Here is a 111,719-nt window from a genome sequence, read left to right as displayed (position 1 = left end):
CGATGACGATTTCCTGGACGCCCTTCTTGCCCGCGTGCTGGACGACTTCGTCCATCGCCGCGATGAAGCTTTCGCCGCCTTCGAGCGAGAAGCGCTTCTGGCCGACGTACTTGGTGTGCAGATAGCGCTCGAGGCCTTCCGCAGCCGTCAGGCGGTTCAGGATGTGCTTCTTCTTGTCGACCGAGAAGTTCGGCGTCGCGCGAATCGATTCGAGGCGCTCCTGCCACCAGCGCTTCTGTTCCGGATCGCTGATGTACATGTACTCGGCGCCGATCGTGCCGCAGTACGTGTCGCGCAGACCCTTGACGATGTCGCGCAGCGAAGCCTGGTCGAAGCCGAAATACAGGTTGCTCGCGCTGAACGTCTGGTCGAGGTCGGCCTCGGAGAAGTCGTAGAACGCAGGTTCGAGTTCGGGGATGGCGGGACGCTCGCGGCGCTTCAGCGGATCAAGATTGGCCCATTGCGAGCCGAGGAAGCGGTAGGCGCTGATGAGGGACTGGACGTGGACCTGCTTGCGCGCAGTAGCCAGATTGGTGCCGCTTTCGCGCGGGATGAAGGCATTGGCCTTGGCGCGCTGGGCGAACGATTCGACGATCGGGTGATGCGCCACGTCGTTGGCGTTCGAACCGTCCGTTGCAGGAACGTTCTGCAACGCGTCGAAATACTCTCGCCAGTTCTCGGGCACTGACGCCGGATTATCGAGATATGCATCGTACAGTTCTTCTACGTACGAAGCATTGCCGCCGAACAAATAGGAGTTCAGCTGAAACTGCTTCATGACATCTGACATTTTACGCTCACCTTTCTTCGAGCTTCTCGAGAAATAGCGGGTTGCTCAACCTTCCGCGACACGGCCTGACCGTTTAGCGGATTGCGAATCAAGTCTTGCTTGGAAGGACCTAAAACTTGCGTGCGCGCAGCATATCACAGAACCGATACCGGAGTTCACGGTGAAATGCGGCCGAAAGCGCCGCGCGACGGGGTTTTGCCGGATTGCCGCACGTAACGGAAACATTGTTTTGCAGGTCCTCGCGCATGCTTGCTGCAGGCGCAAAAAAAAGCCGCCCCGAGGCGGCTTTTTCCGTGCTGCGTCGACCGGGCGGAACGCTCAGTCGACTGCGCCTTCGCGGCTCGCGCGGCGACGCTCGTGCTCCTTCAGGAAGCGCTTGCGCAGGCGGATCGACTGCGGCGTCACCTCGACCAGCTCGTCGTCGTCGATGAACTCGACCGCGTATTCGAGCGACATCTGGACCGGCGGCACCAGACGCACGGCTTCGTCGGTGCCCGACGCGCGCACGTTGGTCAGCTGCTTGCCCTTGATCGGGTTCACGACGAGGTCGTTGTCGCGGCTGTGGATGCCGATGATCATGCCCTCGTAAAGCGCATCGCCCGGCTTCACGAACATGCGGCCGCGATCCTGCAGCTTCCACAGCGCGTAGGCCACCGCTGCGCCGTCGTCCTGCGAGATCAGCACGCCGTTGCGGCGCTCGCCGACCGAACCGTCCTTGACCGGCGCGTACGAATCGAAAATGTGGCTCATCAGGCCCGTGCCGCGCGTGAGCGTCAGGAATTCGCTCTGGAAGCCGATCAGGCCGCGCGCCGAGATCTTGTATTCCAGACGCGTGCGGCCGCGGCCGTCCGACGCCATGTCGAGCATTTCGCCCTTGCGGCGGCCGAGCTCTTCCATCACGCCGCCCTGGTGCTCGTCCTCGACGTCGACCGTCAGCAGTTCGTACGGCTCGTGCTTCACGCCGTCGATTTCCTGCATCACCACGCGCGGACGCGACACGGCCAGCTCGTAGCCTTCGCGGCGCATGTTCTCGACGAGGATCGTCAGGTGCAGTTCGCCGCGACCGGACACTTCGAACACCGTTTCGTCGCCGGTATCGCGCACGCGCAGCGCGACGTTGTGGTTCAGTTCCTTCATCAGACGGTCGCGGATCTGGCGGCTCGTCACGAACTTGCCTTCACGGCCGGCGAGCGGCGACGAGTTGACGAGGAAGTTCATCGTCAGCGTCGGCTCGTCGACGGTGATCATCGGCAGCGCCTCGGGCGTGTCCACCGCGCAGATCGTCGCGCCGATGCCGACATCCTCGATCCCGTTGATCAGCACGATGTCGCCCGCTTCGGCCGAGTCGACCTGCACGCGCTCCAGACCCTTGAACGACAGCACCTGGTTGATCTTGCGGTTCAGCACGTCGCCTTCCGGGCCGAAGCGCATCACGACCGGCTGGCCCGGCTTGATGCGGCCGCGCGTGATGCGGCCGACGCCGATCCGGCCGACGTAGGTCGAATAGTCGAGCGACGTGATCTGGAGCTGCAGCGGCGCGTCCGGATCGGCCGGGCGAACCGGCACGTGCTTGAGGATCGCCTCGAACAGCGGGCGCATGTCGCCTTCGCGCGTCGCCGGATCGAGCGACGCATAGCCGTTCAGGCCCGACGCGTAGACGATCGGGAAGTCGAGCTGCTCTTCGGTCGCGCCGAGCTTGTCGAACAGGTCGAAGGTCTGGTTGATGACCCAGTCGATCCGCGCGCCCGGACGGTCGATCTTGTTGATGACGACGATCGGCTTCAGGCCGAGCGCGAGCGCCTTCTTCGTGACGAAGCGCGTCTGCGGCATTGGGCCTTCGACGGCGTCGACCAGCAGCAGCACCGAGTCGACCATCGACAGCACGCGCTCCACTTCGCCGCCGAAGTCGGCGTGCCCCGGCGTGTCGACGATGTTGATGTGCGTGCCTTCGTATTCGACCGCGCAGTTCTTCGCGAGAATCGTGATCCCGCGCTCTTTTTCGATGTCGTTCGAGTCCATCACCCGCTCGGCAATCTGCTGGTTCTCGCGGAAGGTACCGGACTGGCGGAGCAGTTGGTCGACGAGCGTGGTCTTGCCGTGGTCGACGTGGGCGATGATGGCGATATTGCGAAGGGCGCGGGTCATAGAAACCTGGAAATCGATTGAACGCGCAAACGCGCCCGCCCGTTTTCACGCGCGTGCGCCGTTGCAGCTTGGAAGCCTGAAATTATAGCACGGGCGAATGTCGAGAGCCGGCCGTTCCGTTGCAACGCAACAATACAGGCGCCGTTCCCGGCCGGTTTCCAGTCGATCCGCCCTCCCCGCAAACCGATCGATCCACGCCCGATTCCATCGCCATTCGGCAAAAGACCCTTGCACCAACAAGGGGATTTCGCGCTGCACAGCGCGCCGTCATCCGTTCGATTAACATTTGCCGCGGCAAGCAATTGTGCCTATACTGCTGCCTAGTCAACTATTGCAGCTTCAGCGTTTTATGCCGGATCCTTCTTCTTCCCAGTCGCCCGCTTCGGTGCTGTCCTCATATCAGATGAACGACAGCGTCGGCTACCTGATGTCGCGCGTGAAGTCGTTGATGACCAACCTCGTCACGCAGCGCACGCAGGAAGAGCTGGGCATCACGGGCACGCAGGCGAGCATGCTGTTCATGATCGCGGTCGGCAAGTGCTCGACGGCCGCCGAGCTCGCCCGCGAATACGGGATCGACGCGAGCGCCGTCACGCGCCTGCTCGATCGCGTCGAGAAACGCGGGCTGCTGTCGCGCGTGCGCAGCATCGAGGACCGCCGCGTCGTGCGCCTCGAGCTGACCGACGAAGGCCGCGCGCTGGCCGAGCGGCTGCCGCCGATCTTCCGCAGCGTGCTCGACCAGCTGCTGGACGGATTTACGCCGGAAGAAGTCGGATTTCTGAAGAGCATGCTGCGCCGCATTCTCAGCAACTATTGCGAGGCGGCCGGCGGTAGCGTCACGTAATGATTGCCATAACAATTACTTTTGACAGATTAATGTAAGGAAATCCTTGCAGTGTCCATCATTCATTCCGAGTCAGGGATCAGCGCGATGAAATCCTCCCCGTTGTCCGCGCGCGCCGGGTCGTGCCGCGCCGCCGTTGCCGCCGCGGTCGCCGCGCTGGCGCTGGCGGGCTGCGCCAACTACATCGGCATCAAGAGCGACAAGCAGATCGCCCCCGCGTCGCAATTCGAAACCGCCCGGAGCCTGCCCGCCCAGGGCGGTCAATGGCCGTCGCTCGACTGGGCGAGCCAGTTCGGCGATCCGCAGCTGCCGAAGCTGATCGACGAAGCGCTCGAAGGCAACCCGTCGATCGCGCAGGCGCAGGCGCGCCTCGCGAAGGCGTCGTCGTATATCGAGTCGTCCCGCGCGAACCTGTTGCCGAAGGCCGAGGCCAGCTATTCGTGGACCCGCGAGCTGTATTCGTCGAATGCGCTGTTCCCGCCGCCGTACGGCGGCCAGTGGTACAGCGAGAACAACGTGCTCGCGAGCGCGTCGTGGGAACTCGACCTGTGGGGCAAGAACCGCGAGCGCCTGCACACCGCCGTGTCGCAGGAAAAGGCCGCGGAAGCCGACATGCAGCAGGCGCGCATCACGCTCGCGTCGTCGGTCGCGCGCACCTACAACTCGCTCGCGCAGCTCTACGCGCTGCGCGACATCGCGCAACGCGAGATCGCCAACCGCCAGACGGTCGGCAAGATCACCGACGGGCGCGTATCGGCCGGCCTCGACACCAACGTCGAACGCCAGACCGCGCGCGGCAATATCGCGACGACCCAGGCGTCGCTGTCCGACCTCGACGGTCAGATCACGACGGTGCGCTACCAGCTCGCCGCGCTGCTCGGCAAGGGCCCGGATCGCGGGCTGCAGATCGCCGCGCCGGTGCTGAGCCCGGGCGGCGACGTCGCGCTGCCCGGCAATATTCCGGCCGACCTCGTGTCGCGCCGTCCGGATATCGTCGCCGCGCGCTGGCAGGTCGAGGCCGCGATGCACGACGTGAAGGAAGCGAAGGCCGAATTCTTCCCCGACGTGAACCTCGCGGCCGGCTTCGGCTTCGACGCGTTCGGCTGGGGCAAATTCCTGAACTTCGCGAGCCGCCAGGCGCAGTTCGGCCCGGCGATCCATCTGCCGATCTTCGACGCCGGCGCCTTGCGCGCGCAGCTCAAGGGCCGCTACGCGGACTTCGACCTGTCGGTCGCGAACTACAACCAGACGCTGATCAGCGCGCTGAACGACGTCGCGACGCAGGTTGCGTCGATCCGCGCGATCGATCGCCAGATGGACGACGCGCAGCGTGCGCTCGACGCGTCGACGCGCGCGTACGATCTCGCCGTGATCCGCTACAAGGCCGGCCTGTCGCCGCAGCTGCAGGTGCTGACCGCGGACAGCAACCGCCTCGCCTCCGAGCAGACGGTGACCAACCTGAAGATGCGCCGGCGCGACATGCAGCTCGCGCTGATCAAGGCGCTCGGCGGCGGATTCGACGCGACCGGCACGCCGCTCGCCGCGCCCGACGCCGCGAAGCCCACCAGACAGGCCGCCAACTGAACCGGCGCCAACACTACGCAGACACTCGAAATAACGGACGGAGAAAATCGCCATGAGCGACCCTCAACAAAACGCCGCCAGCGCCCCGCCGCAGAATAACGGCAAGCGCAAACGGATGATGACGCTGCTCGTCGTGGTCATCCTGATCGCGGCCATTGCGTATGGCCTGTACTACTTCCTCGTCGCGCGCTTCCACGAGGAAACCGACGATGCCTACGTGAACGGCAACGTCGTGCAGATCACGCCGCAGGTCACCGGCACCGTGATCGCGGTGAAGGCCGACGACACGCAGACGGTCAAGGCCGGCGACCCGCTCGTCGTGCTCGACCCGGCCGATTCGCAGGTCGCGCTGCAGCAGGCCGAAGCGAATCTCGCGCAGACGGTGCGCCAGGTGCGCGGCCTGTTCGTCAACGACGACCAGTACCGCGCGCAGGTCGCGCTGCGCCAGTCGGACCTGTCGAAGGCCGAGGACGATCTGCGCCGCCGCATGGCCGTCGCGCAGACGGGCGCGGTGTCGCAGGAAGAAATCTCGCACGCCCGCGACGCGGTGCGCGCCGCGCAGGCATCGGTGGACGCCGCGCAGCAGCAGCTCGCCTCGAACCGCGCGCTGACCGCTAACACGACGATCGCCTCGCACCCGAACGTACTCGCCGCCGCGGCGAAGGTGCGTGACGCCTATCTCGCGAACGCGCGCAACACGCTGCCAGCGCCGGTCACCGGCTACGTCGCGAAGCGCTCGGTGCAGGTCGGCCAGCGCGTATCGCCGGGCACGCCGCTGATGTCGGTCGTGCCGCTGAACGCGGTGTGGGTCGACGCGAACTTCAAGGAAGTCCAGCTCAAGCACATGCGCATCGGCCAGCCGGTCGAGCTGACGGCCGACATCTACGGCTCGTCGGTCGTCTATCACGGCAAGGTCGTCGGCTTCTCGGCCGGCACGGGTTCGGCGTTCTCGCTGCTGCCCGCGCAGAACGCGACGGGCAACTGGATCAAGGTCGTGCAGCGCCTGCCGGTGCGTATCGAGCTCGATCCGAAGGACCTCGACAAGCATCCGCTGCGCATCGGCCTGTCGATGCAGGTCGACGTGAACATCAAGGACGAACGCGGCGACCAGCTCGTCAACGCGCCGAACACCGTCTACGAGACCAACGTGTTCGCGAAGTACGGCGACGAAGCCGACGCCGAGATCGCCCGCATCATCGCCGAGAACGCAGGCGGCAACGCGCCGGCGCCGGCCGCCGCGAAGCAGAGCAGCGTCGCGAAGATGATGTAACCGTTCCGACACCGGAAAGACAAACGACATGGCACAGGCTCCTGTCTCTCACCCGCCCTTGCAGGGCGGGCAACTCGTGATCGGGACGATCGCGGTGTCGCTCGCCGTGTTCATGAACGTGCTCGACACGTCGATCGCGAACGTCGCGATCCCGACCATCTCGGGCGACCTCGGCGTGTCGTCTGACCAGGGCACGTGGGTCATCACGTCGTTCGCGGTCGCGAACGCGATCTCCGTGCCGCTGACGGGCTGGCTGACCGACCGCATCGGACAGGTCCGCCTGTTCCTCGCGTCGATCATCCTGTTCGTGATCTCGTCGTGGATGTGCGGGCTGTCGCCTAACCTGCCGTTCCTGCTCGCGTCGCGCGTGATCCAGGGCGCGGTCGCCGGGCCGATGATCCCGCTGTCGCAGTCGCTGCTGCTGTCGAGCTATCCGCGCGCGAAAGCGCCGATGGCGCTCGCGCTGTGGTCGATGACGACACTGATCGCGCCGGTCGCGGGCCCGATCCTCGGCGGCTGGATCTCGGACAACTACTCGTGGCCGTGGATCTTCTACGTGAACATCCCGGTCGGCATCGCCGCCGCGCTCGCGACATGGTCGATCTACCGCCAGCGCGAATCGACGGTGCGCCGCGCGCCGATCGACGGCGTCGGCCTCGCGCTGCTCGTGCTGTGGGTCGGCTCGCTGCAGATCATGCTCGACAAGGGCAAGGATCTGGACTGGTTCGCCTCGACGACGATCGTCGCGCTCGCGCTGATCGCGATCATCTCGTTCGCGTTCTTCGTGATCTGGGAACTGACCGCCGAGCACCCGGTCGTCGACCTGTCGCTGTTCCGCCGGCGCAACTTCACCGGCGGTACGATCGCGCTGGCGGTCGGCTACGGCCTCTACTTCGGCAATCTCGTGCTGCTGCCGCTGTGGCTGCAGACGCAGATCGGCTACACGGCGACCGACGCCGGCCTCGTGATGGCGCCGGTCGGGCTGTTCGCGATCCTGCTGTCGCCGCTGACCGGCAAGTTCCTGCCGCGCACCGATCCGCGCTACATCGCGACTGCCGCGTTCCTGACGTTCGCGCTGTGCTTCTGGATGCGTTCGCGCTACACGACCGGCGTCGACGAATGGTCGCTGACGCTGCCGACGCTCGTGCAGGGCATCGCGATGGCCGGCTTCTTCATTCCGCTCGTGTCGATCACGCTGTCCGGCCTGCCTGGCCACCGCATCCCGGCGGCGTCGGGCCTGTCGAACTTCGTGCGGATCATGTGCGGCGGCATCGGCACGTCGATCTTCCAGACCGCGTGGGACCACCGCAACAACTTCCATCACGCGCAACTGGTCGAGCAGACGAACCCGTACAACCCGACGTTCAACCAGGCCGTCACGCAGATGGGCAACCTCGGGCTCACGCGCGACCAGGCGCACGGCCTGATCAACAACATGGCCACGCAGCAGGCCGCGCAGCTCGGCGTGAACGATCTGTTCTACATCTCGGCGGCGATCTTCGTGCTGCTGATCGCGCTGATCTGGATCACGAAGCCCGAACGCGCGGGCGGCGGCGATGCGGGGGCGGCGGCATCGGCCGCACACTGAGCGTCGCGCGCGAGCGCATCGAGCAAAAAGCAAAAAGCCCGGTTTCGACCGGGCTTTTTTTCGTTTCAACGGCACGCTGTCGCGCGCCCGCATTACTCCGCCGTGACGACGAGCCGCTCCGGCGCGAGCACGCCGTTGGCCTTGCGCGCGACGCCGAGCAGCCGCGTCGCGTCGTAGACGCGCACGCGCGCGCCGTCGGCCGCATCGACCGGATCGAGCGCGGACAGCGGCAGACGCTGGCCGTGCAGGAACCGCTTCGCGCACACGTCGTCGAGACGAACCAGCGGGAAGGTCGACAGCAGCGCGTCGACCGGCTGGAGCCACGCGTCGCGCGCCGCCGCATCGGCGTCGGACAATGCGTCGAGCGTGACCGCATGCTCGAGCGTCAGCGCGCCGACGCCCGTACGACGCAGCATCGTCAGATGCGCGCCGCAGCCGAGCGCCTCGCCGAGATCCTCCGCCAGCGTGCGCACGTACGTGCCCTTGCTGCAGGTCACGCGAAACGTGACATCGGGCAGCGCGCACGCGAGCAGGTCGAGCGCATGGATCGTCACGTGGCGGCCTTCGCGCTCGACCGTCTGGCCGGCACGCGCATATTCGTACAGCGGCTTGCCGTCGCGCTTGAGCGCCGAATACATCGGCGGCACCTGCACGATCTCGCCGGTAAAGCGCGCGAGCGCCGCTTCCACGGCCGCGCGGTCGCATTCGACCGGCCGCGTGTCGAGCACCTCGCCTTCGGCATCGCCGGTCGCGGTGCGCACGCCGAGCCGCATCGTCGCTTCATAGGTCTTGTCGGCTTCGAGCAGATCCTGCGAGAACTTCGTCGCCTCGCCGAAGCACAGCGGCAGCAGGCCCGATGCGAGCGGGTCGAGCGTGCCGGTGTGACCGGCCTTCTTCGCGAGATACAGGCGCTTCGCGCGAATCAGCGCGTCGTTGCTCGACAGGCCGACCGGCTTGTCGAGCAGGAGCACGCCGTCCAGCGCGCGGCGCGGCACGCGCGGACGTTGGGATGCAGTCGTCATGGGCCGGATGCGCTCAGTCGTCCTTCGCCGGCGCGTCGGCCTCGTCGTCGTCCTTCGCGCGCGTCGCGTTGGCTTCCTTGATCAGGCGCGACATCTCGACGGCCTTCTCGATCGTCTGGTCGTAATGGAAATGCAGCGTCGGCACCGTGTGGATGTGCAGGCGCTTGAACAGCAGGTTGTGCAGGTGGCCCGATGCGTGGTTCAGTGCGTCCTGAGTCGCGGTCGGATCGCCGGTGAGCGCGGTGAAATACACCTTCGCATGCGCGTAATCCGGCGTGAGCTCCACGCTCTGGATGGTCACGATGCCGATGCGCGGATCCTTGACCTCGCGCATGATGAGCTCGGACAGATCGCGCTGAATCTGATCGGCGATCTGCACGTTGCGATTGGGAGAAGTACGTTTCCTGGACATGATCGATCCCTGACCGTTTATCAGGATAAAGCGGCGGCGCGCCGGCATGGCGCGCCCCCATGAAAAAATGGGCGGGACAGGCCCAAGCCCGCCCCGCCCATGAGCCGATGCGCGATGCTTACAGCGTACGCGCGACTTCGGTCACTTCGAAGACCTCGAACTGGTCGCCTTCGATGATGTCGTTGAAGTTCTTCACCGACATGCCGCACTCGAAGCCTTGCTTGACTTCCTTCACGTCGTCCTTGAAGCGCTTCAGCGATTCGAGTTCGCCCGTGAAGATCACGACGTTGTTGCGCAGCACGCGCACCGACGACGAGCGCTTGACGATGCCGTCCGTGACCATACAGCCGGCCACCGTGCCGACCTTCGGCACCTTGAACACCTGGCGCACCTCGACCATGCCGGTCACGACTTCGCGCTTCTCCGGCGCCAGCATGCCCGACATGGCCGCCTTCACCTCATCCACTGCGTCGTAGATGATGTTGTAGTAGCGGATATCGATGCCGTTCGCTTCGGCCAGCTTGCGCGCCTGCGCATCCGCACGCGTGTTGAAGCCGATGATGACGGCCTTCGACGCGGTCGCGAGGTTGACGTCGCTTTCGCTGATGCCGCCCACCGCGCTGTGCACGATCTGCACGCGCACTTCGTCGGTCGACAGCTTGAGCAGCGACTGCACCAGCGCTTCCTGCGAACCCTGCACGTCGGCCTTGATGATGAGCGGCAGGTTCTGCACTTCGCCTTCGCCCATCTGCTCGAGCATGCTTTCCAGCTTCGCGGCCTGCTGCTTCGCCAGCTTCACGTCGCGGAACTTGCCCTGACGGAACAGTGCGATTTCACGCGCCTTGCGCTCGTCCGGCAGCACGATCACTTCCTCGCCCGCGCCCGGCACTTCCGACAGACCCTGGATTTCGACCGGGATCGACGGGCCGGCTTCCTTGGTCGGCTTGCCGTTTTCGTCGAGCATCGCCCGCACGCGGCCGTAGGCCGTGCCGGCCAGCACGATGTCGCCGCGGCTCAGCGTACCGGACTGCACCAGCATCGTCGCGACCGGGCCCTTGCCCTTGTCGAGCTTCGCTTCGATCACGATGCCCTTCGCCGGCGCCTCGACCGGTGCCTTCAGTTCCAGCACTTCGGCCTGCAGCAGCACGTTCTCGAGCAGATCGTCGATCCCTGCGCCCGTCTTCGCCGACACCGGCACGAACGGCGAATCGCCGCCGTATTCTTCCGGCACGACGCCTTCCGCGACCAGCTCCTGCTTCACGCGATCGGGGTTCGCTTCCGGCTTGTCGATCTTGTTGATCGCGACGACGATCGGCACCCCGCCCGCCTTCGCGTGCGAGATCGCTTCCTTCGTCTGCGGCATCACGCCGTCGTCGGCCGCCACCACCAGAATCACGATGTCGGTCGCCTTCGCACCGCGTGCACGCATTGCCGTGAACGCCTCGTGACCCGGCGTATCGAGGAACGTGACGACGCCGCGCGGCGTTTCGACGTGATACGCGCCGATGTGCTGCGTAATGCCGCCCGCTTCGCCGGCCGCGACCTTCGCGCGACGGATGTAGTCGAGCAGCGAGGTCTTGCCGTGGTCGACGTGGCCCATCACGGTGACGACCGGCGGACGCGGCAGCTGCTCCGCATCGGTGCTCGCTTCGCCTTCGACCAGCAGCGCTTCCGGATCGTCCAGCTTCGCGGCGACCGCACGGTGGCCCAGTTCCTCGACGACGATCATCGCCGTTTCCTGGTCCAGCACCTGGTTGATCGTGACCATCTGGCCCATCTTCATCATCACCTTGATGACTTCAGAGGCCTTGACCGACATCTTGTGCGCGAGATCGGCAACCGAAATGGTTTCCGGCACGTGCACTTCGCGCACGATCGGTTCGGTCGGCGCCTGGAACGACGAGCCGCTGTCCTGGTGACGGCCGCGCCCCTTCGGGCCGCCGCGCCAGCCGCGGTCGACGCCGCCGCTCGAATCGCCGCGCGTCTTGATGCCGCGGCGCTTCGACGCGTCGTCCTGCCAGCCGCCCTTGCCGCCGCCCGGCTTCTTGTTGCGGTCGCCCGCGCCTGCCGGCGCCTGCGTCGTCGCCGGCGCTGCGGCGCCGGCCGGCTTCTTCGCCGCCGGACGCGCCTGTGCACCTTCCGGCTTTGCCGGCTTGTGCAGCGTGCCCTTCGCCTCGGCCGGCTTGGCAGGCTCCGCCGGCTTCGGCGGCTCGACTGCCTTGACCACGGCCTTGCGCGGCGTGTTCATCATTTCGCGGATCGCACGCGCTTCGGCTTCCGCCGCCTCGCGACGCTTGCGAATCTCTTCCTGCTCGGCGCGCGCCTTGTCCGCCGCCTCGCGGGCTGCGTCCTCGGCCTTCTTCGCCGCTTCGCGCTGGGCCGCCCGTTCGGCGGCCGCGCGTGCTTCGTCCTGCGCGGATTCGGCCGGCGCCGCGGCTGCCTGCTCGGCCGCAGCGGCCTGCTTGGCTGCCGCCTGCTGCGCGGCTGCCGCTTCGGCCGCCGCACGCTTCGCCGCCGCTTCTTCCTCGGCGCGACGACGCTCGGCCTCGGCCGCTTCCTCGCGGGCGCGGCGTTCGGCTTCCTCGCGCTCGAGGCGTTCCTGACGCTCGCGCAGTTCCTGAGCCTGCTTCTCGAGCAGCTCGGCCTCGCGGCGCGCCTCTTCCTCGCGACGCTTCAGTTCCGCATCGTCGTCCACTTCGGCGACCTGCGCCTGACCCTGTTCCGCACCATCGCTCACGTCGTCACGCTTGACGAACGTGCGCTTCTTGCGAACCTCGACCTGAATGGTGCGAGCCTTGCCCGTCGCGTCGGACTGCTTGATCTCCGACGTGTGCTTGCGGGTCAGCGTGATCTTGCGCTTGTCGCCATCGGTCGCGCCGTGCGACTTGCGCAAATGATCGAGCAGACGCGCCTTGTCCGCCTCGGACAGCGCATCGTCTTCACTCGCTTTCTGGACGCCCGCTGCCTGCAGCTGTTCGAGCAGCACACCAGCAGGCATTTTCAGTTCCGCGGCAAATTGGGCTACGTTGTTACTCGCCATTCATTCCTCTTAGTGCAAGGACCGATTCCTTGCGGTTAGCATCGGGTCAGGCCATACGGCCGCCATCAAATCAGTGCGCCATGGTCATTTCTCACTGGAACCAATGTTCACGTGCTTTCATGATCAACGCCTTAGCGGCATCCTCTTCCATCCCGGTCATGTCGACCAGTTCGTCCACGGCCAGCTCGGCGAGATCGTCGCGCGTGGCCACGCCGTGTTCGGCAAGTTTCGCGAGCAGCTCCGGCGTGACGCCGTCGAGGCTCTTCAGATCCAGCGCTGCGTTCTCGACCTTTTCCTCGTTCGCGATCGCCATCGTCAGCAGCGCGTCGCGAGCGCGGTTGCGCAGCTCGTGCACGGTGTCCTCGTCGAACGCCTCGATCTCGAGCATTTCGTTCAGCGGCACGTAAGCGATCTCTTCGAGGCTCGTGAAGCCTTCGTCGATCAGGATGTCGGCAACTTCTTCGTCGACGTCGAGACGCGCCATGAACAGCGCACGCAGCCGGTCGCGTTCCTCGCCCTGCTTCAGGGCGGACTCGTCCGGGGTCATGATGTTGATCTGCCAGCCGGTCAGTTCGCTGGCAAGGCGAACGTTCTGGCCGCTACGGCCGATCGCGACGGCGAGTTCGTTCTCGTCGACCACGACGTCCATCGAGTGCTTTTCTTCATCGACGACGATCGACTGGACTGCTGCCGGCGCGAGCGCGCCGATCACGAACTGGGCGGGATCCTCGGACCATAGCACGATGTCGATGTTTTCGCCACCGAGCTCGTTGCGCACGGCCTGCACGCGCGAACCGCGAATGCCGACGCAGGTGCCGATCGGATCGATCCGCTTGTCGTACGCGATCACGCCGATCTTCGCGCGCACGCCCGGGTCGCGCGCCGCGGCCTTGATCTCGAGCAGGCCCTGCTCGATCTCCGGCACTTCCATCTCGAACAGCTTCATCAGGAACTCAGGCGCCGTGCGCGAGAGTTCGATCTGCGGGCCGCGCGCGGTGCGATCGACCTTCGCAATGTATGCACGCACGCGGTCGCCCACGCGCAGGTTTTCCTTCGGGATCAGCTGGTCGCGGCGCAGCAGCGCTTCGACACGGCCCGATTCGACGATGAAGTTGCCCTTGTCGAGGCGCTTCACCGTGCCCGTCATGATCTTTTCGCCGCGCTCGAGGTAGTCGTTCAGGATCTGCTCGCGCTCGGCGTCGCGCACCTTCTGCAGGATCACCTGCTTCGCGGCCTGCGCGCCGATGCGGCCGAACTCGATCGACGGAACGGGTTCCTCGATGAATTCACCGACTTCGACGTCGGGCTTCTGCTCGCGCGCCTCGAACAGCAGGATCTCGCGATCCGGCTCCTGCAGGCCCGCCTCGTCGGGCACGACGAGCCAGCGACGGAAGGTTTCGTGCTCGCCGCTTTCGCGATCGATATGGACGCGGATTTCGGCGCCTTCGTCGAACAGCTTCTTGGAAGCGGACGCGAGCGCAGCCTCGAGGGCGCCCAGCACCACATCCTTGTCGACGTTTTTCTCGCGCGCCAGCGCATCCACCAGCATCAAAACTTCGCGACTCATTATTTGCGGCTCCTAAAGTCAACGTGCGGAATCAGGCGGGCTTTGTCGATATCGGCCAGCGTGAAATCCAGCATGGCCGCCTCGCCCTTCTTCCTCTCAAATTCCAAACCGATCGTTTCGCCATTCGGCGCGTGCAGGATGCCCCGGTACGTCTTGCGCCCGTCCAGCGGCTTTTTCAAGGTCACGGAAACTTCGCTGCCGGCGAAACGCTCGAAGTCGGCCAGCTTCTTCAACGGGCGGTCGAGCCCCGGGGACGAGACTTCGAGCCGTTCGTAATCGATGTTTTCGACCGTCAAGACGTGCTGGAGCTGACGCGTGACCTTTTCGCAATCTTCGAGCGAGATACCGGCAGGCTGGTCGATATAGACGCAAAGCATGCCGCGCCCGGTGCGCTCGAGATCCACCAGCTCGTATCCGAGCCCGGTGACCGTGGTTTCTATCAGTTCCGTCAGTTGCACTGTGTCCTCTCAGGTGTTCGCGCCCGCCGCTCGCGATTCACCCGCGGGCGCGCGCCTTAGCCGGCGCAGGAAGCGCTACCCGAGATGCCCAACCGTTTCAGCAAAAAAAAATGGGCGCAACGCCCATCTTCCCTTACTGCCTGGTCGCACCTGAGCCGCACATAAATCCGTACGCCCAGCGACTTTGTGATTATAGCGTTTTTCGCCGCAAACGCCAAGCGCCAGCCCGCACGGGCGACGCTCGTATAACGTCATATGGTCGAAACGCCAGGCCGGCCGCTCGCAGAAGCGGCGATTCGTACGATATGAGGCGCCGGACATGCCGACATTTGTCGGCATGACTGCGCTTCAATATAGCTTCAATTCGCTTATTCGCAAGGCGTCGGCGCAACCGGATTCAGCCCGATTCCGCCGACGCGCGCCGGCGTGGATGCTCAGCGGCCGCGCGAGCGGCTGCGCTGCGGCCGCTGGCCGCCGCGCGCACCGCCGTTGCCGCCTTCGGCGCGATTGCCGTTCGGGTTGCGGTTGCCGTTACCGCCCTTGCCGCCACCCTTGCCGCCGGCACGCTGCTTGTTGCCGCCATACGACGCGCGATTGCCGTCGACGTCGCGACCGCCCGGACGACCACCGTGACCGCCCGGCGCAACCGGCAGGCTGCCATAACCGCTCAGGCCCGGGAAACCGCCCGGCGCGCCGCGCCGGCCGCCGCGGCGCGGCTGGTCGAGCTGGCCGTGCGTGGTCAGCACGGGTTCGCGGCTGATGAAGCCCATCGAGGTCTGCATCGGATCGGGCTGGCGACGTTCGGTCTCGCCGCCGCGCCGGCCCTTTTCCTCCGACGGCGCCTTCAGGCCGACGGTCGCCATCAGCTTGCGCACCTGCGCCTCGTCGAGCTCCTCCCAGCGACCGCGCTTGAGGCCGCGCGGCAGCGGAATCGGACCGTGACGCGTGCGGATCAGGCGGCTCACCATCAGGCCGACCGCCTCGAACATCCGACGCACTTCGCGGTTGCGGCCTTCGGCCAGCGCGACGTGATACCAGTGGTTCGTACCTTCGCCGCCGCCGTCGCGGATGCGCAGGAAGTTCGCGGGGCCGTCGTCGAGCTCGACGCCGTGCAGCAGCTTCTGCCGCGACGCTTCGGTCAGCTCGCCGACGACGCGCACCGCGTATTCACGCTCGACGCTGTAGCGCGGGTGCATGAAGCGGTTCGCGAGGTCGCCCGACGTCGTCAGCATCAGCAGGCCTTCGGTATTGAAGTCGAGGCGGCCGACCGCGAGCCATTTCGCCGTCTTCATCGGCGGCAGGCGATCGAACACCGACGGACGACCTTCCGGGTCCGCATGGCTGACGATTTCGCCGGTCGGCTTGTGGTACAGCAGCACGCGGGGCGGCTTGTTCGGCAGCTTGCGCTTGACCGGCTTGCCGTTGATCCGCACCTGGTCGGTCGGCATGATGCGCTGGCCGATGTGCGCCGGCTCGCCGTTCACCGACACGCGGCCGGCGATGATCAGCTCTTCCATTTCGCGGCGCGAGCCCATGCCCGCTTCCGCCAGCACCTTGTGCAGCTTCGGCGCGTCGTCGTCCGGCGACAGCACGCGCTTGTTCGCCGGCTGGCCGCGGCCGCGACGCAGCATCGGTGCGCGCACGCCGCTGCCGGCTGCCGCGTTGTCCGCATCGAACGCCGGCGACGTCACGTAGGCGAACAGATCGTCCTGCGCCGCCTCGCCAGCCTCGGCCTTCGGTGCGCCACCGCGCTTGCCCTGGCCGCCCTTGCCGCCGGCCGCGCCGTCGCGCTTGCCGCCAGCCGCCTTGCCGCGTCCGCCCTTGGCGGCGCCGTCGCGGGCCGCCCCTTCCTTGCGCGGTGCGCGCGGCGCGGGCTGCGCCGGTGCCGCGTCGGCCGGCGGCGCATCCGCGCTGTCGCCATCCTGCGGCGCACCTTCGGCGCCCTTCGACTTGGCCGCCGCGCGGCGGCGTGCAATCAGGCTGCGCGGACCGCGCCGCAGGCCGCGACGGGGACGCTCGTCGCCGCCCGCGGCCGGAGCGTCCTGCTCCGGCGCATCGTCGGCGCGCGCCGCCTGCACGGCAGGCGCGGACGATTCAATATCGTGGATATCAGTCAAAACAACCTCAAAATGTCAGGTCTCGCGCCCGGAGGGGGCGCGGCAAGAAGTCGGCCGCGATCAGGCGCGACGCTGTTCGGGTTCTGCTTCGTCGTCCGGCAGCGCGTCCGCGCCGATCGGCGCACTGGCGCTTCGTACGGCATCGGCGAGACTGTCGGACGTGTCGTCCAGCATCTCGCCGTCCGCGAGACGGGCATCGGATGCGTCGGCCTGACCGGCCTCGCCGGACGTGTCGCCGGCCGCTTCCATTCCGTCCCCGGCAGCCGCATCGGCGGCCGGCTTGCGATCTTCCTCGTTCGATTCCGCGTGCAGCGGCGTCGGCTGCACACCGGTCGGCGCTGCTTCGGCGCCGCCCTGTTCGATTTGCCCACGATCCGCCCCGAGCGTATCGCGGTTTTGCAATTCCTGCGTCGACGCGACCTCCGTCGCGGCGTCGCCGTGCAACTCGGCCGGCTGCGCAGCCGCCGTTTCGCCGGCCTCGACCGACGACGCATCGGTCGCCGCGTCGTCGCCGGATCCGGTCGCATCGCCGGCCAGCGGCGCATCGCCGTCGAAGTCCATCGCCTGCTGCGCGAGCAGCGCGGCCTCGATGTTCGCGGCAGGCTCCTCGAGCGCCGGCAGGTCGTCGAGCGCCTTCAGTCCGAGATCGTCGAGAAACTGCTTGGTCGTCGCATACAGCGCGGGCCGTCCCGGTACGTCGCGATGCCCGATCACCTCGATCCAGTTGCGATCCTCGAGCTGCTTGACCACCTGCGTATTGACGGTGACCCCGCGGATCTCTTCGATGTCGCCGCGCGTGACCGGCTGCCGGTACGCAATGATCGCCAGCGTCTCGAGCACCGCGCGCGAATACTTCGGCGGCTTCTCCGGATGCAGCCGATCCAGAAAATGACGCATCGCCGGCTTGCTCTGAAAGCGCCATCCGCTCGCCAGCGCCACCAGTTCGACGCCGCGGCCGGACCAATCCTGTTTCAGATCTTCGAGCAACGTGCGGACCGTGTCAGCCGACACGCCGTCGGCAAAGAGCTTGCGCAAATCGCCGAGCTTAAGCGGCTCCTGCGCGCAGATCAAAGCAGTCTCGAGGACGATCTTCGCCTCTTGGGTATTCATGCAGCTAGGCCAGACCCTGTGGTCAAACGAACCGGATCAACAAACAGACGAAAGGAACGGAAAGACGCGCTCGCCCGATTCTGATCGGTCATATTGATGGGAGCACGAACCGGGGGCGGCGCACCAACTTCAAGCCAGGCCCAAACCGGACGGAACAGCACGACTCAACGACGGAGCCGCGTGACTGAGCGCCATATTACGCAAAATTGCGCGGTGCGTAAAGATGAGTCGAATGGCCGGCCGTTTGCGCTCCGGCCCCGCTTCAGCACGCCGCGCCACGATCCCCGAGGAACCGGCGCAGGCGCTCGACGCCGGCATCGAGCCGCGCCGGATCGCACGCGTAGCACCAGCGGACGAAGCCCTCCCCTTCGGGGCCGAATGCGCGCCCGGGTGCGAGACCGAGCGCCGCATCGCGCACCAGCGCCTTGCAGAACGCCAGGCTGTCGCCCGCGCCCGGCAGCCGCAGGAACAGGTACATCGCGCCGGGCGGCGGCGGCACCTCGACGCCCGGCAACGTGCGCAGCGCCGCGACCAGGTGGTCGCGCGCATTGCGCAGCGTCGCGACGAACGACTGCACGAACGGCTCGCCGTCGCGCAGCGCGACTTCGGCGGCGGCCTGCACGAAACCGGGCGCGCACGACGTGTTGTATTCGACGAGCTTCGACAGGTCGTCCATCACCGACGGCGGCGCGACGAGCCACCCGAGCCGCCAGCCCGTCATCGCCCACGCTTTCGAAAACGAGTTCACGACGACGACCCGCTCGTCGCGCGACGCGATATCGAGGAATGACGGCGCACCGGGCGCGCCGAAGGCCAGCCGTTCGTACACCTCGTCGGCGACCAGCCAGATGCCGTGACGGCGACAATGCGCGAGCACCGCGCGCTGGTCGTCGCGCGACATCGTCCAGCCGGTCGGATTGTTCGGCGAGTTCACCAGCAGCATCCGCGTGCCGGGCGTCAGCGCATCGAGCAGCCGGTCGAGGTCGAGCTGCCAGCCGTCGCTGCGACAGGCGAGCGGCGCGCATTCGACCTGCGCACCGAGGATCTTCGGAATCTCGACGAGATTCGGCCACAGCGGCGTGACTGCGACGACGCGGTCGCCGGGGCCCGCCAGCAATTGCGAGGCGAGCATCAGCGCGTTCACGCCGGCACTCGTCACGGCCACCGCATCGAGCGCCGTCGCGCCGTGCCGGGCGCTCACGTATGCGGCGATCGCCGCGCGCAGTGATCCGGTGCCGAGGTTATGCGTGTAGAACGTCGCGCCGTCGCGCAACGCGCGAGCCGCTGCGTCGCGGATGAAATCCGGTGTCACGCGGTCCGACTCGCCGAACCAGAACGGCAGCACGTCGGGCACGCCGGCACCGGCGTTCGCGACTTCGCGGATCAGCGACGGACGCAGCGCCTGCACCGCACTGCGCGCCGCCGGCACGGCCGCTGCCGGACGAAAATCTGCGGAATCCACCATCGGGGCCACCGTCGGGAAACACGATCCGCGTAGTGTACCGGCGGCCCGCCGCAACGGCGCGCGTCAGTCGAGATCCTCGGCACGCGCCGGCATCTGCCGCACCAGCTCCCAGATTGCCTGCGCAGCGGGCGACAGCGACCGGTCGCGGCGCCGCACCAGCTCGACGGTACGCTCGGTGCGCGGCGTGAGCGGCCGCGCGACGAGCGTCGAGCCGGCCGGCAGCGGCAGCGACAGCCACGGCTGCACGCTCACGCCGATGCCCGCCTCGACGAGCCCGAACACGGTCGCCGAATGCCCGAGTTCCTGCATGACCGTCGCGTTGACGCGGTGGGCGGCCAGCGCCGCATCGATCAGCGGCCGGCTTCCGGACGCATGGTCGAGCAGCACGAGGCGCTCGCCGTTCAGCGCGGTCCACGGCACTTCGGCGCGCGCCGCAAGCGGATGATCGGCGCGCGCGACCAGGCAGAACGAATCGGTCATCAGCGGCTCGCAGACGAGATCGGCGACGGCCAGCGGCCCGATCACCACGCCGAAGTCGACTTCGCTCGACTTCACCCTGCGCAGCACGTCGCTCTGCACGTCGTCGCGCAGGCCGAGCGTGACGAACGGGAACTGCCGCTCGCACGACGCCACCACGCGCGGCATCAGGCGGCATGCGATCGTCGGGCTGGCCGCAACGATCACGCGGCCGCGGCGCTGTTCGCCGATCTCGCGTATCTCGCGCAGCGTATCGTCGAGATCGTCGATCAGCCGCGACACGCTCGCGATCAGGTTTGCACCGACGTCGGTCAACTGCACGTCGCGGGTCGTGCGGTCGATCAGCTTCAACCCGAGCTCGGCCTCCAGCTCGCGCACGCAGCGGCTGACCGCGGACTGCGTGAGCCCGATCTCGTCGCCCGCGCGACTGAAACTCCTGAGCCGCGCAACCTCGATGAACACGCGAAGCTGGCGCAGCGTGACGTTCATCTCCTGACCTCATCAATCGTCGATGTCGATGCGCGATTCTAATGCGCGCACCCCGTGCAGACGCGTGAATCCGCATCGAACACGCATGTTTCGCTGCGGTGCAATATGCGCGCAAACGCACGTAGCGCGGGCGGATTGCACAAGATTGGTGATTGTCCCGATTTGCTGCCGGGTCATTTTGGCGTCTTATACGCCCCTAGCTGACATAGCCGTCGGCTCGCTGCCAAGCGGCTCTCGAGGGATTCGCCTCGGACATGGCACGCTTCGTGCATTACATGGCGCACAGGGCAAGGTTTCGTCGGACGGAAGGCAGGATCCCCGCTCCCGGCTTACCGGACGCCCCCACCCGGCACTCGACGCTCGAGTGCCTGAAGAGTGCGCGGCGCATGGCAGCGCATCGGAGTTAGCTTCGCTGAGGTGAGGACATGATGCTGTTCGACGATTTGAGAGATAACGAATGGGCGCTGGTCGAGGGTCTGTTTTGTTCGGAACCGGCGCGTAGTGAGCGGCGTGGCCGCCCCCGCGTGGAGGCCCGTTCGGTGGTGAATGCCGTGCTGTGGGTGCTGTCGACCGGCGAAGGCTGGTCGAAGCTGCCGGGCCGCTATCCTTCTCCGCCGACCTGCCGCCGCCGCTTCGACGAATGGCAGGCCGACGGCACGCTCGCGGAAATCGTCAAGCGACTCGGCACCAGCGGCCGGCAGATCTCGCTGCGCGGGCGCATCGGCGCGAGCGCGGCCAAGCCGCCGGCGCCGCCGAGCCGCGATCGGTTGCGCGGCGCCTTCTGGACCAATCCGGAATCCTGGCGCGCGCCGGTCAAGATGGCGTAACGCAGACTCGATCGGGCGGCTTCGGCCGCCCGATTCCATTCTGCGGCGCGATTTTTTCGCGGCGCCTGCGCGGCCATCGATGACGGCTGTCGCGCAGCGATACATCTATTTACCATTATTTACAGCATGCCTGCACTCCCGCGCTTACCTTAGCGACATATCAACAGGCCGCCCCGACGGCTTGAAGGGAGCCCGCCATGAAAACAATGTCACTGCTCGTCGCATGCGGCATTGTCATTTCGCTGGCGCTGACCGCTCCCGCGCGTGCGGACGATCGCACGAAGCCACCCCACCGACAGCAGGACCACCGCAGCACCCTGATGCGCCAGCAGCCGCCCGGCGGCCCGGCCGGCCGGCAGACCGTCCCGCGCGGCGACTTGCGCGGCGACATCGCGAGCAACGCGCGAGCACGCGTCGGCTCGCCGTCGGCCGACATGCCGCGTCATCCCTAAACGCCCGGGTTCGTCAAAGAAAATGCCCACAGTCGGGAACTGTCCGGCCGTGCGCCGGGTCACATCGTTGCCATGAGCACAGCGTGGCAACAGCAAAAGTATCCGGTACGCCCGTATCCTCGCGATACGGGCTTTTTTTTGGCGCCGCCGGGGCGCCGACGGGATGAAGACAGGCTCGGAAGGAAGCGTCGCTACAGCCTGCTTTCGAGAATCGACACGGCGCTCGCATCGCTGAGCACGTAGTCGTCCATGCGGCGATCGGTCCAGGCAAGCAGTTTCTCTTCGCGCTCCAGGCGAGCGAATTCGGCTCGACCGTTGTCGGTTAGCACCGCGATGTCGACCGGTGCATGAAAGCCCGGCGCGGGCGCGACGGTCTTTTGCCTGACCGTGTCCATCAGCCCGAGCGACCGGAGATACTCGAACACGCCTGGGCGGCGCGCCCACGGTACCTGGCGGTACTGCACTCGTCTCAATGCGTCGAGCACCGCTTCATTGGAATACGTGGCCATCTCGATTCTTTCTTAAAGTGCAGCGACAATGCGAAGCGGCGTGCCGGGCGGGATCTCCGCCCGCCGATGCCGCCACCGATTCTGGGGCTCGACGTTCTCGGCGTCACGTCAGGGCCGGATCGTCAGCCGTCCATAAAAAGACACCATACCCCAATCAAATTGATCCTGTTCGATTCATTTGTACTTCTCTTCATCGGTTTCATGCTCTTCCGCAAGTGGCGGCGACTCATTGCGCTCGCCGCCGTTGCCCTGTTCGGGCTGCTCGCCACCGGCTGGCTCGCGGCGCCGCTGATCGCGTGGGCCGAGGCCGGCGTCGCGCCCGTCGCGCGCCCGGACATGCACGGGCAGACGACGCTGATCGTGATCGGCGCCGGCACGCGTCGCACCGACACCGGGCTTCGGCCGCCGCCGGACGGCGACGCGCGCATCCGCAAGACCGCCGCGCTCTACCGGGCGTGCCGGCAGCAGGCCCAACGATGCACGGTCGTGATGTCGGGGGGCGATCCGCAGCATCACGGCGAAACGGAAGCGGCCGTCTACGGGCGCCAGCTCGTCGCGGCGGGCGTCGATTCCGGCGACCTCATCCTCGAACCCGACAGCCGCACCACCTACGAAAACGCCAAATTCACTGCGTCTATACTACGCTCACGGCATGACGACGCACGCATTCTCGTCACGTCGTCGTATCAGATGCGCCGCGCGCTGCTCGATTTCCATCGTTTCGGCATCGATCCGCAGCCCGTCTATGCGAACCGTCGCGACGCGCAGACGGGCTGGCTGCCGCGCTGGCGAAACATCGTCAACGCCGAACAGGCGCTGCACGAGCTGGTCGGCATTGCGCAATTCCATGTTTATCGACTGCTCGGGTGGTTCTGACGGTGCGCCGACGCACCGAAGCCGCGCGGCAATGCCGAATGGCACGCGCATGACGAAACGCGCGAAGTGTTGCGCGACTTCAACGCGGCCTTGCGTCGCGCCGCGATCGGATTCACACTGATCCGTCACTTTTGTTACACTCGACACGCACTCGATTGCAGTCGCCAGACAAAACGGCAACACTCGGGTTCATCACCACTTAGCGGAGGTAAAGGCAATGAAGAAGACGTCCCTGGCTATCCTGGTTGCGATGTCGGCGCTGACTGGCGCAGCGTATGCGCAAGAGAGCACGCAGATCCAGACCATCACCGATCCGGCCAAGATCGCCGAGATCGAGCAGCGCGCTCAGGCGCTGCAACAGCAGCAAGCAGCCGAAGCCGCTCAGCCGGCGATGCAGGAAGAGCATCACCACCACGCCAAGAAGGCCGCCCATCACGCGAAGAAGGCCGGCAAGAAAGCCGCCAAGGCCGCTCCGGCAGACGCTGCCAGCCAGTAAGTCCGGCTGCACCGCACAAGCGAAAAGCCGAATCCGGGCAACCGGGTTCGGCTTTTTTGGTTGCGGCGCCGGCACGCTGTGCTAAAGTCGCGCACCGAATTTTTCCACCCGTACGCACCCCGGTGCGGAGGACAGCATGAGCAACATTCAACTCGACATCGAGTGGACCGACGCAGCCACTCGCAAAATCAAGCAACTGATGCCGCGCGGCTCGGACGACGCCTTTCTCGCGCTGCCGCCGATCGAGTGCCTGCCGATGGAGGGCGATGTGCTGTTCCTCGGCCCGCAGGGCAAGCAGCAGCCGTTCATCGTCGCGGAGCGCCAGTACCATCACGACGGCGACGCCGACTGGACCATCATCCTGATCCTCGACGTGCCCAGCGCATCTCACTGACGCCGCGCGGCGGCCGACGTCCGCGCGACCGGCCGCCCGCTCAGACGAGTTTCGACAGCACGCGGATTTCGGAACGCTCGATCCAGTCCGCGGCCGCTTCACGATAGGCGAGGATATGCGCGGAACGCGCATGCGCGGCCAGCGCCGCCTCGCTCTCCCACCGCTCGACGAATACGAATCGCGCCGGCTCCTTCAGGTCCCGGTGCAGGTCGTACTGCAGCGCGCCGGCCTCCTTGCGAGTCGGCTCGACGATCCCTTCGAGCACGCCGCGCAGCTTTTCTTCGGCACCCGGTTTCGCGACGATCAGCGCGACGACAGCGATTTCCGACATTCCCCACTCCTCCGATTCGAAAGATCCGAGAATACGCGAATCCGACCGATCGCAGCCGCGCGCCGCGAAAGCGCGCGCACCAAAAAAATAGCCCGCGCTTCAGAGAAGCGCGGGCAAAACCGTCGCCCTACGAGGATAGGCGACGGGGCCATCGAGATCCGCACGCGGTGCGGATCGTCATCGGTTGCGCCGGCGCTCGCTGCGCCGGCATTCGAGACGTCGATACCGTTGGTCGGCGTCCGCGACGCACGCCCGGTGTCTGACGTCATCCTCCCTGTCTAGCAATTCCGACATATAAAGCAGACTCCGTGCCAGGCGTGGATTTATGAACATTCCATTGATTTATAAAGGGAATTTTTTCTGTCGCGACGACGTAACACCCGATCTGCCGCCGTAACGCCCGGATGTTACGTAACGTCACGCGGCGGGACCGGACCCTCCGGCCACGCGCGCGCCGGTGCGCAGGCGAAAAAAAACCCGCCGGAGGCGGGTTTCGTTTGGAGCAACGGGAAACGTCGCGATCAGCGCAGCTGATTCACGAGCAGCCCCATGATCTGGCGAGCCGGCGACGACGTATCGATCGCACCCGACTCGTCGACGACCGCGACGCGCGTCTGGTCCGGCGTCAGCGCCTTCACGTTGACGCGATACTGCTTCGCCTGCTTTTCCTTCTTGCCGTGGAACAACTGGCTCCAGAAGCCCTGCTCGGCCGCGCTCAGATCCTTCGGATCCACATAGCGCACGAAATACAGGCCCTTCGTGCGGTCGCGATCGTCGACCGTGAAGTTCGCACGATCGAGCGCGAGGCCGACATGCAGCCAGGACCGGTCGTACGGTTCGCCGAGCGTGACTTCGGACGGCACCGCACCCGAATCGCCCGCGTCGTTCCCTTGCGCGGAGGTGCGCGTGACGTTCTGCGCCGCGATCGCCGCGGCCGCCTTCGACGAGGCATCGGCGTCGTCCTTCTTGTCCTTCGCCGGCACCGTGTTGTCCTTGATGTTCGCGATCGGCGGCTCGCCGTTCTTCGCGCGCTGCTCGTTTTGCGCGAGCACCGCCATCAGGCGCTTCAGGTATTCGGTTTCGAGCGCCGGATCGTTCGGCTTCGGCTCCCACTTGCTCGAATCGTTGTTCGCCCCGGTGATCGCCTCGCGCATCCCCTTCTGGCTGATGAACACGTAGGTGCCGCCGTTCGGCGCCGCATCGAGACGCGTGCGGTACTTGTTGCGCTCGGCCGTCACGTACGAATTGCCCATCGCCTTCGAGATCACGCTGCGGATCAGGCCGTCGTTGATCTGCGGATGGGTTTCGTTCCAGTCGGTTTCCATCACGCCCTTGGCGCGCTGATCGACGACGAGCAGGAAGCCCTGCTCCTGCCAGAAGCGGCGGACCTGCGGCCAGATATCGGCGGGGCTCTTGCCGTCGATCACGAGCCAGCTCTCGGTGCCGTCGCGCTGGATACGCATGCCGGGCACCGCCGGGGCGACGGTGTCCGTCGCGGGCGCCACCTGCTGGACCTGCTGAAGCGCGGACAGGGAAGTCGCGCCGCCTTGCGGCGGCAGCGAACGCTGATCGGCCGTCTCGTCGAGCATGTTGGGCGGCACTGCGAGCGACGCTTCCTTCGATTTCGAATCGCTCTTGTAGTCCACTTTCGTGGGCGACGACGTACCGCAACCGGCGACGAGCGCGCCGGTGGCGAGCACTGCAGCGAACCGCATGGTAAGACGAAGATCAGTCATGTTCGGGGAATCCTCTTCCGCTAAATCACGGCGCTTTCCGTGGATCAACCTTGCATTTTACCGGGGCTGCGGCGGGCTGTGCAAAAAAGCGGCCGGCGGGGAAATCCTCGGCGTCCGCTCGCCGTTCCCGCACGAGCATCGAGCACGTACGCGCGGCGCGATTGTCGACACGATCTCGAGGAATCGACGCGGGAAGCTGCATCGGGATGAAAGGCGAAACAGCCGCGGAAAAAGGAAAAGGGCTTACAGACCAAAGATCTGTAAGCCCTTCATTTCCTGGTCGGGGCGAGAGGATTTGAACCTCCGACCACCTGCACCCCATGCAGGTACGCTACCAGGCTGCGCTACGCCCCGAAAGAAAAAAATTATAACAGACAGTTCGCCGAATTAGAACGGGTCACATGCATTTTATGAATGCCCATGTGAAATTTTTTGCGAGCCCGCACCGCTCCAGCGCGATCGCTGCCGTCGTGCACCGGCATCCCGGCGATGCATGCATCCGCATCGATCCCTAATCGAAAAGGACGATGGCCGAAACGTCATAGGCCGCTACCGTGCGCTTGCCCGGCGCGACATCGACGCGCCCGGACAACCGTCCGACCGCGCGCCGATCGATCCGGCTCGCTCCCGGTTTCGCCGCGCCGCGCAGGTCGCGGCGGCAGCGCCGGTCGCCCCCTCCGGACGACGCTTGCCATCGTCCCCGACAAAGGCCTTCGAATGAATCAGAAAAACGAAATTTCCCGTCGACAGTTTCTGCGTCTGAGCGCCGGCACACTCGGCGCGGCGCTGGGCAGCGCTTCGCTGCTGTCCGCATGCGGCGGCGACTCGATCTCGGTCGCCCCGGTCACGACACCGCGGCTCGGGTCGGCGTCGAACTTCCGCGATACGGCCGGCCCGAACGGAACCGGCTACGTGACGACGAGCGGCGCGCTCATGAAGAAAGGCATGATCTATCGCTCGTCGGCGCTCGCGCTGTCAGCGGCCGACCTGGCCGTCGTCGACACGCTCGGCATCACGCAGGTCTGCGATCTGCGCACGACCGCGGAAATCCGGACGCAGCCGGATGTGCCGCTGGCCGGCGCGACGTGGCAGAACCTGAACGTGCTCGGCGTTGCCCAGCTCGGCCCGATCCCGACCACCGGCGCGACCGCCACGGCATTCATGCAGACGATGTACCGCACCTTCGTTACCGCGGAAACGGCCCATGCGAGCTATCGCGCGCTGTTCACCGGCTTCGCGAACGGCAGCGGCAGCCTGCTGTTCCACTGCACGGCCGGCAAGGACCGCACCGGTTGGGCCGCCGCCATCCTGCACACGATCCTCGGCATGTCCACGCAGACGATCTTCTCCGACTACCTGCTCACCAACAGCTACAGCGCGGCCGAGATCGCCGCCTCGGTCGCCCAGGCGCGCAAGGCCGGCGGCCAGGATGCCGCGGACATGATGGCTGCGCTGCAGGGCGCGCAGGCGGACTACCTGCAGGCGGCACTCGACCAGGTCGCCGCGTCGTACGGATCGATGACCGCGTATATCGCCGACGGCCTCGGGCTCGACCAGGCGACGCTGAACGCGATCCGGCAGCGCATGCTGATCTGATCCGCGCGATCCAGGCGAGCGCGGGCCGTCACGCCGGATCGCCGGCCCGCATCGACGCCCGCTCACGCCCGAAGATCGCTCGGGCGCAATTCCGGGAGCATCGCAGCCGGCGCGGGCTTCCACGCAGCCGGCCGCGATCTCGCCCCGCCCGCCCGAAACCAAACGACCGTTTGATCTTGCCGCCCTGCCGCCGCGAATCCGTTGTCGCGCCGCGCGCCGGCCGCTCCCGCCCCCGTTCCCGCTGTTTGGTAACGCGGCTCTAGCCGCCTATGTCAGACTGCACGGCATCGACGCCCGCGCCGTGCATGGCGCGCGCCGCAGTCGATCATGACAAGACACGGAGACAGACGATGCGGAATGCGGTCCGGCGCGGCCATCGCTCGCCTTTGGCACCCCCAGATTGGACTTCCGGCCCGCGACGCGCGGCCGCGTCGCTTGCGCGCGGCGCGTCGCGTGCGCTGGGCTGCGGCGCGCTTGCGCTCGCGCTGCTCGGCACCGGCTGCGCGGAATCGACCGCGCAACGCGATCCCCACGCAGCGGCCGCCTCGACGAAGATCGAACGCACCAAGGCCGAGCAGCTTGCCCGCGAACAACAGATCGCGCGCACCGTGCCGTCGCTCGGTTCGATCCGGCTCACGCAGCCGCGTCCGTTCACGCTGCGCGACTCGGGGCAGAACGGCGCGATGACGTTCCTGCGCGACGTCGACTTCCGCGTCGTCAACAACCTCGGCTTCTTCATTCATCAGCTGTCGGCGACGCTCGTGCCGACGCAGCCCGGCGCACCGATCGTGTTCGACGATCCGACCAGCTTCCAGATCGACGTGCACCAGGGCTCGGTCACGCTCGACAACGCGAAACTGACCGCGCTGTTCAACACCTACATCTTCGGCTACCGCAACGCGCCGCTGCGCAAGCTCGCCGTATCGGCAGGCGACGGCGTGATCCATCTGCAGGGCGAAATGCAGCGCGACGGCTGGGTGCCGTTCTCGCTGACCGGCACGCTCGCGATCCGCGACGGCAGCCAACTGGTATTCCATCCGACCGGCGTGCGCGTGTCCGGGCTCGACGCCCAGCCCGTGATGCGCGCGGCCAACGTGAAAATGGCCGATCTGCTGAAGGTCGAGACGCCGATCGCGCATCTCGCCGGCGACGATCTCGTGATGTCGGTCGACAGGCTGATGCCGCCCCCGCGCCTGAAGATCACGATCACCGCGCTGCGCGTGACACCGGGCGGCCTCGACCTGACGCTCGACGACGGCACGCACGCCGGCTTCGCGATGCCCGCGAACGCACCGCAGCAGGCGATGGTGATCCGCGGCGGCGACGTGAAGTTCATGCGCTCGATGCCGATGAACGCCGACATCGTGATCGGCCCGCTCGACGCATCGAAGCCCGGCCAGAACTTCGTGTTCGACCTGTACCACTATCGCGACCAGGTGTCGGCCGGCTATTTCAATTTCGACGAAAGCGGCGCGATGGCGATCCGGATGCCGTCGTATGCGGGCCCGGCGAGCGGCGCGCCGGTCGGCAACGCGGCCGCGCGCCTGAACGACAGCTTCCTCGCCGCGCAGCAGAATACGCTGCGCGACCTGCGCCAGCACTGGGAGGCATACGCGCTGGCCGCCGACGCGGCGCGGCCCGGCATGCAGAAGGTCGCGATGCGGCGCACGTCGAGCACGCCGTTCAACGAGCGGCACGTGTCGAACCGCCACCCGACGATTCATCTGCATAACGTCGACTTCAACGTGTCCGGCGACATCGGCTTCCACGTCGAGGATCTCGACGTGCAGCTCGTCGCGAGGCGCGCCGGCGAACCGGTCGATCTCGACGATCCGAATCAGTACGACATCCACATCCTCGGCGGCACGGTCGTCGAATCGTGGAAGGCGATGTCGGCGCTCTTCAACAACTACCTGCTCGACTACTCGCCGCGTTCGCTGAACGACCTGCAGTTGAGCGCCGACGGCCAGAACCTGCGCGTGCGCGGCGGCATCAAGCTGTGGAACCACGTGCCGGGCGTCTGGCTGCCGACCGACATGAAGGGCACCCTCGCGGTGCTCGACGATCGCCACCTCGCGTTCACGCCGTCGCAGGTATCGGTGCTCGGCGTCCCGCAGGCGAAGCTGCTGCGCTCGCTCGGCATCGAGCTCGCGTCGCTGACGCCGCTGCAGCGCCGCGGCGCGGAACTGCGCGGCGACACGCTGGTGCTCGACCAGTACACGGTGTTCCCGCCGCCGATACTGAGCGGCAAGCTCGGCCAGGCGACGGTCGAGCGCGACGGCCTGCGCCTCACGTTCCGCCGCGCCGCGGACGCGCCCGCGCCAAAGCGGCCGCAGATCGATGCGCCGAGCTATATGTGGATGGAAGGCGGCGACATGAAGATGTTCAACGTGCTGGAGCTGAACGTGCGCGCGCTGATCCAGAATTCCGCCGAACCGGGCCCGATGCGCTTCGACCTGTACGGCTACCGCAACCAGGTCGCGCAGGGCTCGGTGCGGATGCTGCCCGACGGCACGCTGGTCGTCGATACCGGACGGAAAGACCCGCTCGCCGCACGCTGACGCGCGCGCAGCAAGCCGCGCGCATAAAAAAACCGGCTGGCGCGTTATCGCCAGCCGGTTTTTTGTCGTTCGCGCGTCGCGCTCAGTCGTGCTTCAAGCCGTCGATCACGTCGAGCAGCGCCTGCCGCAGCGCGACGACGTCGACGGTCGCGCCAGCCTTGCCACCCTGCGCCCGCGCTTCGGCAGCCGCCGGCGCGTCGTTCTCGAGCGGCGCTGCCGCCCCGCCGCGCTCGCCGCCCGGCGAATCGAGCCGGTTGCGCGCGCCGTTGATCGTGAACCCCTGCTCGTACAGCAATTCGCGAATCCGCCGGATCAGCAGCACCTCGTGATGCTGATAGTAGCGGCGATTGCCGCGCCGCTTCACCGGTCGCAACTGCGTGAATTCCTGTTCCCAGTACCGCAGCACGTGCGGCTTGACCCCGCACAGCTCGCTGACTTCGCCGATCGTGAAGTAGCGCTTCGCGGGAATCGGAGGCAAGACGACTTTTTCAACCGTGGTGGTCATCGTCGGTTAACCATCGGTAAAGGGGAGCGCGGCGGCCGCGCGGAAGCCGGCTTTACTCCGCGCCGTTTTCGACCAGCGCCTTCAGCTTCTGGCTGGCGTGGAAGGTTACCACCCGGCGCGCGGCGATCGGAATCGCCTCGCCCGTCTTCGGGTTGCGACCCGGACGCTGCGGCTTGTCGCGCAACTGGAAATTGCCGAACCCCGACAATTTCACGCTTTCGCCATTCTCGAGCGCGTCGCGGATCACTTCGAAAAACGCCTCGACCATGTCCTTCGCTTCACGCTTGTTCAGCCCGACGCTGTCGAACAGCAGCTCCGCCAGCTCCGCCTTCGTCAGCGTAGGCGTCTCGCCGGACGCCGGCGCCGAAGCGTCGCGGTTCATGGCGCTGCGTTGCGCCGTCAGGAGGGCTTCGAATTCACTCGAGGTCATGTCGTTCATATCTGCCATACAGCGCGTTAAATCAAAACTTTCGATCGGGAAAATGCCGCCCGCGAACGGGCGGACCTTCTCCTTAGCCGCGCAGACGCGCGCCAGTACGAGCCATCCGCTCGACCAGCGTCTGAATCGCCTGATCGACGACCTCGTCCTGTAGCGTGCCCGCCGCATCCTGCAGCGTCACGCGGAAGGCAAGGCTCTTCTCGTGCGCGGCAAGACCACCGGAAGTATTTGATTTTGCACGAAATTCGTCGAATAGTACAACCTTCTGAACGAATCGGCAGGCGTCCTCGGCCAGCGCCTTCTTGATTTCGTCGAAAAGCGCCTGAACCTCGACCGCCTGATCGACAACGACGGCGATGTCGCGGCGAACCGGCGGGAATTTCGACACCTCGGTCGGGGCCGGCAGCGTGCGCGCGATCAGCGCGTCCGCGTCGATCTCGAACATCACCGGCGCGTGCGGCAGCTCGTACTTCTGCATCAGGCGCGGGTGCAGTTCGCCGATCCAGCCGACTGCGCGGCCGTCGAGCTCGATGCGCGCGCTGCGGCCCGGATGGAGGGCCGGATGCTCGGCCTTCACGAAGCGCGCGACCGCCGGCGCGAGCAGCGCCTCGATATCGCCTTTCACGTCGAAGAAGTCGACCGCGCGAGTCGCCGCGCCCCACTGCTCGTCGAGCGCCGGGCCGTACGCGAGTGCACCGACGCGCTTCGGCTGCGCATAACCTTCGACCGTCAGCTCGCCGGCCTTTGCCGACGGATCGGCGAGGAACACGCGGCCGGTCTCGAACACGCGCACGCGATCGGCGCGGCGGTTCAGGTTGTGGCGCAGCACCGAGATCAGGCTGCCGAACAGCGTCGTGCGCATCACCGAAAGCTGGCTCGCGATCGGATTCAGCAGACGAATCGGGGTGTCGTTGCCGGCGAAATCCTGCTCCCATTCCGCATCGACGAAGCTGAAGTTGACCGTTTCCGCGTAGTCGCGCGCGGCAAGCGCGTGACGGATGTCGTGGATCGAGCGCTGCGTCTCGTTGGTCGCACGCATCTCGCTCGTTGCGACCGGCGGACGCGCGGGAATCTTCTCGAAGCCGTAGATGCGCGCGACTTCCTCGATCAGGTCTTCCTCGATCTCGATGTCGAAGCGGTGCGACGGCGGCGTGACCAGGAAGGCGTCGTCGTCACGCTCGAACGGCAGGCCGAGACGCGTGAAGATGCTGGCGATCTCGTCGGCGTCGATCTTCACGCCGATGATGCGGTTCGCGCGCGACACGCGCATCTTCACCGGCGCGCGCTGCGGCAGGTTCACCGACTGGTCGTCGACCGGGCCGGCCTTGCCGCCGCAGATCTCGAGGATCAGCTGCGTGATGCGTTCGACGTGCTCGACGGTCGTCGCATAGTCGACGCCGCGCTCGAAACGATGCGCGGCATCGGTCGAGAAGTTGTACTTGCGCGCGCGGCCGCGGATGCTGTCGGGCCACCAGAAGGCGGCTTCCAGATAGATGTTGGTCGTGTCGAGCGTGACGGCCGTGCTGTCGCCGCCCATGATGCCCGCGAGGCTTTCGACCTGGCGATCGTCGGCGATCACGCCGACCGTCTCGTCGAGCTCGACCGTGTTGCCGTTCAGCAGCTTCAGCGATTCGCCGCGCTTGCCCCAGCGCACCTCGATGCCGCCGTGGATCTTGTCGAGATCGAACACGTGAGACGGACGGCCGAGTTCGAACATCACGTAGTTCGAAATGTCGACGAGCGCCGATACGCTGCGCTGGCCCGAGCGCTCGAGACGCTCGACCATCCACTGCGGCGTCTTCGCGCGCGCGTTCACGCCGCGGATCACGCGGCCCGAGAAGCGGCCGCACAGATCGGGCGCGGCGATGCGCACCGGCAGCGTCTCGTCGAGCTCGACGCGCACCGGGCGGATGTCGACCGGCGTCAGCGGCGCGCCGGTAATCGCGGCCGTCTCGCGCGCGATGCCGAACACCGACAGGCAGTCGGCCTTGTTCGGCGTCAGCTTGATCTCGAAGATCGTGTCGTCGAGGTTCAGCGTGTCGCGGATGTCCTGACCGACCGGCGTGTCTTCCGGCAGGACCAGCAGGCCGCTGTGGTCCTCGGACAGCTTCAGCTCGCGCGCCGAGCACAGCATCCCCTGGCTCTCGACGCCGCGCAGCTTCGACAGCTTGATCGCGAACGGCTTGCCGCCCTCTTCGGCCGGCGGCAGCTCCGCGCCGACCAGCGCGACCGGCACCTTGATGCCGGGCGCCACGTTCGGCGCGCCGCACACGATGTTCAACGTCGCGCCCGTGCCGGCGTCGACCTGGCAGACATTGAGCTTGTCCGCATCCGGATGCTTGACGACTTCGAGCACGCGGCCGACGACGATCTTCGACGTCGGCGGCGCAGCCTTGCTCAGCGATTCGACTTCGAGCCCCGCCATCGTCAGCGCGTGCGACAGTTCGTCGGTCGTCAGCTGCGGGTCGACAAAGGTTCTCAACCAGGATTCAGGGAATTGCATGGATGTCTACGTTCGAAACAGGTTAGGTCGACGCGCGGCAGCCCCGTGGATCGTCCGCCGGGGCGCGCGCGGGCACATGTCGGCGCGGCGGGCGTTACGCGAACTGGCGCAGGAAGCGCAGGTCGTTCTCGAAGAACAGCCGCAGGTCCTGCACGCCGTAGCGCAGCATCGTCAGGCGCTCGAGGCCGCTGCCGAACGCGAAGCCGATGTAGCGCTCGGGATCGAGGCCCATGTTGCGGATCACGGTCGGGTGCACCTGCCCCGAACCGGAGATCTCGAGCCACTTGCCGGCGTTCTTGCCGTGCTCGAACATCATGTCGATCTCGGCCGACGGTTCCGTAAACGGGAAGTACGACGGACGGAAGCGCACGAGGATGTCGTCGCGCTCGAAGAATTTCTTGAGGAAGTCGGTGTAGACGCCCTTCAGGTCGGCGAAGCTGATGTTCTCGTCGATCCACAGCCCCTCGACCTGATTGAACATCGGCGAGTGGGTCGCATCGCTGTCGACGCGATACGTGCGGCCCGGCGCGATCACCTTGATCGGCGGACGGTTCATGCGCGCATAACGCACCTGCATCGGGCTCGTGTGCGTGCGCAGCAGCAGCTGGCGGCCGTCGGCATCCTTGCCTTCGACGTAGAAGGTGTCCTGCATCGAACGCGCCGGATGGTTCTCCGGGCTGTTCAGCGACGTGAAGTTGTACCAGTCGGTCTCGATTTCGGGACCGTCGGCCACGTCGAAGCCGATCGAGCGGAAAATCTGTTCGACGCGCTCCCACGTGCGCATCACGGGGTGCAGGCTGCCCGCGCCGGCACCGCGGCCCGGCAGCGTGACGTCGATCGCCTCGGCGGCGAGGCGCTGGTTCAGCAGCGCGTCGGCGAGCGCCTGGCGGCGTGCGGTCAGCGCGGCTTCAACCTGCTGCTTCGCGACGTTGATGCGTGCGCCTTCGGTCTTGCGTGCTTCGGGATCGAGCTTGCCGAGGCCCTTCAGCAACTCGGTCAGCGCACCCGACTTGCCGAGAAATCGGGCTTTCTCGTTTTCGAGCGTGGTGATGTCGGCAGCCTGTTCGAAGGACTGCTGCGCGTCGGCGACAATCTGGTCCAGATCCATAGATCCCATCATTTCCAACGTCATTCGGTCTTGGCGAGCCAATCTGCCCACCAAACAAAAAAGGGGCTCGGAAGAGCCCCGTTTTCGCTGCAGCGGCCGAGACTACCGGAACATCGCTGCAACTAACCACGCAGTGCTAATTTCTCAATTAGGCTGCAACGGCGGCTTTCACCTGCTTGACGATCGCAGCAAAAGCAGCCTTGTCGAACACCGCCATGTCGGCCAGCACCTTACGGTCGAGTTCGATCGACGCCTTCTTCAGGCCGTTGATGAACACGCTGTAGGTCATGTCGTGCTGGCGAACTGCCGCGTTGATACGCGTGATCCACAGTGCGCGGAACACACGCTTCTTGTTGCGGCGATCGCGGTACGCGTACTGGCCAGCGCGCATCACCGCCTGCTTGGCGATGCGGTAGACGTTATTGCGACGGCCGCGATAACCCTTGGCCAGGTTGATGATCTTCTTGTGACGGGCCCGTGCGGTTACCCCACGTTTGACTCGAGGCATGTTTCTCTCCTTGGAGTATCAGTTGAGGGGTTACGCGAACGGGAGCATCGCGCGGACGGAGTTCAGATCGGAATCATGAACTGCCGTTGCGCCGCGCAGGTGACGCTTGTTCTTCGTGGTTTTCTTGGTCAGGATGTGGCGCTTGAAGGCTTGACCGCGCTTGACGGTACCGCCCGGACGCACCACGAAGCGCTTTGCAGCACTCTTCTTGGTCTTCATCTTCGGCATGACGACAACTCCAGTTTATTAGATGGCGATGGGTGTGCGGTTGGCTTGCGCCCTGACCCGCCCTTCGAAACCCAGTCCACTTGTGTACGGTGCACCGCTTGCGCGGCCACCGTCGTTTCTGGCGCGCCGCCCTGACCGGGCCGCGCGCCGAACCACTTCGAAACCTGCGCGCATTTCGCGCGCAAGCTCGTTACTTCTTTTTCTTCGGCGAGAGCACCATGATCATCTGGCGCCCTTCCATCTTCGGCATCTGCTCGACCTGGCCGACTTCCTCGAGATCGCCGCGCAGACGCTCGAGCATCCGCATGCCGATTTCCTGGTGAGCCATTTCGCGGCCGCGGAAACGCAACGTGATCTTCGTCTTGTCGCCTTCCTCAAGGAAACGCACGAGGTTGCGCAGCTTGACGTTGTAATCACCGTCATCGGTACCCGGGCGGAACTTGACTTCCTTGACCTGGATGACCTTCTGCTTCAGCTTCGCTTCGTGCTGCTTCTTGGCTTCCTGGTACTTGAACTTGCCGTAATCCATCAGACGGCAAACCGGCGGAGACGCCTGCGGCGCGATTTCCACCAGGTCAACATCCAGTTCTTCCGATTTACGGAAAGCATCAGCGAGTTTTACGATACCGAGCGGTTCGTTCTCGATTCCGACCAGACGCACTTCCGGCGCAGTGATTTCACCGTTGATGCGATGCGACGACTTATCAGTAGCGATGTTACGTTTCCTCTAAAAATTAAAAAAACGAGCCGCGCTGCCAGGGTGGTTACTTGAACGAGCGCAGGTCTTCCTGCAGACGCTCAACGAAGGCTTCGACCGGCATAACGCCAAGATCGACGCCGCCACGGGCACGCACGGCTACCGTTTGCGCATCACGCTCCTTATCGCCCACGACGAGGAGATAAGGCACCTTTTCCAGCGTGTGCTCGCGTATTTTATAGCTAATCTTCTCGTTGCGCAAATCGGCCGTCACTCTAACCCCTTGTTTTTGCAACGTTTGGGCCAGAGACTGCGCATAGTCGGCCTGACTTTCGGCAATATTCATCACGACGACCTGGATCGGCGCGAGCCAGGCCGGCATTGCACCAGCATGGTGCTCGATCAGAATGCCGAGGAATCGCTCCATCGAACCGACGATCGCACGGTGCAGCATCACCGGCCGGCGGCGGCTGTTGTCTTCCGCGACGTACTCGGCGCCGAGCCGCTCCGGCAGCACCATGTCGAGCTGCAGCGTGCCGCACTGCCACGAACGGCCGAGCGCATCCTTGATGTGGTACTCGATCTTCGGGCCGTAGAACGCACCCTCGCCCGGCAGTTCCTCCCACGACAGGCCGCACGCCGTCAGCGCGTCGCGCAGGCCCTGCTCCGCGCGGTCCCAGGTCTCGTCCGTGCCGGCGCGCTGCTCGGGGCGCAGCGACAGCTTGATGTCGATATGCTCGAAGCCGAAATCCTTGTATACGCTCATCGCAAGCGTATTGAACGCGATCGACTCGGCGATGAACTGCTCTTCCGTACAGAAGATGTGTGCATCGTCCTGCACGAAGCCGCGCACGCGCATCAGGCCGTGCAGCGCGCCCGACGCCTCGTTGCGGTGGCACGAGCCGAATTCCGCGTAACGCAGCGGCAGGTCGCGGTACGAGCGCAGGCCGTGCTTGAACACCTGCACGTGCCCCGGACAGTTCATCGGCTTGATCGCGTAGTCGCGCTTCTCCGACTCCGTCGTGAACATGTTCTCGCGGTAGTTCTGCCAGTGGCCCGACGCTTCCCACAGCGAGCGGTCCATGATCATCGGCGTCTTGATCTCGAGATAGCCGGCTTCGTTCACGCGGCGGCGCATGTACTGCTCGACCTGCTGCCACAGCGCCCAGCCCTTCGGATGCCAGAACACCATGCCCGGCGACTCTTCCTGCATGTGGAACAGGTCGAGCTGCTTGCCGAGCTTGCGGTGGTCGCGCTTTTCGGCTTCCTCGAGCATGTGCAGGTACTGGTCCTGGTCTTCCTTCTTCGTCCAGGCCGTGCCGTAGATGCGCTGCAGCTGCTCGTTCTTCGAGTCGCCGCGCCAGTACGCGCCCGCCACCTTCATCAGCTTGAAGACCTTCAGCTTGCCCGTCGACGGCACGTGCGGGCCGCGGCACAGATCGGTGAAGCCGCCGTGCGAGTACAGCTTGATCTCGTCGCTTTGCGGAATCGACTCGATGATCTCGGCCTTGTACTTCTCACCGATGCTGCGGAAGTAGCCCGCGGCTTCGTCGCGCGACACGACGCGGCGCGTCACCGGCTCGTCCTTCTTCGCGAGCTCCTGCATGCGCTTTTCGATCTTTTCCAGATCTTCCGGCGTAAACGGACGGTTGTACGAGAAGTCGTAGTAGAAGCCGTTGTCGATCACCGGGCCGATCGTCACCTGCGCGTCCGGATACAGTTCCTTCACCGCATACGCGAGCAAGTGCGCGGTCGAGTGACGGATGATGTCGAGACCGTCGGCATCCTTGTCGGTGACGATCGCGAGCGATGCATCGCGGTCGATCACGGTCGACGTATCCACGAGTTCGCCGTCGAGCTTGCCGCCAAGCGCAGCCTTCGCGAGACCGGGACCGATCGAGGCCGCCACTTCGGCGACTGTCACCGGATGCTCGTATTGTCGAACTGAGCCGTCAGGCAAGCGTATCGAAACCATAGCAATCTCCGTGATGCCGACCGTGGGCGGCAGACCAAAAGCACGCGACGGCGGTCGCGCGCGAAAATTTCGCGACAAAAAAAATGCGGCCCCGCTTTCGAGGGGCCGCATTCGATGCTTCACTCAGACTGAAAGGGCGAAAGGGTTCCTCGACTAGCGTCGCTCCGAAAAGGTTTCGGTCAACGTTCGCGGTGTCATAACCGTATTCGCCTTGTCTGCGTTGAGTTATTTACTGCAGTGAACACCCGGAAAACCGGGCATTCTCGATTCGTTGGTAGGCTCGATTGGATTCGAACCAACGACCCCCACCATGTCAAGGTGGTGCTCTAACCAACTGAGCTACGAGCCTAGAGAAGCTAAGATTATATGGGGTTGCCGACCCGCTGGCAAGCACTTTTATGCGGTCGCAGCAAAACCTTGCCGATCCGACCCTCTCACCGGGCGATCAGGTCTTGCGCCCCGCCCGCACGACGCCCTGCACTTCGCCGAGCAGCGTGCATGCGCGCTGCACCTGCGCCGAATTCGACACCTCGACCGTGAACTGCATGAACGCCGCGTTGCGGCGGCTCTGCGTCTTCACGCCGACCACGTTCATCTTCTCGCGCGCGAATACTTCCGAGATGTCGCGCAGCAGCCCCTGGCGGTCGCTCGCCTCGATCATCAGGTCGACCGGATAGACGGACGCGCCGCGCCCCCCGAGCACGTCGGCCGACCAGGTGGTCTGCAGCACGCGCTCCGGCGCGCGCTCGGCCATCCGGATAAAGGTCGGGCAGTCGCTGCGATGGATCGACATCCCCTTGCCGCGCGTGACGAAGCCGCTGATCGGGTCGGGCGGCGCCGGCCGGCAGCAGCGCGCCAGCTGCGTCAGCAGCGCATCGACGCCGACCACCAGCACGCCGGTCGACGCGCCGTGCGCGACGCTCGCGCCGCTGCTGCGCTTCTCGAAATCGGCCGGCGCCTCGGGCGCCGGCTCAGGCGGCGGCGCATCGGACAGCGCGTGCTCGACGTTGCGCAGGCTGAACTCCTCCTTGCCGACGACCGAAAACAGCTCGTCGGGCGACTTGAAGCCGAGCTTCGCCGCGAGATTGTCGAGACTGACCGAGGTCTTGCCTTCGCGCTGCAGCGTCTTTTCGACGAGGGCGCGGCCATGCGCGATGTTCTCTTCCTGCTCGATCGCGTTGAACCACGCGCGCACCTTCTGCCGCGCCCGCGGGCTTTTCAGGTAGCCGAGCTGCGGGTTCAGCCAGTCGCGCGACGGGCCGCCCTCCTTCACCGCGACGATCTCGACCGTCTGCCCGTTCGCGAGCGGCGTGTTGAGCGGCACCATCGCGCCGTCGACGCGCGCGCCGCGGCAGCGATGGCCGAGCTCGCTGTGCAGGTGGTACGCGAAATCGACCGGCGTCGCGCCCTGCGGCAGCGCGATCACGCGCGCCTGCGGCGTCAGCACGTAGATGTGGTCGTCGTCGAGCGAGGTCTCGCGCAGCTGCGCCCACGCCTTGTCGCCCGACTGTTCGGCGCCGTCCTCGACGTCGTCCTTCCACGCGAGCAGCTGGCGCAGCCACGCGATCTTCTCGTCGTACTTGTCGCTCGCCGAGAACTGGCCGCCGTAGCCGCGCGTGCCCGCTTCCTTGTAGCGCCAGTGCGCGGCGACGCCGTATTCGGCGAAGCGATGCATGTCCTGCGTGCGGATCTGCACTTCGAAGGCACGGCCGTCGTCGCCGATCACGACCGTATGCAGCGACTTGTAGCCGTTCGGCTTGGGCCGCGAGATGTAGTCGTCGAATTCCTTCGGCACCGGCTGCCACAGGTGATGCACGATGCCGAGCACCGCGTAGCAATCCTTGATGTCCGGCACGATCACGCGGAACGCGCGCACGTCGTACAGCTCGGAGAAATCGAGCTCCTTGCCGCGCATCTTGCGCCAGATGCTGTAGATGTGCTTCGGCCGGCCGCTGACGTCGGCCGGGATATGCGCCTGCGCGAGTTCCTGCTGCAGCCGCTCGATCGCCTGCGCGACATAGGCCTCGCGCTCGACGCGCTTCTCGTCGAGCAGTTTCGCGATCCGCTTGTAGGTGACCGGATCCTCGAAGCGAAACGCGAGATCCTCGAGTTCCCACTTCAACTGCCAGATGCCGAGACGGTTCGCGAGCGGCGCGTAGATCTCGAGCGTCTCGCGCGCGACGTCGGGCGGCGGATCGAGCTTCGCGGCCGCGTAATAGCGCAGCGACTGCAGCCGCGACGCGAGCCGGATCAGCACCACGCGGATGTCCTGTGCGAACGCGAGCAGCATCTTGCGCAGCGCCTCGATCTGCGTGCGTCGCTCCGCCGCGGCGTCGCGCCCCGCGTCCGGCGCCGCGTTTTGCGCGGCGCGCAGGCTGACGGTGCCGAGCCGCAGCAGCTTGCGCACGTCGGAGACGAGCCGCGCGACTTCGTCGCCGAAGCGCTCGGCAAGTTCGCGCTCGGGATCGCTCAGGTGCGGTGTCAGCGCGAACAGCGCGGCCGCCTGTATCGCCGACGGATCGACGTTCAGCGTGCGCATGATCGCCGCCGTGCCGGCCGCATGATCGGCCAGCAGTTCGCCCGACGACAGGCGCACGTCGCCGGCCCGCTCGCGCACGAACGCGAGCACGTCGTCGAACGACGGCGCCGCGACGGAAGAAGCGGAAACGGACTCGGTCATCGCACGGCCTGCAGGAATACGATCATCGCAACGCGCCGCTCAGCTCCGCTGCGCGGCGACCACGACGATCTCGACGAGCAGCGCCGGATCGGCGAGCTTCGCCTCGACGGTGGCGCGCGGCGGCGTGTTGCCCTGCGCGACCCACGCGTCCCATTCTTCGTTCATCCCGTCGAAATTCGCCAGATCGGAAATGTAGATCTGCACCGACAGCAGATGCGCCTTGTCGCTGTTCGCCTCGGCGAGCAGGCGGTCGATGTGGCCGAGCACCTCGCGCGTCTGGCCCCTGATGTCCTGCGTGGTGTCTTCGGCGATCTGGCCGGCCAGATACACGGTCCCGTTGTGGATCGCGGTTTCGGAAAGACGGGCCCCGACGTGGTGACGAATGACTGCCATGGAATGTTCCGGTCGTATGAATGATGGGTGAATGACTCGGCGACGCGCGGCCCGCGCATCGCCGAACCGCATATTATGACGCGTTTATGCGCGGCCTTCGACGAAAAACCGGCGCGCCAGCGCGATCTGCTCGGCGCTGACGAAGGCCGGCGCGTGGCCGACGCCGGGAATTTCCACCTGCGTCATGTGCTTGCCCCGGCGCACCATGTCGGCCGCGGTGTCGCGCGACAGCAGGTCCGATTCGGCGCCGCGCACGACGAGCACCGACGCGTCGGTCGTCTCGATCGCGCGCCACAGCGCAGCCTCGCCCAGCGCGGCCAGTTCGGGCGTGGTCGCCTTGAACGGCTCGGCGATGCGCGGGTCGTAGCGGATCGCCCAGCCGCCCTCGGGCAGCGCGCGCAGCAGCGGCGCGTTGATCTCGCGCCATTCGTCCGCGCTCAGCGGGCCGAACGGCAGCGACAGCGAGGTCAGGTAGTCGATGCCTTCCTGCTCGGTCGCGAAGCGCGGCTGCACGCCGAGATATTCGCCGATGCGCGTCAGCGAGTCGGGCTCGATGCGCGGACCGACGTCGTTGACGATCATCCGGCGAATCGGCGAACCGGGCAGCCCCGCGAGCGCCATGCCGATCAGGCCGCCCATCGACGTGCCGAACCAGTCGACCGATTCGACGTCGGTGCGCGCGATCAGCGTCACCATGTCGGCCACGTATTGCGGGATCGCGTAGTGCCGCGGATCGGCGAGCCAGTCCGACTGGCCGCGCCCGACGACGTCGGGACAGACGACGCGGTACGCATCCGACAGCGCCGCCGCCAGCCGGTCGAAGTCGCGCCCCGAACGGGTCAGCCCGTGCACGCAGACCAGCACGCGCGGATTCGCGGGATCGCCCCATTCGGTATAGGCGACGTGATGAAGGCCGGCGGCGCTTGCGCACTGCACGCGTCGCTGGCGGGGAACCGGAGGAGTCGCTGAGGTCGTTGGCATCGGTGGCATCCTGTCGAACGAGGGCGGCGCGGCGGGACAACGCGTGCGCGGGGCCCGATGCAAACGATTGTAAACCGCTTCCGGCGCGCGGGTCGGCTTGGCGCGGCCGCCTCCAGCGACAAACGCCCCGCGTGCCGTCACCGGCATGCGGGGCGCTGGAGGAGCCGCGCAGCACGCGCGGCCGGCGAACTTACGCGACTGCGCTCACGTCGAGCGGCGCACCCGTCTTCGCCTGGATCTCGTCGACGCTGACGCCGTCGGCGAGTTCGAGGACCTTGAGGCCGTTCGGCGTCACTTCGATCACGCCGAGATCGGTGATGATCAGGTCGACCACGCCGACACCCGTCAGCGGCAGGTTGCATTCGTCGAGGATCTTGTGCTGGTCGCCCTTCGCGACGTGCTCCATCAGCACGACGACGCGCTTCACGCCCGCCACGAGATCCATCGCGCCGCCCATCCCCTTGATCATCTTGCCGGGGATCATCCAGTTCGCGAGGTCGCCGTTCTTGCTGACCTGCATCGCGCCGAGGATCGCGAGGTTGATGTGGCCGCCGCGGATCATCGCGAACGAATCGGCCGACGAGAAGATCGACGAGCCCGGCAGCGTCGTGACGGTCTGCTTGCCCGCGTTGATCAGGTCCGCGTCGACCTCGTCCTCGGTCGGCGACGGGCCGATGCCGAGCAGGCCGTTCTCCGACTGCAGCCAGACCTCGACGCCTGCCGGCACGTGGTTCGCGACGAGCGTCGGCAAGCCGATGCCGAGGTTGACGTAGAAGCCGTCCTGCAGTTCCTTCGCCGCGCGCGCGGCCATCTGGTCACGATTCCAGGCCATGTCAGTCTCCTTTCGCGCGTACGACGCGTTGTTCGATGCGTTTCTCGGGCGTCGCGTTCAGCACGATGCGCTGCACGAAGATCCCCGGCGTGTGAACCTGGTCCGGATCGAGCTCGCCGTTCTCGACGATCTCCTCGACCTCGGCGACGGTGATCTTGCCCGCCATCGCGCACATCGGGTTGAAGTTGCGCGCCGTGCGGCGATAGATCAGGTTGCCCGACTTGTCGGCCTTCCACGCCTTCACGAGCGCGACATCGGCCGTCAGCGACGGTTCGAGCACGTAGTGGCGGTCGCCGAACTGGCGCGTTTCCTTGCCTTCCGCGATCACGGTGCCGTAGCCGGTGTTCGTGAAGAACGCCGGGATGCCCGCGCCGCCCGCGCGCAGCTTCTCGGCGAGCGTGCCCTGCGGCGTGAATTCGAGCTCGAGTTCGCCGGCCAGGTACTGGCGCTCGAACTCCTTGTTCTCGCCGACGTACGACGAGATCATCTTCTTGATCTGGCGCGTTTCCAGCAGCAGGCCCAGGCCGAAACCGTCGACGCCCGCGTTGTTGCTGATGCAGGTGATGCCCTTGACGCCCGAATCGCGCAACGCTGCGATCAGCGCTTCCGGAATCCCGCACAGGCCGAAGCCGCCCACCGCGAAGGTCTGTCCGTCATGGACGATCCCTTCCAGCGCGGCCGCCGCGCTTGGATAGACTTTGTTCATCAGTATGTCCCTTCCTCTATGGAAACCAGCGAAACCGGTTTGACGCGCCGACGTGGCCCGCAAGCCCGCCGCATCATTCTATGCATGCTCGACCGTGCCTGCGTCGACGCGCGCCGTTTTTATGTCGCGGCACAAGCCGCGAGATGCCTGAAAGGGTACGATGCGGCGCGGATGCGGCACAATACGCAAAAATACATAAGCGTTTGCCACGGTTTCCCGCGTCCATGCCCGCTCTCGATTACCAGACCGCCTTCCACCTCGCGCCGCTCGGGCTCGTCATGTCGCGCGACCGCGTGATCGAGGACTGCAACGATGCGGTCGCGGCGATTTTCCGCTGCGCGCGCGCCGACCTGATCGGCAAGTCGTATGAAGTGCTGTATCCGTCGCCGGACGAGTTTCAGCGAATCGGCGAGCGAATCTCGCGCGTGATGATCGCGAACGGCATCTACGCGGATGACAGAATCATGAAACGCGCCGACGGCGAGCTGTTCTGGTGCCATGTGACGGGCCGCGCGCTCGACCGCACCGCGCCGCTCGCAGCCGGCGTCTGGACCTTCGAGGACCTGAGCGCGACGCGCCGCGTCGCCGTCGAACTGACGCCGCGCGAACGCGAGATCGCCGCGCAGCTCGCGACCGGCAAGACCAGCAAGCAGATCGGACGCGTGCTCGACATCAGCTCGCGCACGGTCGACATCTACCGTGCGCGGCTGATGCGCAAGTACGGAACCAGCAATACGCCGGAGCTGCTGCAGCGTCTGCTCGGACAGTGAATGGCAATCGGCCGCGCATGCGGCCGATCCGGCGCCCGTTCGGGCTGGCAAAACCGCCGGCGGCCGGGCGCCGGCGCCCCGCTGTCAGCCGACCTTTGCTTCGAGCGCGCGCTCGATCGTGTCGCGCAGCACCTGCGGCAGCGGCACCGACTTGCCGAGCGCGTAGTCGACCCATACGCAGCGCGCGTTGCCGCGCGCATACAGGTGTTGCGGATCGTCCGCGCGCGTGAGCTCGAAACCCGTGTCGAAGCTGCTGCGGCCCGGCTTCGCCACCGACATCCGCGCGATCACGTCGCCCGGATAGTGCAGCTGCTTCAGGAACTCCATCGACGCCGTCACGATGACCGGCCCCTGTCCTTCGCCGTTGCCGCCGGCAATGCCGAGCTGTTCGAACCACGAGATCCGGGCCTGCTCCATGTAGCGGAAATAGACCGTGTTGTTCACGTGGCCGAACGCATCCATGTCGCCCCAGCGAATCGGCATCGACATTTCAAATACGGGGAGGTAATCGCTCATTGCAGTCTTCTTTGTTGCTGGATGTCATCCGCTCAGGCGAGGCCGAAGCCGTCGTCGGCGGAGATAATCGAGCCGTTGATGAACTGCGACTCGTCGGCCGCGAGCAGCAACAACAGCCCGTCGAGATCCTGCGGCTTGCCGACGCGCCGGCGCGGCAGCATTGACTGCAGCTTCTGGCCCTGCTCGGTTTCCCACAGGTAATGATTGATTTCGGTATCGATATAGCCCGGACAGATCGCGTTCACGTTGATCCCGTGGCGGCCCCATTCGAGCGCCATCGCCCGCGTCATCTGCACGACCGCGGCCTTGCTCATCGCGTACAGCCCGATCTGCGGGAACGCGCGCAGGCCGGCCACCGACGCGATGTTGATGATCCGGTACGGCGGCTTGCCGTTACCGTTCGCGCGCATGATCATCCGCTTCGCGACTTCCTGCGCGACGAAAAACGCGCCGCGCGTGTTGGTGTCGAACACGAATTCGAAATCGGCCGGCGTCACGTCGACCAGCTTCTGCATCGTCGACACGCCCGAATTGTTCACGAGGATGTCGATCGTGCCGGCTTCGGTCTCCGCGTGCGCGACGGCCGCCTTGATGCTCTGCTCGTCGGTGACGTCGAGCGACACGACATGCGCGGCGCCGCCCGCCGCTTCGATCTCCGCGCGCAGCTCCTTCAGGCGCTCGACGCGGCGGCTCGCCAGCACGACCTTCGCGCCCGCCTGCGACAGCACCTGCGCAAAGCGTTGCCCGAGGCCGCTCGACGCGCCCGTGACCAGCGCGACCTTGCCTTCCAGATTGATCGATCGACCCATTTTGCACATCCCCTTTCGATGTCGTTGCGCCGCCCGGACAGCACGGCCGGCGCGGCATAACCCTAACACAAAAAATAGAACGGTCGTGCTAATCTAGCCGCATGTTGTTGCGGCATGCGTTTCGTTTCGCAGACAATACGCTCCCGAATAAAAGCATTCTAACGGTTAGAGGAACGCCAATGACCCCCGCAAGCCTCATCGAGCAATACGGCCCGCGCGAATCGATGGAATACGACGTCGTGATCGTCGGCGGCGGCCCGGCCGGGCTGTCGGCCGCGATCCGGCTCAAGCAGCTGGCCGCCGAGAAAGGCGCCGAGATCGGCGTATGCGTGCTCGAGAAGGGCTCCGAGATCGGCGCGCACATCCTGTCGGGCGCGGTGATGGACCCGCGCGCGATCACCGAGCTGTTCCCCGACTGGAAGGAACGCGGCGCGCCTCTGGACGTCGAGGTGACGGAAGACCGCTTCCTGTTCCTGTCCGAGAAAAGCGCGGTCACCACGCCGAACTGGGCGCTGCCGGACAACTTCAAGAATCACGGCAACTACGTGATTTCGCTCGGCAACGTCACGCGCTGGCTGGGCCAGCAGGCCGAGGCGCTGGGCGTCGAGATCTTCCCGGGCTTTCCGGCCGCCGAGATCCTCTATAACGACGACGGCTCGGTGAAGGGCGTCGCCACCGGCAACATGGGCGTGGGCAAGGACGGCGAGCCGACCGAGAACTTCCAGCTCGGCATGGAACTGCACGCGAAGTACACGCTGTTCGCCGAAGGCTGCCGCGGCCATCTCGGCCGACAGCTGATCTCGAAGTTCAAGCTCGACGCGAACGCCGATCCGCAGGCTTACGGGATCGGCATCAAGGAACTGTGGGAAATAGATCCGGCCAAGCACAAGCCGGGCCTCGTGATCCACACGGCCGGCTGGCCGCTGAAGTCGGATACCTACGGCGGCTCGTTCCTGTATCACATGGACAACAACCAGGTCGTGGTCGGCTTCGTGGTCGGCCTCGGCTACACGAACCCGTACCTGTCGCCGTTCGAGGAATTCCAGCGCTACAAGACGCATCCGTCGATCCGCGCGTTCCTCGAAGGCGGCAAGCGCGTGTCGTACGGCGCGCGCGCGATCACGGCCGGCGGGCTGCTGTCGCTGCCGAAGACGGTGTTCCCCGGCGGCGCGCTGATCGGCGACGACGCGGGCTTCCTGAACGCGTCGCGGATCAAGGGCAGCCATGCGGCGATCAAGACCGGCATGCTGGCCGCGGACGCCGCGTTCGATGCGGTGCAGGCCGGCCGGCAGTCGGACGAACTGAACGCCTATCCCGACGCATTCAAGCAGTCGTGGCTGTACACGGAGCTGTACCGCGCGCGCAACTTCAAGCAGTGGATGGCCAAGGGGCTGTACCTCGGCACGCTGATGGTCGGCATCGAGCAGAAGGTGATGGGCGGCAACGTGCCGTGGACGCTGCACCACAAGCATGCGGACCACGAGATGCTGAAGCCGGCGTCGCAGTGCGAGCCGATCGTGTATCCGAAGCCGGACGGCAAGCTGACGTTCGATCGCCTCTCGTCGGTGTTCATCTCGAACACGAACCATGAGGAGAACCAGCCGGCGCACCTGACGCTGAAGGATGCGAGCGTGCCGGTGAACGTGAACCTGCGCACCTACGCGGGGCCGGAGGCGCGGTTCTGCCCGGCGGCCGTGTACGAGTTCGTGAAGAACGACGACGGCAGCGATCGCCTGGTGATCAACGCGCAGAACTGTGTGCACTGCAAGACCTGCGACATCAAGGACCCGACGCAGAACATCGTGTGGGTGACGCCGGAAGGCGGCGGCGGGCCGAACTACCCGAACATGTAAGGCCGCAGGACGCCGCTTCGCGCGGCGTTTTTTTCGTCGTTCAAAGCAAACGGGGCGCACTGCAGCGCCCCGTCCTTTTCGTATCGGCCTGTGCCTCGTCCGTGCGCCGACGGCGCGCGGACCGTGCCGTCAAGTCGCGCTGCCGGCGATCTTCGGCGTCTGCGTTTCGACGTCGCCGCACTGCGCGCGATGGCGCAGCGCATGGTCGATCAGCACCAGCGCGAGCATCGACTCGGCGATCGGCGTCGCACGGATGCCGACGCATGGATCGTGGCGCCCGAACGTTTCGACCGTCGCCTGCTCGCCGTCCTTCGTGATCGAGCGGCGCGGCGTGCGGATGCTCGACGTCGGCTTGATCGCGATCGACACCGTGATGTCCTGCCCCGTCGAGATCCCGCCCAGCACACCGCCCGCGTGATTGCCGACGAAGCCGGCCGGCGTCAGCTCGTCGCCGTGCACCGAGCCGCGCTGCGCGACGCTGTCGAAGCCCGCGCCGATCTCGACGCCCTTCACCGCGTTGATGCTCATCATCGCCTTCGCGATGTCCGCGTCGAGCCGGTCGAACACCGGCTCGCCCCAGCCGACCGGCACGCCCGACGCGACGACGTCGATGCGCGCGCCGATCGAATCGCCGTCCTTGCGCAGCGCGTCCATGTAGGCCTCGAGCTCGGGAACGATCGCCGCGTTCGGCGCGAAGAACGGGTTTTCGCGCACGTGCGACCAGTCGACGAACGGCACCTCGATTTCGCCGAGCGCGCTCATGTAGCCGCGCACCTCGACGCCGAAGCGCTCGCGCAGCCACTTCTTCGCGACCGCGCCCGCGCCGACGATCGGCGCGGTCAGGCGCGCGGACGAGCGGCCGCCGCCGCGATAGTCGCGCACGCCGTACTTCTGCCAGTACGTGTAGTCAGCATGGCCGGGCCGGAACGTCTCGACGATGTTGCCGTAGTCCTTGCTGCGCTGGTCGGTGTTGCGAATCAGCAGCGCGATCGGCGTGCCGGTCGTCACGCCTTCGAACACGCCCGACAGGATCTCGACCTCGTCGGCCTCCTGCCGCTGCGTGACGTGCCGCGACGTGCCCGGCTTGCGGCGGTCGAGCTCGACCTGGATGTCGGCCTCGCTCAGCGCCATTCCCGGCGGGCAGCCGTCGATCACGCAGCCGATCGCGGGCCCGTGCGATTCGCCGAAGGTCGTGACAGTGAAAAGCGTGCCGAGGGTATTGCCGGACATGATGGAACCGCCCAAAGAGAAATGGGCAAACCGGGACGCCGCCTGTCGTGCAACGGGCAGCCCGCTGGTTCGCCGATCGAAAAAAAGAGGTAAACCGGTATTATGCCAGCCGCCCCGGCGATGCGGGCCGCGCGATGCGATCCCGACCGGCCGGTCGGCGTCGGCCTGGCTGCCGCTGCACGATCGGCCGTACCGACACCCGTGAACGGACAGCCTGCCCGCCGGCAGCGAAACAGGCGGCCCGCAACGCTGCCGCCTGGCTGGAACCGCGCGTCCCCGGAGGCCGCGCGCCGCTACTTGCGCGCGCCGCGCAGTTCGCTCACCGCGGCTTGCAACGCCTCGGGCGTCGCGAGCGTCGACGGGATCGGCTCGCCGACCGCGAGCGTCAGCCGGCTCATCACGCCGCGCGTGACAGGCCGCGGCAGCTTCGCCTGCGCATGCCGCGAGAACACGCTGCCCCACAGCCCGCGCAGCGCCATCGGGATCACGGGCACCGGCGTGCGGCGCAGGATCTCGGTGATCCCGTGGTGGAACGTGTTGATGTCGCCGGTCCTGGTCAGCTTGCCCTCGGGGAAGATGCACACGAGTTCGCCGTCCTTCAGCGCGGCCTCGCACGCGTCGTACGCGCGCGCGAGCATCGCCGGATCCTCGTGGCGCGGCGCGATCGGGATCGCCTTCGCATGCCGGAACACCCAGCTCGCGAAGCGCGTCTTGAAGATCCGGTGATCCATCACGAAGCGGATCGGGCGCGGGCTCGCGGCGGCCAGCACCAGCGCATCGACGTAGCTGACGTGATTGCACACGAGCACGGCCGCGCCCTCTTCCGGAATCCGCTCCGCGTGCACGAGCCGGATCCGGTAGAACGTATGCACGAGCACCCACGCGACGAAGCGCAGCAGGAACTCGGGCACCAGCAGGTAGATATAGGCCGCGACGACGACATTGAGTAGCGCGGTGACGAGGAACAGGCCCGGAATGCCGACGCCGGCCTTGGTCAGCCCCATCGCCATTAGCGCCGACAGGATCATGAACAGCGCGTTCAGGATATTGTTCGCGGCGATGATCCGCGCGCGGTGGGTCGGCGCGCTGCGGCTCTGGATCAGCGCATAGAGCGGCACGCTGTAGAAGCCGCCGAACATCGCGAGCAGGAACAGGTCGACGAGGATGCGCCAGTGGCGCGCACCGGCCAGGAATTCGCCGACCGACAGCAGGTGCCCCGGCGACGGCAGCGCACGGCTCGCGAAATACAGCTCGATCGCGAACACGCTGATGCCGATCGAGCCGAGCGGCACGAGGCCGATCTCGACGCGCCGCTGCGACAGCCGCTCGCACAGCAGCGAGCCGAGGCCGATGCCGACCGAGAACGTCGCGAGCAGCACCGTGACGACGTCGGGGCTCGCGGACAGCACGTCCTTCGCGAAATTGAAGAACGACGTGAGGAAGGTCGCGCCGACGAACCACAGCCACGAGATGCCGAGCAGGCTCAGGAACACGGTGCGGTTCTGCCGCGCGAGCGCGAGATTGCGCCAGGTCTCGCTGAACGGATTCCAGTTGATCACGAGATCGGGCTGCGGCGCGGGCGTGGCCGGCACACGCTGCGCGACGAGCCGCCCCGCGAGCGCGATCAGGACGACGCTGACGGCCAGCACGCGCTCGCCGCTGCCCTCGATCCCCGCGGCCGCACCGCCGATGATCGTGCCGATCAGGATCGCGATGAAGGTGCCCATCTCGACGAGGCCGTTGCCGCCGACCAGCTCCTGCTCGGCGAGATGCTGCGGCAGGTACGAATACTTGACCGGCCCGAACAGCGTCGAGTGCATCCCCATCATGAACGTGCACAGATACAGCAGCACCGCGCTGTGCGTGACGAAACCGGCCGCGCCGACCAGCATCAGCACGATCTCGAAGGTCTTCACGAAGCGCGTGAGCGTCGCCTTGTCGTACTTGTCGGCGATCTGTCCGGAGGTGGCCGAGAACAGCACGAACGGCAGGATGAAGATCGCGGAAATCAGGAACGCGGCGGTTTTCGCATCGACGCCCGAGAACCGCGCGGTGTGATAGGTGACCAGCGACGTGAAGCCGATCTTGAAGACGTTGTCGTTCAGCGCGCCGAGGAACTGGGTCGTGAAGAACGGCGCGAAACGACGCTCGCGCAACAGGTCGAACTGGGACGCGTGGGCGCGCCGTTCGCTGCGTCGCCCCGACGAGACTTGCGTTTGATCGCTCATGCGGAATACGCGCGCGTCGTCTTGGCGAAGCTGCGCGGGCCTTGTCGTAGTGTTGTTGGAAAAACGGCGGCGCAGGCCGTGCCTGTGCCGCCGCGTGCCGGCTCGCCGCGCCCGCGCGTCATGACGCCGGGCGCAGCGCGGTTCACGGCTTGTGCGCCTGGGCTTCCGGCTCCGGCCAGTCGCGGATGTAGGCCTTCAGCATCCGGTTCTCGAAGCTCTGCGCCTCGACGACCGTCTTCGCGACGTCGTAGAACGAGATCACGCCCATCAGCACCTTCTTGTCGAGCACCGGCATGTAGCGCGCATGGCGCTCGAGCATCATCCGGCGCACTTCGTTGACGTCGGTTTCCGGCGTGCAGGTGAGCGGCTCGTCCATCACCTTGCGCACCTGCACGTCGCCGATCGCGCCGCCGTTCTCGTGCAGGCGCAGGATCACTTCGCGGAACGTCAGCATCCCGACCAGATCGCCGTACTCCATCACGACGAGCGAACCGATATCGTGTTCGGCCATCGTATCGACCGCTTCGCGCAGCGGCTTATCGGGCGTCACCGTAAACAGCGTGTTGCCCTTCACTTTGAGAATATCGCTGACGCGCATCGTAGTCCCCTCATGCTTGAATGCAAAACCGCTTTCGATCCTATCGGAAAGCCTGTCAAAAGGAAAGCTCGCGCCGGTGCGGCGTCCCGGCCCGGCTTGCGGACGCCGGCCGGCCGCCGCACAATGACCGCATCGACAGCGGCCCCGAGGAGACGGCCATGGCGCATACGCATTCGGAGCAATTCGCCAGCTTTGCCGATTTCTATCCTTACTACCTGAACGAACACCAGAACCCGACGTCGCGGCGGCTGCACTTCATCGGCTCGCTCGGCGTGATCGGCTGCGTCGCGATGGCGATCGCGACCGGCCACTGGCTGTGGCTGCCGGCGGCGATCGTGTGCGGCTACGGGTTCGCGTGGGTCGGACACTTCTTCTTCGAGAAGAACCGCCCCGCCACGTTCCGGCACCCGGTCTACAGCCTGATGGGCGACTGGGTGATGTTCAAGGACATCTGCACCGGCAAGATTCCGCTGTAACGCCCGCCGGCGGCGGGCTTATGCGGTGCGCGGCGGGCCCGCGTGCGGGTCCGGCGCGCCGTCCGGCACCGCCCCCGGCATCGCCGCAGGATGTGCGCCGGCCAGCCGGTGCGCGGCGATCAGCGACGCGAGCGACACGTCGAAGCGGTCGTTCGACAGCACCGCGAGCAGCGCCGCGCCGTCGACATGGCTGCGCCGCCGCTGCAGCTGGTAGGTCAGCTCGGTGCGGTCGATCACCAGCACGTCGAACAGCTGCGCGAGGGTCAGCCGCTCCGGGTTCGCAAGCAGGATGTAGCGCGCGGCGCCTTCGCCGCCATCCAGCCGCGCGACCCATTCCCGCTCCTCCATCAACGTCAGCAGCCGCTGCGCGGTTTCCATGTCGCAGCGCAGCATCGTCGCGAGCCGCAGCGCCGAATAGCCGGGCTTGCCGGCCGCGCGCGCTTCGGCGAGCCGCGCGAGCATGTCGAGCGCGTCGAGCAGGTCGCTGCCCGGATAGTGGACGCGGTGGAACTGGCCGATGCGGATCGCCGGCAGCGCCGACGTCACCATCGCGCCGAGCAGCGCGATGAACCAGCTCAGGTACATCCACAGCAGGAACACCGGCAGCGCGGCGAACGCGCCGTAGACGGCCGTATAGGTCGGGATGCGCCGCACGTAGTAGCCGAAGCCGCGCTTCGCCAGCTCGAACGCGACGGCCGCGAACAGCCCGCCGATCACCGCGTCGCGCCACGCGACCGTGCAGTTCGGCAGATACACGTACAGCAGCGTGAACGCGAGCACCGTCAGCGGCAGCGAGGCCAGCGTGAGCAGCCACTCGACGATCGATGTCGACGGCGCCGCGCCGGTGAACGCCAGCGATTGCGTAAACAGGTACGACGACAGCGACAGGCTCACGCCGAACAGCAGCGGGCCGAGCGTGATCAGCGCCCAGTACGCGAGCACGCGCTGCGCGAACGGGCGCGGCTTGCGCACGCGCCAGATCAGGTTGAACGCGGACTCGATCGTCATCATCGTCATCACCGACGTGACGACCAGCACGATCAGGCCGGCCGTGGTCAGCCCCTTGGCCTTCGCCGCGAACTGGTTCAGGTACTTGAAGATCTGGATGTTGAACTGCGCGGGCATCAGGTGATCCGCGAGGAATCCCTGCAGCGAGATCTGGAACGACGCGAACATCGGGAACGCGGTAAACAGCGCGAACGCGACCGTGACGAGCGGCACCAGCGCCAGCATCGTCGTGAACGTGAGGCTGCCCGCCACCTGCGGGATGCGATCCTCGGCGCTGCGCCGGGCCGCGAACTGCGCGAGACGCTTCAGGGTGTCGAGATCGACGCTCAACTTCGGCATAAAGGGGGTTTCGTCCTATTTCATGGCGGCATAGAAAGCGTTTGAAAACAACGCACTTCTGCCGTGTCACTGTATGCATGAACAGTATAAACTTCATGCTGAAGCAGTGATTTCTTCCCGTTCTCTCCCCACAAATTACACGCCACTCTACGCATGGCATCCGTCACTAAGCACAAGAGCCAGTGGCGCGCGCAGATATACGTGCGCGGCACTCGCGAGTCTAAGATATTCCGCACGAAGCGCGAAGCCGAGGCATGGGCAGCTACGCGCGAGACCACACTGCGCGAGCAGGAAACGCTGACGCCCGCGCAACGCCACACCGTCCGCGAGCTGTTCGAGAAATACTCGACCGACGTCTCGGAAGGAAAGCGCGGCGCCATCGAGGAAACCGCGCGGATCAGGGCATTCATCAGGGAATTCCCGGATATCGCTGATCTTACCTTGGACAGGGTGGACTCTGCTGTCCTGGGGAAATGGCGCGACGATCGCCTGAGGGGCGGCTATATCCGGTCGGACGGTGAAGAAGCCCTTCCGGTGACGCGCTCTACCGTTCAGCGGGACATCGCCTGGATGAACGCTGCTTTCGGGATCGCGCGCAAGGAATGGAAGTGGCTCGAGCACAACCCGTTCGACGGCATGCGGCAGCCGGGCCAGAACCCGCCGCGCGATCGGCGCATTGCCCCGCTGGAGGTGTGGCGCATCTGCCGGCGCCTAGGCTATGTGAGTGGCCGGCCGCCGGAGACGCGGAGTCAGGAAGTCGCCCTGATCTTCCTGATCGCGCTGCGCACAGCGATGCGCGCAGGCGAAATCCTGAGCCTCGGTCGGAGCAAGCTCAACATGGAGAAGCGCGTCGCCACCGTCGAGCACAAGATGCAGTACAAGACGGGGAAGCCCCGGCAGGTTCCCCTCTCGAGGCAGGCTGTCCGGCTACTGCGTGTCGTGGCCGACCGCGAACGCTGCTTCAGCGTAACTTCGCACACCCTGGACATGCTGTTTCGGAAGGCGCGGGACTCACTGCTGATTGGGGACCTGCACTTCCATGACTCGCGGGCCGAGGCGCTGACCCGTTTCGCGAAACGAGTCGACGTGATGACCCTCGCGAAGATCAGTGGACATCAGGATCTACGCATCCTCCAGCGCGTCTACTACCGGGAAACCGCCGAGGACATCGCGGCGCGGCTCTGATCGACCGTCAGCGCGTCATAGTCGCGCTCGCACTGCTGGCCGGCGATTCGGGCCTGGTCAGCGTACTCTGCCAGTTCGCCCGCGCGCTGGTCAGCCCGGCCGAGCACGTCGGCAAGCAGATCGAGGGCGTCGCCGGCTGCCGGGCTTCCGGCGGCAGCGGCGGGATTGCGGGCGGCTGCGACGAGCTGGTCGACGCGCTGCTGCAGGCTGCCAGCGGCAGCGCGAGCAGCGAAAGCATCAGCCAGCGCCGCGGTGCGTTGTTGTTTCGCATCGTTTGCGATCTCCGTTTGAGCCGCGGTGCGGCGTTGTTCCTCGGCGCGGGCCGCCGCCACCGCGGCGAGCTGCGCTTTCTGCGCGGCCGCAGTCGTCGTACGCACGCCGTCGGCATGCCCCTTGAAGTAGCAGCCTCCAGCCGTAATCGCGAGCGCCACGATGAAGGTGAGCCAGACGCGCGGGTCGAGGATCGTCATGCCGTCACCTCGCCACCGGCAGCCTGATACGCAGCGAGCAACCGCTCGATGTCGTTCTCGTGCTGGCCGTAGCCGGCGCCCGGCAGGCTGGCCCACACGTTCGACACCTTCGCGACCGCCTCGCGGAAGCGGCCGGCGTCGATCAGCGGCAGTGCGCCATGCTCGCGCAGCTGCTGCAGCGCGTACCGATCCTGCGACACCGGCCCGAAGTCAGGCAGCTTCATCTGTGCCTGGTAGATGCGCCACCAGCGATACAGGATCTGGTAGCGGCCGGCCGCGGTCGACGGAACCGGGATCTGCCGATTGAGGACGTTCGGATGCGCTGCGTAGCTGGAGAACAGCAGCGGCTGCGCCGGCGTTGAGCCGACCAGTACGTTGTAGCCGTCGTCCGACTTCGCGAGCAGTGCTGGGCCGATCTCGCTCGAGGCGATCATGTCGAGGAAGGCGACGCGGTTCTTGCCGCCAGCCGTCGTTACGTCAATGCGCGCCATGCTTGTGCTCCTTCTTCCACCAGTAGATGTGTCGCCCCATCACCCATAGGCACACGATCGCAACACCGACCATCATCAAGGTCTCGGGCATATCGATAGCCGCGACCATGCGGCCAGCCTTCAGGACGTTTCCCATCGCCGCTACTCCGATTACCGAGAACCCCAGCGTGCCCCACCAGCCGGTCGCAATCGCGTCGGTGACGGTGATCCAGACGCAGAACAGCAGCGCGACGACATTTGCGATTACGAAGATCGAGACCATGACCATCATTGCCCCCCGAGGAAGCGACGTTTAAGGGCCCCGATGAAATCTGCGTTGTTGATTTCTTTGAACAGCTCTTTGGTAATCGCCAGCCCGAACAGACCGACTAGAAAGCCGATTGCCTGCTGGGCACCGTTATCTGAGATCGCGAACCACGTGACGATCAGCGGCCCGACGAAGTACGAGAAAGCGGCGCCAGCGACGAACGAAACGGCCTTCTGGCGCCCCGACAGGCCATCACCAATGAAACGCAACGCGATCAGCGATCCAACCGCTCCAGGAACGATCTTCGCGAGTAATGCGACAGCCGCTGTGGCGACGCTAGTTGTTGGTTCGGCCATCACCCCCCCCTCTGTTTGAATTTGGGATTCCCCATCCGTCTTTCTTTCATCATGAGCCGGTTGTGATGGCCGTCACGATCACGTTGATCGATGAAACGGTAATCGGAGAAGTGGTCACATTCGCAAAGCGAATCGTCACCGTATTTGCGCCCGAAACCCATCCCGTCAAAGTGAGGCCAGCAGGAAGCGCACTGTTATACGGATTCACCATCACGTTTGTCGTGCCGACCACCGAATTCCCCATCGTGACCGTCATATCGACGGTTGAATTCGCGGGAATCGAGCCTGGATTCAGACTGTTGAAATGGCTGTAATTGACCTGCTTGATCGTGTTGCTGCCGGCGCCAATACGTGTCTCGCCGTCGGCCAGCACCTGAAAAACATCGGAACCAATGCCACCGATGCCCTTGACGCTCGCGACGATATTGGTAGATGCCGCCCCGGTTGCCGGGGTAAGAGCCAGGTGCTGCGAAGGCAGCCCGGATACCGAAATACCAGACGTTGGCGCAGCGGACGAACTGCCGTCGATCAAGACCCCAGTCACGAAATGCCGGATCCGAATCCCATTGTTCCAGTCAGACGTGCTGTTCGCGCGAGTGATGTCCACGCCGGTTTGCGGAAGGAATTCACCGAGGCCGCTAAGCAAAATACCGACGCCAGCCTGATTTTGATAATGGTTGTTGACGTCGACCTCGATGCCCTGACCGTTGTACGTTCCAGTCGACGCGTTCAGTGTCAGCTGCGTGTTGATCGACCACAGGTGCCCCGTGAAATTCGGGTTGCCGCTTGGTGAATATGCGCCTGCGAAGAACGCGACTCCATTGCCGACGAAGTTGGCTTGAGCCCGCGTTTCTGCGGAAAGCGTGAGCGCATCCAGTCCAGACGTGCCGTTGCTTGGCGCCGTATTGAAATAGCTCCCGACATACGTCGAGCCGCCGTGAGACGCGGCCTGCGGAAGGCTCCCGGGTCCAGAAAAGACGACACCCGGATCAACGATGATGCTGACCGGCGGAACTGGCTGCACAACATTGGCGCTCAGGTAATACGGGCTGCCGGTGTAGGGGAAGCGTAGCGTTCCTCCAGAGCACGCATTGAATGCGTTCTGGACATGCAGGTAGTCATCGTTTCCATCTCCGTTTGCCCCCCAGCTTTGCACGAGCGGCCACGCGCGCAGCGCCTGTTGCACCGATAGCGCTGTCGCGCCAGCGCCCGTTTGCAGGAAGCCGACCATCGAGGCACCCCCGGACGCGGAAAGCTGCCCGGACAAATCCGAGACAACCTGATCCCATACGATGGCTCCAAACGCATCTGCGACAACTTGGCGGTATGCCCCAGATCCCCAGATGGTCGCCTGCCCGCGCGAATCCAATCCGACAGGATTCGTGTTCGGCTGCGTCATAGCAGAATCCTGCCAAGTGTCTTTCTTGGTCGTGGTGCCGGGCGCATAGAACGTGACCGTTCCATAGGCGAGGGGCTTCCCGTTCTGGTCGATGAACTGGGTTTTCCCGTTCGGAAGGATGGAGGCCATTGCTTCCCCAAACAAAAAGGCCACCCAGAGGTGGCCTATAATCAAAAAACCCCGCACGGAGCGGGGTTCAGGAACTCAAATGGACGATCAAACTATTCGCGCTATCGTCGTAGCGGCTTCGTACGGCGTAATCGGGGCTACTTTCCCGATTGCGAAGAAACACCTATTTGCCCTGTGTGATCGCATTGACGAGCGCATTGCCCGTCGGCGCGGCGAATGGGACGACGAATTGGGAAAGCCCATTCCGTACTGGGACCGCGAACCCGGGGCGCGAAGTCAAGACGGCTTGCGCAAGGCGTTGCCCGGCGCCGGTGTAGGGAAGCGCACCAAGGCCGATACCTCCAAGCGTTCCAAGGGTTGATAGCGGGGCAGTCGCGAGCCCCGCTCCAATTGAGCCTGGCGCAAGGAGAGCCATCAGACCGCGGCCAGCGGTTCCAGAATCGGGATACTTCGAGCCAAGCACTGACTGAGCGGCTGTCGAGAAATCCTGCATCAATGCATTGCCTGTAGCAGTTGCACCCTTCCCCGCAGACCGATCCCCTGCCTTGACTGCATTCTGCAGCTGAGCAGCGGTGAAAATTCCCTCGTTGTTCATGGCGCCTTGAGACGCGGCTGCAACGCGCATGCGTGCAAATCGCGCATATGCCGCATTTGCGTTTGCCAATCCTTCTACTGCATCCGCAGGATTGGTTCGAGCGAGAGAGTTCTCGACCGCAGCGCGAATTTCTCCGATCGCCGTTCCGAGCTGCCGGTTATCGAATGAAGGATCGCCGGCATATCCTCTTGCCAAGTCGCCAAGCTCCTCCTGTACCCCCTTAAGCGTTTGGCCGTCCATGTTCCCCTGCGGACCGACTTTTCCGAAAATCTGGGTGCGAAGAGTGTTCATGAACGTCTGGCGTTGCGCCGCAGGAAGCTGCTGCGCCATTCCAGTCAGTCTCAAGATATCTGCCTGGAACCCCGGATCTGTAGCCTGAAAAGACATGCGGCCCAGCGAATCATCGTAGGCTTGTCGAATTGCGTTCCGAACAGCTCCTACGGCTTCCTGTCCCGCCGGCCCTTCATAGGTTGCACCGATGGGGGCCAACACTTCGTTGTAGGTTGCTCGATTGAAATCCTGAAGGGTGCGTTGCTGCGCGTTCTTGATCATGTCCCCGAGAAACGGAACGCTCGACAGCTTTGCCTCGGTACGAGCAAATCCGCCTCCGAGAATTTGTCCGGGCGTCAACGTCACACCCGAATCCAGCATTCGCTGCTGCGCCGCCCCGATAGTCGGTGAAATGGCTGCGCCGACGGCCTTGAGCAGCGGATTTGCGACGCCTCCCACGGCAGCGCCAGTAGCGGCCTGACCGAGTTTCTGCTGCAGAAAGTTGCCCGGCGCCGTTACCGGCTCGAGCAAGCTACTTGCGGCACCAGAAAGCGCGCCCGCACCGATGCCGCCGAGCAGTCCCGTTCCCGTCGGGAGCGTGGCCGCCAAGGGTGCCGCGCCGATCACGTTGCCCGCCATGCGCCCCCAGTCAATTCCGGGAGCCTGCCGCTGACCGGTCACGACGCTCGCAAGATTCTGCGGTTGCTGCGCGGCTCGATCGGAGTTGTATTGGACATTCTGGGCCCGAATCGTTTGGTCGATCTGCGGAACGGCAGCATTGATGTCCTTCGCAAACTGCGAATCCGGCGCAACCTTATTCGCCAGCCATGCACCGCCATGCACGAGCGACTGGACGCCGCCTTTGATCGCGTCCCCGATTCCCATCGTCACCGACCCAGGCGTTTGCCACGGCTGACCTGTCACGGTCGGCTGCAGTGCTGTGTTAGCGCCTGTCGCAGAAACTAACGGTTTGGTGGTCGCATCCGACGGTTGCGACGCTTCGCCCTTCGCTGCGATCACGCTGCTCGCCATTGCCATCAGCGGGTCAGCATCAGCCGATGCTGGCGCAGCAGATGCGACGGGAGCGCTGTTTGCCGGCTTCACCGTGCCGCCCATGACGCCATGCGCCATGTCGAGCAACGGGTCTCCTGTTGATGAGATCGGCGTCGGAGTTGCCGGTGCGGCAGCCGCCGCTGTCTGCGGGGCGTTGAGGCGCTGGCCGGTTGGCGAAATCACCGGTGCGCCGCTGATCTGCGCGGGCGTCAATTCGCTGGCATTCGCGGCCCCTGAAAGTGCCGAGGCGATTGTGTCGCCGAACTTGCGAACCATGTCGACAGCGCTTGCGAGTTTCCCGACATATTTCGGATCCTCGGCATAACCTCCTGCCTTCAGCGCGCCTGCATAGGCCGTCGCATCCGAACCCTTCCCTACCGCATTGCGATAGTTGCTCGAGATCAGATTCACGAAGTCGTTGCCGAAGTCCAGCGGCGACGCATATGCGCGGTACTGATCGACGGAGCCCGTCTGGTTGTCCTTCGCGGCGACACCGGTCCCCTTGATGTTCCCGAGGTTGTTCGTGCCGGGAATGACAGACTTGCCCCACCCCGTTTCGAGACCCCACTGACCCAGCAGCACGTCGGGCGCGACGCCAATGCGTTGACTGACGGCCGCGGCGACCGGGCCGTACTGATGGATGAATCCCTGAACGTCTGCCATCAGAATGCCCCGAGCGCCTTCATGGCCTGATAGTCCTTCATCCACGATTGCAGCTTGCCCTGCGCCTTCAGCTTCTGCATCGCCGCCTGTTGCGCAGCCGGATCACCGAGCGAGCGGATATAGGACACGTCCGGATTGAATGACTGATTCCACTTCGTCTCGAACTGCGGAAGTTGGCTCGTGTTGTTGCCGTTCTGCGCGAGGAAGTTCGTCGTCGCTTGCTGGCGATCGAGCAGTGCTTGCTGGAGGCCCTTCGCGTGCGCGATCGACTCCTGCAGCGCCGGCAGGTTCATGTTGTTCGGGTCCGGCTGCCCAGCCTTCGCTGCAGCCACCCGCGCATCGCTGCCGGACAGGCCGAGCGACTGCGCCGCCTGGTCGGCCGCGCTGTTCAGGTAGCTGGTCAGCAGTTGATAATCCTTCACCGAGTCGCCGGTCGGCTTCTGGCCCGGCAGCGCGCCGAGGATCGTCTGAATGACGCCACCAGCCTGCGCGATCGGCGCGGAGCCCTTGCCGGCCGTGATCGCGCCTTGGAGCGCCTGATTCGCGAGGTCGTAGGTCTGCATCATCGGCTTTGCCTGCGATGCCGCTGTCTGCAGCGTGTTGTAGCGCGTCGCCGCTCCGCTCGCGACATCGGATGCACCCAGCGGCGTACCAGTTGCATAGCCGCCGCCTTGGGCCTGTGGAACTACCCCGCCGGCCATCTGCCCTTTCGTGTAGGTCGTCGGCTGGCCGTTCTGATTGATGGTCATCCCGGGCGCGAGCGCTTCACTAGGCGACAAGCCGTTCTGGACCGTATAGCCGACCGTCCCGACACCGCCGCCGGCCGCAAGCGGATTCTGGTTCACTGCGACCGTCGCGGGGCCGGTATTGACCTGCGCGTACTTCGGCATCATCGCGTTCAGCTGCGTCTCTCCGCTGAGGGCCGACATGTAGTGCTGCTGCAGCCACCCGCGAAGCGCCTGCGGGTCGGTAGGCATGGATTGCATCTCGGCTTGAAACACCTGCGGCGTGATCGCGCCGGCCTGCAGCTGCGTAACCCCAAAATTCATCACGTCTTGCGGAGAAAGGTCGGGCTTCGTCAATAGGCTGCCGAGTCCCTGCCGCAATCCGCTTTGCGCCTTGATCGACTGCTCGAGCTTGGCCGTGTCGATGTTGATCTGCTGCTGTTGCTGCGTGTTGATACCCTGCGCGATCTGGCTCATGTTGTAAGCCGCGCGCGGATCCTGGCTGATGATCCCCATCAGCTTGTTGTTGTCGACCTTTCCGGTATTCGGATCGGTCGCCTGCTGATAGGCGGCTGATACAGCGCGATTTGCATCAAGCTGCTGCTGCAATGCTTGACCGTTCGCATTCATGTATCGGAATTGCGCAACCTGCAACGCCTGCTGCAACGGATTGAACTCGGGCGTCTTCGCTTGGAGCGGAATCGAGGTATCGAGCGGCATCATCACACCTGGAAATAGATGGGGTTGCCGGCGGCAGTAGTGCCATACGTCGGATTCGCGGCCGTCGCGCTCGCGAGTGCATTGTTGTTCAGCAGCCCATAGGTCATGCCCGCACTTCCAAGGCTGCTGAGGCCGTTCGCGAGCGCGTTAGCTGAGCCAACGGTGCCCGCTGCGCTCGCGTTCGCTGCACTGGTTAGCGTGTTGCCGATATTGCCGACGGCCGTTGCGCCAAGCGAACCATTCGTTGCCGCCGCGTTCTGGCCGCTACCGACCAGGCCCGTCAGGCGGTTCACATTGTTTGCAGCCGAGTTGTAGTTCGTCTGGAACGTGCTCTGCGCTTTTCCGAGATTCGTGGTGTAAGTGTTCAGCGCGCGATTGAAGACATCGTTGTACGTCGAATCCGCTAGGCCGGTTGCATAGGTTGACGCGCCTTTCAATGCAGCACCGGACGTCCCGAGGCCACGCGCGGCCGCGCTGTTCTGGACTGACTTGAGCCCTTGATCAAGGGTGAACTGATATCCAGGCGTTGCGGCGGCCTCTGCAGCAGTAGGGGCTTGAAAATCCGCATAGCTGAACTTCTGCTGCAGCGGGTTGTTCGGGTCAGTCGACCCGAATGTGTACGTGCCGTCACTGTTCTTCGTGACGTTGTACCCCATCGCCGACAACAACGGATTGATCGCAGACGTCCCCAAGTCCATGTAGGGCTTGAGGTTCTTCTGCGTCTGCTGCCACTGCTGATTCTGGAGCGCCGCGGCATTGTTGGCGGCATCGGCCTGAGTCTGGGCGGCATCGCCAGCCGCGCCCGCGCTAATTGCGGAACCGGCCAGTCCCGCAACAGCTCCGCCCGCAATTGCTGCAGCTACGCACATGTCTCACCTCGCGGAAGGTCTTTGAGTTTCAACTCCATCACCACGTCATCGGCGATGTAGCCTCGTCGCTGAAGAATCTCGAAAAGCTTGCCGGTCATCGTGACCGGCCATCCGATGATGCTGACACCGCGTTCACGCAGCACGTCCTCGATCTTCGACATGAAGCGCGGCATCGAGTGGCGGTAATCCGGCTGCACGTAAAACGTATCGACGTTCCCGCACAACTCCGTCTTCAGATGCAGGCTCTTGTACAGGATCAGCAGCGCGTACCCGTGCAAGGTGGCGCTCTCATCGCGCAACGTCATGGCGATCAGCGAGTGGTGGTCGGCGAGATATAGGTACTGGTCGATGTCGGGATCGATTTGAAGACCGCGCTGCCCGTGATAGGCGCACGTGTCTTTCTTGATCTCCGAACACTCATCCCAGCTTTGCTGACCAAGCGGGACGATCTCGTCCGCGAGTTCGCGCGTAAAATTTTCGATGGCAATCTTCACGGCGTCACCTCCGTGCCCGTAATGGTCAGCGTGACTCCAGCGCCATCCGCATAGAGAGCTGTCGGATTGACGACCTTCGCGTTGATCACCTCGGGAACCATCACTGATTTCCCGGCCGCGACCTGCAGCTGATGAAGGCGTGTCGTGTCGTTCGCGGTACCGCCGCTCGGAACGAGGTAGAAATTGACTGTCACGGCCGCAGCCGTCGGGTTCCAGAGGTTGACCGTATGAGCCGCGCCCTGAATGGCGGTGCCTGGTGCATACGTCGCAGCGGCAGTACCCGTCAGGACGCCCTGATAGAGGGTCTTGAAATTCACGCTCATACTTGGGCCTCGATGAGTTTGCGAAGATCGTCGGTATCGCGGCGCGGTACGGCGACCGGATCGGGAATGGCGGTGAGTGCGCGCGCCGGCACGGGAACGGGCTCCGGAATCACCTGCGCTGGCTTCGTCGGTACCGGCACAACCGCTTGCACCATCGATTCGAGCGCCACGACGCGTAGCAAGAGCGCCCCTAGGAGAGCGCCGGGAACGACACTGTTCTCAAGCAAAAACAGGTCAGCAATTTGCTTCCCTTGCGCCTCTACCTGTTGTTGCAGCGTGACGATGTCGATCGGCTGCCCTTGACCTCCGGTGCGCGCGAGTATTGCGAGCAGATAGTTGAACCATTCTGGCGTCAGGCGCCCGTCCGGACCGATAATCGGCGAGCCAGGATTCGGCATGTTTGCCGTTGTGTTCACGCTCATGTCCGCGCCCTCGAGACATCCACCCACGCACCGTTGAGCGCGGTACGGATCGGCTCGGACCACGATAGTTCGAACACACGATCGCGCGCATAGCCGAGCCGCTGGAACTGGATCGACGTCCGGAATTCACCGCGGCGCCCCATCGTGGCCGTCACCGGATTCCCCCACGTGGCGCCGCGGTCGTCACTCCAACGCAGGCTGACCAGAGGATCCGTGGCGTCGTCCGGCATCCCGGCACCCACCTCCATGTCGGCGATAAACTGGCGGAACATCACGCGATTGCCGTCAGCGCCGAGAATGTGCGGAAAGGACCGAATCCGCTCGATCGGCGCGCCGTTGTCGGTGTAGGCGTCCTGATCCAGCTCGTAGACGACGCCCGTCTGCCAGTCCCCGACGAGGTTGCGTCCGCCGTTGAACGAATGACAGTTCATCCGGTGCCGACTCAGCGAACCGTCGGCCTCGAGGTACGCGCGCTGATGCCACTGACCGGTCGTGACGTCAAAGCACCACGTCGCGTTTGCGGTCGGGAACGTGAGCACGTAAAAGGCATGCCCGTTCTGCAGGTATGAGAAGCCAATTGCGTCGTCGATGCGAGCGTACCCCGCAATCGCAGCCTCGAGGGCATGCGTCGAGATACGTTCGGCCTGGTAGTTCCGCCCCCCGAATACAACGCCATGCCCCTGCAGGTCCTGACCGAGCCAGAACAGCGCAAGATCGATCTTTGCAACCGAGTGCTTCGCTGCACACCCGTGCTCGATGAAGACGCCCGGCATCCGCCCGAACGTGAAGTCCGACGCCCCGGTGTTGAACCAGACCTCCGTCGTCAACGCCCCGAACAGCCAGATTTCGCGATGCATGACAGCCAGCGTCACGAGGTTGTCCGAGTATGTCGACTTCGACGCGATGTCGAGCGGATCGAAGGTCACGTCGAGGTACTTCGAAATGTAGAACTGCGGGCTGTTCGGCTTGTTGAAGACGAAATAGCCATCGACGAAATCGACCTTGTCGGCCCCGTAGAATGCCGGGTCGGTACAAGCCGCCATGAGGTTGCCTGCCAGATTTACCGTAAAGCCGAATGTGGTCCCATCGACGATGAAGATCGAAATTCCGTTGTCCACCATCGAAACAGGCCCGCTGCTCGTCGTCAGTAGGCCGAGCGATTGATAGCTGCTGTCTGCGTTCACAAGGTAGACGTTTCGGCCGACCACCTCATAGCGTTGGCCGTTCGAGGCCGTATAGATGGCGCGAGATTCTGCTGGCACGGGCGGCGTCGAAACGAGCGTAAGCCCCGGCGTCGGATAATACGTGAACGGCGCCGGCGCATCCTGTGGGTTCTGCTCGCCGTACAGGTTCACGCAGCGCTGCGCTTCCGCGATCAGGCTTTTCGCGGCGTACGCGCCGAGGGTCAGAGGTACGCGCATCAGTACGGCCTATCGCTGTAGATGTTGTACCGCTGCTTCGTCGCGAGCCCGCGCGGCATGCTCATTGCCTGGATCTGCACGTTCATGCGCTTGATGACGCGTTTCGCGTTCATGGCGAGGCGCACCAGCGCCGGCTGCGGATCGAGCTGGTACGACGGCGCGAGATATGGGCCGAGGCAATAGCGAATCGCAGCCATGTATTCCGGCGGCAGGTTGATCTCGTCGCCCGGTGTCGTGAATTGCGGAAGCGCCTCGAGCGTCACGATGTGCAACTCGAAACTCGCGTTCGGGATCGGGTACATGAACAGCGTGCCGAGGGGCCACGCCGCGTCGTAAAACGCATAATTCGGGAACGACACAAGCGCTTTCAGCGCGATACGCGCGTAATCCTCGCGCGCCGGAATGATCGTCACCGGATAGTCGATCGGCGTCGCTGTGCCCGGGTTCAGGCGCGCATATGCTGCGTTGATCTGGTATGGCCACGATGGCGTGTTGAAATTGCCGCCGGGGCCAACCGTGTACGACTGCGCGCCGGTCGATTGGAGCGCAGTGTCAACGAGGTGATAGACGCTCAGACGCTCGCCCTGCCACTGGCCGAGCATCATGTTGAGCGTATTCAGCCCATCCTCGGTATCGTCGGGCGAGATCGACTGTCCGATACCCAGCGCGCCAATATCCTTCAGCGCAAGGGTGAGCAGATCGACGGCCGTAGTCACGCCGCCTCCAGCGCCGCGCGGATTTTGTCGTTCGACCAGCGCTTGTCGATCTTGACGCCCTTCTCGTCAGCGATCTGGATCAACGCTGCGCGCTCGTCATCGGTATCGACGGCCGGCGCAAGCGCGGCTTCTTCCTCTGCGCTGTTGACGAGGACGCCACCGACCCATTTCGGGTATTCGATGAAGTCCGGGGCTTGCTCGCGCGGCACAAGCTCGACACGCTCCGGCTTTTTCCAGCCATCGCCGAGCGCTTCGAATGCAGCCTGCGACTCGACGATCTGCTGCTCGCCTTTCGGGCCAGTGACCCACATCGGGAATTCTTGGAACACATCGCCTCCGGAAACAAAAACCCCCGCCGAAGCGGGGGTCGATTGCTGAAGCAGAGCGCCCATCAGCGGACGATCCGGCAGGCCAGTTCGTTGTACACGGGCGCCCAGCCGTACAGCACGTCGATACGGCACGGGACGGTGTCGGTGCCAATCGCGTACTGACGTGCGATCCGCATCGAGATGCCCTTGTGCACGCGGCGCGCGCCCCAGGCGCCGTACTTGCTGACGTCCTCAAGGTCGGCCGTTGCCAGCGTGAACGCGTCACGGTGATACGCGAGGCTCGCCGTGTACTGCGTGGACGCGGCAATGTCCCACGTGACCGCGGCGGCATTCGCCGGGCCGGCGGTGACGGTCTGGTACTGCTGGTTCGACGTGGCCGTGTTGATCGCCGGGAAGATCGTCAGCGTCGCGTTGCCCGAGCCGTCGGCGGTCGCATCGGCAAGCACCGTGAACTGGCGCAGCACGCCGGTCGACTGGCGGTTCTGCGGGTTCACGCCGAACACGCCGGCGATCGTGAACGTGTCGCCCTTCTTCACCGTCGCCGCAGCACCGAGACCGGTGACGAGCAGCGTCGAGCCGGTTTGGCCAGCGCCCGAGACGGTGCCGTTCGTGCGCGTACCGGTCGTGAACGTGTTCACGTTCTGGTCCATGCCGATGTCGAAGCCGAGGCCCGACGGCGAGAAGATGCCGCTTTCGTACTGCTCGCCGATCTTGTTCGACGGATTGAACAGGCCGGCTGCCGACTTGACCATCGAACCGTTCGTCGCCGGGTCCCAGACCACGGTGCGGCGGCCGTCACGCGGGGCAGCCTCGTTGTCGAGCTTCACGCCCGCGTCGAGCAGCACCTTGATGTCGTTCGGTATCGTGCCGACCGTGCCGACGTTGTTCGCGACCGTGGTTGCCAGACCGAGCCCGTCGAAGTCGATCTTGTTGGCGATCGTTGCCATCGCCGGCTTGAGATAGCGGTCGGCGAACTCGTCGACGATGAGGGTCAGTTCTTGCGAACTGAACGTGAAGTCGACGTGGAACTGCGTCGTCAGCGTGATCGGCACCGACGTTTCGTTCACGTTCTCGATGTTCAGCGCCGGGCCGGTCGTACCGACGAAGCGATTCGGCTTGCGAGCGTTGACGGTCGCGCCGATCTTCGCGCCGCTGATCGCGAACTCGTCCGAGTAGTCGCGATTCGAGCGGGCCGTGAAGGTCAGCATGTTCTCGAGAATCATCAGCGATTCGTCGAGGATCTTGACGGGTGTAAGGAGAGTGTTTGCCATTTAAAGCCTCATGAGCGGTTGCGTTTGCGCCATGCGACGTAATCCGCCGTCGAGGCAAATTCCTCCGGTTCAACCGGAGCGGACTTGCCGCCAACAGGCGAGATCGGCGCGGGCGCCTTCGATACGGGAGCGGGTTTCGCCTGAGCGACCGTCGTCTCGAGACGGGCCAGTTCAAGCGCCATGCGAAGCGGAGGGAGAGACAGCAGCCGTTCGGCCTCTTCGGGGTTCTGGCCGAGGTGATGAAGCACCTTGTGGCCGGCATCCATCGAAGTGACCGCCTCCAGGAATTCGGGCGATGCGCCGCCGAGCATCTGGAACGTGCGCAGCGATGCGTCCCAATCCGGGAACTCGGTCTTGCCGGCGTCGAAAACCTTGTTGCAGGCCGCGTCGAACTTCTCCTGCGCAACGAGCCGGGCCGCCTCTGCGCGGATCTGATCCGCAGTCATCGGCTGTGCCGTGGTGGTCGTCGCGTCGGGTTGAAGCTCGCGCAGACGTGCCTCGAGGGCTTCGCGCTGCCGTTTTTCCTCGTGCTTCTCCCGCGTCAGCTGGTCGATGCGCCGTTGCACCCAGTCGTTCTTGGGCTTTTCCTGCTGCGGCGGCTCGGTCGCGTTCGCGGGTTGCTCGGTGCCCGGGGCCGTGCTCGTTTCAGCGGGCTCATGCGCCGGTTCCGGGGTTTCCGTCGTCGGCGGTACGGTGACTTCCGTCGGTACTGCTTGGTCTTCGGTTTGCATGGACGTATCCAAGGATTTGCGCCCGGTGATGCCGCGCCGGTACGGAAAGCAAAAAGGGCCGCTCCTTTCGGATGCGGGCCTTCGGGAAATCTGATCGGTCGGGGTTAGCGCTGGCCGCCGATGATGTATTGCTCGGCCGTCGGCGTGATCGGGCTGGCGGTCGTGTTCACGAACTGGATCGCGAGCGTGTTCGGCGCCGAGACGCGCACGTTCCCGATCGACAGACCGACCTGGTGCGACGGCTTGTTGACGTCGATCGAGTCGCCGACTTGCAGACCCGGCACCGTGAATGTCTGCTCGGCGCTGGTATTCGCGGCGACCTGCGCCGGCGTCAGCGTCTGCGTGATTCGGTAGACGCCCTGAATCGGGGTCGTGGACCCGAGGTCCTGGAGAATGCCGGGGTAGCTCATGTCACTGTCCTTGAGGTGCGGGCGTAAAAAAACCCGCACTCGGCGGGTTCTGGGGTGGCTGCTGCGTCGGGTCTGGCATCGGAGGTGATCCGTCCTCCGGCGCGCCGGTCTGCATCATCTGCATGACGACCTGCGTTGCGACGTGCGCGACGAGCTGCGGATCGAGCGGCTGACCGAGGGCCTGCAAGCGCTTCGTCTCGGCTTCATACGACTTGATATTCGTTTCCTGAGCATCCTTGCCCTGGCGCGCGTTCTGGAGCGCAGACGACAGGTGCTCGATCATCTGGCCCATCTGCTGCATCTTCTGCTGCATGTCCTGCTCTTGCGGACTCGGGCCTTCGCCGAGGATCTGAGGCGGGATCGTACGATGCAGGCGCTCTGCGACCTCGTCGGCCATCGGGAAGTCCGCAGCCTTGAACAGCAGGTCGCCGGCCACCTTCATCAGCTCCTGATCCTGCGACATGATCTGCGTCAGGGCGTTGAACGCCTCCTGCCGCCGCGTCTCGTAGTTCGGGCCGACTTCAACCGTCACGTCGTAGCGACCGATGCCCGGATTGAAGATCAACTGCACCTTGTCCGCGATCGTCGGATGCGGCGCCTCCTGCAGCGGCTGCTGCTGGTCCGGATCGACCGTCGCGAACGTTTCGGTGCCGTCCTCGCCGACGATACGTACGACGCGTTTCGTGTCGTAGATCTTCGGGATCAGGTCGATCAACACACGTCCGGTATAGCGGATCGCCCGCGCGACGTTGTCGATGAAGTGATACGTCGCGCGATCACCCTGCCGCTGACGCGCCTGAATGGCAACGCCGGCCTGCGCATTTGAAGGCTGCCCGAACTGCTCCTGATACTGGCCTGAGGCCATCATCAGCTCCTGCTGCGCGTTCTGCATGCCCGTCAGGTACGCATTAGCACCTACCGGAGGCTGCTCGCGTATCGGACGCTCGATCACCCCGCCATCTTCGCGGAGCGAGTTGTACGGCAGATACGGCAGGTTGTCCTTGTTCGCGTTCGCCCACTCGCTTTCATATCCCTCGAAAGCCTCGGCCGGCCCGATAAACGGCGTCTTGGTCTGCAGCGCGATGTACTCGACGTTCGCCGACGACATGTAGTTGTACATGCGCTGCGCGTCTTTCAGGTTCCGCGTGTGGCCCTTGCGCTCGACCTTGCCGTTGATGACGATTTCCTCGCCCACCACGCGCACGATCGGGATATAGCGGCCGGCCCACGGCCTCTGATCGATGATCTTGTCGCCGGCGATCAAGTACCACGTGATTTCCGGCTCGGTGATCTCACGCGTCTGGATTGACTTATCGGCTTCGATCGCCTTGCGCTCATCCGCGTCCTCGATCTCCGACAGGCGAACCGGGCCGCGCGTCGGGTGATTCACCAGCTTGTCGACCTTGGCCGTCTTGCGGAAGTACTCGCAGACGCGGATCTTGTCCTTGCTGATCCAGCCGTCGCTCTGCGTGTCATCGCCGAATACGACGCTTTGTGCCTCTTCGCCCGGGTACTTCGCCTTGAATTCAGCCTTCGACATCTCCTCGAACACGAACGCGAACTTCGCGTCCGAGCCATCAGCCGATTCGATGTCGCAGTCGAGGTAGATCGTCAGCGGATCCTTGACGCGGCGCAGGAAAATCTCCTGGTCGAACGAGCCGTCGTGCGCGTATTCGCAGACGATGCGCCAGTAGCCAAGGCCGCCCTGCACCGCGAACTCGGTCGCCGTGTCATAGACGATCTCAGCATGCGAGTTGTATTCGATGTGCCGCACGATCCCGTCCAGGATCTTCGCGATCTCGATGTCAGCGTCGCCGTCGACCGGCAGCGTCTTGACACTCGGCTTGTTCTGCTTCGCGTCGTTGATGATCTGCAGATTATGCTGACGCACCTTATTGATCGTCAGACACGGCCGCGCATCACCCTCGCGCGTCGTCCGGATCTGGTCGGGCCACTGCCAGCCGTTGTCGGCGTCCCCGTTAGAGAAACGCAGGTCTTCGACGAAGCGCTGACGAAACTCGGACTCGAACTCCTCGCAGCGCTCGAACCGCTCCTTCGCCTCGGCGACGATCTTCGATTCCGGCGACTCGGTCGCCTCTTTCGGTTTGCGGGCCATCAGCTCATCCAAGCGCCGCCACCGCCAATATGGCGCGGCCGCGGAGGTTTCGGTTCGGTCTTCTTCTTTCGCTCTGCCACGATGCCAGGGAACAGCTCGGTGAGCGCCCAGATCGCGGCGTCAGCGCGGTTCGGCGAGCGCGGGCCGGTATAACCAATGGTCGAGAACGCAGCCAGCTCGTCTTCCAGTTCCCGGAAATAGCCCACGTGACGAACTTTGCCCTGCTCGTAAAGCGACGAGAACGGCTCGGCACGCACGACCTTGCCGCGCGATGCTGTGACCTGCTTGTACGGTGTGCGCGTCCGCGCGGTTTGGATGACGTGCTTGACCATTGCCCCGCCGAAGTTGATCTCGCCGACCACGACATCTGCCTCGTGCCGCTCGTAGGCGTCGGTCGCGACCTTGCCCCACGTAGCTGGACCGGCCTTCACCGTGCAGTCTTCGATGAGGTATCCGTTTCCGTCGGTACCGAGGCCGGCCACGACGATGCCGATCGCGTCGTTATCCGCATCGGCCTCATCATCCGACCCGGACGGGTCGACCGCGACCACAACGCGCACCATGTCCGGCACTTCCCCGTCGATGACGCGCCAGCGCTCAATGTGCTCGTCCGGAAACAGCGCATTCGGGTTCGCGTCGGCGAATTCACCATCAAGGAATCTCTTGCGCATGCGCGCAGACATGCCCTGCAACGTGTCGAGATAGCCGGCGCTCAAGTTCTCTACATTGCTTTCCGGATTGATCTGGAAGTGCGCGTAATCGGCCGGATTCGCGATCGGGCGGCCACTGTCCGGATCGAGCTTCTGAACGAACAGCTTGTACGTCCAGTGCGCCTTGTTCGGCGGATTGCAGTCGTAGTAGAACCGCGTGCGCAGAGGCCGCGACTCGCGACCCTGGATCACCGTCTCGGCGAGCTGCGCGAGACGCGTGACGGCGAGTTCTCGCGAGCCGAACGGGATCTGCGAGCACTCATTGAGGTAGATCGTCGCGTATTCCTGCCCGAGGATCTTCTCGGTGCGTTCCTTGTCGTCGAGGCCGGCGAACCAAATCTGCGATCCGTTCGGCAGCTTCGCATACCAATCCGTCTTATCAAGCTGGTACTCAACGCCCGGGAACGCGATGCGCATCACCTTGGGGAAGGTGTCGGCGACGATCGACGACTTCACGTGGTTGAAGCGGAAGCGCGCGATTAGGTGTCGGCTGTTCGGCGCCTTCAGCGCGCGGAAGATGACGTTGCGCACGAGCAGGAACGTCTTGCCGCTGCGCGAACCCCCGAAGAGCATAATGTGCATCGCATCGCCGGCGAGCACGTGCTGCGCCGCTTCCTGCCGCGCCGTGAGTTTCATAACCGCTCGTCGAGGTCGGTTGCAGCGACAACGATCGGGCCACCACCCTTGCCGGCGTGCTCGTGGTCGACCTTGTCGCGCCACTTGCCAGGCTGCCGGTTCTTCAGCCAGAAAATCTGCGCAGTGACGTTCCCGGCGATCGCATTCGAATACAACGCGCCGACCACCTGCGCGTCTGCCACTTCCTTCGCCTGCTCAAGCGCCTCGGCAAACTCCGGATGCTGCTGCTTCCACGTGCGAATCGTACGATCCGTCGTGCCAAAGAAGCGCGCGAGATCGACGTCGGTTGCGCCGAGCAGGCAGTAGTTCCGCGCGAGCTCGACAAATTCGGGCTTGAACTTGCTCGGCGCGGCCATCACCGCACCTCGGCCAGAAAGCGCCGGGGAACCGCCCCCCGCTCACCTGTATCTACTAGTTCCACCTCAAACACATCGTGCTTGTGGCTGTCGGATTTGATGTCGTACCACCGCTCAGCAATAACTCGCACACGCTTGCCGTCGAACTTGCTCGTCGGACAGCAGATCACGTGCGTGGCTTCAGTGCGCATGGCGTTACAGAAGCTTCGCCAGGTGATCGCGCGCGGCCGTAACCTCGTGCGCGAACAGGTGAATGCCGGCAGCGATCTTGCGTTCCAGATCGGCGAGCATGGAGTCGAGCAGCAGGAGGTGTGAAGGGGCGTCGATGCCGCCGCCGACTGCCGGCGCGTCAACCAAGGGCGCTGCGGAGTTCGTCTGCGCATTGACTGCCGCAGGGAGCAAAGAATCGCTCAGTGGCGGCGTTGCCGCAGTTCCAGCATCGGACTCCCCCGCCGCGGCCCCGCCAGCCTCCTGCGTCAGCGGGTTGTCACTCGGCGGCAAAGGTTCGCCCGTCACTGCCGGCTCCGTGCTGCTTGGTGCTGCGTTGATGTCGTTCATGACTCGCTCCGTTCGTTGATGAGATTGCTGCCGCCCGTCGCCAGCACGAGTTCCGGAATCCGGCGGAGACCACTGGCTTCCAATACGTCAGCAGCTGCCGCGGTTCGCGCACTCACGGCTTGCGGAAGAATCACTTCTTGGCCTTGTGCTTCGCCGTGCGCTCGCCGCGCTTCGGTCCGTCGCCAAGTATCTTGTCGGCCTTGGCGTCGATCTTCGACTTCTCGCTGGAGGACATGCGGCCGGCGTTGACAGCCTGCGACGCGCGCGCCTTGGCGTTCGCGGCATGAGCCTTGTCGTTGACCGGATACGACCGATCCGGGCCCGCAAACGCCTTCGCAGGCAGCTTATCGCGCTTCTTCGTGCTCATCGTCGCCATGGCCAGCTCCAAAGCAAAAAGCCCGCTGGCGGCTGCCAAGCGGGCTTTCGGAAGGAATTCGGTTTTCTACGGGCGTGACTTCTCCCCACGGCGCGGATTATAGGCTGCTGCTATCGGGTTTACAAGGGGGATTCACGCAGCCTCCAGCAAGTCACGCGCCTCTAGCAGAGGCCGCAGCAGCTCCTTCGCCCGGGCATATTCATCGGCCAGTGGCGTCTGCAGTCTGATCGACGACCACGACCGCGCGCCACTGAATCGGTTGCGCATCTCAGTCTGGAGGGCAATCCGCGCGCGCAGGTCGAGGCGCGACACGCATGCGTCAACGGCCTCGCAGACGGCCTTGCGTGCCCGCGCGTCGGCCGCATCGGCCAGGTCCGCCGACTCGCGCCAGCCGGCCCGATATTCTCGGCATGCCGGATCGGCGCCCCCGTATCCGAGCTTCGGCCGATACGAGTCCTGCCAGTCGTACCAGTCCTCGAGCAGGTCGTCGATTTCGTCGTTGCGATTCATGCCGGCTCCGATCACGAAACGATAAATCCGACCGCGGCGAGCAACAATGAGCCCCCGAGCCAAGCACAGCCAGCAATGCAGCCACCGAAAAATGCCCCGATCCAAGGTCCCATGCAAACGTCCTCTCGCCCTTTCAGTACCCCCATTACGATTCCGATCACGACCATGACCAACAGTGCAGCGATTCCGATTTTCATGCCAAGCAGTTCGCTGGGCGTCGTGGTCGGGTGCAGGTACAGAACGCACTCCGCGTATGACTGCGAGCGCGAAACGTCGGCAGTAGCTTGGTTGTATGACGCAAGGTCGGCGATACAGCGTGCCGTATGCGCCTCCGCTTCTGCGCGCGCGGCATTAGCGGCTGCGATACTCGATTGCGTCGACGCCACGAGGGCGATGCTGGTGGCTGGCATGTACGGCTCCGGTTGTGTGTCAAAACGCCCGTATCGCAGGAGTCAGCGGCCGAGTGCGCATCGGCGTAGCGTGGTGCTCAGGATGCCGATCGCTGCGCATCGAATTTAGCGCTACGCACGGCGATGACGATGATGTGGCCGATCACCATCAGAGCGGGCAACCAGACGCGGTCGAAATAGACCGCGAGCACAAAAGCGATGGCAACCGTCGTCAGCATCGAAACCGCACTCCGAAACCTGATTGGGTTCTTGTCGATCGGCTTCTTGTCTAACGGAGAGCAAACCAGCGCGAACCAGGTCAGTCCGGTCACGAACCAGAGATAGCCGATGGCGACGCTAAGCGCGGCACCCGATTGGAAGGCTACCGCTGCCCACAGCAGGGCTGCGATAAACGCGTTGATGATGAGACTCATGCTGCTCTCCGTTGGTGCTGCTGGTTGTCGCGCCAGTCGAGGAACGGCCGACGCAGGAAGTGGTTGAATCGGTCGGCCGCGTGCTGATCGGTCGCGAGATCGCGGCGCGACTCGACCTTGCATACGGCGCGGATGAACTGCGCGGCCTCGTCGACCGTGACGGGATCGCCGTTGACGAAGCCACCTACCCACTCGCGGAACAGCGGGTCGCGGGTCAGGTTGCAGGCCAGCTGGCAGGCGCTGAGCTTCGGCTGGTTGTCGAGGTGGGCGAGGTTCATCGGGCCTCCCAGAGCGACTTCTGGCCGCGCAGGTGCGCAGCGGTGTCGACGCGCGGCCGCGCCGGCGTGTTCCAGTTGCCGCCGCCGCGCGCGCCGACCATGCGGCAGCCGGCGCCGCGGAGGCTTGCGCCGCCCTCGGCCGGCAGCGTATAGGTGATGAGCCGCGCGTACCCGAGTGCGCGGGCCGCGCGCCACGCGGCGCCGTAGAGCGCCGAGCAGGCATTGCGCGTGCCGTCGGTGCAGCAGCGCGTTACCTCGAGCGTCCAGCCGTCGTCGTTGCCGCGCGCGACCGGGCGGCCGACGATTGCGACACCGCAGATGCCGGTGCAATCGTCCCGGCCCATCAGCATGCCGTCGGCGACCGCGATGCTGAACTTGTGGCCGACGACAGGCGCGTGGTGCCGGTGATGCTCGGCGACGAATGCGTTCGCCTCTTCGAGCGAGATCGGAACGATTACCAGGCTCACGTCAGGTTCCTCTGCGCCCAGCGCGCGATCAGGATCGCGTCAGCGCGGCCGTCGTGCTTCTGCAGTGGGCAGAACGACTGGCCATATAGCTCGCGCGCAATGCGCAGGCTCTGGCGCTTCGTGTCCTCGGCAGCCGTGCGCTTGATGCCGAAAAAGCCCTGCCACTTCTGCGGCGAGACGAGTTCGACGGGATGGCCGCACAACTCGCACACGGTAGCAATCACGGCCTTCGTCGCTTCGAGCGACGCCATCGTCTGCACCGAGCCGCCCGCGAACGTGTTCAGCGCCTCCATAACGACGATCGCGCGCTCATCGGCCGGAACGAGTTCGCGCAGCCAGCGCTGCAGCGCGCTCGGGTCGATCTCGTTGCGCACCTTGCCCGCGCCCTGCTTCGCGCGGATCGGCATGTCGACGACACGCAGCCGACCAGTGTGGTCGAGCGCGGCCAACGCGCCGGAAATGCCCGGGTCGATTCCGAGGGTGATCATTTGCGCCTCCAGATGACACGTTTGCCATAGCGAGCAAGCAGGTAAATCGGAAGGAAAACCGGCCAACTGATTCCGCAAGCAAACGCCAACGCAGCATCCTCGACGGTAATCTCGCCGTCGCACCAGAATGCCGCGAGAAACACGAGCGCCCCGAAGGCCCACCAAGCGGCGAGGGTCAGCATGCGCCCTCCCTTTTATTGGCCGGAAGAATGCCCAGCGCAACAAGAGGATCTGCGCCATTCCGAATGCGCAGGTAGACGGAAGAACGTCCAAGCCCGAGTTCATCGCACCAATGACCGACCGCCTTCGTAACCCCTTGATGCTCAACCATGATGACGCTCTTGCGATTGAGCGATTGCTCCATCGGCGTTGCCCAGCGGCAATTACCGGGCTCATAGTTGCCGAGACTGTCGGGAAAGCGGTCAAGCGTTGTTCCGGCCACGCGAATTCCCATATCTTCGAGAAAAGCCTCAAACCGAAGCCATCGCTCGCAAACGGTTATCCCCCGCGCGCCATATATTGCAAATTTCTTGTTCTTCGGATTCAGGCAGCGCTGCTTCATGCAGTCCCACGACCTATAGGTCGGCGTCCCAATCATTCCGTGTTCCATTTGTCGGCTCATTTGGTTGCTCCGGAAAGAAACATACGCGCGCGGACATGTGCGTTCAGCGAGCCCATTGCTTCCTCCATTCCGACGTTTCGAGGTCGAGAAACTGCGCCCCATCCACCCGGTGATCCCGGAATTGCAGGGATGCCGGGTCGAACCAGAGCTTCAGACTCCCCTCCCACGTGTAGTGCCGCTGCTTGGCGCAGATCAGAACCGTGTCGGCTTGAGCCTCGAAAAGTGCCCGTTTTTCCTCGTCGAGATCCTTGCGCAGCTCCGTTTCCTTGCGCTTATTCCGATGCACGATGAGCAAGTTGTCGACAAGGTCCGTGATTTCGCCCGCGCCCTTCAGGTCGAACTTGTCCGGAACGTCGGTCTCACGCTCGCCCTTGCGGATGTGGTGCACGAGGTGGATGTGCAGCCCGGTATCCCGGGCGAGCGAACAGAGCGCATCGACGAACGCCTTCTGACCGGCGTAGTCGTCCGGGGCGATGCCGCACTTCATGAGGCTATCGATGACCATGTGCGCGACGCCCAGCTCGTTGCGGCAGTATCGCGAGACGGCCAGCATCCGGTCGCGCTGCACGGTGCCGATGTGGTTGTAGATCCAAAGCCGATCGTCGGTCCAGCGCTCGAGCGCACGCAGGTACGGCACGGCCGGTTTCTCCTGACACGCAGCCTGGCGCGACATGCGCTCCATGGTCTTGTGCGGCGGCATTTCCATCGAAGCGATGCATGCGCGCTCGCCCTGCGACATCACGTGCAGAATCACCTGCCCGAGCACGCCGGACTTGCCGTGACCGTTGATGCCACCCCAGAGCGATACCTCGCCGGGGCGGAAGGCCAGATCGCGACCGAGCGTCGACCAAGGCGTCGACACGCCGGTCTGCTGCTGCGCTTCGCCGTGGAACGCATCCACGACCATGTCGAAGAATTCGGACGCTCGACGAACGTCCGCGCGACCGTCGTCCGCGTCGTTGACGTACGCGTTCCAGTCGATCGAATCGGGGATCATGCGTGCCACTGCTGGGCCTCCTGTGCGGCTTTGATGACGAGCGTGCAAGCCTCGTCGTAGGGGGTTGGAATGGACTTTCCGAGTTCGCCGAAGATGCGCAGCGCAAGCGCCCGAGCGTCGTCCCAGCAGGGACCGCCAAGCGCCATGGGGCACCAGTCGAAAACGCGGAAGTCGGTGATGCGGCGCCATTCGCCCAGCTCGACGCGCGGACCTTCGCGGAAGGTCAGCACCATGCGCCGCGGCACTACTGCCGCCATGTCGACGAGCGAACGCAGAAGCGCCGGAAACGCGATCGAAGCCGAAGCGAACGCCTCGACGTCCAAGGCCGCAATCGGCCGCCAGTCGTAACGCTCGTGGGTACTCGCATGCAGCGTCAGGTTCGAAAACTCGAGCGAGCCGACGAACGACACCAGCACCGAGTCGGCCGGAGCCTGACGGCGACGGCGCATGGCGACGAGAGCTTCGGAGTTGGCGGGATAGCGGGCCATGGCGATCACGCGAAGGGGTTGTCGACGAGCTGCCCGCGCGCGTTGCGCACCAGCTCGGAATCGGTTGAACCGTTGGGCTTCAGCGCCCCCAATGCGCCCGCGTACTGCCCGAACTTCTCGGCATTGAACAGCGTTGCGGGACGCAGGTACTCGCACATCTTCGGGTCATGCGCCCAGTCTCGAACCTTCGCGTCAACGACGGCCTTCAGCTGCTCAACGGTCGCACCTTCACGAATGCGAGCTGCGATCAGCTTCGTGTTCGCAGGAACCGGCTGGAAATTTCGATTCGCTTTCGCGTTCAGGTAGCCGAGCACGTCCTTCGCAGCGCTCGGCGTGCCCGACATATCCTCCTGTTCCTGCTCCTGTTCCTGCTCTTGGCTTCGATGGGGCTCCGAAGGGGCTTCTGAGGGGCTAAGTTCAAACGCCTTCGATTCGCGCTTTTTTGTCAGGTTGAACGCCTTCGCGTATCGGTCGTAGAAGCCCGACAGGAAAGGGTTTTCGGGGAGTTGGTTGTATTCGTTCTGCACGCCGATTGAGCGCTTGTCGCTCTCCGACAGCTTCTCTGCGATCTGGAAGCGGGCCATTTCGAACACCCAGACCATCTCCGACTCTCGGTCGTACGCGCAAAATCCGGCGTCGATACACCTTTGAAGCCCCTTCGATGCCCCTTCGATGCCCAATCCGGTTTCATGCGCGATGAGCAATTCGGGCTGGTAGAACAAGCCGAGCATGTTCGAATGCGGCGACGTCATCAGGTAGAGGCCGACGACGACCGCCTCGGCGCCGGCCTTCTTCAGCTTCTTGCCGGTTTCGCCGATCCAAAATTTCGGGGAGACGCGCGAGTAATCACGCATGGCGCACCTCCGCGTCGGTGAGAGGATTCAGGAGTTCGTTCACGGCTGTTCCTCGCCTTCCGTCCCCGATTGTCCCAGTTTGGGCCGCCGCTCGAACTCGATCACGGCGGGGTGCATCACGCCGTACGCGCTTTTCAGCACGTGGTAGCCGAGGTAATCGGGGGTCGACACGCCCTGCTTCGCAGCCTGCGTCGCAAGGTCCGCCGCTGCAGCCAGCGGCAGCAGCACCGGCTGCTCTACGCGGTCTTCACTCATGCGCGCACCTGCGGGCCGATCTGTCCCGCGGCGGCACTGACGCCGACCAGCTGCGCGGGCAAAGTCCCTACTGCGCCGAACAGCATCAGCTCGGTCAGCCGCGCCAGCGCAGCGGAATCGCTGTCGATGCCGTGCAGCGCCTTCCAGGTCTGCAACGCCTCGTACGCCGCATCGCGCAGACGCGTCTTGACCTCGTTCCGGTATTCGGCCCGGGTCGCCTTCGCGGTCTTCATGCGGCCACCTGGGCGTGTTGATTGGCGAAGCCGTCCGGAATGGGCTTTCCATGCTGGACAGCGGCACCGATCACCATCGCCGTGCGTTGTTGGTCGAGCTGATCGGGCCATTGCGAGACGGCGCCCTTGGTAATGCCGAGCGCTCGGGCAAGTGCAGCGCCACTGCCAAAGATGTCCGTGGCTTGCTGTTTCGTGAGGTTCATACCTTCGGCTCCAATAGGTCTTGCCGTGAGTATAGAACCCTAAACTGAATTTGGAAAGTGTTCTAAACCATGCTTCGTTTAGATTTCTATCCCATGAACACGCTAGAAGATCGAATCCGCGCGGTGCTTTCCGAGACTCAGGCCGAACAGGTCGAGCTCGCGGATGCGGCCGGCGTGACGAAAGGCACTGTGAGCCAATGGCTCGACGGAAAGATCAAGTCGATCAAGCTCGAATACGCAGTCGGTATCCAGAAGCGATACGGCTACAACCCGGTCTGGCTCGTCATGGGGGAAGGCGAAAAGAAGCTGGGGACGCCCGGATACGCGAATGTCGCGCCGGCGCAAGTTGGATCTCGTCGCGTTCCGCTCATCAGCAGCGTCCAAGCAGGACGCATGACGGAAGCAGTCGACCCGTTCCCGCCAGGCGGGGCGTTCGAGTATTTGCTCACCGACCTCGATCTATCCGACTACGCCTTCGCGCTCGAGATCGAAGGACTGTCGATGGCCCCGGATTTCAATCCGGGTGATCGCGTCATCATCGATCCGGCGATCCAGCCACGCCCGGGCGATTTTGTTGTCGCGAAGAATGGCCGAGAAGAAGCAACCTTCAAGAAATACCGTGCGCGCGGCGTCGGTGCGGATGGGCGAGATGCGTTCGAATTGATCCCGCTGAATCCGGACTATCCAACCATCAGCAGCGAGCATGAGCAGGTGCGAATCATTGGAGTGATGGTCGAGCACCGGCGGTACCGAAAAAGATAACCAGACCACTTCGGGGAAACGAAATGCGAAAAATCATCGGTGCCGCGGCGTTTGCCTTGGCGCTTGCAGGGTGCGCGACTTACGACCTCGCGCTGATGCCGCGCGGGCCGGGGAAGATGGCTCACGGCACCGCGAAACAGATCGACAAGACCGTTTCGATCACGATCGACGAGCGAACCTACCACGGGAAATTCGCCTACGTCCAAGGCGGCGCATTCACCCTCGGGACGGCGTTTTCTGGCGGTCAAGTTGCCACCGGAAATGCTGTCGGCATCAGTGCCACGGGCAATGGGAACGTACTTGCGCAGTCGGCCGATGGGCACAACCTCCGCTGCGTCTTTTCGTTTAGCGGATGGAGCCAAGCGGGCACCGGAACGTGCCTGACTGACGATCAACAGCTGTACGATCTGCAAATTTCACGATGAAATTCGCTATCTGCGCCTTCGCGATGCTGATTGCGAATACGGCATCTGCCGAGTGTGTCGTTAGCCAGTCCACCGCCACGCATGTGCAAGTCATCGATAGCGGAACCCTCCTCATCTATGGGGGCGCGGCTGGACATACGATGATGCGCTCTCTTACTCCACTCTTACCCGGCGGCCAGTTCGCTATCGGCAAGGACAGCTTCTGCGATTTCGACTCGAGCGCACTATTCATGAACGGGCAGCCGATTCTCATCCAGGAAATAAGGCACCTCTACTGATCTCGCACAAATGCTCATCCCGCCCGGCGGGATTTTTTTCGACCTCATGGTTTAGAACACTTGACTGCATCAGGATAGTTTTCTAAACTGGCCTCAACATCACCTCCGACACCGAGGCCACCATGCTCCACCCCGCCACCACCGAACGCGCAGCCGACTTCCGGACCGATCGCCAGCTGCAGCAGTTCAACGACGCGCAGGACGCGGCCGACGTGCGGCTCGAACGTGCGGCGGCTGCCGTGACGCTCGACGACGTGCTCGAGGCATTCGCCGGCCTCAACGAATCCGAGCAGCGGAAGCTCGTCGACGCCTACCGCGACACCTCAGACCGCGCCCACTTCCAATGGATGCTGATGAGCATGTTCGAGGACGCGTTCGCCGCGGCGGCGAAGCGCATCGCCGAATACTCGGGCGGTGGTCGCGTGCCGGCCCGTGTGCGCCTCTTCGACGAGGCATGACATGCACTCCATCCAATTTTTCGTCGTTGGCGTCCTCGCGGTGCTCGTGCTGACGCTCGTGATTTTCGCGGTCGAGGCGATTAAGCGCCGCGGTCGCTCGCACTGAACCCCTCCCGCTACAGGAGAACGACCATGAAGCGCTATCGATCCATCGATTACGGCCGCGTGACAGCCATTGCGGGCGACCCGCTGATCGGTTCCGAGCCGACTACCGCAGAACCGAAGAAGCCTGCATTCATCGTTTTCTTTCAAAACAAAAACAGCGGCTACTTTCTGCGCGGCGAAGGCGACGACATACGCGACTACGGCGGCACGCACGTACCCGCAGAGGCCGCGCGATTCAAGACCGCGCGACAGGCGCGCGAGTTGGGCGAAGCGTACTTGCGCATGTGTCGCTCCGATCCGGAGCGCAGCAGCGTTACGGTACTAAAGCAGGTTTGACCAACCGCGCCCGCCCTGCGGGCAATCACACCACACCACACCGAGGATAGACCATGAGCGAGATCAATGAACAGCCGTCCGCGCTCGACTGGCTCGAAACAGAAATTTCGGCTGTCGATTGCTGGTATCGCGGCGATCCGAGCTATGAGCACGACGCGTACTGGATGAAAGAACGCGCACTGAAGTTGGTGCAAGAGGCGAAAGCTATCTTCGCGCCGGACGTCGAGGCAGACGCGCTCATGGCTCTCGAAATGCTCGCCTCCGAAGCCGACGCGGGCACGGTCATGATCCCGTCCGGCCTGCGCCTGACCATCGACGCCGCCCTCATCAAGGCCGGCCGTAAGGCTGCGCCGGAGCCGGTGCGGCACGTGACGATCGCAGGAGGTGCGGCATGAAAGCGCCCCGCTACGTCATCGAAGGCACCTGGGCCGGCTATCGGTCGAGCCAAGATCGCGTCGTGCATCGCTCGGTTCACGACGGCGCAGAGAAGAAGCTGCGCGCATGGGCCGAACGCACGTTCTCGATCGCCTATACGGACGGCACGCGCCTGATTCTGTCGGTGCGCGACTGCAAGCCGCGTGAACGGATCGACGTGCGCGCCGGATACATGAAGCTGATCCGCGACTGCGCCTTTCACGACGTCGACACCGTTGATGCGCTCGTCGAGGCCGAGAAAGCGCTCAAGGCGCGGGCACGGGAGGCATGATGCGCGCCCCTCTCAACAGCCCAACGCTTGTATCGCGCGGTTACAGCCGATCGGTTGTATCGCGCCCGGCGGGCGACAACGACCTGCTGCGTTCGTGCGCGCGTGTGCACCGCTCGATCACGATCGCTGCTGCGTTCGGCCTGTTCGTGTGCGTCGGCGTGCTCTGGTACGTCGCCGTTGCGATCCGCGCAGGAGGTGCCCTGTGAAGCGCCTGATCCGAAACGTGTTCGAACTCGTGTCGCTTTGGGCGGTGCTCGGCGTGATCTTGTTCCTGATCGTCTGGCTCGTGCTGCCGCAGCTTTTCGAAGTCTCGGCCGCGCGCGGCGTGTGGGGTGCGTGATGCTGATCGAACATCTGGACATCGACGAATACCACCGGCACGCCGCAGTCAGCAAGTCGCAGCTCGACACGATCAACGTGTCGCCCGCGCACTTCTGGGCGCTGCATCGTGATCCGGCGCGGCCAGCACCGACCACGCGCAGCGGCCAGCTCGAGGGCCAACTCGCGCACTGCGCGATCCTCGAGCCGGACGAGTTCGGCAAGCGCTATGCGCTCGGCCCGACGCTGAACCGCAACACGAAGGCATGGAAAGAGTTCGTCGACGAGAACGCAGGCCGCATCGCGATCCAGCAGGACCAGTACGACACCGCCTGGCGCCAGTCGGACGCTGTGCGTGCGCTGCCGGAGATTCGCGAGGCGCTGTCGCGCGGCCGCGCCGAGGTGTCGGCATTCTGGACCGATCCGGCGACGGGCGTAGCATGCCGATGCCGGCCGGACTGGGTGCATGACCTGACCGAATCGAATGTGCTGCTCGTCGACCTGAAGACGTTCAGCAGCGCTGGACCGGACGAGTTTCGGCGGCAGGCTGCGCGCAAGCGCTACCACGTGCAGGACGCGTTCTACAGCGACGGCTACGAGGCCGCGAGCGGCAAGGAAGTGCGTGCGTTCGTGTTCGTTGCCGTCGAGACGGAATGGCCGTTCGCCGCGCACGCAATGATGCTCGACGACATGTCTCGCGAACAAGGTCGCTCGGACTATGCACGCAATCTCGCGACCTTCGCGCGCTGCGAGGACGCCTGCGAATGGCCCGGCTACTCGAAGGAAATCACCCTGATCACGCTGCCCCAATGGGCTTTCACTACGGACGAGGCATGACGATGGCAACGACAACCAACCTGGCCCAACTCAAGTCGACCTCGAAGATGGTCGCACGCGAGGCCGGTATCGGCAGCGTGAAGCAGTTTTTCGAATCGCAAAAGGCGACGCTCGCCGCGGTGCTGCCGAAGCACGTCAGCCCCGATCGCATGCTCAAGATCGCGCTCGGCGCGCTGCGCACGACGCCGAAGCTGATGGAGTGCACGGTAGAGTCGCTGATGGGCGCCGTCGTGCAGTGCTCGCAGCTCGGCCTCGAACCGAACACGCCGCTCGGCCATGCCTACCTGATCCCGTTCGATAAGCGAAAGAAGGTCGGTAACGATTGGGTAACGGACAAGACCGAAGTCCAGATCGTGATCGGCTACAAAGGCCTGATCGATCTCGCGCGCCGCTCTGGCCAGGTCGTGAGCATCGCTGCGCACGCAGTGCATGAGCACGATCACTTCGAATACGCGTATGGCCTCGACGAAAAGCTTGAGCATCGCCCTGCCATGACGCGCCGCGGTGACGTGATTGCCTTCTACGCGGTCGCGAAGCTGGTTGGCGGCGGCCATGCGTTCGAGGTCATGAGCGCTGAGCAGGTCAACGAGATCCGCGACGCGAGCGAGAACTATAAGGGCGCCGTCCGCAAGAAGAAGCAAGCCGAATCGGTCTGGGGCCAGCACTACGAAGAAATGGGTCGCAAAACCGTGCTGCGCCGCCTGTTCAAGTACCTGCCGGTGAGCATCGAGCTCGCGAGCGCGGCCGCGATCGATGATGTCGGCGCCTCTGGCCGCTCGCAGGCGCTCGATACCGTTCTCGACGGCGACTACATCACGCCGACCGACGACGAGCCGGACGACGACGGCGAGATCGATCCGCCGGCCGGCCTGACCGATCAGCGACAGCAGCAACGCGACATGGCGCTGCCGTCCTATGACGAACTGCTCGCGAAGGTCCAGAAGGCCGACAACACCGATGACCTCGACCTCGTGCTAGACAGCGCGCGCGAGCTGCCGCAAGCCGAGTACGTGAAGCTCGAGCAGGCGTATCAGGATCGCCGCGAAGTGCTGCTCGGCGCGTAACCCTTCCCTCATCACCCGGAGCAACCATGAGCAAGCAATCCGAAGCCAAGGAGAAACAAGGCTGGCGCAAGAAGCCGAACATGTGCGCGGACTGCGCACACTTCACCAGCCAGAAGACCGAGGAGAAATACCTCACTTGGACATGGACGAAAGAGTCATTCCTGCGCTGTTCTCTCGGCGACTTCAAGACCGGAAAGAGCAACACGTGCGACCGCTTCAGTGCGAAGCCGGATGCGCAGTGAACCACCAGCCGCGCGGCATCCGTCGCGCGGCAACCACCGGCCTCAACGGTGGGTGCTCGATGTGACGGGTGGGCTCCGTCACTGCACCGACTCGACTCCCGGCGCTTTCATGCAAACAGCTGCCACATGCTAGCCGAGCACCCGCCATTGAGGCTTGATCTACTGATTTAGAGGATGACGATGACTTTCCGATTCGGCTCCGTCTGTAGCGGTATCGAAGCAGCCAGCTGTGCCTGGCATCCGCTCGGATGGCAAACCGCATTCGTGAGCGAGATCGAGCCGTTTCCGAGCGCCGTTCTCACGCACCACTACCCGACCGTCCCGAACCTCGGCGACATGACCAAATTCAAGGATTGGCCCGATGCAGCTATCGATCTTCTCGTCGGAGGAACTCCCTGCCAAAGCTTCAGCGTCGCCGGACTTCGAAAGGGACTGGCTGATCCGCGTGGCAACCTCATGCTCACCTATCTTGCCATTGCTCAGCGCTACGCTCCCCGCTGGCTGGTTTGGGAAAACGTCCCCGGTGTCCTGTCGTCAAACGATGGACGGGATTTTGGAACCTTCCTCGGCGGCCTGGCAGAACTCGGGTATGGGTTCGCATACCGCGTTCTTGACGCTCAGTTCTTCGGAGTGGCCCAGCGACGCCGCCGTGTGTTCGTTGTCGGACATCTTGGAGACTGGCGACGTGCCGCAGCGGTACTTTTTGAGCGCGAAAGCCTGCTCGGGCATCCTGCGCCGAGCCGCGAAACGAGGCAAGGAATTGCCCCAACCCTTAGCGCGCGCACTAAAGGCGGTGGCGGACTAGGAACCGACTTCGATTGCGATGGCGGCTTGATTCCCGAAATCGCTCGCGCCCTGACGACGAGCAATCAGAGAATTGATGCGGAGACGGAGACGTTGCTCGTTGCTCACGAGTTGCGCGGCGAGGGTTTCGACGCAAGCGAGGATGGAGCCGGTCGGGGCACTCCGCTCGTCCCATGCCAGCCATACACGCTCGCGATTCGCGGTCGCGATGACGGGCATGCACTCGAATATCGGCAGGACGGGACTGCGAACGCGATTCTCACACCGAATGGTGGACGTGGAGGCATCGGGGTTGGCGCGATTGCCTTCGCCGAGAACAGTCGCGCCGAACTCCGACTCAAGGGTGGCGACGGTCGGCGCGTCGGCGCAATTTCAACCGGCGGTGGCAAACCAGGACAAGGCGCCCCGATGATCGTTCATTCGATCTGCCTCGGCAGCGACCCAATCAATTCCGAAGATCTCGCGCAGCCGATTACGCGACGTAACGGTGATCCGGGAACGATCTCTACCGGGAGCGCGGTTCGTCGCCTCACCCCTCGCGAATGCGAGCGCCTGCAAGGCTTCCCCGACCACTACACCCTCATCAACGTGCGCGGCAAGCCTGCCGCCGATGGCCCGCGCTACAAGGCGCTCGGCAACAGCATGGCCGTGCCGGTGATGCACTGGATCGGCAAGCGCATTGAGTTCGTCGAATCGCTCACCACCTGAGGATCAAACACCATGACGACCAACGAAACCCCCGCATCCGTCCGCGTATGCGCAATCGCCGACATCCAATGCTCACGAGGGTGTGGCAACGGCGCGTGCAAGCGCGAGGCCGAATCGTTGCAGCCCGCAGCAGCGCCGATCGTCCGCGTCAACCGACATGCCGTCATGCGGCTCAAATCGATCTGCCGTAAGCTCGGCATCGAATCGGCGGTCCCAGAGGAGGTCTTCGTCGATCCGGACGGCCTGTTCGCGATATTCGGCCAGATTCGTAGCGCGATCGATCACTTGGCACGCCCCACACCCTTGCCGAGCGGCGTACTGCATACGCTTCGAGCCGCGAAGCAGTTTATCGCGAACGGCGTCGAACTCGGATACATCCGCATGCCGGATTCCGACTGCCCCGATCCCGCGCACGAAGTGCCGAAGCTGATCGACGAGGCGATCGCCTCGCTCAGCAACGCATCCTCGCCGGCGGACGAGCGGGCGGCGCCTGACGTGCCTGAGAAGCGCCACGCGACCGATCCCGAGCAGCAATGGCAGCAGTTTTGGCGGGAGATTTGCACCAACGCTGACGGCTCGATCAATCTGGAACAGGTGAAGCGAGAGTTGTCCGACTTCTCGATGCTCCTGTCGTGGGTGCCGCGCGTCTATATGCACGTCACCGGTGGGAAGGTGTCGAAGGAAAACACGTGGCCCAGCGTCGTCATGTCGCTGCATGACGAGCATGTGAATGAACTGGTCGAAGAAGCGTTGCGCTCGGAACTCGAAGAACGCGCCGCATCTGCCAACGAGACGGGGGCACCTATCGGCTGGGCGTGGATTTCTCCGACCGGTCATATCTCGCGCTTCAGCGTCGATTTCGATGGCAAACACGATCAACTGGCGACTGGATGGAAAGTTCGGCCGGTAGCGTTCTGCGACTCGGCAGCCAACGAGACGGGGGCGGAAGGGGCAGCGATCCCGGCCGGCTATGCGCTCGTGCCGATCGAGCCGACACCGGAAATTCTGACGGCCATCTGGCAGAACGAGCGCGATTCGCGTCGAGCATGGGAGTGCGCGATCGCGACGGTACATCAGCCCGCGCAGGCAGACGCTCGGGTCGGGCTGACGTATCAGCAAGTCGAGGCTTTGGCCGCGAAGCACCAGTTCGACATGACCTCGTTCGATTACGTCGATTCCAACAGCCTCGTCGATCTCGTGAACGACGCACTGCGTTCGATTGGACAGCCGAAGCCGCGCGCCGAGGTGACGGAGGAACAGCCGAGCCTCACGAATCCGCTCACGCCATACGGCATGCTCTGCAGGGCGCTCCGGATCGTCACTGGCTCGCTGCTGTACGACATGGCGAAGCACATGCGCATGTCGCCCGCGAAGCTGTCCGCGATGGAGTTCGGCCGCGAGCCGGTGACGCCCGAGATCGTGCGCGAGGTCGGCACGTACTTCGAGAGCCTGGGTGTGCACAACATGCGGCCCGCGCTCCAGTTCGCCATCGACGCCGCCCGCGCCCAAGGAGACTCCCATGAGTGAGCTGATTCTGTCGCGCGAGGAAGTCAAAGCGCTGTACTCCAAGCACTTCGTCAATCCATACGATCTGCTGCCGCTCTGGGCGGAGGCTTTCTCCGCCGCCCTCGAATCCGCCATTCTGGAGAAGCTGTGCGGGGAGCCGATCTATCAGACGCGCCAGCTTTCGGACGAGGCGGCGCAATGGGACGATGTGCACGAAGCCACACATTCGGCCTGCGCGTCTCAACCTCAGTTTTACGAAACGCGCATCGTCTACGCCCTCAACCGGAGCCAATCATGAAGATCACCGATGACATGCTGACGGAGTGGTTTCCGATGGGTGTGAAGCCGGTCCGAGGCGGTGAATACGAGGGCCGAGAACGCAGAACGCGCCTACGTATACGCGTGTTTTGGCGGAAGCTGGACGATACCAATCATTTCGACTGGTACGTCTACAAAGGCACACTCGGGCCGTTCGCGCTCTGGGAATGTGTGTCGGACAAATTGTCTGCGTGGCGGGGGCTTACGGAGAAGCACCATGGATGAGCGCGAAGATTCGAAGATCCTGAGACGCCGCGACGAAGAACACGTGTCGATTTTCAAGGCGCGCACTGGCATGGGCGCCGTGATCATGGAAGGGCAGGAGATCGGCGCAGTCGTTCGATATATCGAGGCGCTCGAACGGGACGCCGGCCGCCGCACCACTCCCGACAGGGACGCCATCATCGAGGAATGCGCGTCATATCTGGACCGGAAATGGGATAGCGCTGCTGCACTACTGCGCTCCCTGAAGACCACTCCGACCACCGCACCGAGGGAGGAAGGCAATGGCTGAGATAGACGTGAAGACTGCACGCGCAATCGCGAATGACCTGCGGGCATCGTTCGGATCATGGACCAAACCGTATCAAGCCGCGAACTTCTTGACCGACCTTTGCGACCGCCTCGAAGCTGCGGAGAAAGATGCGGAGCGGTATCGCTGGTTGCGTGACAACAAACATCTGGACGCGTGGTGGTCAGTCACCGGTCCAACCGACCGCTGCGAAAACATCGACGCCGATATTGATGGAGCTATGACTGACGCCCTCGCGCAACGACAGGGAGAAGGATCATGAGCGACGTCTTGCCGTGCCCTTTCTGCGGGAAACCGCCTTATGTGGCCAAAGAGATTGACCCTGACGAATGGTGGTACGTCGCTTGTCAGACGCCGGGTTGCATCTTACCGACTGCGGCGGGATACACATCCATCGAATCGGCGATTGCGAAGTGGAACCGCCGCGCCCCTGCTAGTGAGAAGGAGGCATCTTGAGCGACCAATGCAGATGCCGCGCATGTATTCGTGAGCGCGGCGACACGATTCATGGGCTGCCGCGCGAGCTTTGCGAGTTCATCATATGCCAGACATGCGGCAATAAACGCTGCCCGCACGCGACAGACCATCGCCATGCATGCACCGGTAGCAATGAAGCCGGGCAGCCCGGCAGTGTCTATGGGGTGCCTGCTAGTGAGGGAGAACAGAAATGACCAGTCGCCGCATCAACAGCACCGCCGTGTTCAACGTCCTGCGCACTGGCACGCACACCGCGCGCGAGATCGCGACCGAGCTGCAGACATCGACGGCGTTCGTGCAGAGCTTCCTCGACACGCTGTTCTACGCCGGCCGCATCCGCATCGATCGGCGTGTGCGCGCGGACACGGCATACGAGCCGATGCCGGCCGCAATGCCGCGCGTGCCGCTCGACACGCCGGCCGCGGGCCCGCGTCTCGCACCCAACCTGCAATCCACGCTCGCCGGCTACGATCGCGAGATCAGCCGCCGCGTCGAGCTTGCTATGACCACGAGGGCACGATGACTCAACTCGAAGAACTGAAACTCGCGCACCAGGCCGTGCGGCTCTATGCCGAATCGCACCCGCGGCCGGTCCACGTCACCCAGGCTCAGGCGGCTGAAATGCTCGGGATCACGGCGCGCACCGTGCACACTCTCGTGCGCACCGGGAAACTGAAGCTGAACGGCATCGGGCGCATCCCTATCGCTCAGATCGATGAACTGATCGCTGCCCGCAACGCATAAATTACGCACGACTCTGACGAAACCCTCTTGCTGTATGATGCCGGGACGCTCAACTTCGGCAAACGGTTTCTCCTTGTCGATGCCGCGCGCCTCGCGGCGCGCCGCCGCCGCGCTGCGCGACGGCTTCAGCCCCTATAATAGCCGCTCGATCCAGCAGGGGCCGACTGCACCGGGCACGCGCGCGGCCGCACGCGGCTCCGTAGCCCATGAAAGACATTCTCGTCCTCTATTACAGCCGTCATGGCGCGACGCGCGATCTCGCGCTCGCGATCGCCAACGGCATCGACAGCGTGCCGGGCATGCAGGCGCGCATCCGCACGGTGCCGCCCGTGTCGACCGTCTGCGAAGCCAGCGCACCCGACATCCCCGCCGACGGCCCGCCGTACGCCGAGTTGCGCGACCTCGAGGAATGCGCGGGCCTCGCGCTCGGCTCGCCCACCCGCTTCGGCAACATGGCCGCGCCGCTCAAGTACTTCCTCGACGGCACGACGCCGCAGTGGCTGTCGGGCGCGCTGAACGGCAAGCCGGCCAGCGTGTTCACGTCGACGGGCAGCCTGCACGGCGGCCAGGAATCGACGCTGCTGACGATGATGCTGCCGCTGCTGCATCACGGGATGATGATCGTCGGCATTCCGTACACCGAATCCGCGCTCAGCACGACGCGCACGGGCGGCACGCCGTACGGCGCGTCGCATGTCGCGCAGCACGACCGCACCGCGCCCGCCGGGCTGTCGGCCGACGAGAAAGCGCTCGCGGCCGCGCTCGGCGTGCGGCTCGCGCGCACGGCCGCCGCGCTCGCCGCCGCCGGGGTCGCATGAACGCGCCCGCCCGCCCCGCCGTCCCCGCCCGGCCGCGCCACGCGCAGGCCGCCGCCGCGTGCCTCGCCGCGCTGATCGTGCTGTCGCTCGCGTGGGAGCTGTGGCTCGCGCCGCTGCGCCCGGGCGGCTCCGCGCTGATGCTGAAGGCCGTGCCGCTCGCGCTTGCGCTGCCCGGCGTGTGGCGGCGTAACATCTATACGATGCAGTGGGCGAGCATGCTGATCCTCGTCTATTTCGCCGAAGGCATCGTGCGCGGCATGTCCGACCGCGGCTTGTCCGCGACGCTCGGGTGGTGCGAGACCGCGCTCGCCGTCGGCTTCTTCGCGGCGGCGCTTGCGTACGTCGCGCCGTTCAAACGCGCGGCGAAACAGCAACGCGCCGCGCCCTGACCCTTACGCGACCGAACGTGATGATTTCTTCCGAAGCCTTCGTTTCCGCCTGCCGCGACGCGATCGGCGCCGATCACGTGCTGACCGATCCGCATGATACCGAACCGTTCCTGACCGACTGGCGCCGCCGCTACAAGGGCGCCGCCTGCGCGGTGCTGAGACCCGCGAACACCGCCGAAGTCGCCGCGCTCGTGCGGCTCGCGAACACGCATGGCGTCGCGCTGGTCCCGCAAGGCGGCAACACGGGGCTCGCCGGCGGCGCGACACCCGATGCAAGCGGCAGCCAGGCCGTACTGAGCCTCGCGCGCCTGAACCGCGTGCGCGCGCTCGATCCGCACAACAACACGATCACCGTCGAGGCCGGCGTGATCCTCGCCGACGTGCAGGCGCGCGCCCGCGAAGGCAACCGGCTGTTCGCGCTGAGCCTCGCCGCCGAAGGCAGCTGCACGATCGGCGGCAACCTGTCGACCAATGCGGGCGGCACCGCGGTGCTGCGCTACGGCAACGCGCGCGAGCTGTGCCTCGGGCTCGAGGTCGTGACGCCGCAGGGCGAGATCTGGGACGGCCTGCGCGGGCTGCGCAAGGACAACACCGGGTACGACCTGCGCGACCTGTTCATCGGCGCGGAAGGCACGCTCGGCATCATCACCGCCGCGGTGATGAAGCTGCATCCGCTGCCGGCCGCGCAGGTCACCGCGCTGGCCGCGCTCGAATCGCCGCACGCCGCGCTCGACTTCCTGTCGCTCGCGCAGCGCGCCGCCGGCCCGCTGCTGACCGGTTTCGAGCTGATGTCCGACTTCTGCATGCAGCTCGTCGGCAAGCACTATCCGCAGTTGCGCTACCCGTTCGCGCACACGCATGCGCAGACGGTGCTGCTCGAACTGTCCGACAACGAAAGCGAAAGCCACGCGCGCGCGCTGTTCGAAAAGCTGATGGAGGAAGCGTTCGACGCGGGCCTCGTGGTCGACGCGGTGGTCGCGGAGAATCTCGCGCAGTCGCGCGCGTTCTGGGATCTGCGCGAGCACATCCCGCTCGCGCAGGCCGACGAAGGGCTCAACATCAAGCACGACATCGCGGTGCCGATCTCGTCGATCGCGCGCTTCATCGACGAGACCGACGCGGCGATCCAGCAGGCGGCGCCGGGCGCGCGCATGGTCACGTTCGGCCATCTCGGCGACGGCAACCTGCACTACAACGTGCAGACGCCGGAAGGCGGCGACCCGAAGGCGTTCCTCGCCGAATACCAGGCGCCGATCAACCGCATCGTCTACGACAACGTGCACCGCCATCACGGCACGATCAGCGCCGAGCATGGCATCGGCCAGCTGAAGATCGACGATGCGCAGCGCTACAAGTCGCCGGTCGAAACGGCGCTGATGCGCACGCTGAAGGCCGCGCTCGACCCGCGCGGGCTGATGAACCCCGGCAAGGTCCTGCACTGACGCCATTGACTCAGGAGCGACACCCGTGAAAGTGCGCGTGCTGTCCGACCTGCATCTCGAAGGCAACCAGCCCGACGTGATCGCGCATGCCGACGCCGATCTCGTCGTGCTGGCCGGCGACATCCACAATCATGCGGAAGGCCTGCGCTGGGCCGCCGAGACGTTCGACCCGAACGTGCCGGTCGTCTATGTGCCGGGCAACCACGAGTATTACGACGGCGAGTTCGGCGCGCTCGAGGCGGCGATGCGCGACGCGGCGCACGCGCTCGACAACGTGCATTACCTGAACAACGGCGTGTATGTCGATCCTGCGCAGCGCTTTCGCGTGCTCGGCACGACGCTGTGGACCGATTTCACGCTGTTCGGCGCCGACGACGCGAGCGTTGCGCACGCGATCGACGCCGGCTCGCGCGTGATGCTCGATTTCAAGGGATTGATCCAGGTGACGTGGCCGCACGACGCGGCGCTGCATGCGGCGCCCGGCGCGCCGGAGCGCGATTTCACGCCGGCCGACGCGATCGCGCTGTACCGGCGCGCACGCGCGTGGCTGGAAACGCAGCTGGCGACGCCGTTCGCGGGCCGCACGATCGTCGTCACGCACCACGCGCCGCACCGGCGTTCGCTCGCGGAGCGCTATGCGCAGGATCCGGTGTCGGCGGGATTCGTCAACGATCTGGCGGCACTCGTGCGGCCGCCCGTCGACCTGTGGGTGCACGGCCACACCCATACGTCATTCGATTACGTCGCGGACGGCGGCACGCGCGTCGTGTGCAATCCGCGCGGCTATATCCACCGGCGCACCGGCGAACGGGAAAACCCCGCGTTCGCATGGGACAAGATCGTCGCGCTCGGCTGAGCGCCGGCGCGTCCGGCCGCGGTGCGCGGCCGGCTGCTTCGCTGCAAAAAAACGGGCGACGCCCGATCAGCGCTCGTTGCGGCGCGGCGCGCCGGAACGCGCGCGGACCCGGACCGGCACCGGCTGCATGCGCGCCTTCATCGCGCGCAGCAGGTCGCGCGTCGCGGCGGCGGCGACCACGCCGAACAGAACTCCAAGGCCGATCATCAGGGGCGTATCCATTGCAACTCCGGGTGGGGCAGATCTCGATGATTCAGACAGTATCAAACTGTCCGGCGCACGAACGTAAAGAAATGTTGCGTGAAGGACAAATCTCGTCAGATTGCGGTCGAGCGCGCTGTCATGTCGCACGCGTGTACTGTTCGAGCGCGGCTTCGTCGGCCTGCAGCGTGGTCGGCAGCTCGTCGCGCAGGAAATCGACCCAGGTCCGGATTTTCGCGTCGAGATACTGGCGCGACGCGTACAGCGCGTAGATGTTCATCACGTGCGAGCGGTACTCGGGCATCACGCGCACGATATGCCCGCTGCGCAGCCAGCCGATCGCCGAATAGAGCGGCAGCCCGGCCAGCCCCATCCCCTCCCGCACCGCCACCGCGAGCGCCTCGGCGACGTTCACGCGAAACGGCGGCGCCTCGATCGGCACCACCTCGTCGCCGTTCGGCCCCGCCAGTATCCATTCGTCGTACTGGAAGCCCGGCGTGACCATCCCGAGACAGATGTGCTGCGCGAGATCGGCCGGCCGCTGCGGCACGCCGTGCTGCTCGATATAGGACGGCGCCGCGCATACGACGCTGTAGCTTTCGCCGAGCCGCTGCGACACGAGCCCCGAATCAGGCAGGTCGCGGCCGACCACGATCGCGACGTCATAGCCCTCGTCGAGCAGGTCGGGCAGCCGCTGCGCGAGCGTCAGCTCGACATGCACGTCCGGATAGCGCTCGCGATAGCGCGCGACGGCCGGCACCAGATAGTGCTGGCCGAGGCTCGTGAAGCAATGGACCTTCAGCTTGCCCGACGGGCGCGCGTGCGCGTCGCCCGCCTCGGCTTCGGCCTGGTCGACGTACGCGAGGATCTGCTCGCAGCGCTGCAGGTAGCGCTCGCCGGCTTCGGTCAGCGCGATCCGGCGCGTGGTGCGGTTCAGCAGGCGCGTGCGCAGGTGGGCTTCGAGATCCGAGACGGCGCGCGACGCATAGGCGGTCGTCGAATTCATCTGCTGGGCGGCCGCGGTGAAGCTGCCCGCGTCGACCACGCGTACGAATACGCGCATGTTTTGTAACGTATCCATCCCATTTCCCGTTTGAATCCGGACGGATTGTTGCACACAGGCTAACCAATATTGTCTCAGGATTCGTAAAAATGACTTGCACCGTTGTCAGTTTATTCAGGAATTGCTGAAAAATATAATCGCATCCGACTCATCTATATCCGAAAGGGAGAAAATCGTGCGGTCTCCGGCAACAAAAGGGACGCTGGCACTGGCGGTTCTTGCAGTCTCATTAATAATGGCCGGATGCGCGAGCATGGGCGACAACAAGCCGCAGTCGGCGCAGATCGAAGCGAACACGCTCGATGCGGGCGCCGCCATCCGCGCGGCCGACCGCGACGCGGGCTGGCCCGCGTCGGACTGGTGGCGCGCGTATCGCGACCCGCAGCTCGACGCCTGGATCGCCGCGGCGCAGGCCGGCAATCCGACGCTCGCGGCCGCGCAGGCCCGCGTGCGCGAAGCGCAGGCGATGGCGCGCGTCGCGCGCTCGGCCGAACTGCCGCAGATCAACGGCAACCTGTCGCTGATGCGCCAGCACTGGCCGGACAACGTCTACTACGGCCCGGGCCCGCTCGCCGACACCGACACCTGGAACAACACGGGCACGCTCGGCCTGTCGTACCACCTCGACCTGTGGGGCAAGGACAAGAACGCGACCGAACGCGCGCTCGACACCGCGCATGCGACGGCGGCCGATGCGCGCGCGGCGAAGCTCGAGCTCGAAGTGAACGTGGTGCGCGCGTACGTCGGCATGTCGATGAACTATGCGCTGCTCGATCTCGCGCATGAAACCTTCGAGCGCCAGCGCGCGGTGGCCGACCTCGCACGCAAACGGCTGCAGGCCGGCATCGGCACCCAGCTCGAAGTGAGCCAGGCCGAATCGACGCTGCCCGACTACGAGCGCCAGATCGACTCGTACGAGGAAGCGATCCAGCTCGCCCGCCACCAGCTTGCCGCGCTCGCGGGCAAGGGCCCCGGCGCGGGCGACGCGATCAAGCGGCCGAGCCTGTCGCTCGACGCGCCGGCCGGCCTGCCGTCGGCCATGCCGGCCGACCTGCTCGGCCGCCGCCCCGACGTCGTCGCGGCGCGCTGGACGGTCCAGGCGCAGGCGCGCGGCATCGATGTCGCGAAAGCGGCGTTCTATCCGGACATCGACCTGCTCGCGACGGTCGGCGGCTTCGGCGTGACCGCGCCGTTTACCGACTTCCTGCGCGCGATGAACGGCGGCTGGACGGCCGGCCCCGCGCTGTCGCTGCCGATCTTCGAAGGCGGCCGCCTGCGCGCGCAGCTCGGCGCGGCCAATGCCGGCTACGACCAGGCTGTCGAGCGCTACAACCAGACGATCGTCGGCGCGCTGAAGGACATCGCCGACCAGGTCGTGCGGATCCGCTCGCTCGATACGCAGAAGAAGGACGCCGCGCGCTCGGTGGCCGCCAACGACCGCAGCTACCAGTTGTCGCGCGAAGGCTTCCGGCGCGGCCTGACCGACTATGTGAACGTGCTGGTCGCGCAGCAGCAGCTGCTGCGCGCGCAGGAGACGGCAGCCCGCATCGACGCCGAACGCCTCGCCGCGCATGCGCAGCTGATGGCCGCGCTCGGCGGCGGGGTCGAGACGGGCGACGACGCGCCGGGCGGCCATCCGTCGGACGCTGCCGCGGCACCGGCCGCCGCGACATCGAGCGCTGCCGCGCATGCGCGGGCCGTGCCCGGCACGCAACCCGCAGCCGGCGGCAACCGGCCCGCCCCGGCCGGCAAGCCCGCCACGCAGGCCGCACGGTAACGCGGAGACTCCGTCATGTCATCCTCCTCCACCGCCTCCCCGCCCGCCGGCGGCACGCTGTCGGCCCGCTACGCGGCCTTCAGCGACTGGGCCCGCACCGACGGCGTCGCGTGGCTCTATCTCGCCAAGGCGCTGCTCGCCGCGTTCATCTCGCTCGGCGTGTCGATGCGACTCGACCTGCCGGCGCCCAAGACCGCGATGACCACGGTGTTCATCGTGATGCAGCCGCAAAGCGGCGCGGTGCTCGCGAAAAGCTTCTACCGCGTCGCCGGCACGATCTTCGGGCTGATCGCGACGCTCACGTTCGTGTCGCTGTTCCCGCAGCAGCCGCAGCTGTTCCTGCTGGCGATCGCGCTGTGGATCGCGCTGTGCACGGCCGGCGCCGCGCGCAACCGCAATTTCCGCAGCTACGGCTTCCTGCTCGCCGGCTATACGACCGCGCTGATCGGCCTGCCCGCGTCGCAGCACCCGGACGGCGCGTTCATGAGCGCGATGACGCGCGTGTCCGAGGTGATCGTCGGGATCGTGTCGGCCGGCGTCGTCAGCGCGCTGGTATTTCCGCAGTACACCGGCGAGCAGATGCGCACCACGGTGCGCAAGCGCTTCGGCAGCTTCGTCGACTACGTCGCAGCGGCGCTGTCGGGGCAGCTCGACCGCGCGCACATCGAGACCATCCATACGCGCTTCGTCGCCGACGTGGTCGGCTTCGAGGCCGCGCGCAGCATGGCCGTGTTCGAGGACCCCGGCACGCGCATGCGCGGCGGCCGCCTGGCGCGGCTGAACAGCGAGTTCATGAGCGCATCGAGCCGCTTCCATGCGCTGCACCAGCTGATGAACCGGCTGCGCGCGGCCGGCGCGCAGGCCGCGATCGACGCGATCGAGCCGTATTTCCGCGAAATCGCGCCGCTGCTCACGCGCAACGGCGAACCGGTGCGCAGCTCGACCGACGCGGCGCACGCAGCCGAGCAGCTGCTCGCGTGGCGCGACGCGCTGCCGCGCCGCATCCGCGCGACGCGCGCCGAGTGCGAAGCGCAGCCCGATTTCCCGCTGCTCGACTTCGATACGGCCGCCGAGCTGCTGTACCGCTTCATCACCGACCTGCACGAATATGCGGCGACCTACGCGTCGCTCGCGAGCGAGACGCACGAGCGCGAACGCTGGATCGAACACTACGAGCCGCGCACCAACCTGACGGCCGCCGTGATCGCCGGCATCCGCACCGCGACGGTGATCCTGCTGCTCGGCTGGTTCTGGATCGAGACCGCCTGGCCGAACGGCGTCACGCTGGTGCTCACCGCGGCGGCGACCTGCGCGCTCGCGTCGTCGACGCCGCGCCCGACCGCGATGTCCGCGCAAATGGGCATGGGCACCGCGCTCGCCGTGTGCACCGGCATGCTGCTGATGTTCGGCATCTACCCGCGGATCGACGGCTTCGTGCTGCTGTGCGTGGCGCTCGCGCCGCTGCTCGCGATCGGCATCTACATGACGATGAAGCCGAAGCTGGCGGGCTACGGGATGGGCTACCTGATCTTCTTCTGCTTCCTCGCCGGCCCGGACAGCATCACGCACTACGATCCGTCGAGCTTCATGAACGACGCGCTCGCGCTGGTGCTGTCGATGCTGGTCTCGGCGATCGCGTTCGCGGTCATGTTCCCGCCGACCGCGCCGTGGCTGAAGAAGCGCCTGTTCGCCGACCTGCGCCATCAGGCGGTCGCCGCCTGCCATGCGCGGCTCGCGGGCCTGCGCACGCGCTTCGAGAGCGGCGCGCGCGACCTGATGTACCAGGCGCACACACTGTCGGCCGACCAGCCCGACGTGCAGCGCGACGCGCTGCGCTGGATGTTCGCGGTGCTCGAAGCCGGCAACGCGGCGATCGACCTGCGCCAGGAGCTGTCGACGCTGCCGTCCGACCCGCGCTATGCGCCGACGATGCCGTGGCGGCGCGCGATCGAGACGATGCGCAGCGCGCTGTCCGCGCTGTTCGCGAAGCCCGACGCGGCACGCTTCGACGCGACGCTCGCCGCGGTGAACGCCGCGATCGACGCGACGCGGCCGATGCCCGACGCGTTCGCATCGTCGCGCGAAGACCGTCACCGGCTGCAGCGGATCCTGAGCCATCTGCATTTCGTGCGCACGGCGCTGCTCGACCCGGAATCGCCGCTCGAGCCGCTCAATCGCAACCGCACCCAAGGAACCTTGTCATGATGCCGCGTGAAATCGCCATTCTCGATGCCTACATGCCCACGGTGGTGCTGATGTTCGTCGTCGGCGCGCTGGCGACGTGGGTCGTCGACCGCCTGCTCGCCTACACGGGCCTCTACCGTCTCGTCTGGCACCCGTCGCTGTTCCGGGCCTGCCTTCTCGTCTGCATTTGCGGCGGACTCAGTCTTGCCGTCTACCGTTGAACCACAACCATCATGATGCTCAGAAAACTCTTCGGCTTCGTCGCGACCGCCGTCATCCTCATCGTCGCGATCCTGATCGGGCGCTCGCTGTGGGTGCACTACATGGACGATCCGTGGACGCGCGACGGACGCGTACGCGCCGAGATCGTCAACGTCGCGCCGGACGTGTCGGGCGCGATCGTCGAGCTGCCGGTGCATGACAACCAGCTCGTCAGGAAAGGCGACCTGATCATGCAGATCGACCCGTCGCACTACCAGATCGCGGTCGAGCAGGCGCAGGCGGCCGTCGCCGCCCGCCGCGCGGAACTGCAGATGCGCCGCGACGACGCGGCGCGCCGCGCGGACCTCGACGCGCTCGTCGTGTCGAAGGAAAACCGCGAGAACGCCGCGCACAGCGCGTCGAGCGCCGACGCGCAATACCAGCAGGCGCTCGCCGCACTCGACGCCGCGAAGCTGAACCTCGAACGCACGCGCGTGGTCGCGCCGGTCGACGGCTACATCACGAACCTGCAGACCTTCAAGGGCAACTATGCCGTGGCCGGCCAGGCCAAGCTCGCGATCGTGGACAGCCATTCGTTCTGGGTGTACGGCTACTTCGAGGAAACCAAGCTGCCGCGCGTGAAGATCGGCGCGCCGGCCGAGATGCGGCTGATGAGCGGCGGCGTGATGAAAGGCCACGTCGAGAGCATCTCGCGCGGCATCTACGATCGCGACAATCCGCAAAGCCGCGACCTCGTCGCCGACGTGAACCCGACCTTCAACTGGGTGCGCCTCGCGCAGCGCGTGCCGGTGCGCATCAAGATCGACGAGGTGCCGGCCGACGTGGTGCTGTCGGCGGGCACGACCTGCACGGTCATCATCGACCCGGACCGGCAGAAGAAGTCGTGACGTGCGGACGGCCGGGCGACGCTCGACCCGGCCGCTTCATTCCCAGAAGAACCGGAACGGCAGGAACGGCGACGGCCCCAGCCCCGCTTCGCCGAGCATGTTGCGCAGGCGCATCGCGAAGCCGATCGCGCCGATCACGAGCAACACGATGATCGCCGGCGTACGCCGCACTTCCGGCACGCGCAGCAGCGGCACGAACCGGCACGCCGCGGCGAACAGCACGAGCCACTGGAAACGCAGGCCCGCATAGCTGATCCGCGCGAGCGCGAAGCTCGCGATCTCGCAGACGAACAGGAACACGAGCGTGCGCGGCATGCGGCCGAGCAGCCCCCAGCCGGCCACCACCAGCAGCAGCGCGAGCACCAGCGGCGCGCTGCCCGACATCTGCGCGGGCGGCGTGAAGGCCGCATAGACGCCGAGCTTCGCGAGCAGCGCCGCGTGATGCATCGCGAACAACACGGCGCCGATCGCGACTGCGAGCGCCGCGTAGCGCAGCATCCGCATGCGGCCAACCTGCAGCAGCACGACAAGCAGCGCGGCCGACACGTGCATGCTCGTGCCGACCGCCGCGAGTGCGGCCGACGCACCGTACCGGCGGCGCGCCCAGGCGTCCGACGCGAGCTTCGCGACGCAGAACGCGATGCCGTAGCGCAGGCCGCTCATCGCCATGTCGTAGAAAAACAGCGGGAAGATCAGCGTCGCGAACACGCAGGCATCGTCGTCGCGCCGGCCGAACGCGGCCACGCAGGCGACGACGACCAGCAGCGACAGCAGCGCGGTCGCGATGCGCGGATCGTGCCCGACCCATTCGAGCGCCCGCACGAGCCACACGAAGCCCGGCTCGAGCGTGCGCGGCACGACCTTCAGGTTGCCGCTCCAGATGCCGGCGACGATCTCCTGGTAGACCGCGGTGTCGGTTCCAGTCCGGCCGCGCAGCACCGCGAACGCCGCAGCCGGCGCGATGCCTGCCGAAAGCCAGCGCCATGCGCTCATGCGCGTCCGCATGCCGATCGCGGCGAACGCGAGCATCCAGAGGTATCCCGTCAGGTAAATCGTGATTGTCATTGTTATGCGCGAGCCGACGCGCCGGCGGCATCGCGGGGATGCACGCCCGGTTGGTTCTGGCCCTCAATAGAGTTACGCGCATTGTAGGGGATTGCGGCGCCGGCGACTGCCGGTTTTGTCACCGATCGACACGCGCGCCGCCGCATGCCGGGGTCGCGGGCGGCGCGCCCGCCGCCCCGGCCGCGCTCAGGCCGCGACCCGGAAGCGCCCGACCAGCGCCTTGAGCGCCTGCGCCTGCTCGTCGAGCGCGCGCGCCGCGGCGGCGGCCTGTTCGACGAGCGCCGCGTTCTGCTGCGTGCCGGCGTCCATCTGCGTGACCGCGCGGCCGATTTCGTCGATCCCGGCGCTCTGCTCGTCCGACGCCGACGAGATTTCGCTGATGATGTCGGTCACGCGCTTGACCGCGCGCACGACGTCGCCCATCGTGCGGCCGGCATCGTGCGCGAGCGCCGCGCCGTCGGCGACACGCTCGACCGACGCGCCGATCAGCGCGCGGATTTCCTTCGCGGCCGTCGCCGCGCGCTGCGCGAGCGAGCGCACCTCGCCCGCCACCACCGCGAAGCCGCGCCCCTGCTCGCCGGCGCGCGCGGCCTCGACCGCCGCGTTCAACGCGAGGATGTTGGTCTGGAACGCAATCCCCTCGATCGTGCCGATGATGTCGCGGATGCTTTTCGCGCCGTCGTCGATCTCGCTCATGGTCGCGACCATGCGCCCGACGACCGCGCCGCCCGCTTCCGCGACGGCCGACGCATCGGCCGCCAGCGTGCTCGCCTGCCGCGCGTGTTCGGCGTTCTGCCGCACCGTCGACGTGAGCTGCTCCATGCTGGCGGCCGTGCGTTCGAGCGCGGCGGCCTGCTGCGCGGTGCGCTGCGACAGGTCGAGATTGCCGGTCGAGATCTCGCCGGACGCCGACGCGATCGCATCGGCGCTGACGGCAATCTCGCCGACGGTCGCCGCGAGCCCCGTCTGCATGTCGGCCAGCGCGCGCACCATGCTGTCGCGGTCGTGCCGGCCGAGCACGATCGGCCGCGTGAGGTCGCCGCGCGCGATGTCCGCGGCGATCGCCTTCGCATAGGCGGGCTCGCCGCCGAGCTGCGCGGTCAGCCGGCGCACGACCCGCGCGGCAATCGCGATCGCGAGCACGATCAGCGCGGCCGTCATCGCCGCGATCATCGCGAACGACGACGAGAAAATCGTCGCGGACGCATCGAGCGTCGCCTTCGACTTCGCGCCGCGCGTCGCGACGAGATCGGCGACCTGCTTCTCGAGCTTGCCGGTCTCGACCAGCAGCGACACGTCCTGCGTGCCGACCTGCCAGTTCATCTGCGACAGGTCGAGCGGCTGCGCGCGCACCAGCGCGACGAAATCCCGCAGATGCCCGCTCCACGTATCGATCGCCGCCGAGAACGCATGCAGGCGCGCCGAATCGCCGGCGTCCGCCGGATCCGCGGTGCGCTGCAGCGTGCCGAGCGCGCGGCCGATCGACGCCAGCCCCGCATCGACTTCGGCGCCCAGTTCGTCGCGCTCCTTCGCGGTGCTGGCGGTCAGCAGCATCTTTTGCGCGCGGCTCGCACGCAGCACCTCGGCGCGCACTTCCGCGGCGGCGCGGCTCGCGACATGTCCCTGCTCGTAGACCGACGCGATCGACGCGTTCAGCCGGCTGATCTGCCACAGCGAGAACACGCCGATCGCGAGCGTGCCGGCCAGCAGGACCGCGAACGCGACGCGCAGCGTCGCCTTGACGGTCCAGGGCCGGCGTTCGCGCCGCGGCCGCGGTGCGGCGCGCGCGGTGGCGACGGGCGCGGCTGCGCCGGATTGCGGATGCAATGATGCTGCCTTCATCGATTCGTCCCCGTATTGATCACACTGCCGGAAAGGTCGGTTCCGGCGGCCGGCGGTCCGGCGCTCCGGCGGTTCGGCGCTCTGTCGGCCGGCGCTCCGGCGCGACTCGAGGCTCGCACCGGACGCGCCCCGTTCGTCGCTTCTACGGCTGCTCGCGGCGATCCTTGAGTCCGGAAAAACACCCATCCGACGACGGGCGCGGCACACAGCCCGCACCGGCCGATGACCGACGCGCCGCCCCCATGTCCGATTCGCGACAAAACTTGGCCTGACATTCACGATGCGCCACATTACACTTCTTTGACGCAACAACGATCCAGAACGCACCGCCCCAGAGTGCGTCCCGCCACCTCAACTCGCTCAGCTCACATGGAAACCCGCCTCGACACGGCGGCCGGCGCCGCCGCCGCCCCGCAGCCGTCCGCTCCCCCCGCTTCCCGCACCGTCTATCCGGTGCTCGGCGCGATCAGCTTCTCGCACATGCTCAACGACATGATCCAGTCGTTGATCCTCGCGATCTACCCGATGCTCAAGAGCCAGTTCGCGCTGTCGTTCGCGCAGATCGGCCTGATCACGCTCACCTACCAGATCACCGCGTCGCTGCTGCAGCCGCTGGTCGGCCTCTATACCGACAAGCGTCCGAAGCCGTATTCGCTGCCGGTCGGCATGGGCTTCACGCTCGCCGGGCTGCTGCTGATGTCGACCGCGCAGAACTTCCCGATGCTGCTGGTGGCCGCGGCACTGGTCGGCTGCGGCTCGTCGGTGTTCCATCCGGAATCGTCGCGCGTCGCACGGATGGCGTCGGGCGGCCAGCACGGGCTCGCGCAGTCGCTGTTCCAGGTCGGCGGCAACGCCGGCTCGGCGCTCGGGCCGCTGCTCGCCGCGCTCGTGATCATCCCGCACGGCCAGCACAGCATCGCGTGGTTCTCGGCCGCCGCGCTGGTCGCGATGGTCGTGCTCACGCAGATCGGCCACTGGTACAAGAAGCATCCGTCGATGAAGAAGAAGGCCGCGTCGGCCGGCCATCCGACGCTGTCGCGCGCCCGCGTGCTCGGCGCGATCAGCGTGCTGGTGCTGCTGGTGTTCTCGAAGTACTTCTACCTGGCGAGCATCAACAGCTATTTCACCTTCTACCTGATCGACAAGTTCCACCTGTCGGTGCAGGCTGCGCAGATCCATCTGTTCGTATTCCTCGCGGCCGTCGCGGCCGGCACGCTGATCGGCGGGCCGATCGGCGACCGGATCGGCCGCAAGTACGTGATCTGGGTGTCGATCCTCGGCGTCGCGCCGTTCACGCTGCTGCTGCCGTACGCGAACCTGTTCTGGACCAGCGTGCTGAGCGTGATCATCGGCGTCGTGCTGGCGTCGGCGTTCGCGGCGATCCTCGTCTACGCGACCGAGCTGATGCCCGGCAAGGTCGGCATGGTCGCGGGCCTGTTCTTCGGCTTCGCGTTCGGCCTCGGCGGCGTCGGGGCGGCCGTGCTCGGCCAGCTCGCCGACGCGACGAGCATCGCGTTCGTCTACAAGGTGTGCTCGTTCCTGCCGCTGATCGGCGTGCTGACGGTGCTGCTGCCGAACCTCGAAAGCAGCCGGCGCGCGAAGGCGTGACGAAACGGCCGCGGTGCGCCTGCACGCGCCGCGGCCGTTCGAACGGAATGAAGAAGGAAAGCGACGGCGGCCTCAGGCCGCCGTCGTCGCATGCAGCGTCAGGAAGCGCTTGAGGATGCCGGACGAATAGCTGCTCGCGATCGCCGACAGGAAATGCGAGAACGACTGCGTCGCGTGATCGTCGGCCGTGTCGGAAATCGTGCGCACGAGCGCGAACGGCACATCGTGCTCCGCGCACACCTGCGCGATCGCCGCGCCTTCCATCTCGACCGCGAGCGCGTCCGGCAGCGCGTCGCGCAACGCGACGACCTCGCGCTCGCTCGACACGAAACGGTCGCCGCTGATCACGAGCCCGCCGTGCAGCGTCGCGCCGGCCAGCCCGAAGCGCTCGGCGAACCGTGCGCCCTCTTCCGCGACGAACAGCGCGCACGCGGCCTTCAGGCGCGCCGTCAGCGCCGCGTCGGTCGCAAAGCGCGTGATGCCGAGCAGCGGCACCTCGTAGCGCGGGAACAGCGGCGAGGCGTCGAGATCGTGCTGCAGCAGCGTATCGGCGACCACGACGTCGCCGACGCGCACCGTACGCGACACGCCGCCCGCCACGCCGGTAAACACGACGCCCGCGACGCCGAACACGTGGATCAGCGCGCTGACCGTCGCGGCGGCCGCGACCTTGCCGACGCGCGCGAGCGTGACGACGCAGGGCGCGCCATGCACGGTGCCGACGTGATAATCGCGGCGGCCGAGCGTGACGGTCTTCATGTGACCGTCGGCACGCATCGCGGCGATCAGGTCGCCGAGTTCCTCGGGAAGCGCGGCGAGCACACCGAGCGGACGCGTGGATACCGTTGAAACCATGTCGATGCTCATCATTCCACCGCCTGCAGTTTCGCGACCGCCAGCGCGAGCCATTTCTCGCCGTGCCGCTTGAATTTCACCTGCGCCTTCGCATCGGCGCCGTTGCCTTCGAGCGCGGTGACCGTGCCCTCGCCGAACTTCGTATGGAACACCTGCTGGCCGACCCGGAAGCCGGTGTCGGCTGCGCGCTGCTTGTCCGCGAACGCCGGCAGCGGCGCCGACACGGCCGCGTCGACGATCTGCTCGCGCGAACCGCCCGGCCGCGCGAACCAGTCGCGCCCGTAACCCGCGTTGTCCGACCGGCCGCCCCAGCGCGAACCGGCCTCGACCTTCGGCGTCAGCCACTTCAGCACGTGTTCCGGCAGCTCGTCGAAAAAGCGCGAACGCACGTTGTAGCGCGTCTGGCCGTGCAGCATCCGGCTCTGCGCGAACGACAGGTAGAGCCGCTCCTTCGCGCGCGTGATCGCGACGTACATCAGGCGGCGCTCTTCCTCGAGGCCGTCCGATTCGAGCACGCTGTTCTCGTGCGGGAACAGGCCTTCCTCGAGGCCGGTGATGAACACGGCCGCGAATTCGAGGCCCTTCGCCGCGTGCACCGTCATCAGCTGCACCGCGTCCTGCCCGGCCTGCGCCTGATTGTCGCCGGCCTCGAGCGACGCGTGCGACAGGAAGCCGGCGAGCGGCGTCATCGTGTCGGGGTTCTGCGCGGGATCGTCGAGCGGCGCCGGTTCGAGCACCTCGACCGACGCGTCGTCGCCGGCCGCGCCGAGCTCCGGCGCCGCGATCGCGCCCGCGCGCAGCGGAATCGAGCGCGCGGGCGTGTCGAGCCCGTAGCCTTCCTCGCTGACGAACGCGGTCGCCGCATTCACGAGTTCCTGCAGGTTCTCGAGGCGGTCCTGCCCTTCGCGCTCGCCCTGGTAGAAATCGGCGAGGCCGCTCGCGCGCACCACGTATTCGACCGTCTCGGGCAGGCTCATCTGCTGCGTTTCCGCGCGCATCTTCGCGATCAGGTTCGCGAACGCGCCGAGGCTCGTGCCGGCCTTGCCCGTCACGTACGGGATCGCGGCGGCCATCGAGCAGCCGTACAGGCGCGCGGCGTCGGCGAGCTGCTCGATCGAGCGCGCGCCGATCCCGCGCGTCGGGAAGTTCACGACGCGCGCGAACGCGGTGTCGTCGTTCGGGTTGTCGATCAGGCGCAGATACGCGAGCGCATGCTTCACTTCCTGCCGCTCGAAGAAGCGCAGGCCGCCGTACACGCGGTACGGGATGCCCGAGGTCATCAGCGTGTGCTCGATCGCGCGCGACTGCGCGTTGCTCCGGTACAGCACCGCGACCTCGCTGCGCGACAGCCCCGTGTTGATCAGCGAGCGGATCTCCTCGACGATCCAGCTCGCTTCCTGCGCATCGGTGCTCGCTTCGTACACGCGCACCGGCTCGCCGTGGCCGGCGTCGGTGCGCAGGTTCTTGCCGAGGCGGTGCGCGTTGTTCGAGATCAGCTGGTTCGCGGCGTCGAGGATGTTGCCGTGCGAGCGGTAGTTCTGCTCGAGCTTGATCAGGTTGCGCACGCGGAATTCGTCTTCGAAGTCGCGCATGTTGCCGACGTTCGCGCCGCGGAACGCGTAGATCGACTGGTCGTCGTCGCCGACCGCGAAGATCGCGTTCTCGCCGCCCGCGAGCATCTTCAGCCACGCGTACTGCAGCTTGTTGGTGTCCTGGAACTCGTCGACGAGGATGTGCCGGAAGCGCGCCTGGTAGTGCGCGCGCAGCGGCGCGTTGTACGCGAGCAGTTCGTAGCAGCGCAGCAGCAGCTCGGGGAAGTCGACGACGCCCTCGCGCTGGCACTGCTGGTCGTACGCCTGGTACAGCTCGACGAACTTGCGGTTGAAGTTGTCGGACGCGTCGACCTTGTCGGGGCGCAGCCCCTGCTCCTTCGCGTTGTTGATGAAGTACTGGACGTTCTTCGGCGGGAATTTCTCGTCGTCGACGTTGAGGCCCTTCATCAGCCGCTTGATCGCGGACAGCTGGTCGGCCGTGTCGAGGATCTGGAAGGTTTGCGGCAGCCCCGCGTCGCGCCAGTGCGTGCGCAGCATCCGGTTGCACAGGCCGTGGAACGTGCCGATCCACATCCCGCGCGTGTCGATCGGCATCATCGCCGACAGGCGCGCCATCATCTCGCGCGCGGCCTTGTTCGTGAAGGTAACGGCGAGCACGGTGGCGGGCGACGCGTAGCCCTGCTGGATCAGCCACGCGATCCGCGTGATCAGCACGCGGGTCTTGCCGCTGCCCGCCCCCGCGAGAATCAGCGCCGGTTCGTTCGGCAGCGTGACGGCGGCATATTGTTCAGGGTTCAGGTTGGCGAGCAGATCGGGCATGGAGCGGCAGCGGACGGGCGTGAAAAAAGCGGACCCGCCATTATAAGTCGGCTGCGCGCGATGCTCGGACTGCCGCGCGCGAGCGCAGGCGAATCCGCCCGCTGCGGCCGTGCGGCGGCCTCGCACGGCGCGGGCGATGGTGGGCCGATGTGCATCCATTTATAATTGTCAGATTCGGCATCCAATTCACGCATTTTTCGGCAGATTTCCAACCATGAGCGACAACACGCTTGCGAAGAGTTTCGAGCCCCACACCATCGAGTCCCAATGGGGGCCGGAGTGGGAAAAACGCGGCTATGCCGCCCCCGCCTTCGAGCCGGGTCGCCCCGATTTCGCGATCCAGTTGCCGCCGCCGAACGTCACGGGCACGCTGCACATGGGGCATGCGTTCAACCAGACGATCATGGACGGCCTCGCGCGCTATCACCGGATGCTCGGCGAGAACACGCTGTGGGTGCCCGGCACCGATCACGCGGGGATCGCCACGCAGATCGTGGTCGAGCGCCAGCTCGACGCGACCGGCGTGTCGCGCCACGATCTCGGCCGCGAGAAATTCGTCGAACGCGTGTGGGAATGGAAGCAGCAGTCGGGCTCGACGATCACCGGCCAGGTGCGCCGTCTCGGCGCGTCGACCGACTGGTCGCGCGAATACTTCACGATGGACGACAAGATGTCGGCCGCCGTGCGCGACGTGTTCGTCGCGCTCTATGAACAGGGCCTGATCTACCGCGGCAAGCGCCTCGTCAACTGGGATCCGGTGCTGCTCACCGCCGTGTCGGATCTCGAAGTCGCGAGCGAAGAGGAAAACGGCCATCTGTGGCACATCCGCTACCCGCTCGTCGACGGCTCCGGCTCGCTGACGGTCGCGACCACGCGTCCCGAGACGATGCTCGGCGACGTCGCGCTGATGGTCCATCCGGAGGACGAGCGCTACGCGCACCTGATCGGCAAACGCGTCACGCTGCCGCTGACCGGCCGCGAGATCCCGGTGATCGCCGACGACTACGTCGATCGCGAATTCGGCACGGGCGTCGTGAAGGTCACGCCCGCGCACGACTTCAACGACTACCAGGTCGGCCTGCGCCACCAGCTCGCGCCGATCGAGATCCTGACGCTCGACGCGAAGATCAACGACAACGGCCCCGAGCAGTATCGCGGCCTCGACCGCTTCGACGCGCGCAAGGCGATCGTCGCCGATCTCGACGCGCTCGGCTTCCTCGAGTCCGTGAAGCCGCACAAGCTGATGGTGCCGCGCGGCGACCGCACCGGCGTCGTGATCGAGCCGATGCTGACCGACCAGTGGTTCGTCGCGATGACGAAGCCGGCGCCGGAAGGCACGTTCCATCCGGGCAAGTCGATCACCGAGGTGTCGCTCGACGTGGTGCGCGACGGCCAGATCAAGTTCGTGCCGGAAAACTGGACGACCACCTACTACCAGTGGCTCGAGAACATCCAGGACTGGTGCATCTCGCGCCAGCTCTGGTGGGGCCACCAGATCCCGGCATGGTACGGCGAGAACGGCGAGGTGTTCGTCGCGCGCAGCGAGGAAGACGCGCGCGCCAAGGCTGCCGCACAAGGCTACACGGGCGCGCTCAAGCGCGACGAGGACGTGCTCGACACGTGGTTCTCGTCGGCGCTCGTGCCGTTCTCGGCGCTCGGCTGGCCGAACGAGACGCCCGAACTGCAGCACTTCCTGCCGTCGTCGGTGCTGGTCACCGGTTTCGACATCATCTTCTTCTGGGTCGCGCGGATGGTGATGATGACCACGCACTTCACGGGCAAGGTGCCGTTCCACACCGTGTACGTGCACGGCCTCGTGCGCGATGCGGAAGGCCAGAAGATGTCGAAGAGCAAGGGCAACACGCTCGACCCGATCGACATCGTCGACGGCATCGACCTCGAGACGCTGGTCGCGAAGCGCACCACGGGCCTGATGAATCCGAAGCAGGCCGCGACGATCGAGAAGAAGACGCGCAAGGAATTCCCGGACGGCATCCCGGCCTTCGGCACCGATGCGCTGCGCTTCACGATGGCGTCGATGGCGACGCTCGGCCGCAACGTGAACTTCGACCTCGCGCGCTGCGAAGGCTATCGCAACTTCTGCAACAAGCTGTGGAACGCGACGCGCTTCGTGCTGATGAACTGCGAAGGCCACGACTGCGGGCTCGACAAGCCGGAAGCGTGCGGCGCGGGCGACTGCGGGCCCGGCGGCTATCTCGACTTCTCGGCGGCCGACCGCTGGATCGTGTCGCTGCTGCAGCGTACCGAAGCCGACATCGCGAAGGGCTTCGCCGACTACCGCTTCGACAACATCGCGAGCAGCATCTACAAGTTCGTGTGGGACGAGTACTGCGACTGGTACCTCGAACTCGCGAAGGTGCAGATCCAGAACGGCACGCCCGAGCAGCAGCGCGCGACGCGCCGCACGCTGCTGCGGGTGCTGGAGACGGTGCTGCGTCTCGCGCACCCGGTCATTCCGTTCATCACCGAAGCGCTGTGGCAGAAGGTGGCGCCGCTCGCAGGTCGTTATCCGCAAGGCAAGGCCGAGGGCGAAGCGTCGCTGATGACGCAGGCCTACCCGCTCGCCGCGCCGGAGAAGATCGACGAAGCGTCCGAACAATGGGCGGCCGACCTGAAGTCGATCGTCGACGCGTGCCGCAACCTGCGCGGCGAGATGAACCTGTCGCCGGCAACCCGGGTGCCGCTGCTCGCGGCCGGCGACGCCGAGCGCCTGCGCGCATTCGCGCCGTACGTGCAGGCGCTCGCGCGCCTGTCCGAAGTCCAGATCCTCGCGGACGAAGCCGCGCTCGACAAGGAGGCGCAGGGCGCGCCGATCGCGATCGTCGGCCCGAACAAGCTGGTGCTGAAGGTCGAGATCGACGTCGCGGCCGAGCGCGAGCGCCTGTCGAAGGAAATCGCGCGCCTGACCGGCGAGATCGCGAAGTGCAACGCGAAGCTCGGCAACGAGGCGTTCGTCGCGAAAGCGCCGCCCGCCGTGGTCGAGCAGGAACAGAAGCGTGTCGCCGAATTCCAGAGCACGCTGGAAAAATTGTGCGCGCAGCGCGATCGGTTGCCTGCGTAACAAACGGTAAGGCTGTTTGCGTTCACTATAATGCGAACGTGAACATAGACAGCTGACAAGTCGATTACATCAATAAAGGTTCGATCATGTTGAAAGTCACCAAGGCGGTATTCCCCGTGGCCGGTCTGGGCACGCGGTTCCTGCCGGCAACGAAGGCGAGCCCGAAGGAAATGCTGCCCGTCGTCGACAAGCCGCTGATCCAGTACGCGGTCGAGGAAGCCATTGCAGCGGGCATCACGGAGATGATCTTCGTGACCGGGCGCAGCAAGCGCGCGATCGAGGATCACTTCGACAAGTCGTACGAGATCGAGGCCGAACTCGAGGCGCGCGGCAAGGAGAAGCTGCTCGAGCTCGTGCGCAGCATCAAGCCGAGCCACGTCGACTGCTTCTACGTGCGCCAGCCCGAAGCGCTCGGCCTCGGCCACGCGGTGCTGTGCGCCGAAAAGCTGGTCGCGGACAACCCGTTCGCGGTGATCCTCGCGGACGACCTGCTCGACGGCAACCCGCCCGTGATGAAGCAGATGGTCGACGTGTTCGACCACTATCACAGCTCGGTGATCGGCGTCGAAGAGATCCCGCCGTCGGAGACGAAGTCGTACGGCATCGTCGACGGCAAGGAGTGGGAAGAGTCGATCATCA

121 protein-coding genes, 2 tRNA genes and 1 pseudogene (2 of these 124 running past the window's edge) are annotated in these 111,719 nt (G+C 65.4%); 47 read left to right on the top strand and 77 right to left on the bottom strand.

Annotated features, from left to right (window positions below):
• Both WS57_RS26065 and typA read right to left on the bottom strand, forming a co-directional pair.
• Positions 1-790, bottom strand: the 5' portion of a protein-coding gene (locus WS57_RS26065; RefSeq protein ID WP_009694681.1) for a 2-oxoglutarate dehydrogenase E1 component. Its footprint begins 2,075 nt before the window's first position; the window shows 790 of its 2,865 coding nt (coding positions 1-790); its start codon is at positions 788-790; the stop codon falls past the left edge of the window.
• Positions 791-1,108: 318 nt separating this feature from the next.
• A complete protein-coding gene (typA, locus tag WS57_RS26060; protein ID WP_009694680.1) occupies positions 1,109-2,935 on the bottom strand; it encodes a translational GTPase TypA in 1,827 nt (608 codons plus the stop codon).
• Positions 2,936-3,284: 349 nt separating this feature from the next.
• Here typA and WS57_RS26055 point away from each other — a divergent pair, with 349 nt between their 5' ends.
• The 4 genes from WS57_RS26055 (at position 3,285) to WS57_RS26040 (ending at position 8,221) form a co-directional block, all read left to right on the top strand.
• Positions 3,285-3,779, top strand: coding sequence for a MarR family winged helix-turn-helix transcriptional regulator (locus WS57_RS26055; RefSeq protein ID WP_059515012.1), 495 nt, complete (start codon positions 3,285-3,287; stop codon positions 3,777-3,779).
• Positions 3,780-3,866: 87 nt separating this feature from the next.
• Entirely contained in the window at positions 3,867-5,363 is a 1,497-nt protein-coding gene (locus tag WS57_RS26050) for an efflux transporter outer membrane subunit (protein WP_040127251.1), read from the top strand.
• Between the two features lie 52 nt (positions 5,364-5,415).
• On the top strand, positions 5,416-6,633 hold the full coding sequence (locus WS57_RS26045; protein WP_059515015.1) for an EmrA/EmrK family multidrug efflux transporter periplasmic adaptor subunit: 1,218 nt from the start codon (positions 5,416-5,418) through the stop codon (positions 6,631-6,633).
• 28 nt (positions 6,634-6,661) lie between these two features.
• Complete coding sequence (locus WS57_RS26040) at positions 6,662-8,221, top strand: DHA2 family efflux MFS transporter permease subunit (RefSeq protein WP_040127249.1); 1,560 nt, start codon at positions 6,662-6,664, stop codon at positions 8,219-8,221.
• Between the two features lie 92 nt (positions 8,222-8,313).
• Here WS57_RS26040 and truB read toward each other — a convergent pair whose 3' ends face one another.
• The 9 genes from truB to WS57_RS25995 all read right to left on the bottom strand — a co-directional run bounded on the left by truB (position 8,314) and on the right by WS57_RS25995 (position 20,378).
• Positions 8,314-9,243, bottom strand: a complete 930-nt coding sequence (gene truB / locus WS57_RS26035) for a tRNA pseudouridine(55) synthase TruB (RefSeq protein ID WP_059515017.1) — start codon at positions 9,241-9,243, stop codon at positions 8,314-8,316.
• 13 nt (positions 9,244-9,256) lie between these two features.
• On the bottom strand, positions 9,257-9,655 hold the full coding sequence (rbfA, locus tag WS57_RS26030) for a 30S ribosome-binding factor RbfA (protein ID WP_040128845.1): 399 nt from the start codon (positions 9,653-9,655) through the stop codon (positions 9,257-9,259).
• A 118-nt stretch (positions 9,656-9,773) separates the two neighbouring features.
• Positions 9,774-12,695, bottom strand: a complete 2,922-nt coding sequence (gene infB, locus WS57_RS26025) for a translation initiation factor IF-2 (protein WP_069245051.1) — start codon at positions 12,693-12,695, stop codon at positions 9,774-9,776.
• Positions 12,696-12,786: 91 nt separating this feature from the next.
• Positions 12,787-14,262, bottom strand: coding sequence for a transcription termination factor NusA (nusA, locus tag WS57_RS26020; protein ID WP_009689830.1), 1,476 nt, complete (start codon positions 14,260-14,262; stop codon positions 12,787-12,789).
• The gene (rimP, locus tag WS57_RS26015; RefSeq protein ID WP_009689829.1) at positions 14,262-14,720 is read right to left on the bottom strand and encodes a ribosome maturation factor RimP; all 459 of its coding nucleotides are present in this window, start codon (positions 14,718-14,720) and stop codon (positions 14,262-14,264) included. The genes nusA and rimP overlap by 1 nt, the downstream gene beginning before the upstream one ends.
• 434 nt (positions 14,721-15,154) lie before the next feature.
• A complete protein-coding gene (gene rluB, locus WS57_RS26010) occupies positions 15,155-16,837 on the bottom strand; it encodes a 23S rRNA pseudouridine(2605) synthase RluB (RefSeq protein WP_069245050.1) in 1,683 nt (560 codons plus the stop codon).
• Between the two features lie 60 nt (positions 16,838-16,897).
• Positions 16,898-17,947: an SMC-Scp complex subunit ScpB gene (gene scpB / locus WS57_RS26005; RefSeq protein ID WP_060300544.1), complete on the bottom strand. Its 1,050-nt coding sequence runs from the start codon at positions 17,945-17,947 to the stop codon at positions 16,898-16,900.
• 262 nt (positions 17,948-18,209) lie between these two features.
• Positions 18,210-19,412 (bottom strand): pyridoxal phosphate-dependent aminotransferase, encoded by a 1,203-nt coding sequence (locus WS57_RS26000; protein WP_069245049.1) that lies wholly within the window; start codon positions 19,410-19,412, stop codon positions 18,210-18,212.
• Positions 19,413-19,475: 63 nt separating this feature from the next.
• Positions 19,476-20,378, bottom strand: coding sequence for a LysR family transcriptional regulator (locus tag WS57_RS25995; RefSeq protein WP_009691218.1), 903 nt, complete (start codon positions 20,376-20,378; stop codon positions 19,476-19,478).
• 428 nt (positions 20,379-20,806) lie between these two features.
• On the opposite strand from WS57_RS25995, the pseudogene WS57_RS25990 reads away from it, so the two are divergent.
• Positions 20,807-21,202: pseudogene (locus WS57_RS25990) on the top strand (transposase); the annotation flags it as partial.
• 200 nt (positions 21,203-21,402) lie between these two features.
• Entirely contained in the window at positions 21,403-21,657 is a 255-nt protein-coding gene (locus WS57_RS25985; RefSeq protein WP_009691219.1) for a hypothetical protein, read from the top strand.
• A 191-nt stretch (positions 21,658-21,848) separates the two neighbouring features.
• Here the strand turns inward: WS57_RS25985 and WS57_RS25980 are convergent, their stop codons facing one another.
• The gene (locus tag WS57_RS25980; protein WP_009691220.1) at positions 21,849-22,166 is read right to left on the bottom strand and encodes a hypothetical protein; all 318 of its coding nucleotides are present in this window, start codon (positions 22,164-22,166) and stop codon (positions 21,849-21,851) included.
• A 159-nt stretch (positions 22,167-22,325) separates the two neighbouring features.
• Here WS57_RS25980 and WS57_RS25975 point away from each other — a divergent pair, with 159 nt between their 5' ends.
• The 3 genes from WS57_RS25975 to WS57_RS25965 all read left to right on the top strand — a co-directional run bounded on the left by WS57_RS25975 (position 22,326) and on the right by WS57_RS25965 (position 23,932).
• Positions 22,326-23,042, top strand: a complete 717-nt coding sequence (locus tag WS57_RS25975; RefSeq protein WP_059515021.1) for a YdcF family protein — start codon at positions 22,326-22,328, stop codon at positions 23,040-23,042.
• Between the two features lie 217 nt (positions 23,043-23,259).
• Positions 23,260-23,538, top strand: a complete 279-nt coding sequence (locus WS57_RS25970) for a hypothetical protein (RefSeq protein ID WP_009691223.1) — start codon at positions 23,260-23,262, stop codon at positions 23,536-23,538.
• Between the two features lie 136 nt (positions 23,539-23,674).
• On the top strand, positions 23,675-23,932 hold the full coding sequence (locus WS57_RS25965; protein ID WP_009691224.1) for a hypothetical protein: 258 nt from the start codon (positions 23,675-23,677) through the stop codon (positions 23,930-23,932).
• Between the two features lie 40 nt (positions 23,933-23,972).
• Here the strand turns inward: WS57_RS25965 and WS57_RS25960 are convergent, their stop codons facing one another.
• From WS57_RS25960 to WS57_RS25950, 3 genes are all read right to left on the bottom strand, one after another.
• On the bottom strand, positions 23,973-24,263 hold the full coding sequence (locus WS57_RS25960) for a putative quinol monooxygenase (RefSeq protein WP_009691225.1): 291 nt from the start codon (positions 24,261-24,263) through the stop codon (positions 23,973-23,975).
• 521 nt (positions 24,264-24,784) lie between these two features.
• A complete protein-coding gene (bamC, locus tag WS57_RS25955; RefSeq protein ID WP_009691226.1) occupies positions 24,785-25,999 on the bottom strand; it encodes an outer membrane protein assembly factor BamC in 1,215 nt (404 codons plus the stop codon).
• Between the two features lie 277 nt (positions 26,000-26,276).
• Positions 26,277-26,353, bottom strand: a tRNA-Pro gene (locus WS57_RS25950).
• 363 nt (positions 26,354-26,716) lie between these two features.
• On the opposite strand from WS57_RS25950, the gene WS57_RS25945 reads away from it, so the two are divergent.
• Both WS57_RS25945 and WS57_RS25940 read left to right on the top strand, forming a co-directional pair.
• On the top strand, positions 26,717-27,595 hold the full coding sequence (locus WS57_RS25945) for a tyrosine-protein phosphatase (RefSeq protein WP_059515022.1): 879 nt from the start codon (positions 26,717-26,719) through the stop codon (positions 27,593-27,595).
• Between the two features lie 350 nt (positions 27,596-27,945).
• Positions 27,946-30,156, top strand: coding sequence for a hypothetical protein (locus tag WS57_RS25940; RefSeq protein ID WP_009691229.1), 2,211 nt, complete (start codon positions 27,946-27,948; stop codon positions 30,154-30,156).
• A gap of 82 nt (positions 30,157-30,238) precedes the next feature.
• Here WS57_RS25940 and WS57_RS25935 read toward each other — a convergent pair whose 3' ends face one another.
• The 14 genes from WS57_RS25935 to WS57_RS25870 form a co-directional block, all read right to left on the bottom strand.
• A complete protein-coding gene (locus WS57_RS25935; RefSeq protein ID WP_040127239.1) occupies positions 30,239-30,661 on the bottom strand; it encodes a MerR family transcriptional regulator in 423 nt (140 codons plus the stop codon).
• Between the two features lie 52 nt (positions 30,662-30,713).
• Positions 30,714-31,100, bottom strand: a complete 387-nt coding sequence (locus tag WS57_RS25930) for an integration host factor subunit alpha (RefSeq protein ID WP_040127238.1) — start codon at positions 31,098-31,100, stop codon at positions 30,714-30,716.
• Between the two features lie 73 nt (positions 31,101-31,173).
• Positions 31,174-33,603 carry a phenylalanine--tRNA ligase subunit beta gene (gene pheT, locus WS57_RS25925; RefSeq protein WP_059515023.1) on the bottom strand — a complete coding sequence of 810 codons (2,430 nt, stop codon included), beginning with the start codon at positions 33,601-33,603 and terminating at the stop codon, positions 31,174-31,176.
• A 94-nt stretch (positions 33,604-33,697) separates the two neighbouring features.
• Entirely contained in the window at positions 33,698-34,711 is a 1,014-nt protein-coding gene (gene pheS, locus WS57_RS25920; protein ID WP_006753318.1) for a phenylalanine--tRNA ligase subunit alpha, read from the bottom strand.
• 148 nt (positions 34,712-34,859) lie between these two features.
• Positions 34,860-35,219 carry a 50S ribosomal protein L20 gene (gene rplT / locus WS57_RS25915; RefSeq protein ID WP_004192938.1) on the bottom strand — a complete coding sequence of 120 codons (360 nt, stop codon included), beginning with the start codon at positions 35,217-35,219 and terminating at the stop codon, positions 34,860-34,862.
• 30 nt (positions 35,220-35,249) lie between these two features.
• Positions 35,250-35,447: a 50S ribosomal protein L35 gene (gene rpmI, locus WS57_RS25910; protein WP_004191477.1), complete on the bottom strand. Its 198-nt coding sequence runs from the start codon at positions 35,445-35,447 to the stop codon at positions 35,250-35,252.
• A gap of 190 nt (positions 35,448-35,637) precedes the next feature.
• Positions 35,638-36,162, bottom strand: coding sequence for a translation initiation factor IF-3 (infC, locus tag WS57_RS25905; protein WP_080292885.1), 525 nt, complete (start codon positions 36,160-36,162; stop codon positions 35,638-35,640).
• A gap of 49 nt (positions 36,163-36,211) precedes the next feature.
• Positions 36,212-38,119 (bottom strand): threonine--tRNA ligase, encoded by a 1,908-nt coding sequence (thrS, locus tag WS57_RS25900; RefSeq protein WP_009687926.1) that lies wholly within the window; start codon positions 38,117-38,119, stop codon positions 36,212-36,214.
• A 272-nt stretch (positions 38,120-38,391) separates the two neighbouring features.
• A tRNA-Val gene (locus WS57_RS25895) sits at positions 38,392-38,468 on the bottom strand.
• Positions 38,469-38,564: 96 nt separating this feature from the next.
• Positions 38,565-40,799 (bottom strand): RelA/SpoT family protein, encoded by a 2,235-nt coding sequence (locus WS57_RS25890; RefSeq protein WP_009687927.1) that lies wholly within the window; start codon positions 40,797-40,799, stop codon positions 38,565-38,567.
• Between the two features lie 39 nt (positions 40,800-40,838).
• Positions 40,839-41,192, bottom strand: coding sequence for a RidA family protein (locus tag WS57_RS25885; RefSeq protein ID WP_009687928.1), 354 nt, complete (start codon positions 41,190-41,192; stop codon positions 40,839-40,841).
• Positions 41,193-41,276: 84 nt separating this feature from the next.
• A complete protein-coding gene (locus tag WS57_RS25880) occupies positions 41,277-42,173 on the bottom strand; it encodes an alpha/beta fold hydrolase (protein ID WP_009687929.1) in 897 nt (298 codons plus the stop codon).
• 190 nt (positions 42,174-42,363) lie between these two features.
• Complete coding sequence (locus WS57_RS25875; RefSeq protein WP_009687930.1) at positions 42,364-43,005, bottom strand: CoA transferase subunit B; 642 nt, start codon at positions 43,003-43,005, stop codon at positions 42,364-42,366.
• A 1-nt stretch (position 43,006) separates the two neighbouring features.
• Positions 43,007-43,711: a CoA transferase subunit A gene (locus tag WS57_RS25870; RefSeq protein WP_040127235.1), complete on the bottom strand. Its 705-nt coding sequence runs from the start codon at positions 43,709-43,711 to the stop codon at positions 43,007-43,009.
• A gap of 224 nt (positions 43,712-43,935) precedes the next feature.
• On the opposite strand from WS57_RS25870, the gene WS57_RS25865 reads away from it, so the two are divergent.
• Positions 43,936-44,481, top strand: coding sequence for a PAS and helix-turn-helix domain-containing protein (locus WS57_RS25865; RefSeq protein ID WP_009687933.1), 546 nt, complete (start codon positions 43,936-43,938; stop codon positions 44,479-44,481).
• A gap of 84 nt (positions 44,482-44,565) precedes the next feature.
• On the opposite strand, the gene WS57_RS25860 is transcribed toward WS57_RS25865, so the two are convergent.
• Together WS57_RS25860 and WS57_RS25855 are read right to left on the bottom strand one after the other, a co-directional pair.
• Positions 44,566-44,997, bottom strand: a complete 432-nt coding sequence (locus tag WS57_RS25860; protein ID WP_009687934.1) for an acyl-CoA thioesterase — start codon at positions 44,995-44,997, stop codon at positions 44,566-44,568.
• 32 nt (positions 44,998-45,029) lie between these two features.
• Positions 45,030-45,806 (bottom strand): SDR family oxidoreductase, encoded by a 777-nt coding sequence (locus WS57_RS25855; protein ID WP_009687935.1) that lies wholly within the window; start codon positions 45,804-45,806, stop codon positions 45,030-45,032.
• 179 nt (positions 45,807-45,985) lie between these two features.
• On the opposite strand from WS57_RS25855, the gene WS57_RS25850 reads away from it, so the two are divergent.
• Positions 45,986-47,659, top strand: coding sequence for an electron transfer flavoprotein-ubiquinone oxidoreductase (locus tag WS57_RS25850; protein WP_069245048.1), 1,674 nt, complete (start codon positions 45,986-45,988; stop codon positions 47,657-47,659).
• Between the two features lie 129 nt (positions 47,660-47,788).
• On the opposite strand, the gene aroC is transcribed toward WS57_RS25850, so the two are convergent.
• The 3 genes from aroC to WS57_RS25835 form a co-directional block, all read right to left on the bottom strand.
• Positions 47,789-48,889, bottom strand: a complete 1,101-nt coding sequence (aroC, locus tag WS57_RS25845) for a chorismate synthase (protein WP_009687584.1) — start codon at positions 48,887-48,889, stop codon at positions 47,789-47,791.
• A gap of 293 nt (positions 48,890-49,182) precedes the next feature.
• Positions 49,183-51,117 (bottom strand): MFS transporter, encoded by a 1,935-nt coding sequence (locus WS57_RS25840; protein WP_069245047.1) that lies wholly within the window; start codon positions 51,115-51,117, stop codon positions 49,183-49,185.
• Positions 51,118-51,259: 142 nt separating this feature from the next.
• Entirely contained in the window at positions 51,260-51,715 is a 456-nt protein-coding gene (locus WS57_RS25835; RefSeq protein WP_009694382.1) for a CBS domain-containing protein, read from the bottom strand.
• A gap of 158 nt (positions 51,716-51,873) precedes the next feature.
• Between WS57_RS25835 and WS57_RS25830 the strand changes: the two genes are divergently transcribed.
• Complete coding sequence (locus WS57_RS25830; RefSeq protein ID WP_040127232.1) at positions 51,874-52,191, top strand: Mpo1-like protein; 318 nt, start codon at positions 51,874-51,876, stop codon at positions 52,189-52,191.
• Positions 52,192-52,209: 18 nt separating this feature from the next.
• Here the strand turns inward: WS57_RS25830 and WS57_RS25825 are convergent, their stop codons facing one another.
• Positions 52,210-53,538 carry a YihY family inner membrane protein gene (locus tag WS57_RS25825; protein ID WP_059479251.1) on the bottom strand — a complete coding sequence of 443 codons (1,329 nt, stop codon included), beginning with the start codon at positions 53,536-53,538 and terminating at the stop codon, positions 52,210-52,212.
• A gap of 153 nt (positions 53,539-53,691) precedes the next feature.
• Between WS57_RS25825 and WS57_RS25820 the strand changes: the two genes are divergently transcribed.
• Positions 53,692-54,723 (top strand): tyrosine-type recombinase/integrase, encoded by a 1,032-nt coding sequence (locus tag WS57_RS25820; RefSeq protein WP_069245046.1) that lies wholly within the window; start codon positions 53,692-53,694, stop codon positions 54,721-54,723.
• On the opposite strand, the gene WS57_RS25815 is transcribed toward WS57_RS25820, so the two are convergent.
• The 36 genes from WS57_RS25815 to WS57_RS25645 form a co-directional block, all read right to left on the bottom strand.
• Positions 54,684-55,193 carry a DUF2514 family protein gene (locus tag WS57_RS25815; protein WP_069245045.1) on the bottom strand — a complete coding sequence of 170 codons (510 nt, stop codon included), beginning with the start codon at positions 55,191-55,193 and terminating at the stop codon, positions 54,684-54,686. The genes WS57_RS25820 and WS57_RS25815 overlap by 40 nt on opposite strands.
• Positions 55,190-55,684 (bottom strand): glycoside hydrolase family protein, encoded by a 495-nt coding sequence (locus WS57_RS25810; protein WP_069245044.1) that lies wholly within the window; start codon positions 55,682-55,684, stop codon positions 55,190-55,192. Before WS57_RS25810 ends, WS57_RS25815 begins: the two co-directional genes overlap by 4 nt.
• Positions 55,671-55,946, bottom strand: a complete 276-nt coding sequence (locus WS57_RS25805) for a holin (RefSeq protein WP_236871925.1) — start codon at positions 55,944-55,946, stop codon at positions 55,671-55,673. Before WS57_RS25805 ends, WS57_RS25810 begins: the two co-directional genes overlap by 14 nt.
• A gap of 5 nt (positions 55,947-55,951) precedes the next feature.
• Positions 55,952-56,287: a holin gene (locus WS57_RS25800; RefSeq protein ID WP_069245043.1), complete on the bottom strand. Its 336-nt coding sequence runs from the start codon at positions 56,285-56,287 to the stop codon at positions 55,952-55,954.
• A 49-nt stretch (positions 56,288-56,336) separates the two neighbouring features.
• Positions 56,337-57,815, bottom strand: coding sequence for a hypothetical protein (locus WS57_RS25795; protein WP_155774348.1), 1,479 nt, complete (start codon positions 57,813-57,815; stop codon positions 56,337-56,339).
• Positions 57,816-57,978: 163 nt separating this feature from the next.
• Positions 57,979-60,396, bottom strand: coding sequence for a glucosaminidase domain-containing protein (locus WS57_RS25790; protein ID WP_069245041.1), 2,418 nt, complete (start codon positions 60,394-60,396; stop codon positions 57,979-57,981).
• Positions 60,396-61,841, bottom strand: a complete 1,446-nt coding sequence (locus WS57_RS25785; protein ID WP_155774347.1) for a hypothetical protein — start codon at positions 61,839-61,841, stop codon at positions 60,396-60,398. Before WS57_RS25785 ends, WS57_RS25790 begins: the two co-directional genes overlap by 1 nt.
• A gap of 2 nt (positions 61,842-61,843) precedes the next feature.
• Complete coding sequence (locus WS57_RS25780) at positions 61,844-62,710, bottom strand: hypothetical protein (RefSeq protein WP_069245039.1); 867 nt, start codon at positions 62,708-62,710, stop codon at positions 61,844-61,846.
• Positions 62,701-63,204 (bottom strand): hypothetical protein, encoded by a 504-nt coding sequence (locus WS57_RS25775; RefSeq protein ID WP_069245038.1) that lies wholly within the window; start codon positions 63,202-63,204, stop codon positions 62,701-62,703. Before WS57_RS25775 ends, WS57_RS25780 begins: the two co-directional genes overlap by 10 nt.
• Positions 63,201-63,527, bottom strand: a complete 327-nt coding sequence (locus WS57_RS25770) for a hypothetical protein (RefSeq protein WP_069245037.1) — start codon at positions 63,525-63,527, stop codon at positions 63,201-63,203. The genes WS57_RS25775 and WS57_RS25770 overlap by 4 nt, the downstream gene beginning before the upstream one ends.
• Positions 63,524-63,949 (bottom strand): hypothetical protein, encoded by a 426-nt coding sequence (locus tag WS57_RS25765; RefSeq protein WP_155774346.1) that lies wholly within the window; start codon positions 63,947-63,949, stop codon positions 63,524-63,526. Before WS57_RS25765 ends, WS57_RS25770 begins: the two co-directional genes overlap by 4 nt.
• On the bottom strand, positions 63,946-65,370 hold the full coding sequence (locus WS57_RS25760) for a packaged DNA stabilization protein (protein ID WP_081337671.1): 1,425 nt from the start codon (positions 65,368-65,370) through the stop codon (positions 63,946-63,948). The genes WS57_RS25765 and WS57_RS25760 overlap by 4 nt, the downstream gene beginning before the upstream one ends.
• Positions 65,370-66,086 (bottom strand): hypothetical protein, encoded by a 717-nt coding sequence (locus WS57_RS25755; protein WP_069245035.1) that lies wholly within the window; start codon positions 66,084-66,086, stop codon positions 65,370-65,372. Before WS57_RS25755 ends, WS57_RS25760 begins: the two co-directional genes overlap by 1 nt.
• Positions 66,083-66,478, bottom strand: a complete 396-nt coding sequence (locus WS57_RS25750) for a hypothetical protein (protein WP_155774345.1) — start codon at positions 66,476-66,478, stop codon at positions 66,083-66,085. Before WS57_RS25750 ends, WS57_RS25755 begins: the two co-directional genes overlap by 4 nt.
• Complete coding sequence (locus WS57_RS25745) at positions 66,478-67,686, bottom strand: P22 phage major capsid protein family protein (protein WP_081337670.1); 1,209 nt, start codon at positions 67,684-67,686, stop codon at positions 66,478-66,480. Before WS57_RS25745 ends, WS57_RS25750 begins: the two co-directional genes overlap by 1 nt.
• Positions 67,687-67,694: 8 nt before the next feature.
• Complete coding sequence (locus WS57_RS25740) at positions 67,695-68,417, bottom strand: hypothetical protein (protein WP_069245032.1); 723 nt, start codon at positions 68,415-68,417, stop codon at positions 67,695-67,697.
• A gap of 104 nt (positions 68,418-68,521) precedes the next feature.
• On the bottom strand, positions 68,522-68,827 hold the full coding sequence (locus WS57_RS25735) for a hypothetical protein (RefSeq protein ID WP_069245031.1): 306 nt from the start codon (positions 68,825-68,827) through the stop codon (positions 68,522-68,524).
• Between the two features lies 1 nt (position 68,828).
• Positions 68,829-70,955 (bottom strand): portal protein, encoded by a 2,127-nt coding sequence (locus tag WS57_RS25730; RefSeq protein ID WP_155774344.1) that lies wholly within the window; start codon positions 70,953-70,955, stop codon positions 68,829-68,831.
• Positions 70,943-72,289: a phage terminase large subunit gene (locus tag WS57_RS25725; protein ID WP_069245029.1), complete on the bottom strand. Its 1,347-nt coding sequence runs from the start codon at positions 72,287-72,289 to the stop codon at positions 70,943-70,945. The genes WS57_RS25730 and WS57_RS25725 overlap by 13 nt, the downstream gene beginning before the upstream one ends.
• Positions 72,286-72,645, bottom strand: coding sequence for a hypothetical protein (locus tag WS57_RS25720; RefSeq protein ID WP_069245028.1), 360 nt, complete (start codon positions 72,643-72,645; stop codon positions 72,286-72,288). The genes WS57_RS25725 and WS57_RS25720 overlap by 4 nt, the downstream gene beginning before the upstream one ends.
• A gap of 195 nt (positions 72,646-72,840) precedes the next feature.
• Positions 72,841-73,203: a hypothetical protein gene (locus WS57_RS37290; protein ID WP_155774343.1), complete on the bottom strand. Its 363-nt coding sequence runs from the start codon at positions 73,201-73,203 to the stop codon at positions 72,841-72,843.
• Positions 73,204-73,333: 130 nt separating this feature from the next.
• Entirely contained in the window at positions 73,334-73,618 is a 285-nt protein-coding gene (locus tag WS57_RS25710; protein WP_208610306.1) for a hypothetical protein, read from the bottom strand.
• A gap of 93 nt (positions 73,619-73,711) precedes the next feature.
• Positions 73,712-74,089 carry a hypothetical protein gene (locus tag WS57_RS25705; RefSeq protein WP_069245025.1) on the bottom strand — a complete coding sequence of 126 codons (378 nt, stop codon included), beginning with the start codon at positions 74,087-74,089 and terminating at the stop codon, positions 73,712-73,714.
• Between the two features lie 11 nt (positions 74,090-74,100).
• Positions 74,101-74,499, bottom strand: coding sequence for a hypothetical protein (locus tag WS57_RS25700; protein ID WP_069245024.1), 399 nt, complete (start codon positions 74,497-74,499; stop codon positions 74,101-74,103).
• A gap of 77 nt (positions 74,500-74,576) precedes the next feature.
• A complete protein-coding gene (locus tag WS57_RS25695; RefSeq protein ID WP_069245023.1) occupies positions 74,577-74,912 on the bottom strand; it encodes a hypothetical protein in 336 nt (111 codons plus the stop codon).
• Entirely contained in the window at positions 74,909-75,190 is a 282-nt protein-coding gene (locus WS57_RS25690) for a hypothetical protein (RefSeq protein WP_069245022.1), read from the bottom strand. Before WS57_RS25690 ends, WS57_RS25695 begins: the two co-directional genes overlap by 4 nt.
• Entirely contained in the window at positions 75,187-75,657 is a 471-nt protein-coding gene (locus WS57_RS25685; protein ID WP_069245021.1) for an XF1762 family protein, read from the bottom strand. Before WS57_RS25685 ends, WS57_RS25690 begins: the two co-directional genes overlap by 4 nt.
• Positions 75,654-76,145, bottom strand: a complete 492-nt coding sequence (locus WS57_RS25680) for a hypothetical protein (RefSeq protein ID WP_069245020.1) — start codon at positions 76,143-76,145, stop codon at positions 75,654-75,656. The genes WS57_RS25685 and WS57_RS25680 overlap by 4 nt, the downstream gene beginning before the upstream one ends.
• A complete protein-coding gene (locus WS57_RS25675) occupies positions 76,142-76,327 on the bottom strand; it encodes a hypothetical protein (protein WP_069245019.1) in 186 nt (61 codons plus the stop codon). The genes WS57_RS25680 and WS57_RS25675 overlap by 4 nt, the downstream gene beginning before the upstream one ends.
• Positions 76,321-76,767 carry a hypothetical protein gene (locus WS57_RS37285; RefSeq protein ID WP_155774342.1) on the bottom strand — a complete coding sequence of 149 codons (447 nt, stop codon included), beginning with the start codon at positions 76,765-76,767 and terminating at the stop codon, positions 76,321-76,323. The genes WS57_RS25675 and WS57_RS37285 overlap by 7 nt, the downstream gene beginning before the upstream one ends.
• A 43-nt stretch (positions 76,768-76,810) precedes the next feature.
• Complete coding sequence (locus tag WS57_RS25670; RefSeq protein WP_069245018.1) at positions 76,811-77,773, bottom strand: AAA family ATPase; 963 nt, start codon at positions 77,771-77,773, stop codon at positions 76,811-76,813.
• Positions 77,761-78,252, bottom strand: a complete 492-nt coding sequence (locus WS57_RS25665; RefSeq protein WP_236871924.1) for a histidine ammonia-lyase — start codon at positions 78,250-78,252, stop codon at positions 77,761-77,763. Before WS57_RS25665 ends, WS57_RS25670 begins: the two co-directional genes overlap by 13 nt.
• A 5-nt stretch (positions 78,253-78,257) precedes the next feature.
• On the bottom strand, positions 78,258-79,106 hold the full coding sequence (locus tag WS57_RS25660) for a conserved phage C-terminal domain-containing protein (protein WP_069245017.1): 849 nt from the start codon (positions 79,104-79,106) through the stop codon (positions 78,258-78,260).
• Between the two features lie 39 nt (positions 79,107-79,145).
• Positions 79,146-79,361 (bottom strand): hypothetical protein, encoded by a 216-nt coding sequence (locus WS57_RS25655; protein WP_069245016.1) that lies wholly within the window; start codon positions 79,359-79,361, stop codon positions 79,146-79,148.
• Positions 79,358-79,594, bottom strand: a complete 237-nt coding sequence (locus WS57_RS25650; RefSeq protein ID WP_069245015.1) for a hypothetical protein — start codon at positions 79,592-79,594, stop codon at positions 79,358-79,360. The genes WS57_RS25655 and WS57_RS25650 overlap by 4 nt, the downstream gene beginning before the upstream one ends.
• Entirely contained in the window at positions 79,591-79,797 is a 207-nt protein-coding gene (locus WS57_RS25645) for a Cro/CI family transcriptional regulator (protein ID WP_069245014.1), read from the bottom strand. The genes WS57_RS25650 and WS57_RS25645 overlap by 4 nt, the downstream gene beginning before the upstream one ends.
• A 93-nt stretch (positions 79,798-79,890) precedes the next feature.
• On the opposite strand from WS57_RS25645, the gene WS57_RS25640 reads away from it, so the two are divergent.
• The 25 genes from WS57_RS25640 to WS57_RS25540 all read left to right on the top strand — a co-directional run bounded on the left by WS57_RS25640 (position 79,891) and on the right by WS57_RS25540 (position 93,922).
• On the top strand, positions 79,891-80,559 hold the full coding sequence (locus WS57_RS25640; RefSeq protein WP_236871923.1) for a LexA family protein: 669 nt from the start codon (positions 79,891-79,893) through the stop codon (positions 80,557-80,559).
• Between the two features lie 23 nt (positions 80,560-80,582).
• On the top strand, positions 80,583-80,984 hold the full coding sequence (locus WS57_RS25635; protein ID WP_236871922.1) for a hypothetical protein: 402 nt from the start codon (positions 80,583-80,585) through the stop codon (positions 80,982-80,984).
• Complete coding sequence (locus WS57_RS25630; protein ID WP_069245012.1) at positions 80,981-81,262, top strand: hypothetical protein; 282 nt, start codon at positions 80,981-80,983, stop codon at positions 81,260-81,262. Before WS57_RS25635 ends, WS57_RS25630 begins: the two co-directional genes overlap by 4 nt.
• 122 nt (positions 81,263-81,384) lie before the next feature.
• Positions 81,385-81,720 carry a hypothetical protein gene (locus tag WS57_RS25625; protein ID WP_069245011.1) on the top strand — a complete coding sequence of 112 codons (336 nt, stop codon included), beginning with the start codon at positions 81,385-81,387 and terminating at the stop codon, positions 81,718-81,720.
• 132 nt (positions 81,721-81,852) lie between these two features.
• Positions 81,853-82,161: a hypothetical protein gene (locus WS57_RS25620; protein ID WP_069245010.1), complete on the top strand. Its 309-nt coding sequence runs from the start codon at positions 81,853-81,855 to the stop codon at positions 82,159-82,161.
• Between the two features lie 53 nt (positions 82,162-82,214).
• Positions 82,215-82,556 (top strand): hypothetical protein, encoded by a 342-nt coding sequence (locus WS57_RS25615; RefSeq protein WP_069245009.1) that lies wholly within the window; start codon positions 82,215-82,217, stop codon positions 82,554-82,556.
• Positions 82,553-82,867: a hypothetical protein gene (locus WS57_RS25610; RefSeq protein ID WP_069245008.1), complete on the top strand. Its 315-nt coding sequence runs from the start codon at positions 82,553-82,555 to the stop codon at positions 82,865-82,867. The genes WS57_RS25615 and WS57_RS25610 overlap by 4 nt, the downstream gene beginning before the upstream one ends.
• A complete protein-coding gene (locus WS57_RS37280; RefSeq protein ID WP_155774341.1) occupies positions 82,867-83,073 on the top strand; it encodes a hypothetical protein in 207 nt (68 codons plus the stop codon). The genes WS57_RS25610 and WS57_RS37280 overlap by 1 nt, the downstream gene beginning before the upstream one ends.
• A complete protein-coding gene (locus WS57_RS37715; protein ID WP_167361744.1) occupies positions 83,070-83,207 on the top strand; it encodes a hypothetical protein in 138 nt (45 codons plus the stop codon). Before WS57_RS37280 ends, WS57_RS37715 begins: the two co-directional genes overlap by 4 nt.
• The gene (locus WS57_RS25605; protein WP_069245007.1) at positions 83,207-84,022 is read left to right on the top strand and encodes a PD-(D/E)XK nuclease-like domain-containing protein; all 816 of its coding nucleotides are present in this window, start codon (positions 83,207-83,209) and stop codon (positions 84,020-84,022) included. The genes WS57_RS37715 and WS57_RS25605 overlap by 1 nt, the downstream gene beginning before the upstream one ends.
• A gap of 2 nt (positions 84,023-84,024) precedes the next feature.
• Positions 84,025-85,086: a recombination protein RecT gene (gene recT, locus WS57_RS25600; RefSeq protein WP_069245006.1), complete on the top strand. Its 1,062-nt coding sequence runs from the start codon at positions 84,025-84,027 to the stop codon at positions 85,084-85,086.
• Positions 85,087-85,112: 26 nt separating this feature from the next.
• Positions 85,113-85,328 carry a hypothetical protein gene (locus tag WS57_RS25595; RefSeq protein ID WP_069245005.1) on the top strand — a complete coding sequence of 72 codons (216 nt, stop codon included), beginning with the start codon at positions 85,113-85,115 and terminating at the stop codon, positions 85,326-85,328.
• A gap of 180 nt (positions 85,329-85,508) precedes the next feature.
• On the top strand, positions 85,509-86,840 hold the full coding sequence (locus WS57_RS25590) for a DNA cytosine methyltransferase (RefSeq protein WP_069245483.1): 1,332 nt from the start codon (positions 85,509-85,511) through the stop codon (positions 86,838-86,840).
• Positions 86,841-86,852: 12 nt separating this feature from the next.
• A complete protein-coding gene (locus WS57_RS38115) occupies positions 86,853-88,367 on the top strand; it encodes a hypothetical protein (RefSeq protein WP_236871921.1) in 1,515 nt (504 codons plus the stop codon).
• Positions 88,360-88,644, top strand: a complete 285-nt coding sequence (locus WS57_RS25580; RefSeq protein ID WP_069245003.1) for a hypothetical protein — start codon at positions 88,360-88,362, stop codon at positions 88,642-88,644. Before WS57_RS38115 ends, WS57_RS25580 begins: the two co-directional genes overlap by 8 nt.
• On the top strand, positions 88,641-88,889 hold the full coding sequence (locus WS57_RS25575) for a hypothetical protein (protein WP_069245002.1): 249 nt from the start codon (positions 88,641-88,643) through the stop codon (positions 88,887-88,889). The genes WS57_RS25580 and WS57_RS25575 overlap by 4 nt, the downstream gene beginning before the upstream one ends.
• Positions 88,882-89,178: a hypothetical protein gene (locus WS57_RS25570; RefSeq protein ID WP_069245001.1), complete on the top strand. Its 297-nt coding sequence runs from the start codon at positions 88,882-88,884 to the stop codon at positions 89,176-89,178. The genes WS57_RS25575 and WS57_RS25570 overlap by 8 nt, the downstream gene beginning before the upstream one ends.
• Entirely contained in the window at positions 89,171-89,458 is a 288-nt protein-coding gene (locus WS57_RS37270) for a hypothetical protein (protein WP_155774340.1), read from the top strand. Before WS57_RS25570 ends, WS57_RS37270 begins: the two co-directional genes overlap by 8 nt.
• A complete protein-coding gene (locus WS57_RS38390; RefSeq protein ID WP_081337667.1) occupies positions 89,455-89,652 on the top strand; it encodes a Lar family restriction alleviation protein in 198 nt (65 codons plus the stop codon). The genes WS57_RS37270 and WS57_RS38390 overlap by 4 nt, the downstream gene beginning before the upstream one ends.
• Positions 89,653-89,863: 211 nt before the next feature.
• The gene (locus WS57_RS25565) at positions 89,864-90,196 is read left to right on the top strand and encodes a DNA-binding protein (RefSeq protein WP_069245000.1); all 333 of its coding nucleotides are present in this window, start codon (positions 89,864-89,866) and stop codon (positions 90,194-90,196) included.
• The gene (locus WS57_RS25560) at positions 90,193-90,417 is read left to right on the top strand and encodes a helix-turn-helix domain-containing protein (protein ID WP_069244999.1); all 225 of its coding nucleotides are present in this window, start codon (positions 90,193-90,195) and stop codon (positions 90,415-90,417) included. The genes WS57_RS25565 and WS57_RS25560 overlap by 4 nt, the downstream gene beginning before the upstream one ends.
• 206 nt (positions 90,418-90,623) lie before the next feature.
• On the top strand, positions 90,624-91,235 hold the full coding sequence (gene wrbA, locus WS57_RS25555; protein WP_040127230.1) for an NAD(P)H:quinone oxidoreductase: 612 nt from the start codon (positions 90,624-90,626) through the stop codon (positions 91,233-91,235).
• On the top strand, positions 91,232-91,624 hold the full coding sequence (locus WS57_RS25550) for a DUF2069 domain-containing protein (protein ID WP_059518264.1): 393 nt from the start codon (positions 91,232-91,234) through the stop codon (positions 91,622-91,624). Before wrbA ends, WS57_RS25550 begins: the two co-directional genes overlap by 4 nt.
• A 20-nt stretch (positions 91,625-91,644) precedes the next feature.
• A complete protein-coding gene (locus WS57_RS25545) occupies positions 91,645-93,066 on the top strand; it encodes an FAD-binding oxidoreductase (protein WP_009693249.1) in 1,422 nt (473 codons plus the stop codon).
• A gap of 25 nt (positions 93,067-93,091) precedes the next feature.
• Positions 93,092-93,922 (top strand): metallophosphoesterase, encoded by an 831-nt coding sequence (locus WS57_RS25540; RefSeq protein WP_069244998.1) that lies wholly within the window; start codon positions 93,092-93,094, stop codon positions 93,920-93,922.
• 66 nt (positions 93,923-93,988) lie between these two features.
• Here WS57_RS25540 and WS57_RS37710 read toward each other — a convergent pair whose 3' ends face one another.
• Both WS57_RS37710 and WS57_RS25535 read right to left on the bottom strand, forming a co-directional pair.
• A complete protein-coding gene (locus WS57_RS37710; RefSeq protein ID WP_167361743.1) occupies positions 93,989-94,144 on the bottom strand; it encodes a hypothetical protein in 156 nt (51 codons plus the stop codon).
• A 118-nt stretch (positions 94,145-94,262) separates the two neighbouring features.
• Positions 94,263-95,204, bottom strand: coding sequence for a LysR family transcriptional regulator (locus WS57_RS25535; RefSeq protein ID WP_040127226.1), 942 nt, complete (start codon positions 95,202-95,204; stop codon positions 94,263-94,265).
• 157 nt (positions 95,205-95,361) lie between these two features.
• On the opposite strand from WS57_RS25535, the gene WS57_RS25530 reads away from it, so the two are divergent.
• Genes WS57_RS25530 through WS57_RS25515 form a run of 4 tightly spaced genes read left to right on the top strand, consistent with a single transcriptional unit; the run spans position 95,362 to position 100,256 of the window.
• Positions 95,362-96,963 (top strand): efflux transporter outer membrane subunit, encoded by a 1,602-nt coding sequence (locus WS57_RS25530; RefSeq protein WP_069244997.1) that lies wholly within the window; start codon positions 95,362-95,364, stop codon positions 96,961-96,963.
• A 15-nt stretch (positions 96,964-96,978) separates the two neighbouring features.
• Complete coding sequence (locus WS57_RS25525; RefSeq protein WP_009691124.1) at positions 96,979-99,168, top strand: FUSC family protein; 2,190 nt, start codon at positions 96,979-96,981, stop codon at positions 99,166-99,168.
• Positions 99,165-99,368, top strand: a complete 204-nt coding sequence (locus WS57_RS25520; RefSeq protein WP_009691123.1) for a DUF1656 domain-containing protein — start codon at positions 99,165-99,167, stop codon at positions 99,366-99,368. Before WS57_RS25525 ends, WS57_RS25520 begins: the two co-directional genes overlap by 4 nt.
• 12 nt (positions 99,369-99,380) lie before the next feature.
• A complete protein-coding gene (locus WS57_RS25515) occupies positions 99,381-100,256 on the top strand; it encodes an HlyD family secretion protein (protein WP_059518274.1) in 876 nt (291 codons plus the stop codon).
• Between the two features lie 36 nt (positions 100,257-100,292).
• Here WS57_RS25515 and WS57_RS25510 read toward each other — a convergent pair whose 3' ends face one another.
• Both WS57_RS25510 and WS57_RS25505 read right to left on the bottom strand, forming a co-directional pair.
• Positions 100,293-101,321: an EpsG family protein gene (locus tag WS57_RS25510; protein ID WP_069244996.1), complete on the bottom strand. Its 1,029-nt coding sequence runs from the start codon at positions 101,319-101,321 to the stop codon at positions 100,293-100,295.
• Positions 101,322-101,507: 186 nt separating this feature from the next.
• Positions 101,508-103,163 (bottom strand): methyl-accepting chemotaxis protein, encoded by a 1,656-nt coding sequence (locus tag WS57_RS25505; protein WP_069244995.1) that lies wholly within the window; start codon positions 103,161-103,163, stop codon positions 101,508-101,510.
• Between the two features lie 369 nt (positions 103,164-103,532).
• On the opposite strand from WS57_RS25505, the gene WS57_RS25500 reads away from it, so the two are divergent.
• Positions 103,533-104,771 carry an MFS transporter gene (locus WS57_RS25500; RefSeq protein WP_009692435.1) on the top strand — a complete coding sequence of 413 codons (1,239 nt, stop codon included), beginning with the start codon at positions 103,533-103,535 and terminating at the stop codon, positions 104,769-104,771.
• A 72-nt stretch (positions 104,772-104,843) separates the two neighbouring features.
• Here WS57_RS25500 and WS57_RS25495 read toward each other — a convergent pair whose 3' ends face one another.
• Positions 104,844-105,641: a 5'-methylthioadenosine/adenosylhomocysteine nucleosidase gene (locus tag WS57_RS25495; RefSeq protein ID WP_059600860.1), complete on the bottom strand. Its 798-nt coding sequence runs from the start codon at positions 105,639-105,641 to the stop codon at positions 104,844-104,846.
• Positions 105,638-107,998, bottom strand: a complete 2,361-nt coding sequence (locus WS57_RS25490; protein WP_040127219.1) for a UvrD-helicase domain-containing protein — start codon at positions 107,996-107,998, stop codon at positions 105,638-105,640. Before WS57_RS25490 ends, WS57_RS25495 begins: the two co-directional genes overlap by 4 nt.
• Before the next feature lie 214 nt (positions 107,999-108,212).
• Here WS57_RS25490 and WS57_RS25485 point away from each other — a divergent pair, with 214 nt between their 5' ends.
• Together WS57_RS25485 and galU are read left to right on the top strand one after the other, a co-directional pair.
• A complete protein-coding gene (locus WS57_RS25485) occupies positions 108,213-111,080 on the top strand; it encodes a valine--tRNA ligase (protein WP_040127218.1) in 2,868 nt (955 codons plus the stop codon).
• An 86-nt stretch (positions 111,081-111,166) separates the two neighbouring features.
• Positions 111,167-111,719, top strand: partial view of a UTP--glucose-1-phosphate uridylyltransferase GalU gene (galU, locus tag WS57_RS25480; protein ID WP_040127217.1) — the 5' portion only. 332 nt of this gene lie beyond the right edge of the window; 553 of the gene's 885 nt are visible here — the first part of the coding sequence; the start codon lies at positions 111,167-111,169; its stop codon lies off the right edge, out of view.

The sequence above is a fragment of the Burkholderia pseudomultivorans genome, from assembly GCF_001718415.1.
Taxonomy (GTDB): domain Bacteria; phylum Pseudomonadota; class Gammaproteobacteria; order Burkholderiales; family Burkholderiaceae; genus Burkholderia; species Burkholderia pseudomultivorans_A.
The sequence above is the reverse complement of the archived record's forward strand: the minus strand, read 5'-3'. Positions and strand labels throughout refer to the sequence as shown.

Coding starts and splice junctions, on each gene's coding strand:
- typA (WP_009694680.1), bottom strand. CDS start 2,935: ATGACCCGCGCCCTTCGCAATATCGCCATCATCGCCCACGTCGACCAC.
- WS57_RS26055 (WP_059515012.1), top strand. CDS start 3,285: ATGCCGGATCCTTCTTCTTCCCAGTCGCCCGCTTCGGTGCTGTCCTCA.
- WS57_RS26050 (WP_040127251.1), top strand. CDS start 3,867: ATGAAATCCTCCCCGTTGTCCGCGCGCGCCGGGTCGTGCCGCGCCGCC.
- WS57_RS26045 (WP_059515015.1), top strand. CDS start 5,416: ATGAGCGACCCTCAACAAAACGCCGCCAGCGCCCCGCCGCAGAATAAC.
- WS57_RS26040 (WP_040127249.1), top strand. CDS start 6,662: ATGGCACAGGCTCCTGTCTCTCACCCGCCCTTGCAGGGCGGGCAACTC.
- truB (WP_059515017.1), bottom strand. CDS start 9,243: ATGACGACTGCATCCCAACGTCCGCGCGTGCCGCGCCGCGCGCTGGAC.
- rbfA (WP_040128845.1), bottom strand. CDS start 9,655: ATGTCCAGGAAACGTACTTCTCCCAATCGCAACGTGCAGATCGCCGAT.
- infB (WP_069245051.1), bottom strand. CDS start 12,695: ATGGCGAGTAACAACGTAGCCCAATTTGCCGCGGAACTGAAAATGCCT.
- nusA (WP_009689830.1), bottom strand. CDS start 14,262: ATGAGTCGCGAAGTTTTGATGCTGGTGGATGCGCTGGCGCGCGAGAAA.
- scpB (WP_060300544.1), bottom strand. CDS start 17,947: ATGAATACCCAAGAGGCGAAGATCGTCCTCGAGACTGCTTTGATCTGC.
- WS57_RS26000 (WP_069245049.1), bottom strand. CDS start 19,412: ATGGTGGATTCCGCAGATTTTCGTCCGGCAGCGGCCGTGCCGGCGGCG.
- WS57_RS25995 (WP_009691218.1), bottom strand. CDS start 20,378: ATGAACGTCACGCTGCGCCAGCTTCGCGTGTTCATCGAGGTTGCGCGG.
- WS57_RS25985 (WP_009691219.1), top strand. CDS start 21,403: ATGAAAACAATGTCACTGCTCGTCGCATGCGGCATTGTCATTTCGCTG.
- WS57_RS25980 (WP_009691220.1), bottom strand. CDS start 22,166: ATGGCCACGTATTCCAATGAAGCGGTGCTCGACGCATTGAGACGAGTG.
- WS57_RS25970 (WP_009691223.1), top strand. CDS start 23,260: ATGAAGAAGACGTCCCTGGCTATCCTGGTTGCGATGTCGGCGCTGACT.
- WS57_RS25965 (WP_009691224.1), top strand. CDS start 23,675: ATGAGCAACATTCAACTCGACATCGAGTGGACCGACGCAGCCACTCGC.
- WS57_RS25960 (WP_009691225.1), bottom strand. CDS start 24,263: ATGTCGGAAATCGCTGTCGTCGCGCTGATCGTCGCGAAACCGGGTGCC.
- bamC (WP_009691226.1), bottom strand. CDS start 25,999: ATGACTGATCTTCGTCTTACCATGCGGTTCGCTGCAGTGCTCGCCACC.
- WS57_RS25945 (WP_059515022.1), top strand. CDS start 26,717: ATGAATCAGAAAAACGAAATTTCCCGTCGACAGTTTCTGCGTCTGAGC.
- WS57_RS25940 (WP_009691229.1), top strand. CDS start 27,946: ATGCGGAATGCGGTCCGGCGCGGCCATCGCTCGCCTTTGGCACCCCCA.
- WS57_RS25935 (WP_040127239.1), bottom strand. CDS start 30,661: ATGACCACCACGGTTGAAAAAGTCGTCTTGCCTCCGATTCCCGCGAAG.
- WS57_RS25930 (WP_040127238.1), bottom strand. CDS start 31,100: ATGAACGACATGACCTCGAGTGAATTCGAAGCCCTCCTGACGGCGCAA.
- pheT (WP_059515023.1), bottom strand. CDS start 33,603: ATGCAATTCCCTGAATCCTGGTTGAGAACCTTTGTCGACCCGCAGCTG.
- pheS (WP_006753318.1), bottom strand. CDS start 34,711: ATGGATCTGGACCAGATTGTCGCCGACGCGCAGCAGTCCTTCGAACAG.
- rplT (WP_004192938.1), bottom strand. CDS start 35,219: ATGCCTCGAGTCAAACGTGGGGTAACCGCACGGGCCCGTCACAAGAAG.
- rpmI (WP_004191477.1), bottom strand. CDS start 35,447: ATGCCGAAGATGAAGACCAAGAAGAGTGCTGCAAAGCGCTTCGTGGTG.
- thrS (WP_009687926.1), bottom strand. CDS start 38,119: ATGGTTTCGATACGCTTGCCTGACGGCTCAGTTCGACAATACGAGCAT.
- WS57_RS25890 (WP_009687927.1), bottom strand. CDS start 40,799: ATGACCGAGTCCGTTTCCGCTTCTTCCGTCGCGGCGCCGTCGTTCGAC.
- WS57_RS25885 (WP_009687928.1), bottom strand. CDS start 41,192: ATGGCAGTCATTCGTCACCACGTCGGGGCCCGTCTTTCCGAAACCGCG.
- WS57_RS25880 (WP_009687929.1), bottom strand. CDS start 42,173: ATGCCAACGACCTCAGCGACTCCTCCGGTTCCCCGCCAGCGACGCGTG.
- WS57_RS25875 (WP_009687930.1), bottom strand. CDS start 43,005: ATGGCCTGGAATCGTGACCAGATGGCCGCGCGCGCGGCGAAGGAACTG.
- WS57_RS25870 (WP_040127235.1), bottom strand. CDS start 43,711: ATGAACAAAGTCTATCCAAGCGCGGCGGCCGCGCTGGAAGGGATCGTC.
- WS57_RS25865 (WP_009687933.1), top strand. CDS start 43,936: ATGCCCGCTCTCGATTACCAGACCGCCTTCCACCTCGCGCCGCTCGGG.
- WS57_RS25860 (WP_009687934.1), bottom strand. CDS start 44,997: ATGAGCGATTACCTCCCCGTATTTGAAATGTCGATGCCGATTCGCTGG.
- WS57_RS25855 (WP_009687935.1), bottom strand. CDS start 45,806: ATGGGTCGATCGATCAATCTGGAAGGCAAGGTCGCGCTGGTCACGGGC.
- WS57_RS25850 (WP_069245048.1), top strand. CDS start 45,986: ATGACCCCCGCAAGCCTCATCGAGCAATACGGCCCGCGCGAATCGATG.
- aroC (WP_009687584.1), bottom strand. CDS start 48,889: ATGTCCGGCAATACCCTCGGCACGCTTTTCACTGTCACGACCTTCGGC.
- WS57_RS25840 (WP_069245047.1), bottom strand. CDS start 51,117: ATGAGCGATCAAACGCAAGTCTCGTCGGGGCGACGCAGCGAACGGCGC.
- WS57_RS25835 (WP_009694382.1), bottom strand. CDS start 51,715: ATGCGCGTCAGCGATATTCTCAAAGTGAAGGGCAACACGCTGTTTACG.
- WS57_RS25830 (WP_040127232.1), top strand. CDS start 51,874: ATGGCGCATACGCATTCGGAGCAATTCGCCAGCTTTGCCGATTTCTAT.
- WS57_RS25825 (WP_059479251.1), bottom strand. CDS start 53,538: ATGCCGAAGTTGAGCGTCGATCTCGACACCCTGAAGCGTCTCGCGCAG.
- WS57_RS25820 (WP_069245046.1), top strand. CDS start 53,692: ATGGCATCCGTCACTAAGCACAAGAGCCAGTGGCGCGCGCAGATATAC.
- WS57_RS25815 (WP_069245045.1), bottom strand. CDS start 55,193: ATGACGATCCTCGACCCGCGCGTCTGGCTCACCTTCATCGTGGCGCTC.
- WS57_RS25810 (WP_069245044.1), bottom strand. CDS start 55,684: ATGGCGCGCATTGACGTAACGACGGCTGGCGGCAAGAACCGCGTCGCC.
- WS57_RS25805 (WP_236871925.1), bottom strand. CDS start 55,946: ATGGTCTCGATCTTCGTAATCGCAAATGTCGTCGCGCTGCTGTTCTGC.
- WS57_RS25800 (WP_069245043.1), bottom strand. CDS start 56,287: ATGGCCGAACCAACAACTAGCGTCGCCACAGCGGCTGTCGCATTACTC.
- WS57_RS25795 (WP_155774348.1), bottom strand. CDS start 57,815: ATGGCCTCCATCCTTCCGAACGGGAAAACCCAGTTCATCGACCAGAAC.
- WS57_RS25790 (WP_069245041.1), bottom strand. CDS start 60,396: ATGGCAGACGTTCAGGGATTCATCCATCAGTACGGCCCGGTCGCCGCG.
- WS57_RS25785 (WP_155774347.1), bottom strand. CDS start 61,841: ATGCCGCTCGATACCTCGATTCCGCTCCAAGCGAAGACGCCCGAGTTC.
- WS57_RS25780 (WP_069245039.1), bottom strand. CDS start 62,710: ATGTGCGTAGCTGCAGCAATTGCGGGCGGAGCTGTTGCGGGACTGGCC.
- WS57_RS25770 (WP_069245037.1), bottom strand. CDS start 63,527: ATGAGCGTGAATTTCAAGACCCTCTATCAGGGCGTCCTGACGGGTACT.
- WS57_RS25765 (WP_155774346.1), bottom strand. CDS start 63,949: ATGAGCGTGAACACAACGGCAAACATGCCGAATCCTGGCTCGCCGATT.
- WS57_RS25760 (WP_081337671.1), bottom strand. CDS start 65,370: ATGCGCGTACCTCTGACCCTCGGCGCGTACGCCGCGAAAAGCCTGATC.
- WS57_RS25750 (WP_155774345.1), bottom strand. CDS start 66,478: ATGGGCGCTCTGCTTCAGCAATCGACCCCCGCTTCGGCGGGGGTTTTT.
- WS57_RS25745 (WP_081337670.1), bottom strand. CDS start 67,686: ATGGCAAACACTCTCCTTACACCCGTCAAGATCCTCGACGAATCGCTG.
- WS57_RS25740 (WP_069245032.1), bottom strand. CDS start 68,417: ATGCAAACCGAAGACCAAGCAGTACCGACGGAAGTCACCGTACCGCCG.
- WS57_RS25735 (WP_069245031.1), bottom strand. CDS start 68,827: ATGAGCTACCCCGGCATTCTCCAGGACCTCGGGTCCACGACCCCGATT.
- WS57_RS25725 (WP_069245029.1), bottom strand. CDS start 72,289: ATGAAACTCACGGCGCGGCAGGAAGCGGCGCAGCACGTGCTCGCCGGC.
- WS57_RS25720 (WP_069245028.1), bottom strand. CDS start 72,645: ATGGCCGCGCCGAGCAAGTTCAAGCCCGAATTTGTCGAGCTCGCGCGG.
- WS57_RS37290 (WP_155774343.1), bottom strand. CDS start 73,203: ATGAACGACATCAACGCAGCACCAAGCAGCACGGAGCCGGCAGTGACG.
- WS57_RS25705 (WP_069245025.1), bottom strand. CDS start 74,089: ATGAATCGCAACGACGAAATCGACGACCTGCTCGAGGACTGGTACGAC.
- WS57_RS25700 (WP_069245024.1), bottom strand. CDS start 74,499: ATGCCAGCCACCAGCATCGCCCTCGTGGCGTCGACGCAATCGAGTATC.
- WS57_RS25695 (WP_069245023.1), bottom strand. CDS start 74,912: ATGAGTCTCATCATCAACGCGTTTATCGCAGCCCTGCTGTGGGCAGCG.
- WS57_RS25690 (WP_069245022.1), bottom strand. CDS start 75,190: ATGAACCTCGCCCACCTCGACAACCAGCCGAAGCTCAGCGCCTGCCAG.
- WS57_RS25680 (WP_069245020.1), bottom strand. CDS start 76,145: ATGATCACCCTCGGAATCGACCCGGGCATTTCCGGCGCGTTGGCCGCG.
- WS57_RS25675 (WP_069245019.1), bottom strand. CDS start 76,327: ATGCTGACCCTCGCCGCTTGGTGGGCCTTCGGGGCGCTCGTGTTTCTC.
- WS57_RS37285 (WP_155774342.1), bottom strand. CDS start 76,767: ATGAGCCGACAAATGGAACACGGAATGATTGGGACGCCGACCTATAGG.
- WS57_RS25665 (WP_236871924.1), bottom strand. CDS start 78,252: ATGGCCCGCTATCCCGCCAACTCCGAAGCTCTCGTCGCCATGCGCCGT.
- WS57_RS25660 (WP_069245017.1), bottom strand. CDS start 79,106: ATGCGTGATTACTCGCGCGTCTCCCCGAAATTTTGGATCGGCGAAACC.
- WS57_RS25655 (WP_069245016.1), bottom strand. CDS start 79,361: ATGAGTGAAGACCGCGTAGAGCAGCCGGTGCTGCTGCCGCTGGCTGCA.
- WS57_RS25650 (WP_069245015.1), bottom strand. CDS start 79,594: ATGAAGACCGCGAAGGCGACCCGGGCCGAATACCGGAACGAGGTCAAG.
- WS57_RS25645 (WP_069245014.1), bottom strand. CDS start 79,797: ATGAACCTCACGAAACAGCAAGCCACGGACATCTTTGGCAGTGGCGCT.
- WS57_RS25640 (WP_236871923.1), top strand. CDS start 79,891: ATGAACACGCTAGAAGATCGAATCCGCGCGGTGCTTTCCGAGACTCAG.
- WS57_RS25635 (WP_236871922.1), top strand. CDS start 80,583: ATGCGAAAAATCATCGGTGCCGCGGCGTTTGCCTTGGCGCTTGCAGGG.
- WS57_RS25630 (WP_069245012.1), top strand. CDS start 80,981: ATGAAATTCGCTATCTGCGCCTTCGCGATGCTGATTGCGAATACGGCA.
- WS57_RS25625 (WP_069245011.1), top strand. CDS start 81,385: ATGCTCCACCCCGCCACCACCGAACGCGCAGCCGACTTCCGGACCGAT.
- WS57_RS25620 (WP_069245010.1), top strand. CDS start 81,853: ATGAAGCGCTATCGATCCATCGATTACGGCCGCGTGACAGCCATTGCG.
- WS57_RS25615 (WP_069245009.1), top strand. CDS start 82,215: ATGAGCGAGATCAATGAACAGCCGTCCGCGCTCGACTGGCTCGAAACA.
- WS57_RS25610 (WP_069245008.1), top strand. CDS start 82,553: ATGAAAGCGCCCCGCTACGTCATCGAAGGCACCTGGGCCGGCTATCGG.
- WS57_RS37280 (WP_155774341.1), top strand. CDS start 82,867: ATGCGCGCCCCTCTCAACAGCCCAACGCTTGTATCGCGCGGTTACAGC.
- WS57_RS25605 (WP_069245007.1), top strand. CDS start 83,207: ATGCTGATCGAACATCTGGACATCGACGAATACCACCGGCACGCCGCA.
- recT (WP_069245006.1), top strand. CDS start 84,025: ATGGCAACGACAACCAACCTGGCCCAACTCAAGTCGACCTCGAAGATG.
- WS57_RS25595 (WP_069245005.1), top strand. CDS start 85,113: ATGAGCAAGCAATCCGAAGCCAAGGAGAAACAAGGCTGGCGCAAGAAG.
- WS57_RS25590 (WP_069245483.1), top strand. CDS start 85,509: ATGACTTTCCGATTCGGCTCCGTCTGTAGCGGTATCGAAGCAGCCAGC.
- WS57_RS38115 (WP_236871921.1), top strand. CDS start 86,853: ATGACGACCAACGAAACCCCCGCATCCGTCCGCGTATGCGCAATCGCC.
- WS57_RS25580 (WP_069245003.1), top strand. CDS start 88,360: ATGAGTGAGCTGATTCTGTCGCGCGAGGAAGTCAAAGCGCTGTACTCC.
- WS57_RS25575 (WP_069245002.1), top strand. CDS start 88,641: ATGAAGATCACCGATGACATGCTGACGGAGTGGTTTCCGATGGGTGTG.
- WS57_RS25570 (WP_069245001.1), top strand. CDS start 88,882: ATGGATGAGCGCGAAGATTCGAAGATCCTGAGACGCCGCGACGAAGAA.
- WS57_RS37270 (WP_155774340.1), top strand. CDS start 89,171: ATGGCTGAGATAGACGTGAAGACTGCACGCGCAATCGCGAATGACCTG.
- WS57_RS38390 (WP_081337667.1), top strand. CDS start 89,455: ATGAGCGACGTCTTGCCGTGCCCTTTCTGCGGGAAACCGCCTTATGTG.
- WS57_RS25565 (WP_069245000.1), top strand. CDS start 89,864: ATGACCAGTCGCCGCATCAACAGCACCGCCGTGTTCAACGTCCTGCGC.
- WS57_RS25560 (WP_069244999.1), top strand. CDS start 90,193: ATGACTCAACTCGAAGAACTGAAACTCGCGCACCAGGCCGTGCGGCTC.
- wrbA (WP_040127230.1), top strand. CDS start 90,624: ATGAAAGACATTCTCGTCCTCTATTACAGCCGTCATGGCGCGACGCGC.
- WS57_RS25550 (WP_059518264.1), top strand. CDS start 91,232: ATGAACGCGCCCGCCCGCCCCGCCGTCCCCGCCCGGCCGCGCCACGCG.
- WS57_RS25545 (WP_009693249.1), top strand. CDS start 91,645: ATGATTTCTTCCGAAGCCTTCGTTTCCGCCTGCCGCGACGCGATCGGC.
- WS57_RS37710 (WP_167361743.1), bottom strand. CDS start 94,144: ATGGATACGCCCCTGATGATCGGCCTTGGAGTTCTGTTCGGCGTGGTC.
- WS57_RS25535 (WP_040127226.1), bottom strand. CDS start 95,204: ATGGATACGTTACAAAACATGCGCGTATTCGTACGCGTGGTCGACGCG.
- WS57_RS25525 (WP_009691124.1), top strand. CDS start 96,979: ATGTCATCCTCCTCCACCGCCTCCCCGCCCGCCGGCGGCACGCTGTCG.
- WS57_RS25520 (WP_009691123.1), top strand. CDS start 99,165: ATGATGCCGCGTGAAATCGCCATTCTCGATGCCTACATGCCCACGGTG.
- WS57_RS25515 (WP_059518274.1), top strand. CDS start 99,381: ATGATGCTCAGAAAACTCTTCGGCTTCGTCGCGACCGCCGTCATCCTC.
- WS57_RS25510 (WP_069244996.1), bottom strand. CDS start 101,321: ATGACAATCACGATTTACCTGACGGGATACCTCTGGATGCTCGCGTTC.
- WS57_RS25505 (WP_069244995.1), bottom strand. CDS start 103,163: ATGAAGGCAGCATCATTGCATCCGCAATCCGGCGCAGCCGCGCCCGTC.
- WS57_RS25500 (WP_009692435.1), top strand. CDS start 103,533: ATGGAAACCCGCCTCGACACGGCGGCCGGCGCCGCCGCCGCCCCGCAG.
- WS57_RS25495 (WP_059600860.1), bottom strand. CDS start 105,641: ATGATGAGCATCGACATGGTTTCAACGGTATCCACGCGTCCGCTCGGT.
- WS57_RS25490 (WP_040127219.1), bottom strand. CDS start 107,998: ATGCCCGATCTGCTCGCCAACCTGAACCCTGAACAATATGCCGCCGTC.
- WS57_RS25485 (WP_040127218.1), top strand. CDS start 108,213: ATGAGCGACAACACGCTTGCGAAGAGTTTCGAGCCCCACACCATCGAG.